The 113,724-nt window shown below is 54.4% G+C and carries 104 protein-coding genes, 5 tRNA genes, 1 rRNA gene, 1 other RNA gene, 1 pseudogene and 1 other annotated feature (1 of these 113 only partly in view); of the genes and pseudogenes, 61 read left to right on the top strand and 51 right to left on the bottom strand.

Annotated elements, in window-relative coordinates; all coding sequences use genetic code 11:
• The 15 genes from ACOTXC_RS02865 to luxS form a co-directional block, all read left to right on the top strand.
• A protein-coding gene (locus tag ACOTXC_RS02865) for a metal ABC transporter substrate-binding protein (protein ID WP_022649141.1) crosses the window boundary here: on the top strand, positions 1-185 show its 3' portion. It extends 694 nt beyond the left edge of the window; the window shows 185 of its 879 coding nt (coding positions 695-879); its start codon lies beyond the left edge, outside the window; it ends in the stop codon at positions 183-185.
• A 130-nt stretch (positions 186-315) separates the two neighbouring features.
• The gene (gene pncC, locus ACOTXC_RS02860; protein ID WP_003862172.1) at positions 316-813 is read left to right on the top strand and encodes a nicotinamide-nucleotide amidase; all 498 of its coding nucleotides are present in this window, start codon (positions 316-318) and stop codon (positions 811-813) included.
• A gap of 89 nt (positions 814-902) precedes the next feature.
• The gene (gene recA / locus ACOTXC_RS02855) at positions 903-1,961 is read left to right on the top strand and encodes a recombinase RecA (protein WP_022649140.1); all 1,059 of its coding nucleotides are present in this window, start codon (positions 903-905) and stop codon (positions 1,959-1,961) included.
• Between the two features lie 68 nt (positions 1,962-2,029).
• On the top strand, positions 2,030-2,530 hold the full coding sequence (gene recX / locus ACOTXC_RS02850; RefSeq protein ID WP_017382782.1) for a recombination regulator RecX: 501 nt from the start codon (positions 2,030-2,032) through the stop codon (positions 2,528-2,530).
• 131 nt (positions 2,531-2,661) lie between these two features.
• Complete coding sequence (gene alaS / locus ACOTXC_RS02845) at positions 2,662-5,289, top strand: alanine--tRNA ligase (RefSeq protein WP_022649139.1); 2,628 nt, start codon at positions 2,662-2,664, stop codon at positions 5,287-5,289.
• A gap of 241 nt (positions 5,290-5,530) precedes the next feature.
• On the top strand, positions 5,531-5,716 hold the full coding sequence (gene csrA / locus ACOTXC_RS02840; protein WP_000906486.1) for a carbon storage regulator CsrA: 186 nt from the start codon (positions 5,531-5,533) through the stop codon (positions 5,714-5,716).
• A 342-nt stretch (positions 5,717-6,058) separates the two neighbouring features.
• Positions 6,059-6,151: transfer RNA gene (locus ACOTXC_RS02835), tRNA-Ser, on the top strand.
• A 4-nt stretch (positions 6,152-6,155) separates the two neighbouring features.
• A tRNA-Arg gene (locus tag ACOTXC_RS02830) sits at positions 6,156-6,232 on the top strand.
• Positions 6,233-6,296: 64 nt separating this feature from the next.
• Positions 6,297-6,373, top strand: a tRNA-Arg gene (locus ACOTXC_RS02825).
• Positions 6,374-6,437: 64 nt separating this feature from the next.
• Positions 6,438-6,514 (top strand) — tRNA-Arg (locus ACOTXC_RS02820).
• A gap of 64 nt (positions 6,515-6,578) precedes the next feature.
• Positions 6,579-6,655 (top strand) — tRNA-Arg (locus tag ACOTXC_RS02815).
• Positions 6,656-6,781: 126 nt separating this feature from the next.
• Positions 6,782-7,348, top strand: a complete 567-nt coding sequence (yqaB, locus tag ACOTXC_RS02810) for a fructose-1-phosphate/6-phosphogluconate phosphatase (protein WP_023298451.1) — start codon at positions 6,782-6,784, stop codon at positions 7,346-7,348.
• A complete protein-coding gene (locus tag ACOTXC_RS02805) occupies positions 7,345-7,773 on the top strand; it encodes a YqaA family protein (RefSeq protein WP_017692791.1) in 429 nt (142 codons plus the stop codon). The genes yqaB and ACOTXC_RS02805 overlap by 4 nt, the downstream gene beginning before the upstream one ends.
• 83 nt (positions 7,774-7,856) lie before the next feature.
• On the top strand, positions 7,857-9,401 hold the full coding sequence (gshA, locus tag ACOTXC_RS02800) for a glutamate--cysteine ligase (RefSeq protein ID WP_022649137.1): 1,545 nt from the start codon (positions 7,857-7,859) through the stop codon (positions 9,399-9,401).
• Positions 9,402-9,553: 152 nt separating this feature from the next.
• Positions 9,554-10,069, top strand: coding sequence for an S-ribosylhomocysteine lyase (luxS, locus tag ACOTXC_RS02795; RefSeq protein ID WP_003862180.1), 516 nt, complete (start codon positions 9,554-9,556; stop codon positions 10,067-10,069).
• Positions 10,070-10,130: 61 nt separating this feature from the next.
• Here luxS and ACOTXC_RS02790 read toward each other — a convergent pair.
• The 13 genes and pseudogenes from ACOTXC_RS02790 to ACOTXC_RS02730 form a co-directional block, all read right to left on the bottom strand.
• Positions 10,131-10,274, bottom strand: a pseudogene (locus tag ACOTXC_RS02790) (hypothetical protein); the annotation flags it as partial.
• 229 nt (positions 10,275-10,503) lie between these two features.
• On the bottom strand, positions 10,504-12,051 hold the full coding sequence (emrB, locus tag ACOTXC_RS02785) for a multidrug efflux MFS transporter permease subunit EmrB (RefSeq protein WP_022649134.1): 1,548 nt from the start codon (positions 12,049-12,051) through the stop codon (positions 10,504-10,506).
• Positions 12,052-12,067: 16 nt separating this feature from the next.
• On the bottom strand, positions 12,068-13,240 hold the full coding sequence (emrA, locus tag ACOTXC_RS02780) for a multidrug efflux MFS transporter periplasmic adaptor subunit EmrA (RefSeq protein ID WP_022649133.1): 1,173 nt from the start codon (positions 13,238-13,240) through the stop codon (positions 12,068-12,070).
• Positions 13,241-13,368: 128 nt separating this feature from the next.
• On the bottom strand, positions 13,369-13,899 hold the full coding sequence (gene emrR / locus ACOTXC_RS02775) for a multidrug efflux transporter EmrAB transcriptional repressor EmrR (RefSeq protein WP_017694792.1): 531 nt from the start codon (positions 13,897-13,899) through the stop codon (positions 13,369-13,371).
• Positions 13,900-14,213: 314 nt separating this feature from the next.
• Positions 14,214-15,398, bottom strand: a complete 1,185-nt coding sequence (locus ACOTXC_RS02770; protein ID WP_017692795.1) for an MFS transporter — start codon at positions 15,396-15,398, stop codon at positions 14,214-14,216.
• Between the two features lie 174 nt (positions 15,399-15,572).
• On the bottom strand, positions 15,573-16,568 hold the full coding sequence (proX, locus tag ACOTXC_RS02765) for a glycine betaine/L-proline ABC transporter substrate-binding protein ProX (RefSeq protein ID WP_017382774.1): 996 nt from the start codon (positions 16,566-16,568) through the stop codon (positions 15,573-15,575).
• A 9-nt stretch (positions 16,569-16,577) separates the two neighbouring features.
• Positions 16,578-17,642 carry a glycine betaine/L-proline ABC transporter permease ProW gene (gene proW, locus ACOTXC_RS02760; protein ID WP_023298447.1) on the bottom strand — a complete coding sequence of 355 codons (1,065 nt, stop codon included), beginning with the start codon at positions 17,640-17,642 and terminating at the stop codon, positions 16,578-16,580.
• The gene (gene proV / locus ACOTXC_RS02755; protein ID WP_022649131.1) at positions 17,635-18,837 is read right to left on the bottom strand and encodes a glycine betaine/L-proline ABC transporter ATP-binding protein ProV; all 1,203 of its coding nucleotides are present in this window, start codon (positions 18,835-18,837) and stop codon (positions 17,635-17,637) included. Before proV ends, proW begins: the two co-directional genes overlap by 8 nt.
• Positions 18,838-19,170: 333 nt before the next feature.
• Positions 19,171-20,130: a class 1b ribonucleoside-diphosphate reductase subunit beta gene (gene nrdF / locus ACOTXC_RS02750; protein ID WP_063849434.1), complete on the bottom strand. Its 960-nt coding sequence runs from the start codon at positions 20,128-20,130 to the stop codon at positions 19,171-19,173.
• Between the two features lie 9 nt (positions 20,131-20,139).
• The gene (gene nrdE / locus ACOTXC_RS02745; protein ID WP_022649129.1) at positions 20,140-22,284 is read right to left on the bottom strand and encodes a class 1b ribonucleoside-diphosphate reductase subunit alpha; all 2,145 of its coding nucleotides are present in this window, start codon (positions 22,282-22,284) and stop codon (positions 20,140-20,142) included.
• On the bottom strand, positions 22,257-22,667 hold the full coding sequence (gene nrdI / locus ACOTXC_RS02740; RefSeq protein WP_022649128.1) for a class Ib ribonucleoside-diphosphate reductase assembly flavoprotein NrdI: 411 nt from the start codon (positions 22,665-22,667) through the stop codon (positions 22,257-22,259). The genes nrdE and nrdI overlap by 28 nt, the downstream gene beginning before the upstream one ends.
• Positions 22,664-22,903: a glutaredoxin-like protein NrdH gene (nrdH, locus tag ACOTXC_RS02735; protein ID WP_017382770.1), complete on the bottom strand. Its 240-nt coding sequence runs from the start codon at positions 22,901-22,903 to the stop codon at positions 22,664-22,666. The genes nrdI and nrdH overlap by 4 nt, the downstream gene beginning before the upstream one ends.
• A 243-nt stretch (positions 22,904-23,146) precedes the next feature.
• On the bottom strand, positions 23,147-23,473 hold the full coding sequence (locus ACOTXC_RS02730; protein ID WP_017382769.1) for a DUF883 domain-containing protein: 327 nt from the start codon (positions 23,471-23,473) through the stop codon (positions 23,147-23,149).
• A gap of 158 nt (positions 23,474-23,631) precedes the next feature.
• Between ACOTXC_RS02730 and ACOTXC_RS02725 the strand changes: the two genes are divergently transcribed.
• Positions 23,632-23,976 carry a DUF2002 family protein gene (locus ACOTXC_RS02725; RefSeq protein WP_006811693.1) on the top strand — a complete coding sequence of 115 codons (345 nt, stop codon included), beginning with the start codon at positions 23,632-23,634 and terminating at the stop codon, positions 23,974-23,976.
• A 32-nt stretch (positions 23,977-24,008) separates the two neighbouring features.
• Here ACOTXC_RS02725 and alaE read toward each other — a convergent pair whose 3' ends face one another.
• The gene (gene alaE, locus ACOTXC_RS02720) at positions 24,009-24,458 is read right to left on the bottom strand and encodes an L-alanine exporter AlaE (RefSeq protein ID WP_022649127.1); all 450 of its coding nucleotides are present in this window, start codon (positions 24,456-24,458) and stop codon (positions 24,009-24,011) included.
• Between the two features lie 497 nt (positions 24,459-24,955).
• On the opposite strand from alaE, the gene stpA reads away from it, so the two are divergent.
• Positions 24,956-25,360, top strand: a complete 405-nt coding sequence (gene stpA, locus ACOTXC_RS02715) for a DNA-binding protein StpA (RefSeq protein WP_022649126.1) — start codon at positions 24,956-24,958, stop codon at positions 25,358-25,360.
• Between the two features lie 37 nt (positions 25,361-25,397).
• On the opposite strand, the gene ACOTXC_RS02710 is transcribed toward stpA, so the two are convergent.
• On the bottom strand, positions 25,398-25,577 hold the full coding sequence (locus ACOTXC_RS02710; protein WP_006811690.1) for a hypothetical protein: 180 nt from the start codon (positions 25,575-25,577) through the stop codon (positions 25,398-25,400).
• An 82-nt stretch (positions 25,578-25,659) separates the two neighbouring features.
• Positions 25,660-26,178: a rhodanese family protein gene (locus ACOTXC_RS02705; RefSeq protein WP_126502715.1), complete on the bottom strand. Its 519-nt coding sequence runs from the start codon at positions 26,176-26,178 to the stop codon at positions 25,660-25,662.
• A gap of 179 nt (positions 26,179-26,357) precedes the next feature.
• Between ACOTXC_RS02705 and ACOTXC_RS02700 the strand changes: the two genes are divergently transcribed.
• Positions 26,358-26,516, top strand: a complete 159-nt coding sequence (locus ACOTXC_RS02700; RefSeq protein ID WP_003862203.1) for a YqaE/Pmp3 family membrane protein — start codon at positions 26,358-26,360, stop codon at positions 26,514-26,516.
• Here ACOTXC_RS02700 and ACOTXC_RS02695 read toward each other — a convergent pair.
• Positions 26,513-27,442 carry a LysR substrate-binding domain-containing protein gene (locus tag ACOTXC_RS02695; protein ID WP_032625925.1) on the bottom strand — a complete coding sequence of 310 codons (930 nt, stop codon included), beginning with the start codon at positions 27,440-27,442 and terminating at the stop codon, positions 26,513-26,515. The genes ACOTXC_RS02700 and ACOTXC_RS02695 overlap by 4 nt on opposite strands.
• Positions 27,443-27,762: 320 nt before the next feature.
• Here ACOTXC_RS02695 and ACOTXC_RS02690 point away from each other — a divergent pair, with 320 nt between their 5' ends.
• The 7 genes from ACOTXC_RS02690 (at position 27,763) to ACOTXC_RS02660 (ending at position 36,216) form a co-directional block, all read left to right on the top strand.
• Entirely contained in the window at positions 27,763-28,368 is a 606-nt protein-coding gene (locus ACOTXC_RS02690) for an ankyrin repeat domain-containing protein (RefSeq protein ID WP_421767392.1), read from the top strand.
• Positions 28,369-28,476: 108 nt separating this feature from the next.
• A complete protein-coding gene (gene fdrA / locus ACOTXC_RS02685) occupies positions 28,477-30,018 on the top strand; it encodes an acyl-CoA synthetase FdrA (RefSeq protein ID WP_421767391.1) in 1,542 nt (513 codons plus the stop codon).
• Entirely contained in the window at positions 30,018-31,433 is a 1,416-nt protein-coding gene (locus ACOTXC_RS02680; RefSeq protein ID WP_023298441.1) for a DUF1116 domain-containing protein, read from the top strand. The genes fdrA and ACOTXC_RS02680 overlap by 1 nt, the downstream gene beginning before the upstream one ends.
• A gap of 11 nt (positions 31,434-31,444) precedes the next feature.
• Positions 31,445-33,025 carry a xanthine permease gene (locus tag ACOTXC_RS02675; RefSeq protein WP_421767390.1) on the top strand — a complete coding sequence of 527 codons (1,581 nt, stop codon included), beginning with the start codon at positions 31,445-31,447 and terminating at the stop codon, positions 33,023-33,025.
• Positions 33,022-33,978: a carbamate kinase family protein gene (locus tag ACOTXC_RS02670; protein WP_421767389.1), complete on the top strand. Its 957-nt coding sequence runs from the start codon at positions 33,022-33,024 to the stop codon at positions 33,976-33,978. Before ACOTXC_RS02675 ends, ACOTXC_RS02670 begins: the two co-directional genes overlap by 4 nt.
• A gap of 1 nt (position 33,979) precedes the next feature.
• Positions 33,980-35,359 (top strand): amidohydrolase family protein, encoded by a 1,380-nt coding sequence (locus ACOTXC_RS02665; RefSeq protein ID WP_180246321.1) that lies wholly within the window; start codon positions 33,980-33,982, stop codon positions 35,357-35,359.
• Between the two features lie 125 nt (positions 35,360-35,484).
• Positions 35,485-36,216 carry a class I SAM-dependent methyltransferase gene (locus ACOTXC_RS02660; protein WP_023298437.1) on the top strand — a complete coding sequence of 244 codons (732 nt, stop codon included), beginning with the start codon at positions 35,485-35,487 and terminating at the stop codon, positions 36,214-36,216.
• On the opposite strand, the gene ACOTXC_RS02655 is transcribed toward ACOTXC_RS02660, so the two are convergent.
• The gene (locus ACOTXC_RS02655) at positions 36,213-36,815 is read right to left on the bottom strand and encodes a short chain dehydrogenase (RefSeq protein ID WP_023298436.1); all 603 of its coding nucleotides are present in this window, start codon (positions 36,813-36,815) and stop codon (positions 36,213-36,215) included. The genes ACOTXC_RS02660 and ACOTXC_RS02655 overlap by 4 nt on opposite strands.
• Positions 36,816-36,912: 97 nt before the next feature.
• On the opposite strand from ACOTXC_RS02655, the gene ACOTXC_RS02650 reads away from it, so the two are divergent.
• Positions 36,913-37,800: a LysR substrate-binding domain-containing protein gene (locus tag ACOTXC_RS02650; protein WP_022649115.1), complete on the top strand. Its 888-nt coding sequence runs from the start codon at positions 36,913-36,915 to the stop codon at positions 37,798-37,800.
• Positions 37,801-37,820: 20 nt separating this feature from the next.
• Positions 37,821-39,002: a PLP-dependent aminotransferase family protein gene (locus ACOTXC_RS02645; RefSeq protein ID WP_022649114.1), complete on the top strand. Its 1,182-nt coding sequence runs from the start codon at positions 37,821-37,823 to the stop codon at positions 39,000-39,002.
• Positions 39,003-39,056: 54 nt separating this feature from the next.
• Here the strand turns inward: ACOTXC_RS02645 and ACOTXC_RS02640 are convergent, their stop codons facing one another.
• Positions 39,057-39,476 (bottom strand): nuclear transport factor 2 family protein, encoded by a 420-nt coding sequence (locus tag ACOTXC_RS02640; protein ID WP_367075943.1) that lies wholly within the window; start codon positions 39,474-39,476, stop codon positions 39,057-39,059.
• A gap of 95 nt (positions 39,477-39,571) precedes the next feature.
• Between ACOTXC_RS02640 and ACOTXC_RS02635 the strand changes: the two genes are divergently transcribed.
• On the top strand, positions 39,572-40,303 hold the full coding sequence (locus ACOTXC_RS02635; RefSeq protein WP_367075942.1) for a helix-turn-helix domain-containing protein: 732 nt from the start codon (positions 39,572-39,574) through the stop codon (positions 40,301-40,303).
• Here ACOTXC_RS02635 and nudI read toward each other — a convergent pair.
• From nudI to ACOTXC_RS02605, 6 genes are all read right to left on the bottom strand, one after another.
• Entirely contained in the window at positions 40,275-40,700 is a 426-nt protein-coding gene (nudI, locus tag ACOTXC_RS02630) for a nucleoside triphosphatase NudI (protein WP_022649111.1), read from the bottom strand. The two genes, ACOTXC_RS02635 and nudI, sit on opposite strands and share 29 nt — an antisense overlap.
• A 133-nt stretch (positions 40,701-40,833) precedes the next feature.
• The gene (locus ACOTXC_RS02625) at positions 40,834-42,033 is read right to left on the bottom strand and encodes an HlyD family efflux transporter periplasmic adaptor subunit (RefSeq protein ID WP_022649110.1); all 1,200 of its coding nucleotides are present in this window, start codon (positions 42,031-42,033) and stop codon (positions 40,834-40,836) included.
• The gene (locus tag ACOTXC_RS02620) at positions 42,014-44,206 is read right to left on the bottom strand and encodes a type I secretion system permease/ATPase (protein ID WP_023306789.1); all 2,193 of its coding nucleotides are present in this window, start codon (positions 44,204-44,206) and stop codon (positions 42,014-42,016) included. Before ACOTXC_RS02620 ends, ACOTXC_RS02625 begins: the two co-directional genes overlap by 20 nt.
• A complete protein-coding gene (locus ACOTXC_RS02615; RefSeq protein WP_046621232.1) occupies positions 44,203-45,606 on the bottom strand; it encodes a TolC family outer membrane protein in 1,404 nt (467 codons plus the stop codon). The genes ACOTXC_RS02620 and ACOTXC_RS02615 overlap by 4 nt, the downstream gene beginning before the upstream one ends.
• 82 nt (positions 45,607-45,688) lie before the next feature.
• The gene (locus tag ACOTXC_RS02610; protein ID WP_421767388.1) at positions 45,689-57,112 is read right to left on the bottom strand and encodes a BapA/Bap/LapF family large adhesin; all 11,424 of its coding nucleotides are present in this window, start codon (positions 57,110-57,112) and stop codon (positions 45,689-45,691) included.
• Positions 57,113-58,005: 893 nt separating this feature from the next.
• The gene (locus ACOTXC_RS02605) at positions 58,006-58,923 is read right to left on the bottom strand and encodes a LysR family transcriptional regulator (RefSeq protein ID WP_048965951.1); all 918 of its coding nucleotides are present in this window, start codon (positions 58,921-58,923) and stop codon (positions 58,006-58,008) included.
• A 98-nt stretch (positions 58,924-59,021) separates the two neighbouring features.
• Here ACOTXC_RS02605 and ACOTXC_RS02600 point away from each other — a divergent pair, with 98 nt between their 5' ends.
• Positions 59,022-59,744, top strand: coding sequence for an SDR family oxidoreductase (locus tag ACOTXC_RS02600; protein ID WP_421767387.1), 723 nt, complete (start codon positions 59,022-59,024; stop codon positions 59,742-59,744).
• Positions 59,745-59,783: 39 nt separating this feature from the next.
• Here ACOTXC_RS02600 and ACOTXC_RS02595 read toward each other — a convergent pair whose 3' ends face one another.
• The 3 genes from ACOTXC_RS02595 to ACOTXC_RS02585 form a co-directional block, all read right to left on the bottom strand.
• A complete protein-coding gene (locus ACOTXC_RS02595) occupies positions 59,784-60,530 on the bottom strand; it encodes an SDR family oxidoreductase (protein WP_022649104.1) in 747 nt (248 codons plus the stop codon).
• Between the two features lie 101 nt (positions 60,531-60,631).
• Complete coding sequence (locus tag ACOTXC_RS02590) at positions 60,632-61,513, bottom strand: helix-turn-helix domain-containing protein (protein WP_250116243.1); 882 nt, start codon at positions 61,511-61,513, stop codon at positions 60,632-60,634.
• Positions 61,514-61,531: 18 nt separating this feature from the next.
• The gene (locus tag ACOTXC_RS02585) at positions 61,532-62,137 is read right to left on the bottom strand and encodes an NADPH-dependent F420 reductase (RefSeq protein ID WP_045308437.1); all 606 of its coding nucleotides are present in this window, start codon (positions 62,135-62,137) and stop codon (positions 61,532-61,534) included.
• A 108-nt stretch (positions 62,138-62,245) separates the two neighbouring features.
• Between ACOTXC_RS02585 and ACOTXC_RS02580 the strand changes: the two genes are divergently transcribed.
• Positions 62,246-63,175 carry a LysR family transcriptional regulator gene (locus tag ACOTXC_RS02580; protein ID WP_421767386.1) on the top strand — a complete coding sequence of 310 codons (930 nt, stop codon included), beginning with the start codon at positions 62,246-62,248 and terminating at the stop codon, positions 63,173-63,175.
• 14 nt (positions 63,176-63,189) lie between these two features.
• Here the strand turns inward: ACOTXC_RS02580 and ACOTXC_RS02575 are convergent, their stop codons facing one another.
• From ACOTXC_RS02575 to ACOTXC_RS02550, 6 genes are all read right to left on the bottom strand, one after another.
• The gene (locus ACOTXC_RS02575) at positions 63,190-64,368 is read right to left on the bottom strand and encodes a hypothetical protein (RefSeq protein WP_063152628.1); all 1,179 of its coding nucleotides are present in this window, start codon (positions 64,366-64,368) and stop codon (positions 63,190-63,192) included.
• Between the two features lie 11 nt (positions 64,369-64,379).
• On the bottom strand, positions 64,380-65,171 hold the full coding sequence (locus ACOTXC_RS02570) for an HpcH/HpaI aldolase family protein (RefSeq protein ID WP_022649099.1): 792 nt from the start codon (positions 65,169-65,171) through the stop codon (positions 64,380-64,382).
• Positions 65,153-65,896: an alpha/beta fold hydrolase gene (locus tag ACOTXC_RS02565; RefSeq protein WP_023298422.1), complete on the bottom strand. Its 744-nt coding sequence runs from the start codon at positions 65,894-65,896 to the stop codon at positions 65,153-65,155. The genes ACOTXC_RS02570 and ACOTXC_RS02565 overlap by 19 nt, the downstream gene beginning before the upstream one ends.
• An 8-nt stretch (positions 65,897-65,904) precedes the next feature.
• The gene (locus ACOTXC_RS02560) at positions 65,905-66,669 is read right to left on the bottom strand and encodes an SDR family NAD(P)-dependent oxidoreductase (protein WP_421767385.1); all 765 of its coding nucleotides are present in this window, start codon (positions 66,667-66,669) and stop codon (positions 65,905-65,907) included.
• A 3-nt stretch (positions 66,670-66,672) separates the two neighbouring features.
• Complete coding sequence (gene hisD / locus ACOTXC_RS02555; RefSeq protein WP_022649096.1) at positions 66,673-67,995, bottom strand: histidinol dehydrogenase; 1,323 nt, start codon at positions 67,993-67,995, stop codon at positions 66,673-66,675.
• Between the two features lie 75 nt (positions 67,996-68,070).
• Positions 68,071-69,309, bottom strand: a complete 1,239-nt coding sequence (locus tag ACOTXC_RS02550; protein WP_022649095.1) for an MFS transporter — start codon at positions 69,307-69,309, stop codon at positions 68,071-68,073.
• Positions 69,310-69,617: 308 nt separating this feature from the next.
• Here ACOTXC_RS02550 and ACOTXC_RS02545 point away from each other — a divergent pair, with 308 nt between their 5' ends.
• From ACOTXC_RS02545 to ACOTXC_RS02525, 5 genes are all read left to right on the top strand, one after another.
• Complete coding sequence (locus ACOTXC_RS02545; RefSeq protein WP_023298419.1) at positions 69,618-70,688, top strand: LacI family DNA-binding transcriptional regulator; 1,071 nt, start codon at positions 69,618-69,620, stop codon at positions 70,686-70,688.
• Positions 70,685-71,656, top strand: coding sequence for an ester cyclase (locus ACOTXC_RS02540; protein WP_421767384.1), 972 nt, complete (start codon positions 70,685-70,687; stop codon positions 71,654-71,656). Before ACOTXC_RS02545 ends, ACOTXC_RS02540 begins: the two co-directional genes overlap by 4 nt.
• A gap of 106 nt (positions 71,657-71,762) precedes the next feature.
• Complete coding sequence (locus ACOTXC_RS02535) at positions 71,763-72,905, top strand: ester cyclase (protein WP_421767383.1); 1,143 nt, start codon at positions 71,763-71,765, stop codon at positions 72,903-72,905.
• Positions 72,906-74,201, top strand: coding sequence for a histidinol dehydrogenase (gene hisD / locus ACOTXC_RS02530; RefSeq protein ID WP_126490468.1), 1,296 nt, complete (start codon positions 72,906-72,908; stop codon positions 74,199-74,201). It begins immediately after the preceding gene.
• 54 nt (positions 74,202-74,255) lie between these two features.
• Positions 74,256-75,572: an amidase gene (locus ACOTXC_RS02525; RefSeq protein WP_421767382.1), complete on the top strand. Its 1,317-nt coding sequence runs from the start codon at positions 74,256-74,258 to the stop codon at positions 75,570-75,572.
• A 343-nt stretch (positions 75,573-75,915) separates the two neighbouring features.
• On the opposite strand, the gene ACOTXC_RS02520 is transcribed toward ACOTXC_RS02525, so the two are convergent.
• Positions 75,916-76,209, bottom strand: coding sequence for a contact-dependent growth inhibition system immunity protein (locus ACOTXC_RS02520; protein WP_063152622.1), 294 nt, complete (start codon positions 76,207-76,209; stop codon positions 75,916-75,918).
• 806 nt (positions 76,210-77,015) lie between these two features.
• Between ACOTXC_RS02520 and ACOTXC_RS02515 the strand changes: the two genes are divergently transcribed.
• The 9 genes from ACOTXC_RS02515 (at position 77,016) to ACOTXC_RS02475 (ending at position 82,842) form a co-directional block, all read left to right on the top strand.
• Positions 77,016-77,219: a helix-turn-helix transcriptional regulator gene (locus ACOTXC_RS02515; protein WP_074166012.1), complete on the top strand. Its 204-nt coding sequence runs from the start codon at positions 77,016-77,018 to the stop codon at positions 77,217-77,219.
• A 137-nt stretch (positions 77,220-77,356) separates the two neighbouring features.
• Positions 77,357-77,632: a hypothetical protein gene (locus tag ACOTXC_RS02510; RefSeq protein WP_421767381.1), complete on the top strand. Its 276-nt coding sequence runs from the start codon at positions 77,357-77,359 to the stop codon at positions 77,630-77,632.
• A gap of 1,276 nt (positions 77,633-78,908) precedes the next feature.
• Entirely contained in the window at positions 78,909-79,439 is a 531-nt protein-coding gene (locus ACOTXC_RS02505) for a hypothetical protein (RefSeq protein ID WP_421767380.1), read from the top strand.
• Positions 79,440-79,448: 9 nt separating this feature from the next.
• Positions 79,449-79,724, top strand: a complete 276-nt coding sequence (locus ACOTXC_RS02500; RefSeq protein ID WP_089635458.1) for a hypothetical protein — start codon at positions 79,449-79,451, stop codon at positions 79,722-79,724.
• 489 nt (positions 79,725-80,213) lie between these two features.
• Entirely contained in the window at positions 80,214-80,585 is a 372-nt protein-coding gene (locus tag ACOTXC_RS02495; protein ID WP_086624905.1) for a hypothetical protein, read from the top strand.
• The gene (locus ACOTXC_RS02490; RefSeq protein WP_421767379.1) at positions 80,582-80,764 is read left to right on the top strand and encodes a hypothetical protein; all 183 of its coding nucleotides are present in this window, start codon (positions 80,582-80,584) and stop codon (positions 80,762-80,764) included. Before ACOTXC_RS02495 ends, ACOTXC_RS02490 begins: the two co-directional genes overlap by 4 nt.
• Positions 80,755-81,048: a hypothetical protein gene (locus ACOTXC_RS02485; RefSeq protein ID WP_421767378.1), complete on the top strand. Its 294-nt coding sequence runs from the start codon at positions 80,755-80,757 to the stop codon at positions 81,046-81,048. The genes ACOTXC_RS02490 and ACOTXC_RS02485 overlap by 10 nt, the downstream gene beginning before the upstream one ends.
• Positions 81,015-81,404: a plasmid mobilization protein gene (locus tag ACOTXC_RS02480; RefSeq protein ID WP_421767377.1), complete on the top strand. Its 390-nt coding sequence runs from the start codon at positions 81,015-81,017 to the stop codon at positions 81,402-81,404. The genes ACOTXC_RS02485 and ACOTXC_RS02480 overlap by 34 nt, the downstream gene beginning before the upstream one ends.
• On the top strand, positions 81,385-82,842 hold the full coding sequence (locus tag ACOTXC_RS02475) for a relaxase/mobilization nuclease domain-containing protein (protein WP_421767376.1): 1,458 nt from the start codon (positions 81,385-81,387) through the stop codon (positions 82,840-82,842). Before ACOTXC_RS02480 ends, ACOTXC_RS02475 begins: the two co-directional genes overlap by 20 nt.
• 110 nt (positions 82,843-82,952) lie before the next feature.
• Here ACOTXC_RS02475 and ACOTXC_RS02470 read toward each other — a convergent pair whose 3' ends face one another.
• From ACOTXC_RS02470 to smpB, 4 genes are all read right to left on the bottom strand, one after another.
• Entirely contained in the window at positions 82,953-84,725 is a 1,773-nt protein-coding gene (locus ACOTXC_RS02470; protein WP_279906379.1) for an ATP-dependent nuclease, read from the bottom strand.
• Positions 84,726-85,094: 369 nt separating this feature from the next.
• On the bottom strand, positions 85,095-86,324 hold the full coding sequence (locus ACOTXC_RS02465; protein WP_415343529.1) for an integrase domain-containing protein: 1,230 nt from the start codon (positions 86,322-86,324) through the stop codon (positions 85,095-85,097).
• 166 nt (positions 86,325-86,490) lie between these two features.
• Positions 86,491-86,854: a transfer-messenger RNA gene (gene ssrA / locus ACOTXC_RS02460) on the bottom strand.
• A gap of 89 nt (positions 86,855-86,943) precedes the next feature.
• Entirely contained in the window at positions 86,944-87,426 is a 483-nt protein-coding gene (smpB, locus tag ACOTXC_RS02455) for an SsrA-binding protein SmpB (protein ID WP_003863115.1), read from the bottom strand.
• 156 nt (positions 87,427-87,582) lie between these two features.
• On the opposite strand from smpB, the gene ACOTXC_RS02450 reads away from it, so the two are divergent.
• Together ACOTXC_RS02450 and ACOTXC_RS02445 are read left to right on the top strand one after the other, a co-directional pair.
• Positions 87,583-88,020, top strand: a complete 438-nt coding sequence (locus ACOTXC_RS02450; RefSeq protein WP_003863117.1) for a type II toxin-antitoxin system RatA family toxin — start codon at positions 87,583-87,585, stop codon at positions 88,018-88,020.
• Entirely contained in the window at positions 88,010-88,297 is a 288-nt protein-coding gene (locus ACOTXC_RS02445; protein WP_003863119.1) for an RnfH family protein, read from the top strand. The genes ACOTXC_RS02450 and ACOTXC_RS02445 overlap by 11 nt, the downstream gene beginning before the upstream one ends.
• 61 nt (positions 88,298-88,358) lie before the next feature.
• Here ACOTXC_RS02445 and bamE read toward each other — a convergent pair whose 3' ends face one another.
• From bamE to nadK, 3 genes are all read right to left on the bottom strand, one after another.
• Positions 88,359-88,697, bottom strand: a complete 339-nt coding sequence (bamE, locus tag ACOTXC_RS02440; RefSeq protein ID WP_003863121.1) for an outer membrane protein assembly factor BamE — start codon at positions 88,695-88,697, stop codon at positions 88,359-88,361.
• A gap of 138 nt (positions 88,698-88,835) precedes the next feature.
• The gene (recN, locus tag ACOTXC_RS02435) at positions 88,836-90,497 is read right to left on the bottom strand and encodes a DNA repair protein RecN (RefSeq protein WP_022649071.1); all 1,662 of its coding nucleotides are present in this window, start codon (positions 90,495-90,497) and stop codon (positions 88,836-88,838) included.
• An 85-nt stretch (positions 90,498-90,582) separates the two neighbouring features.
• The gene (nadK, locus tag ACOTXC_RS02430) at positions 90,583-91,461 is read right to left on the bottom strand and encodes an NAD(+) kinase (RefSeq protein ID WP_022649070.1); all 879 of its coding nucleotides are present in this window, start codon (positions 91,459-91,461) and stop codon (positions 90,583-90,585) included.
• A gap of 122 nt (positions 91,462-91,583) precedes the next feature.
• Between nadK and grpE the strand changes: the two genes are divergently transcribed.
• Positions 91,584-92,177, top strand: a complete 594-nt coding sequence (grpE, locus tag ACOTXC_RS02425; RefSeq protein ID WP_003863126.1) for a nucleotide exchange factor GrpE — start codon at positions 91,584-91,586, stop codon at positions 92,175-92,177.
• Between the two features lie 52 nt (positions 92,178-92,229).
• Here the strand turns inward: grpE and ACOTXC_RS02420 are convergent, their stop codons facing one another.
• Together ACOTXC_RS02420 and ACOTXC_RS02415 are read right to left on the bottom strand one after the other, a co-directional pair.
• Complete coding sequence (locus ACOTXC_RS02420) at positions 92,230-93,516, bottom strand: HlyC/CorC family transporter (protein ID WP_026094274.1); 1,287 nt, start codon at positions 93,514-93,516, stop codon at positions 92,230-92,232.
• 19 nt (positions 93,517-93,535) lie between these two features.
• Positions 93,536-94,327: a cytochrome C assembly family protein gene (locus ACOTXC_RS02415; protein ID WP_014832951.1), complete on the bottom strand. Its 792-nt coding sequence runs from the start codon at positions 94,325-94,327 to the stop codon at positions 93,536-93,538.
• A 166-nt stretch (positions 94,328-94,493) separates the two neighbouring features.
• Between ACOTXC_RS02415 and ffh the strand changes: the two genes are divergently transcribed.
• The 7 genes from ffh (at position 94,494) to ACOTXC_RS02380 (ending at position 99,911) form a co-directional block, all read left to right on the top strand.
• Complete coding sequence (ffh, locus tag ACOTXC_RS02410) at positions 94,494-95,855, top strand: signal recognition particle protein (protein ID WP_003863132.1); 1,362 nt, start codon at positions 94,494-94,496, stop codon at positions 95,853-95,855.
• A gap of 116 nt (positions 95,856-95,971) precedes the next feature.
• Positions 95,972-96,220 carry a 30S ribosomal protein S16 gene (gene rpsP / locus ACOTXC_RS02405; RefSeq protein ID WP_022649067.1) on the top strand — a complete coding sequence of 83 codons (249 nt, stop codon included), beginning with the start codon at positions 95,972-95,974 and terminating at the stop codon, positions 96,218-96,220.
• A gap of 15 nt (positions 96,221-96,235) precedes the next feature.
• Entirely contained in the window at positions 96,236-96,775 is a 540-nt protein-coding gene (gene rimM / locus ACOTXC_RS02400; protein WP_003863136.1) for a ribosome maturation factor RimM, read from the top strand.
• Positions 96,776-96,806: 31 nt separating this feature from the next.
• Positions 96,807-97,574, top strand: a complete 768-nt coding sequence (gene trmD / locus ACOTXC_RS02395; protein WP_003863138.1) for a tRNA (guanosine(37)-N1)-methyltransferase TrmD — start codon at positions 96,807-96,809, stop codon at positions 97,572-97,574.
• Between the two features lie 43 nt (positions 97,575-97,617).
• Positions 97,618-97,965, top strand: coding sequence for a 50S ribosomal protein L19 (gene rplS / locus ACOTXC_RS02390; protein ID WP_002914145.1), 348 nt, complete (start codon positions 97,618-97,620; stop codon positions 97,963-97,965).
• Positions 97,966-98,097: 132 nt separating this feature from the next.
• Positions 98,098-98,502: a DUF2946 domain-containing protein gene (locus ACOTXC_RS02385; protein WP_017382958.1), complete on the top strand. Its 405-nt coding sequence runs from the start codon at positions 98,098-98,100 to the stop codon at positions 98,500-98,502.
• A gap of 38 nt (positions 98,503-98,540) precedes the next feature.
• Positions 98,541-99,911, top strand: a complete 1,371-nt coding sequence (locus ACOTXC_RS02380) for a PepSY-associated TM helix domain-containing protein (protein ID WP_421767375.1) — start codon at positions 98,541-98,543, stop codon at positions 99,909-99,911.
• Between the two features lie 2 nt (positions 99,912-99,913).
• Here the strand turns inward: ACOTXC_RS02380 and ACOTXC_RS02375 are convergent, their stop codons facing one another.
• From ACOTXC_RS02375 to ACOTXC_RS02365, 3 genes are read right to left on the bottom strand one after another with little or no spacing between them, the layout of a single operon-like run.
• Entirely contained in the window at positions 99,914-100,396 is a 483-nt protein-coding gene (locus tag ACOTXC_RS02375; protein ID WP_045308388.1) for an OmpA family protein, read from the bottom strand.
• A 12-nt stretch (positions 100,397-100,408) separates the two neighbouring features.
• Positions 100,409-101,629 carry a diguanylate cyclase DgcN gene (gene dgcN / locus ACOTXC_RS02370; RefSeq protein WP_045308387.1) on the bottom strand — a complete coding sequence of 407 codons (1,221 nt, stop codon included), beginning with the start codon at positions 101,627-101,629 and terminating at the stop codon, positions 100,409-100,411.
• Positions 101,622-102,158, bottom strand: a complete 537-nt coding sequence (locus ACOTXC_RS02365) for a YfiR family protein (protein WP_410022481.1) — start codon at positions 102,156-102,158, stop codon at positions 101,622-101,624. The genes dgcN and ACOTXC_RS02365 overlap by 8 nt, the downstream gene beginning before the upstream one ends.
• Before the next feature lie 478 nt (positions 102,159-102,636).
• On the opposite strand from ACOTXC_RS02365, the gene aroF reads away from it, so the two are divergent.
• Genes aroF through ACOTXC_RS02350 form a run of 3 tightly spaced genes read left to right on the top strand, consistent with a single transcriptional unit; the run spans position 102,637 to position 105,772 of the window.
• On the top strand, positions 102,637-103,707 hold the full coding sequence (aroF, locus tag ACOTXC_RS02360; protein ID WP_421767374.1) for a 3-deoxy-7-phosphoheptulonate synthase AroF: 1,071 nt from the start codon (positions 102,637-102,639) through the stop codon (positions 103,705-103,707).
• Positions 103,708-103,717: 10 nt separating this feature from the next.
• The gene (gene tyrA, locus ACOTXC_RS02355; RefSeq protein WP_022649060.1) at positions 103,718-104,839 is read left to right on the top strand and encodes a bifunctional chorismate mutase/prephenate dehydrogenase; all 1,122 of its coding nucleotides are present in this window, start codon (positions 103,718-103,720) and stop codon (positions 104,837-104,839) included.
• Between the two features lie 60 nt (positions 104,840-104,899).
• Positions 104,900-105,772: an SMP-30/gluconolactonase/LRE family protein gene (locus ACOTXC_RS02350; protein ID WP_023298398.1), complete on the top strand. Its 873-nt coding sequence runs from the start codon at positions 104,900-104,902 to the stop codon at positions 105,770-105,772.
• On the opposite strand, the gene pheA is transcribed toward ACOTXC_RS02350, so the two are convergent.
• The 4 genes from pheA to bamD all read right to left on the bottom strand — a co-directional run bounded on the left by pheA (position 105,769) and on the right by bamD (position 108,535).
• The gene (gene pheA / locus ACOTXC_RS02345; protein ID WP_023306733.1) at positions 105,769-106,929 is read right to left on the bottom strand and encodes a bifunctional chorismate mutase/prephenate dehydratase; all 1,161 of its coding nucleotides are present in this window, start codon (positions 106,927-106,929) and stop codon (positions 105,769-105,771) included. The two genes, ACOTXC_RS02350 and pheA, sit on opposite strands and share 4 nt — an antisense overlap.
• A 30-nt stretch (positions 106,930-106,959) precedes the next feature.
• Positions 106,960-107,085 (bottom strand) — a sequence feature (Phe leader region).
• The gene (gene pheL, locus ACOTXC_RS02340; RefSeq protein ID WP_100229775.1) at positions 107,037-107,084 is read right to left on the bottom strand and encodes a pheA operon leader peptide PheL; all 48 of its coding nucleotides are present in this window, start codon (positions 107,082-107,084) and stop codon (positions 107,037-107,039) included. Its footprint overlaps the feature before it by 48 nt.
• Positions 107,086-107,188: 103 nt before the next feature.
• Positions 107,189-107,530, bottom strand: a complete 342-nt coding sequence (gene raiA, locus ACOTXC_RS02335) for a ribosome-associated translation inhibitor RaiA (RefSeq protein WP_006811628.1) — start codon at positions 107,528-107,530, stop codon at positions 107,189-107,191.
• 267 nt (positions 107,531-107,797) lie between these two features.
• Positions 107,798-108,535 (bottom strand): outer membrane protein assembly factor BamD, encoded by a 738-nt coding sequence (gene bamD / locus ACOTXC_RS02330; RefSeq protein WP_003863164.1) that lies wholly within the window; start codon positions 108,533-108,535, stop codon positions 107,798-107,800.
• 131 nt (positions 108,536-108,666) lie between these two features.
• Between bamD and rluD the strand changes: the two genes are divergently transcribed.
• The 4 genes from rluD to ACOTXC_RS02310 form a co-directional block, all read left to right on the top strand.
• Complete coding sequence (gene rluD, locus ACOTXC_RS02325) at positions 108,667-109,647, top strand: 23S rRNA pseudouridine(1911/1915/1917) synthase RluD (RefSeq protein WP_022649057.1); 981 nt, start codon at positions 108,667-108,669, stop codon at positions 109,645-109,647.
• Positions 109,644-110,375, top strand: coding sequence for a purine nucleoside phosphorylase YfiH (yfiH, locus tag ACOTXC_RS02320; RefSeq protein WP_023298396.1), 732 nt, complete (start codon positions 109,644-109,646; stop codon positions 110,373-110,375). Before rluD ends, yfiH begins: the two co-directional genes overlap by 4 nt.
• A gap of 129 nt (positions 110,376-110,504) precedes the next feature.
• Positions 110,505-113,078: an ATP-dependent chaperone ClpB gene (clpB, locus tag ACOTXC_RS02315; RefSeq protein WP_022649055.1), complete on the top strand. Its 2,574-nt coding sequence runs from the start codon at positions 110,505-110,507 to the stop codon at positions 113,076-113,078.
• Between the two features lie 426 nt (positions 113,079-113,504).
• A 16S ribosomal RNA gene (locus ACOTXC_RS02310) occupies positions 113,505-113,724 on the top strand; the annotation flags it as partial.

The raw sequence follows: 113,724 nt of genomic DNA, 5'->3' as shown, positions 1-113,724 counted from the left end.
TGAAAACCTGGTTTATGGAAAACCAGCTTGATCCGCGCCTGGTGAAGCAGATTGCGACCGCCACGGGCGCCCAGCCGGGCGGTGAACTTTACCCGGAAGCGCTGTCCGCGAAGGGCGGCGTGGCGGACACCTACGTCAAGGCGTTTCGCCACAATGTGGATACCCTCGCTAACAGCATGAAATAAGCGTCTCTCTGGCCGGTGCGCCCGCATCGGCTTTTTTCTGAAGCCCCCTCGTAAAACCCGACGCGCATCCCCATATTTGATGAGAAAGTGCTATCTTGTGCTGCATGTTTTTCTAAGGCCTGGAGCGAGAATGACTGACCATGAATTGATGCAGCTAAGCGAAGTGGTGGGGCTGGCGCTGAAACAGCGCGGCGCGACTCTTACGACCGCAGAATCCTGCACCGGCGGCTGGGTGGCGAAAGCAATTACCGATATTGCTGGCAGTTCCGCCTGGTTTGAACGCGGCTTTGTGACCTACAGTAACGAGGCTAAAGCGCAGATGATTGGCGTGCGTGAAGCCACGCTTGAGCAGCATGGCGCGGTCAGCGAGCCGGTGGTGATCGAAATGGCGATTGGCGCGCTGAAAGAGGCGCGCGCAGATTACGCTATCTCCATCAGCGGTATCGCGGGGCCGGACGGCGGCAGCGACGTGAAGCCTGTCGGCACCGTCTGGTTTGGCTTTGCCACCTCAAAAGGTGAAGGGATCACCCGCCGGGAATGCTTCAGCGGCGATCGCGAAAGCGTGCGTCGTCAGGCAACGGAATACGCGTTAAAAACGCTCTGGCAACAATTTCTACAAAATACTTGATACTGTATGACTATACAGTATAATTGCCTCAACAGAACAGAAGTCCATGGTGAAGCGCAGTTGCTTCTCCCGGCATGACAGGAGTAATAATGGCTATCGACGAAAACAAACAGAAAGCGTTGGCGGCAGCACTGGGCCAGATCGAAAAGCAATTCGGTAAAGGCTCCATCATGCGCCTGGGTGAAGACCGTTCCATGGATGTGGAAACTATCTCCACTGGTTCGCTTTCTCTTGATATCGCACTGGGCGCTGGCGGTTTGCCGATGGGCCGTATCGTAGAAATCTACGGTCCGGAATCCTCGGGTAAAACCACCCTGACGTTGCAGGTTGTTGCGGCGGCACAGCGCGAAGGTAAAACCTGTGCGTTTATCGATGCCGAGCACGCGCTGGACCCGGTCTATGCCCGTAAACTGGGCGTTGATATCGACAACCTGCTGTGCTCACAGCCGGACACCGGCGAGCAGGCCCTGGAAATTTGTGACGCGCTGGCGCGCTCAGGTGCGGTTGACGTGATCATCGTCGACTCCGTTGCGGCGCTGACGCCAAAAGCGGAAATTGAAGGTGAAATCGGTGACTCTCACATGGGCCTCGCGGCACGTATGATGAGCCAGGCGATGCGTAAGCTGGCGGGTAACCTGAAGCAGTCCAATACGCTGCTGATCTTCATCAACCAGATCCGTATGAAAATTGGTGTAATGTTCGGTAACCCGGAAACCACCACCGGCGGTAACGCTCTGAAATTCTACGCTTCTGTCCGTCTGGATATCCGCCGTATCGGCGCGGTGAAAGAGGGGGATAACGTCGTCGGTAGCGAAACCCGCGTGAAGGTTGTGAAGAACAAAATCGCAGCACCGTTCAAACAGGCTGAATTCCAGATCCTCTACGGCGAAGGTATCAACTTCCTCGGCGAGCTGGTTGACCTGGGCGTGAAAGAGAAGCTGATTGAAAAAGCGGGCGCATGGTACAGCTACAACGGTGACAAGATTGGTCAGGGTAAAGCGAATGCTATCTCCTGGCTGAAAGAGAACCCGGCGGCGGCGAAAGAGATTGAGAAGAAGGTGCGTGAACTCCTGCTGAGCAACCAGGACTCTAAACCTGATTTCGTGGTCGACGGCGCGGATGCTGAAGAAACCAACGAAGACTTTTAATCCTCTCGGATAAAAATGAAGGGCTGCTGATGCGGCCCTTTTTGCATTTCTGAATCGACAGGTTTTTTATGAGTGAACCGACATCACGCCGACCAGCCTACTCACGCTTGCTGGATCGGGCCGTGCGTATTCTTGCCGTGCGTGACCATAGCGAACAGGAGCTGCGGCGGAAACTGTCAGCGCCCGTCATGAGCAAAAACGGTCCGGAAGACATTGATGCCACCGCGGAAGATTATGACCGTGTGGTTGCCTGGTGCTACGAGCATCACTATCTGGATGACGGCCGTTTTGCCGCTCGCTTTCTTGCCAGCCGTGGTCGTAAAGGCTATGGGCCAGCGCGTATCCGCCAGGAGCTGAACCAGAAAGGTGTAGCCCGTGAATCGATTGAAAAAGCCATGCGCGAAAGTGAAATCGACTGGTGCGAACTGGCGCGTGAGCAGGCGGTACGAAAGTACGGTGAGCCGCTGCCGCGTGAATTTTCAGAAAAAGTTAAAATCCAGCGCTTTTTGCTCTACCGCGGCTTCCTGATGGAAGATATTCAGGATATCTGGCGTAATTTTACCGATTGAACGCATGCGGGATTTTACTTCCCACTAAAGAAAACTTATCTTATTCCCACTTTTTCCAGTAGCTGGTCCGTCCAACTGTTTACAGATACAGATCTGCTGCGACATTTCGTTAGCTTGATTTCAGGATAATTATGAGCAAGAGCACCGCTGAGATCCGTCAGGCGTTTCTCGATTTTTTCCATAGTAAGGGACACCAGGTTGTTGCCAGCAGCTCCCTGGTACCGAACAATGACCCGACTCTGCTGTTTACCAACGCCGGGATGAACCAGTTCAAGGATGTGTTCCTTGGTCTCGACAAGCGTAATTATTCCCGCGCCACAACCTCACAGCGTTGCGTGCGTGCGGGCGGTAAACACAACGATCTGGAAAACGTCGGTTACACCGCGCGCCACCACACTTTCTTCGAAATGCTGGGTAACTTCAGCTTCGGCGACTACTTCAAACACGACGCCATTCAATATGCGTGGGAACTGCTGACCGGTGAAAACTGGTTTAATCTGCCGAAAGAGCGTCTGTGGGTGACCGTGTATGAGACCGATGACGAAGCGTTCGACATCTGGGAAAAAGAAGTGGGTATCCCTCGCGAACGTATCATCCGTATCGGTGACAACAAAGGCGCGCCTTACGCGTCTGATAACTTCTGGCAGATGGGCGACACTGGCCCTTGCGGTCCGTGCACCGAGATCTTCTACGATCATGGTGACCACATCTGGGGCGGCCCTCCGGGAAGCGCGGAAGAAGATGGCGATCGCTACATTGAGATCTGGAACATTGTCTTCATGCAGTTCAACCGTCAGGCCGACGGCACCATGGAGCCGCTGCCAAAACCGTCCGTAGATACCGGTATGGGTCTTGAGCGTATCGCGGCCGTTCTGCAACACGTTAACTCCAACTATGAGATTGACCTGTTCAGCACCCTGATCAAAGCCGTTGCCGAAGTGACGGGCGCAACCGATCTGAACAACAAATCACTGCGCGTTATCGCAGACCATATTCGTTCCTGTGCGTTCCTGATTGCTGACGGCGTTATCCCGTCGAATGAAAACCGTGGCTATGTGCTGCGTCGTATCATTCGTCGTGCGATCCGTCATGGCAACATGCTGGGCGCGAAGGACACCTTCTTCTATAAACTCGTTGGTCCACTGATTGGCGTGATGGGCTCTGCCGGTGACGAGCTGAAACGCCAGCAGGCGCAGGTTGAACAGGTTCTGAAAACCGAAGAAGAGCAGTTTGCCCGTACGCTGGAGCGCGGACTGGCGCTGCTGGACGACGAGCTGGCGAAACTCAAGGGCGACACGCTGGATGGCGAAACCGCTTTCCGCCTGTACGACACCTACGGCTTCCCGGTTGACCTGACGGCGGACGTTTGCCGCGAGCGCAACATCAAAGTTGACGAAGCAGGCTTTGAAGCCGCAATGGAAGAGCAGCGTCGTCGTGCGCGTGAATCCAGCGGTTTTGGCGCGGACTACAACGCGATGATCCGCGTTGATAGCGCGTCTGAATTTAAAGGCTACGAAGAGCTGGCTCTGACCAGCAACGTGACCGCGCTGTTTGTTGACGGTAAAGCCGTAGACAGCATTAGCGCAGGTCAGGACGCGGTTGTTATCCTGGATAAAACACCGTTCTATGCGGAATCCGGCGGCCAGGTTGGCGATAAAGGCGAACTGAAAGGCAATGGCTTCAGCTTCAGCGTAAGCGATACCCAGAAATACGGTCAGGCAATTGGTCACCAGGGCAAACTGGTTTCCGGTTCTCTGAAAGTGGGCGAGGGCGTTCAGGCCAACGTTGACGAAGCTCGCCGCGCGCGCATTCGTCTGAACCACTCGGCAACCCACCTGATGCACGCAGCCCTGCGCGAAGTGCTGGGTACGCACGTTGCACAGAAAGGTTCTCTGGTTAACGACAAAGTGCTGCGTTTCGACTTCTCGCATTTTGAAGCGATGAAGCCGTCTGAAATTCGTGCGGTGGAAGACCTGGTGAATGCCCAGATCCGCCGTAACCTGCCAATCGAAACCCACATCATGGATCTTGAGGCAGCGAAGAAGAAAGGTGCGATGGCGCTGTTTGGCGAGAAATATGACGACCGCGTTCGCGTGCTGAGCATGGGCGACTTCTCTACCGAACTGTGTGGCGGTACTCACGCATCCCGCACCGGTGACATCGGCTTGTTCCGCATCGTTTCCGAGTCGGGTACGGCGGCAGGCGTGCGTCGTATTGAGGCGGTGACCGGGGAAGGTGCAATTGCCAGCCTGCATGCGCAGAGCGACCAGCTGCACGAGATCGCGCAGCTGCTGAAAGGCGATAGCCAGAACCTGGGCGAGAAAGTGCGTGTCGCGCTGGATCGTACCCGTCAGTTGGAAAAAGAACTCCAGCAGCTGAAAGAACAGGCTGCGGCGCAGGAGAGCGCAAACCTCTCCAGCAAAGCGGTAGACATTAAGGGCGTCAAACTGCTGGTCAGCGACCTGGCGGGCGTTGAGCCTAAGATGCTGCGTACCATGGTCGACGATCTGAAGAACCAGCTTGGTTCGACGGTTATCGTGCTGGCAACGGTCGCAGAGGGTAAGGTTTCTCTGATTGCGGGCGTCTCTAAGGATGTGACGGATCGTGTCAAAGCAGGGGAACTGATTGGCATGGTCGCCCAGCAGGTGGGTGGCAAAGGTGGCGGTCGTCCGGACATGGCGCAAGCCGGTGGTACGGATGCGGCGGCACTTCCCGCGGCATTAGCCAGCGTTGAAAGCTGGGTAAGCGCGAAACTGTAATAACTACAAAGCACAAGCAGACGCCATAGCGGTAACGTTATGGCGTCTTGCTCACTGCGCTATCGATAACGATAAAGTCAGGTTGAGTTTGTGTATATCGGCTAAACTTACGTTTAACAGAATGTGATGCCGTGACTGCTTACACTTTACGTGTTTGTCATCGCTTACTTTTTGGCGTTATATGATGGATAATGCCGGGATACAAGAGACCCGACTCTTTTAATCTTTCAAGGAGCAAAGAATGCTGATTCTGACTCGTCGAGTTGGTGAGACCCTCATGATTGGGGATGAGGTCACCGTGACAGTTTTAGGGGTAAAGGGTAACCAGGTACGTATTGGTGTTAACGCTCCTAAAGAAGTATCTGTCCACCGTGAAGAGATCTACCAGCGTATCCAGGCTGAAAAATCCCAGCAGTCCAGTTACTGATATTGTCGCGTCTCGCTGTCGGGCGAGACGCAACCCTCCCGCTATTTTTCCTGCATAAAGTTACCGTTCTATTTCAAACGCTTCGTTTTTGACCACTCTCATAATCTTATCTCATCCAAATGACGCGCTTCTCTCAACACAATTCTGTGAAGATGCCTGCAAAATCCGCTTATAAAACACTCTCTTTGCGGCTTTTACATGCGAATTGCGTGCGAATTGTGCAAACGAAAAAAGCATGTGGAAAATTGTTTGACTTATAAGTCCCAGAAAGTAATATATGCGCCACGCAGCGACGAGAAGCTCTTAACGAGTTGCTCGAAGCACTCGAAAGAGGCGTTGTGTGGTGAGGTGGCCGAGAGGCTGAAGGCGCTCCCCTGCTAAGGGAGTATGCGGTCAAAAGCTGCATCCGGGGTTCGAATCCCCGCCTCACCGCCATTTTGCATCCGTAGCTCAGCTGGATAGAGTACTCGGCTACGAACCGAGCGGTCGGAGGTTCGAATCCTCCCGGATGCACCATCTATTACTTCATATTGCTTTCGAAGTGATATGAATATCGAGCAGTACAGTAGTAAATCCCGATGCATCCGTAGCTCAGCTGGATAGAGTACTCGGCTACGAACCGAGCGGTCGGAGGTTCGAATCCTCCCGGATGCACCATTTTTTACTTCATATTGCTTTTGAAGTGATATGAGTATCGAGAAGTACAGCAGTAAATCCCGATGCATCCGTAGCTCAGCTGGATAGAGTACTCGGCTACGAACCGAGCGGTCGGAGGTTCGAATCCTCCCGGATGCACCATTTTTTAATTCATATTGCTTTTGAAGTGATATGAGTATCGAGAAGTACAGCAGCAAATCCCGATGCATCCGTAGCTCAGCTGGATAGAGTACTCGGCTACGAACCGAGCGGTCGGAGGTTCGAATCCTCCCGGATGCACCATCTCTTCTTGTGATCCCCTTCGATGTTTAGTTCTTAATCACTCTCATTGTTATCACTTCGCAATCAGCGACAAAAATCCCCTTTTACGATAAAGTAATGCTTTGTTAATCGTTTAGCGAGAGCACGATGTACGCACAGTATGACGGTTTGATCTTCGACATGGACGGCACCCTCCTGGATACCGAACCCACGCATCGTCAGGCCTGGGCCGAAGTCCTGGGCCGTTACGGTATGCGCTTCGATTTACAGGCGATGATTGCCCTCAACGGATCGCCCACCTGGCGTATCGCACAGGCCGTGATTGAGCTGAATCAGGCCGATCTCGACCCGCACCAGCTCGCGCGTGAAAAAACCGACGCGGTAAAAGCCATACTGTTAGACACCGTGCAGCCTTTACCACTCATTGACGTCGTCAAGGAGTGGCACGGCCGTCGTCCTATGTCTGTCGGTACGGGCAGCGAGAGCGCGATTGCTGAAGCGCTACTCAAACACCTTGGCCTGCGCCACTATTTTTCTGCCGTCGTTGCCGCCGATCATGTTAAACATCACAAACCCGCACCGGATACCTTCCTGCGCTGTGCAGAATTAATGGGTGTACCACCTGCAAAATGCGTGGTGTTTGAAGATGCTGATTTTGGCATTCAGGCCGCGCGTGATGCCGGAATGGCGGCGGTGGATGTTCGCTTACTGTGAGTGACGCGCTGTCACTCGCTTCATTATTCGCCAGCAGTTTTTTAAGCTCCACCCTCTTACCGGGGAATTCGGAAGTGGTGCTGGTGGCGATGCTGTTGTCCGGCGTGAGTCAGCCCTGGTTGCTGGTCTTAATAGCAACAATGGGTAATAGCCTTGGAGGGCTGACTAACGTTATTCTTGGACGTTTCTTTCCGCTACGCGAAAAATCTCGCTGGCAGGAAAAGGCAGTGGGCTGGCTAAAACGCTATGGCGCTGCCACGCTGTTATTAAGCTGGATGCCTGTAATAGGCGATTTACTGTGTCTGCTGGCGGGATGGATGCGCATCTCCTGGGGACCGGTGCTCTTTTTTTTGTGCCTTGGCAAGGCGTTACGCTATGTTTTACTGGCATGGGTAACACTACAGGGTATGACGTGGTGGCACTAATTGGTGGAATGAATTCGCGACCTTCAATCGTCAACCATTACAATTATGCTGAGTGACAATTTTTTGACAGGCGGGAGGTCAAATTGATCCCGGACGTATCACAGGCGCTGGCCTGGCTGGAAAATCACCCTCAGGCACTGAAGGGGATTCAGCGTGGGCTTGAGCGCGAAACGCTGCGCGTAAATGCGGATGGTAGCTTAGCGACTACGGGACACCCGAAGGCGTTAGGCTCGGCGCTGACACATAAATGGATCACAACCGATTTCGCCGAAGCGCTGCTGGAGTTCATTACGCCAGTAGACGGTGATATTGATCATATGCTGACGATCATGCGCGACGTGCATCGCTTCACCGCCCGCAACCTCGGCGACGAGCGTATGTGGCCGCTCAGCATGCCGTGCTATATCGAGCAGGGGCAGGATATCGAGCTGGCTCAGTACGGCACCTCGAATATTGGACGGCTGAAAACGCTGTATCGCGAAGGACTGAAAAATCGCTACGGCGCACTGATGCAGACGATCTCTGGCGTGCACTACAATTTCTCTCTGCCGATGGCGTTCTGGCAGGCGAAGTGCGGTGAAACGGATAAAGAAGCGATCTCCGCGGGCTACTTCCGCCTGATCCGCAACTACTACCGTTTTGGCTGGGTTATTCCTTATCTGTTCGGCGCGTCCCCGGCCATTTGTTCTTCGTTCCTGCAAGGGAAACCGACCACGCTGCCGTTCGAGAAGACCGAGTGTGGCATGTACTATCTGCCGTACGCGACCTCGCTGCGCCTGAGCGACCTTGGCTATACCAATAAGTCGCAAAGCAATCTCGGAATTACGTTTAACGATCTGCACGAATATGTGGCAGGCCTGAAGCGGGCGATAAAAACCCCGTCGGAAGAGTACGAAAAAATCGGCCTCGAAAAAGACGGCAAGCGCCTGCAAATTAACACCAACGTATTGCAGATTGAAAATGAACTGTATGCGCCGATTCGTCCGAAGCGCGTGACGCGCAGCGGTGAAACGCCGTCGGATGCGCTACAGCGCGGCGGGATCGAATACATTGAAGTGCGCTCGCTGGATATCAACCCGTTCTCACCGATTGGCGTTGACGAGCAGCAGGTTCGCTTCCTTGACCTGTTTATGGTCTGGTGCGTACTGGCGGATGCGCCGGAAATGAGTTCCGACGAACTGCTGTGTACTCGTGCCAACTGGAATCGCGTGATTCTGGAAGGGCGCAAGCCGGGTCTGACGTTAGGTATTGGCTGTGAAACGGCCCAGTTCCCACTGTCTAAGGTAGGGAAGGATCTGTTCCATGACCTGAAGCGCGTAGCCCAGACGCTGGATAGCGTGTACGGCGGCGAAGCTTACCAGAAGGTCTGCGACGAACTGGTTGAAAGCTTCGATAACCCGGAACTGACATTCTCAGCACGTATTCTGCGTTCTATGATTGAACAGGGAATTGGTGGCACAGGGCGTTCACTCTCAGCGGAGTACCGTGAGATGCTGATGCAGGAGCCGTTAGAGATCCTGAGCGAAGCGGATTTTGTGGCAGAGCGCGATGCGTCCGTTGTGCGTCAGAAAGAGGTCGAAGCGGCGGATACGGAGTCGTTTGAGGCGTTTCTGGCGAAGCAGGCCTGAACCAAAAGAAAAAGGCCACATCGCTGTGGCCAAAATATACATCTCTGAATTCAGGGATGATGATAACAAATGCGCGTCTTTCATATACTCAGACGCGCATTCTGTAGAAGAGTTCAGTTTATTTTAAAAAAAATCACTATCGGAGGTGACGTATGCCGTTATTAGATAGCTTTACTGTCGACCATACCCGTATGGAAGCACCAGCAGTCCGCGTGGCGAAGACCATGAACACGCCGCACGGCGACACGATCACCGTTTTCGACCTGCGCTTCTGCGTGCCGAATAAAGAAGTGATGCCAGAGAAAGGCATTCACACGCTGGAACACCTTTTCGCCGGATTCATGCGCGACCACCTGAACGGCAACGGCGTGGAGATCATCGATATCTCTCCGATGGGCTGCCGCACCGGTTTCTACATGAGCCTGATTGGTCAGCCTGAAGAGAAACGCGTCGCGGATGCGTGGAAAGCGGCCATGGAAGACGTGCTGAAGGTGAAAGAGCAGAACCAGATCCCAGAGCTGAACGTTTACCAGTGCGGCACTTACCAGATGCACTCTCTGGAAGAAGCTCAGGAGATTGCCCGCCATATCATCGAACGTGATGTTCGTGTAAACAGCAACGACGAGCTGGCCCTGCCAAAAGAAAAACTTCAGGAACTGCACATTTAGTATTTTGCCTGTGGATGCCCGGTGGCGCTTCGCTGACCGGGCCTACAATACTGATGACGACAACCACGGCCAGCTCCGCGCTGGCGACGCCGGTATCGCGATCGTTTTGCGGATGCACGCTGATACAGACGTCGCTGCGGCGGCTGAAGTGGTGGCAGAAATATTCGATCTGGTCGAGATAGACGTTCGGCGTGCTCACTTCGACGTAAGTCTGTCGAGAGCCAGCGCGTGGCGCGGGTGTGTTCAGCATGGTACGCTCCTGTTATCTTTTCACTCTCGTGAATCAATTTCAGGCGCGCTGCTTTATCGGAACTGACAATCGCTGTCGCGTTTTGGACATGGTGCGGTGTTTTGCCGGATGGCGGCTACGCCTTATCCGGCCTACGTTCGTAGGCCCGGTAAGCGTAGCGCCACCGGGCAACCCGTGCACAGGGCTAGTGCGCTCCACCGCCCCCGCTACCGGCACCAAACGGTGGTTTGGCAAACCACACCAGCCCCAGCAGGACGATGAAGATCCCCGCCGATATCCAGAAAATCTCGTTTGCCGAGATAATCAGCCCCTGGTTGGTGATCTGCTGGGCAAGCCAGCCGGACGCCTGCTGCTCCGTCATCCCCATCCCCTCAAGCTGGCTATACATCTGCTGAGCGTTAGGGTTGAACGGGTTCACCGCTTCGGTCAGCTGGGCATGGTGCATCGCTTCCCGGTTGGTCCACAGCGTGGTGGTGATCGATGTCCCGATGGAGCCCGCCAGCGTACGGGTGAAGTTCGACAGGCTCGATGCCGCCGCCATCCGCTCAGGCGGCAAGCCGGAAAGCGTAATGGTGGTCAGTGGCATAAAGAAGCACGCCACAGCAAAGCCCTGAATAAACTGCGGCCACGCGGAGGCGCCAAAGTCCATTCCCGGTTCAAACGTATACGCGCGCCAGTAGAAGCACACGGCGTACATGATGAAGCTGAACGTCACCAGCCTGCGCATGTCGAGCTTATGGGCGAAACGGCCAATAATCGGCGACAGCAGAACCGGAATTAACCCCACCGGCGCGGAGGCCAGCCCCGCCCAGGTTGCGGTATAGCCGTACACCTCCTGCAACAGCTGCGGCAGCAGAACAATCGCGCCGAAGTAGAGCATATAGGCGAGGCTGATACAGAGGCAGCCGATGGTGAAGTTTCGCGATTTAAACAGCGAGAGGTCGACTATCGGATTTTCGTCCGTCAGCTCCCAGACAATCAGGAAGCTAATGGCAACCACGGCGACCACCGTCAGCACGATGATTTCCGTAGAGGCGAACCAGTCCAGCTCTTTGCCGCGGTCGAGCATGATTTGCAGGCTGCCGATGCCGACAACCAGCAGTGCCAGCCCGATGCCGTCGATCCGCCGCTGTTCGGTCCGCGTTTCGCGACCACGCAGAGACTGTAGCGTCATCAGCACCACCAGCGCACCGATGGGTACGTTGATGAAGAAGATCCAGCCCCAGTGATAGTTATCGCTGATATAGCCGCCGAGGATTGGCCCGCAAATTGGGGCGACAATCACCGTCATCGACCACAGCGCGAGCGCGATGGAGCGCTTGGCGGGCGGATAGTTGTTCAGCAGTAAACTCTGCGACAGCGGAATCAACGGCCCGGCGACAATCCCCTGGATGACGCGGAAGAAAATCAGCATCGTCAGGCTGCTGGACATGCCGCAGGCCCAGGAGGCCAGCACGAACAGGATCGTCGACCAGAGGAACAGCTTCACTTCACCGACGCGCTTCGCCAGCCAGCCGGTGATGGGAATAGAGATGGCGTTCGCCACCCCGAATGAGGTAATGACCCAGGTCCCCTGGCTCAGCGATGAGCCAAGGTTCCCGGCGATCGTAGGGATCGCCACGTTTGCGATGGTGGAGTCCAGCACCTGCATGAATGTCGCCAGCGACAGCGCAATGGTCATAATGACCAGCTGCGCCCCCTCAAGCGGTTTTTGCGGCTTTTGCTGTTGCATAACGCTCACCTTCGGCTTAACCGGCGTTTGCCTTCACGATGTCATCGATCAGCTTATTGACCGGATCGAGGCTAATTTCACGGGCGTTACTTTCATAAGCTGGCGTGCTGCGCACCTGGCTTGCGAGGATCTGACCGTCGCGGTTGGCGGTATCGACCGTCACCAGCGTGGAAAGGCCAATTCGCAGCGGATGGTCTGCCAGCTGCTTAGGATCCAGCTCGATACGTACAGGCAAGCGCTGTACCACTTTGATCCAGTTGCCGGTGGCGTTCTGTGCAGGCAGCAGGCTGAAGGCGCTGCCGGTCCCCATGTCCAGACCGACTACTTTACCGGTGTACTTCACGTCATCGCCGTAGATATCGCTGACCACGGTTGCGGTCTGGCCGATACGCATATGCGCCAGCTGGGTCTCTTTGAAGTTCGCGTCCACCCACAGGTTGTTCGCCGGAACGACCGCCATCAGCGGCGTGGTGGTGCTAATTTGCGCACCCGGCTGCACGGAACGACGGGAAACGTAACCGGTCATCGGGCTGACGATTTTGGTACGTTGCAAGGCAAGCCATGCGTTACGCACTTCGGTCGCCGCCTGTTTCACCGCCGGCTGGTTTTCCAGAGAGGTGCCCAGCACCATCGCCTGGTTGGCGTTGTACTGTTGGATCGCCACGTCCAGCTGCGCCTGTGCGCTCGCCACCGCATCGCGGGCGTGCTGCAACTCTTCACGGCCAATCAGGTTGGCGGTGCCGAGAGGAACACGACGCTTGAGGTCGCTCTGCGCCTGGGCCAGGGCCGTTTTCTGCACGTCGATATTGGCCTGAAGCTGTTTGCTGTTGATCATCAACTGGCGGGTCTGGCGAACGCTGGAGGCCAGCGCCGTCTGTGCTTTTTCAAACGCCTGTTGGGCGTCGGTCGGGTCAAGCGTGACCAGCACATCCCCTTTTTTCACAAAGTCGGTGTTGTCAGCCCAGACTTTCGTCACGCTGCCTGACACCTGCGCCATGATTTGAACCTGATTCCCTGCCACGTATGCATCGTCTGTCTCTTCAACATGACGCAAGACTAAAAACCAATAGATCCCATATGCCACGGCAATAATAATAAAGAGCAAGGTCAGCAGAATAAGGGCGCTCTTACGTTTGCCCTTCTTGTTGACCGGTTGCTGCGGGGGGGTGTTCTCCGCATTTGCGCTCATTGTTGTTCTCCACGATCTTTTTATTTTCACATCGGCTGAGCCGACCTGTTGTCAGAAAGGCCAGCAGTTTCACGTGCTGGCCTGTCAGTTTTTCTTTTGCAATCTGGAATGTTGAGCGGATCGTCGCGTTAGCGCAGCGCCTCAAGAATGACGCCATCTTCATCCATCTGGTCCAGACGGGTGAGCAGCTTGCGAGTAATGTGCTCAAGCTGGTCGCGCTCGGCGGTGCTGAGGGCAGACCAAAGCTGGTGCAGGCAGTTATGCTGCGGTGGCAACACTTCGCGCAGGAATTCGTGACCTTTCTCGGTCAGTTGCAGATGCAGGCAGCGGCGATCGTTATCGCTCTCACGGCGCTCTATCCAGCCGCGCTTCTCCAGCTCATCAGCAATACGGGTTGCATTGGTACGGGATGAACCCAGCGCGCAGCTCAGTTCAGACGGCTGAATGCTGTGGTTTTCCTGAGACTCAAGCGTAATCAACGCCATAAACAACGTCTCGTTAATCCCTTGCGCTTTCAGCATCTTGTTACGATTTTCCAGCAGCTTACCCTGCATGTGCATGCACAGGCGGGTCAGCAGGATCTCCTGATACGGGAAGTCCTCATGACGACTGGCGCGGAACTTAAGCATTTGTTCAATGGGCGTAAACGAACTATCCATTTTGGGCATAACCTCATTAATTACAGCCGATATAGTAACGATAGTGACAAATAATGTAAATGAATTATTTGTGCGGTTATATCCGCCAAACGTATGTCACCATCAGAAAGCGCCGGGTAAATCCGTGACCCGGTGAGCACAGAAAGTGTGGGGTGTGTACCCGCGAAAGAGGGGATGTGAGGACAGGGGTCTGAACTATTCATGCCGGTAGTAAATATGTCACCCACAGTAAAATTTCTGGGATAAATGATTACCGTTACCTTAACAGATGCAGGCCCCCTTTACACCCCAGGGGGCCCAAAGCAATGTAAAACTTAGTGAATTGCTTCCTGGCGGTGATAGCCGCGCCACCATACCAGCAGATTTATCGCCGCCACGATGGCGCCGATTGCGCACACGCCCGTCCAGCCCGCATGCTGCCAGGCGGAGGCTGAGATTAGCGAGCCCGCCGCGCCGCCGATAAAGTAGCTGGTCATGTACCCGGCCGTCAGACGGTTACGGGCGTCTGGTTTCACGCGGTAAATCACGGTCTGGTTGGTGATATGAACGCCCTGCACGGTGAGGTCGAGTACCAGAATACCGACAATTAGCGCCAGCACTGAGACGTGTCCGTACCAGATAGCCGCCCATGAGAGCAGGAGTAAAACCAGCCCTGCGGAGGTGGTCATATGAGATTTACCTTTGTCGGCCAGGCCACCCGCCGGGCGCGCGCCCAGTGCGCCAGCCGCGCCTGCCAGCCCGAACAGGCCAATCACGCCTTCTGAGTAGTTAAACGGCGGCGCGGCGAGCAGAAACGCCATCGACGTCCATAAGATGCTGAAGTTGGCGAAGGTGAGACACCCCAGAACGGCGCGTGTGCGCAGGAGTTTATCCCGGGTGAAGAGGCTGAAAACGGAGGCGAGGAGCTGCGGATAGTTCAGGTGATTCTCCTGCTTCACCTTTGGCAGGCCGCGCCACAGGGCCAGCGCCATGATAACCATCAGTACGCTTGCCACCCAGTAAACGGTGCGCCAGCCGCCGAGGCTCGCCAGCAGCCCGGCAACGGTTCGCGCCAGCAGGATGCCCAGCAGCAGGCCGCTCATAATAGTGCCAACCACTTTGCCGCGTTTTTCCGGGGAAGCCAACGTCGCCGCGAGGGGAACCAGAATTTGTGCCACCACCGAGAACAGCCCCGTCAGCGCGGTACCGATAATCATCATCGTTAACGACTGGCTGCTGGCGGTGATCAACATCCCGCCTGCGGCCAGCAGCGTCATGGAGACGATAAGCATCCGGCGCTCAAACATATCGCCTAATGGCACCAGGAACAGCAGCCCGGCCGCATAGCCGAGCTGCGCAGCGGTGACGATAAAGCCGGCGGAGCTGGCTGAAAGATCGAAAGCACGCGCGATAGTATCAAGCAGAGGTTGCGCGTAATAGTTGCTGGCGACGGCCAGTCCCGTTGCCACGGACATTAAAAGGATGAGTGCGGGGCTAAGCCCTTGAGTTGTTTTTGTCATTTGTTTCAGGAATCGTAAGTTAAGTGATTATTTTTCCGGAAACATAATAACCAATGATTGTGAATGTTGGGGGATTGTTACGTGGTGGATTGTGCGGTTTAGGTTGGGTGCGGTTTGATCCCCTCACCCTGCCCTCTCCCCTTTGGGGAGAGGGCAGGGTGAGGGGTAGTATTTTTACTTCTGCGCCTCAAGCGCCTCTTTCACCCAGCCATCGAACTGCTGCTGGTGGGCTTTGATCCAGCCATCCACGTGGCCTTTGATATCAGCTTCGGATGATTTACCCGCATGCATCATCGCGTTCTGGGCGTTTATGTCTGCCAGCGGCAGTTTCATTACCGAGAACAGCTTCGCCGCCGCCGGGTTTTTCTCGGCCCAGGCTTTGTTCGCCACGATATGCATGGTATTCACCGGGAAGCCATAGTTCATGCCGTTTGGCAGTTTGGTGTCGATATCTTTCTGCTCGCCCGGCAGGGAGGAGAAGGGCACCTGCAACCACACCACGTCTTTGCCCGGCTTCAGCACGTCGCTCACCCAGTACGGCGTCCAGGTGTAGTAGATCACCGGCTTGCCTTCTTTAAAGCGGGCGATGGTATCGGCCATCATCGCAGAGTAATTGCCGTGGCTCACGTCGACGGTCTTCGCCAGATCGAAGGCTTTGTTCTGGTGGTTAATCACCGCTTCACAGCCCCAGCCCGGCGAGCAGCCCATCATGTCGGCTTTGCCGTCACCGTTGGTATCAAAGAGTTTGGCGATCTTCGGATCTTTCAACTGTTCAATATTGGTGATGTGATACTTATCGGCGGTTTTCTTGTCGATCAAATATCCCTGCGCAGCGCCGGTCACAAAGGTGCCTTCGCGGTAGAATTTCTTGTCACCGCCTGCGGCGGCATACATATCGTCGTGCAGCGGCTGCCAGTTCACGGCGGTAAAGGTGGCATCGCCGGAGGCAATAGAGGTATAGCCCACGTTGTAATCCACTTCACTGGCGGTATTCACCGTATAGCCCAGTTTCTCCAGCGCACGGCTGACAATCTGGGTCTGGAAGGACTCTTCCGAAATGGTGCTCTGCACCGGCTGCACGGTAATGCCTTTGCCCGGCAGGTCAGCGGCAACTGCGCTGGTGGAGACAAGGGTCGCAAACGCTGTGGCAAAAAGTACGTTATGTCGCATCGTTGTTCCTTATTTTGTGAATGGGCGGGTGAGTAACCCGACAGGGCCGGTGGTATACCAGCGACGGTTGCCGCGACTGCGTGAATCACGACCGACAGCCTGGGTCAGGCGGTCAAGAATGATGGCGAGGATCACAATCCCGACGCCACCGACGGTCGCCAGCCCCATATCGAGACGGCCAATGCCGCGCAGTACCATCTGACCTAACCCGCCAACGGCAATCATTGAGGCGATCACCACCATCGACAGCGCCAGCATCAGCGTCTGGTTAACACCTGCCATAATGGTCGGCATCGCCAGCGGAAGCTGAACCTTAAACAGCATCTGACGCGGGCTGGCGCCAAACGAGCGTGATGCCTCTATCAGATCCGCAGGCACCTGGTTAATGCCCAGAATGGTCAGGCGAATAATCGGCGGCAGGGCGAAGATAATGGTCACGACCACCCCCGGTACGTTACCGATGCCGAACAGCATCACGATAGGCACCAGGTAAACGAACGCTGGCGTGGTCTGCATTGCATCCAGCAGCGGGCGGATAATTTTTGCGGCCCGCGGGCTGCGCGCCAGCCAGATCCCCATCGGCAGGCCGATCGCCACGCAGAACAGCAGGGCGGTCAGCACCAGCGCCAGGGTGATCATCGCCTGAGACCACGCGCCAATCGCGCCGATGGCAACCAGGGAGATCAGCGTGGCGATCCCCATACCCGCGCTGCCGAACTGCCATGCGATCAGCGAGAACAGGATAATCGCCACCGGCGCGGGCATGCCCAGCATCAGCTGCTGGAAGCCGTTCAGGATGTAATCCACCGGGATACGGATCCCCTGGAACACCGGACGGAAGTGGGTAACGACCCAGTCGATCCCCTCCGTTACCCAGCTATCCAGCGGGATCAGCGTCTTGTGGAACGGATCCATAATATTGAAATGCTCTGGGGCAGGCGCCGGTGCGCTGTTGAGCCAGTCTGCCGCGCCGCCGCCATCGGCAGGCGCAGGCGTCGACCCCCACGCATCGGCAGATTGCGCCGCGCTGTCCGCTGCTTCAGTGGTGCCCCATGGGTTTGATTGATCAGCCATTGTTTGTCCCCTCGCGATCTAAAGCCTGTAGCAGCATCCGTTTTGAGATGATGCCAACGTACTGTTGTTCTTCACCGACAACCGGCACGGCGCACGGCGCCTGACCCACGTGAGAGAGCAACTCGCTGAGCGGCGTTTCGGCGTCCACGGCAAGCGGAGCGTCAATCAACGCCGCATCGATTCCCTGGTTTTCGCTCAGGGCGGTTTTCAGGGAGTCGATGGAGACAACGCCGACAAATTTATTGCCGCGTTCAACCAGATAACCGTATTCACGGTCTTCGTCCTGCAACAGCTTCAGCGCGGAGCGCGGACCAAAACCTGGCGTTTTTCGAATAATGCCGTTTGGTGTTCGACGGGCAATATCTTTCGCACTGAATACGTGGCTAATATCCACGCCGCGGAAGAAGGTGCGCACATAATCATTCGCCGGATTATTGAGAATTTCATCCGGTGTGCCGACCTGCACCACTTCACCATTTTGCATAATGGCGATACGGTCGCCAATACGCATGGCTTCATCCAGATCGTGAGAAATAAAAACAATGGTGCGCTGATGTTTGGCCTGTAATTTTACCAACTCATCCTGCATCTCGGTGCGAATTAAGGGATCGAGCGCCGAGAAGGCTTCGTCCATTAATAAAATATCCGGATTAATCGCTAATGCGCGCGCTAATCCTACGCGCTGACGCATACCGCCGGAGAGCTCATCCGGATACGCATGAGCATAATTTTCCAGCCCGACCTGACGCAATGCATCAAGGGCTTTTTCCTGACGTTCCTGAGCGGGCGTGCCGGCTAACTCCATGCCAAAGGCGGTATTATCGAGTACCGTCATGTGCGGCATCAGTGCAAATGACTGAAACACCATCGCAATTTTCTTTCTGCGCACCTCGCGGAGTTCCGCGTCTGATATTCTGGCGATATCAACGCCGTCAATCAGCACCTGTCCGCGGGTGGGTTCAATCAGGCGATTGAGAAGGCGAACCATAGTGGATTTACCCGAACCGGATAATCCCATGATGACAAAAATCTCGCCTTCTTCAATGGCCAGACTGGCGTCTTTAACGCCAAGCGATAGCCCGGTTTTTTCCAGAATTTGCTCTTTCGAAAGGCCTTTCTCAATATATTTGAAAGCACGCTGCGGGTGCTCGCCAAATACTTTATAAAGATTTTTCACTTCTAATTTAATTGCCATGCAATAGAGAGTGTCCTGTTATTTGTTTATGTCGATATGATTACCATGGTAAATAGTTAACTGGCATTACCCTAACATACTCAGAATCTGAGACAACCCTGGACCTGCCTGAGGTCGGAATTTTACCGCAAGCGAAACGGCTGAATTTCCCATGAATAAAGGGCTGAGGGCGCTTTGAATTTTTCTCAATTTTTTGCTACTGCATGGGAGAATTTCGCCTGAATCGGTGTGATTCAGGCGAATATGAAGGGGAAATTACAGTGTAGTACGTAGTGGAATATTCGGCTGGAAATAATGAAATGTAGAGTTAATTAATGAACGTTAATTCATTCATTAAAAATCCCAGTCCTCGTCTTGCGTCTCCACCGCTTTACCCATCACGTACGACGAGCCGGACCCGGAAAAGAAGTCGTGGTTTTCATCGGCGTTGGGCGACAGCGCCGCGAGGATCGCCGGGTTCACTTCCGCCATTTCCGGTGGGAATAACGCTTCGTAGCCCAGGTTCATCAGCGCCTTGTTGGCGTTGTAGCAGAGGAAGGCTTTTACGTCCTCTTCCCAGCCCGTTCCGGCGTACAGCTCCTCGGTATAGCTCAGCTCGTTGTCATACAGATCCATCAGTAAATCGAGGGCAAAACCTTTGAGTTCCTCGCGTTTTTCCGGGGTGACTTTCTCCAGTCCTTTCTGGTACTTATAGCCGATGTAATACCCGTGTACCGCTTCATCGCGGATGATGAGGCGAATCAAATCGGCGGTATTGGTGAGCTTGCCCCGGCTCGACCAGTACATGGGCAGCCAGAAGCCGGAATAGAAGAGAAAAGATTCCAGGAACACGCTGGCGATCTTCTTCTTCAGCGGCTCGTCGGCCCGGTAATATTCCAGCACCAGATCTGCCTTGCGCTGCAATGACGCGCTCTCTTCGCTCCAGGCGTAGGCCGCGTCCACGTCTCTGGTCTGGCACAGGGTGGAGAAAATCGAGCTGTAAGAGCGGGCATGGACCGCCTCCATAAAGCTGATATTCGACATTACCGCCTCTTCGTGCGGGGTCAGCGCATCACTCATCAGCGCGGGCGCACCCACGGTATTCTGAATGGTGTCCAGCAGCGTCAGGCCGGTAAAGACGCGGATTGTCAGCTGCTGCTCGGCATGGTTCAGGGTTTGCCAGGCCGGAATATCGTTGGAGAGCGGCACCTTTTCCGGCAGCCAGAAGTTGCTGGTCAGGCGGTTCCAGACCTCCAGGTCTTTATCATCCTGAATTTTGTTCCAGTTAACGGCACTTACGCGTGACAGTTTCATCCTTTCTCCTTACAGCGCGCAGGACACGCAGCCTTCAATTTCGGTACCTTCCAGCGCGAGCTGGCGCAGGCGAATGTAGTACAGCGTTTTGATGCCTCTCTTCCAGGCGTAGATCTGCGCTTTATTGATGTCCCGCGTGGTGGCGGTGTCCGGGAAGAAGAGCGTCAGCGACAGCCCCTGGTCCACATGTCTGGTCGCCTCGGCGTAGGTATCAATGATCTTTTCCGGGCCGATCTCATAGGCGTCCTGGTACAGAGCCAGATTCTCGTTAGTCATAAACGGGGCAGGGTAGTAGACGCGTCCGGTTTTGCCTTCCTTGCGGATTTCAATCTTCGACACGATCGGATGGATGCTCGACGTGGCATGATTTATATAGGAAATGGAGCCGGTTGGCGGAACCGCCTGAAGGTTCTGGTTATAGATGCCGTAGTGCATCACATCCTCACGCAGCTGTTGCCACATCTCACGCGTCGGCAGGGTGATGCCGGCGCGGTCGAAAAGCGCGCGTACTTTTTCGGTTTTCGGCTGCCAGTCGCCTTCCAGATACTGGCTGAAATACTCTCCGCTGGCGTAGCGGGACCGCTCAAAGCCTGCGAACCGCTGGTTGCGTTCGCGCGCCAGCATCATCGAGGTATGCAGCGCATGCCAGGTGATGGTATAGAAATAAAGGTTGGTGAAATCCAGCCCTTCCGGGCTGCCGTAGGCGATACCCTCCCGCGCCAGATAGCCGTGCAGGTTCATCTGCCCAAGGCCGATGGCATGCGACGCGGCGTTGCCCGCCTCAATGGACGGTACGCTGCGGATGTGGCTCATGTCCGATACCGCCGTCAGCCCGCGAATGGCGGTCTCTACCGTGCGGCCAAAATCGGGGGAATCCATGGTGTGGGCAATATTCAGCGAACCGAGATTGCAGGAGATATCTTTGCCGATATCCGCGTAGTCGAGGTTCTCGTCGTAACTGGACGCGCTGTTGACCTGCAAAATCTCCGAGCACAGATTGCTCATGTTGATGCGCCCGGCAATCGGGTTGGCGCGGTTCACCGTATCCTCGTACATGATGTACGGGTACCCGGACTCAAACTGAATTTCGGCAAGCGTCTGGAAAAAGTCGCGGGCGTTAATGTATTTCTTACGAATGCGCTCGTCCGCCACCAGTTCGTCATACAGTTCGCTGATGGCCACATCGCCAAAGGCTTTGCCGTAGATACGCTCGACGTCATACGGCGAGAAAAGCGCCATGTCGGCATTTTCTTTGGCCAGCTTAAACGTGATATCCGGGATCACCACGCCGAGCGACAGGGTTTTAATGCGGATCTTTTCGTCGGCGTTTTCACGTTTGGTATCCAGAAAACGCAGAATGTCCGGATGATGCGCGTGCAGATAAACCGCACCCGCGCCCTGACGTGCGCCAAGCTGGTTAGCGTATGAGAAAGCATCTTCCAGCATCTTCATCACCGGGATGACGCCGGAGGACTGGTTTTCGATGCGCTTGATCGGCGCGCCCGCTTCCCGCAGGTTCGAAAGCAGAAATGCCACGCCGCCGCCGCGTTTCGACAGCTGTAGCGCCGAATTTACCGCACGGCCAATCGACTCCATATTGTCTTCAATACGCAGCAGGAAGCAGGAGACCAGCTCGCCGCGCTGGGCTTTGCCGCAGTTAAGGAACGTTGGCGTGGCGGGCTGGAAGCGACCGGAGAGGATCTCCTCCGTCAGTCTTTCGGCCAGGGCTTCATCGCCCTGCGCCAGCGTCAGGGCTACCATCACCACCCGATCTTCAAAGCTTTCTAAATAGCGTTTGCCGTCGAAGGTTTTCAGGGTGTAGCTGGTGTAATACTTCCACGCGCCGAGAAACGTCTGGAAGCGAAAACCGCTGGCGTGCGCCCGTTCAAACAATGCCACCGCGAAGGCGCGGTCGTAGCGGGTCAGGACGCGCTCTTCGTAATAACCCTCTTTTACCAGCCAGTCGAGACGTTCCTGCTGGCTGCCAAAGACGACGCTGTTCGGGCGTACATGAGCGGCAAAAAAGGCGTCCACCGCCTCACGATCTTTGCCAAACTGAATGCGCCCCTCCCGGTCATAGAGGTTTAGCATGGCGTTTAATGCATGGTAATCCGGCGTCGCCTGAATCACGCGCTCTGCGGTTGTCGTTGCCAAAATTCGTTCACTCCTTTACGCACGTTCTCTACGTCCTGCTGTGTCCCCATCAGTTCAAAACGATAGAGATACGGCACGCCGCATTTTTGAGAGATGACATCCCCGGCGCGGGCAAAGGCCTCGCCGAAGTTGCGATTGCCTGCCGCGATCACGCCGCGAATCAGCTGCCGGTTATGGGGGTCGTTCAGAAAGCGGATCACCTGACGAGGCACAGCCCCCGCGGTGCCGCCACCGCCATAGCTGGGCACTACCAGAATGTAGGGTTCGTCTACCTGAATACGCTCCCGCTCGTTCAGCGGAATGCGAATCGCGGGCAGCCCGAGACGCTCCATAAACCGAAGCGTGTTTTCCGAGCTGCTGGAAAAGTAGACCAGCCTGCTCATGCACTGACGCCCTGAGCGGCAAGGCGGTTGATCATGTCCGGACGAAAGCCAGACCAGCTGGTGTCGCCGGCAACCACAACCGGAAGCTGACGAAAACCCTGCGCCCGCAGGGTGTCTGCCGCGTCAGGCACCTGATCTATATTGACCATCTCAAATGCCACGCCGCGACTCTCCATCGCCCGTTTCGTGGCGTGGCACTGAACACAATCGTTACGAGTGTAAATAATAATGCTCATGATTCGTATTTCCATTTAGAATGAGAGAACGGCGCGAGTAAACGCGTCATGTTGTGTCTGTCTTGCTAAAGGGAATACTAGATGTAGTTGAGATAACTTTCAACCACACAAGATATGGGAAATTCAGATTGATAAGGCCCCAATGATGAGCCTGGCGGGGCAGGGCGAACTGCGCGGGTTTTTCAGGCTTTCAGGCAAAGAAAAGCCCCGGCGCCTGAGGCTGCCGGGGCTGAGAACGCGTGCTTACTTACGCAGGCTAAGCAGGGCGCCGACAAAAATCCCGACGGCCGCGACCGTTCCCAACGTACACAGCGGTTTCTCTCGTACGAAGGTGGTGGCGCAGCTGGCCATATCGCAGGCCGCCTGAGTGGTACGTGAGCGGCCATTCATCCTTGCGCGCGTTTCACGCAGCAGAGACTGAGCCTTACGTTTCGCGGCATCTGCTTCATCCTTCGCGTCAGAGCCCCAGGATTTCAATACGGCTTCCAGCGTGTCCGCTAATTGGCTGACATCGTTACGAATATCCTGGGTGTCGTCGTTAATATCGTTTCGGTTCGGTCTGTTAAACATACGATCCTCCATAATTTGTGTTCCCGTTTAGTTTAGTCCAGAAATGTAATATCTGAAGCGAGTCACGGCTTATCGGGCAGTTTATGGAATATTCTGAAAGCCCTGCTAATGCTGAATACTGTAAGGTTGCCCGGCAGGTATGATAATGAGGAAAAGATATGTATTTACGACCCGATGAGGTGGCGCGCGTTCTTGAAAAAGAAGGGTTCACCATGGATGAGGTAACATCAAAAGCGTACGGATATCGCCGTGGTGAGAATTATGTTTACGTCAACCGTGAAGCAAGAATGGGGCGTACTGCTCTCATTATTCACCCGACACTCAAAGACAGAAGCCTGTCATTTGCTGAGCCCGCCTCGGATATTAAAACCTGCGATCATTATCAGCAATTTCCGCTCTATTTAGGCGGCGAGACGCATGAACATTATGGTATTCCGCACGGTTTCAGCTCGCGTATGGCGCTGGAGCGTTTTCTGAAAGGGCTGTTTGGCGACGTACAATAACTCAGCGACTGGCATGAGCCAGTCGCCTTATCTTACGCTTTTGCCTGGCTATAAGGGCTGACTTTAAACAGGCGGCGGCAGTAGTCAAGGAAGTAACCGTACACCGCACCCATCAGCATAGATACCACGATATTTGAACTTACCGCGGCGGCGATTTGATGCCAGTCTGCGCCCACCGTCAGCAAAATAACCACATACACCGGGGACTGGAACGTCACGTAAGCCAGCACGTCCGCCAGGTTTTTTACCCAACCTGCCGGGCTAATACGCCGGGCGAAACGCATCACCGCATCGCGATACATTCCGTACGGCCAGGCAATCATGATATTCACCGGAATGGCCACCAGGCGCGATGAGAGGGACTGCTCAAAGGTCATTCCGGACAGGAAAATTTCAATCAGCATGTTTACGACGGAACAGTAAACGACCATCGCGAACGTATCCGCTACCGCATGGCGCAGGCGAGACTGCGGTGAGAACATGTCTGAACTCCTCGAACAGGACAAAAAAGTGGCGTTTTTACCTGCGGCGTTTAGTGCTTTAGGTTGGTTTGTTTTGAGTGTATAGCGTATCCCTCTGGCTTTTAACTAACAAGTAGTGATTAATTTTTATTTATGGGCGCTTTGTCGATAAAATTCTCTAAAGTTGGCTGTTTTTTGTGCGAGTCGTTATTTTCTTTCCCATTCACCGTTTTATTAAACGAAATCAAACTATTAGCTTATCTGAGCAAGCGTATAACGTTTGTTATTCGGAGGATGCCGGGCGGTTTTTTGAACGGCATTAAACAGGGATTTTTGACCAGGTGCAGGACGGAATATTACGCATTAAAACTGACAGGTTATTCGGGGTTATATTAACGGGATATTCTAAAACATTTACAATAATGTCAAAACGACAGAGTGGGTAGATATCAGAACAAAAATCAATTATTCTGTTGCCTGATTTATGTTATACACACGAAGAAAGGTTTCTCATTATTATGGCTTTAACGTTACAGAATCTTAATAATATCCGTACGCTCCGGGCGCTGGCGCGTGAATTATCCATGGATGTTCTGGAAGAAGTGCTGGAAAAAGTTCGGATTGTCACAGAAGAAAAACGCAGCGAGCAGGCTGAATTAGAGCGCCAGCGCGCTGAACAGCAGGATAAAATTAATGCTCTGCTGGAACTGATGAAGGCAGACGGTATTTCCCCGAGCGATCTGTTAGGCGGAGAACTGGCTCATGCGGGCCAGCCGGCTAAAAAACGTAAAGCGCGTGCGGCGAAATATCGTTTCATCGACGCGAACGGTGAAGAGAAAACGTGGACCGGTCAGGGACGTACGCCAAAGCCAATTGCGAACGCACTGGCAAACGGTAAATCGCTGGACGATTTCCTGATCTGATGATTATTCGGGCGGTATATTCCGCCCGATTATTGACTTAGCAGACGCCAAAGTCACCTTCTTCGGAGTACAGAACTACGTCCGCCGCTTTCAGGTGATATTTCTCGCCCTGCTCATTGCTGGCCTGCACGGCCACAATGTTTTCACCATTTACTTCGAGCACTTTCAGTTTCGGACCGCCCTGACGCGGTTGGACATAATCACCGACAGAAAACATAGCACCTCCTCATCATTGTCACGATCTTCACCATAGCCCACGTCCGGGGCGGGGTACAGCCTAATCTTTCAGATACCCCTTATCAGGTACGTCGGTTCCACGGCATCACTTTCAGCAGTCGCGCCATACCGCAAAAACCTGTCACTCCGGCGAACAGCAGCCCGGCGCCCACAAAACCGCTTAGCAGGAAAAAGCCGCTGGAGACGCTGTAACCCAGCACCACGCCGCAGAGAATCAGCAGCCCGGCGGCGATCTGCACCTGACGCATCAGCGGAAGTGGCTGCGATTTATCTTCAACGGTCAGCAGCCCGGCTTGCTTCCAGCCCTGAATGCCTCCCTCAACCACAAAGGCGTTCGCAGGGGACGCTGCCTGGGCAAGACGAGCATCATTGTTTGCGGTTCTTGCGCCAGACTGACAGTGGAAAATCACCGTTTCTCCCGGCGCTGCGTTAAGCCCGCCGGGTAACGAATCCAGCGGAATGGAGTGCGCCGCTGGAATATGCTCGCGGGCATACTCGTCGGGGTCGCGAATATCGATAAGTTTGGCGCCTTCAGCAATAAGCGCGTTTGCCTGCTGCGGCGAAATAAGAGGAAGAGACATTGTGTTTCCTTACGGTCAATTTCAGAACAGTAGAGCATTTAAGGCAGGGTTTCAGCCAGTGTAAAGAGGGTAAAGGCAGGTAAAAGCGCGAGAGACGAATGGCAGTTACCCGTAAACTGGCTACGCTTAGAGAAGTGTCTTTTATAATTTTCAATTGGTTAGCTTGCACGGAGTTATTTATGGGTTTTTGGCGCGTTGTTTTTACGATTATTCTCCCGCCGCTGGGCGTGCTGCTTGGCAAGGGACTGGGCTGGGCGTTTATCCTGAACATCCTTCTGACCATCCTGGGTTACTTCCCGGGTCTTATCCACGCGTTTTGGGTTCAGACGAAAAGCTAGGTACGCCACAATAGATCACTGTAGATCCGGGTCAGCGCGCCCTCGGGACCAAACTGCTGTTTGATCCAGCGCGTGACCTGACCGGTCGCCGCATGCTGCGTGGCGAGCAGCATGCGCGAGTCCTGGCGCGGATTATTGATTCGCCGCTTTACCAGCAGCCCGTCCTCCACCGCCTCACGCGTCATATACTCCGGTAAAAATCCAATACCTTCCCCCAGGATCTGACACTGACATTTGGTGTTAAAGTCCGGTACCAGAATCGCCTCCTGACCGTGAAGCAGCCAGCCGACCTTCTTGTTGATGGTATGCGCGGTGTCCTCAACCATGATATTGGGATACAGACGCAGCTGACTTTCGGAAATGGGCTCCGGGGCGAACGCCAGCGGATGCGTGGGCGCGATGGCAAATACCCAGCGGATCGCGCCTATCTCGGTGTAATCGATGCCTCCGCCATCCAGCAGCGTATCCGGCGCGCCAATGGCGATGTTGGCCTGATTATTAATGATGGAATCCCAGACGCCGTTATACACCTCGGTCGTCACCGTGATTTGGCAGGTAGGAAACTGTTTTTTCAGCACCTGGAGCAAACGCGCGGTATGGCGTGGCGTATACAAAAGCTGATTAATGCAGATGCGCACCCGCGTCTCAATGCCCTGCGAAATGGTATCAATCCCGCGCTTGATGGCATGAAAGTCATTCAGCAGGTCGGTCGCTTTACGATAAAAATAAAAACCGGATTCGGTAAGCTCAATGCTGCGCGTGTTGCGTACAAACAGCACCACGTCCAGCCCGGTCTCCATACGTTTGATGGTGTAACTGATGGCGGAAGTGGTGACGCCCAGCTCGGCAGCCGCTTTGCTAAAACTGCCAAAGCGTGCCGCGGTGGTGAAGGCCAGCAAATTCTCTTCGGTAAAGATGGAATTCATATTATGGCTCCTGGTTACCATCAGTTTTGAACATATTTTAACACCGGCGTTACATCATAGTTGATGTCGGTCACAGTTCTGGATTTTTACGTAGAGCCGCGCTGTGTAAGGCTTTTTCATTCATAAGGATAATGCAGCCCGAGGCGCGTAAAACCGGTAAACCATAAGAAAAAGGTTGCACAGACGCACGTTTTTGCCGGACTGTTGAATTTAACTCAACAATGAATTGCGTGTCGATGAATCATTTTTAAGCGGATTCTTTTATGACCAGGCTGTTGCTATTCTCAGGTCATCAGAAGTGAAACATAGGGAGTCTGAATATGTCTGCAACTGTACTGGTTACAGAATTTTTGCTGGCGGCAGAAGAGGGTAATATCGACGCGCTAAAAGCCTGCCTGGAAAAAGGCGTGGATATTAACGCGACCAACCGCCAGAAAAGAACCGCCATTATTATTGCCAGCCTGAAAAAGCATTACGCCTGTGTGGAATTTTTAATTGCCGCCGGGGCGGATATTGATAAACAGGACCAGACCTGTTTTAACCCCTTCCTGATCGGCTGCCTGACCAATGATTTAACCCTGCTGCGCATTGTCCTTCCGGCGGATCCGGATCTCGACCGTCTGACGCGCTTTGGCGGCGTGGGCATTACCCCTGCCAGTGAAAAAGGGCACGTTGAAATCGTGCGCGAGCTGCTGGAAAAAACCGACATTAACGTCAACCACACCAATTTTGTCGGCTGGACGCCGCTGCTTGAGGCCATCGTGTTAAACGACGGCGGCGCAAAGCAGCAGGAAATTGTGAAGCTGCTGCTGGATCACGGCGCGAATCCGCACATGACTGATAAATACGGCAAAACCCCGCTCGAACTGGCGCGGGAAAAAGGCTTCAACGCGATCGCAGACCTTCTGCTGGCGGCAGGCGCATAGCGCATTCGGTCAGCCTTCCCCTGGCTGGCCGTGAATCAAAAAACGCATTGTTACCGACGTGCATTTAGCACGACGGCGGCCCCCTTTTATCTTAAACAGGTGAAAATAATGCCAACCAAAATCGTCATAAAAAAGAATACGTATTTCGATTCGGTTTCCTTAATGTCGGTTTCCACCAAAGCCAATAAATTGCCGGGCGTCGAGCAGGCGTTTGTGGCGATGGCGACGGAAATGAACAAAGGGGTATTAAAAAACCTCGGGCTATTAACGCCGGAATTAGCGGACGCGAAAAACGGCGACCTGATGATCGTTATTAAAGGCGACGCGGCGAATGAGGAAACCCTTGCCGCCATTGAAGCGTTATTTACGCGTAAAGAGAGCGCTGGCTCCCATGAAGCACGCTACGCGACGATTGCCAGCGCCAAAACCCATCGTCCGGACAGCAACCTTGCGGTGATATCCGTCAACGGCACCTTCGCCGCCCGCGAAGCGCGCCAGGCGCTGGAAAACGATCTCAACGTGATGCTGTTTTCCGATAATGTGTCGCTCGACGACGAGCTGGCGCTGAAGCAGCTGGCGCATGACAAAGGATTGCTAATGATGGGGCCGGACTGCGGCACCGCCATTATCAACGGCGCGGGGCTGTGCTTTGCCAACGCGGTACGTCGCGGGCCGATTGGCATCGTTGGCGCCTCCGGCACCGGTAGCCAGGAGCTGAGCGTGCGCATTCACGAGTTCGGCGGTGGCGTGTCGCAGCTGATCGGCACCGGCGGGCGCGATCTCAGCGAGAAGATTGGCGGCCTGATGATGCTCGACGCCATCGACATGCTGGAGGCGGACGACGCGACCCGGGTGATAGCGCTCATCTCCAAACCGCCTGCACCCGCGGTGGCAGAGAAGGTGCTGGCCCGGGCACGCGCCTGCCGCAAGCCTGTGGTTGTGTGCTTCCTGGGCCGCAACGAACCGCCTGCCGATGAAGACCGTTTACAGTTTGCTCGTGGCACCAAAGAGGCGGCCCTGAAAGCGGTGCTGCTTACCGGCATTAAAAAAGACACCCTGGATTTACATCCGCTCAACTGGCCGCTAATCGAAGAGGTACGCGCCCGCCTGACGCCGCAGCAGAAGTACATTCGCGGCCTGTTCTGCGGCGGCACCCTGTGCGACGAAGCGATGTTTGCCGCGCTGGAGAAGTTTGACGATGTTTACAGCAACATCCAGCCGGACCCGGCCAGGCGTCTGAAAGATATCAGCGTCAGCCAGGCCCACACCTTCCTTGATTTCGGTGACGATGACTTCACCAACGGCAAGCCACACCCGATGATCGACCCGACCAACCGCATCAGCCGCCTGCTACAGGAGGCGCGCGATCCGCAGGTGGGCGTCATCGTGATGGACTTCGTGCTGGGCTTTGGCGCACACGAGGATCCGGTGGGGGTGATGATCGAGGCGATCAAAGAGGCACAGGCAATCGCGAAAGCCGACAACCGTCCGCTGGAAATTCTCGGCTACGTGCTCGGCACCGATCAGGATCCGCAGTCGCTGGCCCAGCAGTGCCAGCTGCTGACCGACGCAGGCGTCATCTGGGCCAGCAGCAGCACCAATACCGGATTACTGGCACGCGAATTTGTCTGCAAAGGGGAGAGAGCATAATGACGACCTTATTCAACCAGCCGCTGAACGTGATTAACGTCGGGATTGCGATGTTCAGCGACGACCTCAAAAAACAGCACGTTCCCGTGACCCAGCTCGACTGGACGCCGCCGGGGCAGGGCAATATGCAGGTGGTGGACGCGCTGGACCGGCTGGCGGAAAAACCGCTGGCGGAGAAAATTGCCGCCGCGAACAACATTGCCCTTGAGCGCATTATTCAGTCCCATCCGGTGCTGGTGGGCTATGACCAGGCCATCAACGTGGTGCCGGGCATGACCCGCACCACCATTCTGCACGCCGGTCCGCCTGTTACCTGGGAAAACATGTGCGGGGCGATGAAGGGCGCGGTTACCGGCGCGCTGGTGTTTGAAGGGCTGGCGACGGATCTGGAGGACGCCGCAAGGCTGGCGGCTTCAGGGAAGATCACCTTCTCGCCGTGCCACGAGCACGACTGTGTGGGCTCTATGGCGGGCGTCACCTCCGCGTCGATGTTTATGCACATCGTTGAGAACAAAACCTACGGCAACCGCGCCTTCACCAACCTCAGCGAGCAGATGGCGAAGATCCTGCGCATGGGGGCCAACGATCAGAGCGTGATCGACCGCCTGAACTGGATGCGCGACGTGCTCGGCCCAATGCTGCGCGACGCGATGAAGATTATCGGCGAAATCGACCTGCGCCTGATGCTGGCCCAGGCGTTGCACATGGGCGACGAGTGCCACAACCGCAACAACGCGGGCACCACGCTGCTTATTCAGGCGCTGACGCCGGGGCTGATCCAGGCGGGCTATCCGGTGGCGCAGCAGCGTGAAGTGTTCGAGTTTGTCGCCAGCAGCGACTACTTCTCCGGTCCGACGTGGATGGCAATGTGTAAGGCCGCGCTGGATGCCGCCCACGGCATTGAGTACAGCACCGTCGTCACCACCATGGCGCGCAACGGCTACGAGTTCGGCCTGCGCGTCTCCGGCCTGCCGGGGCAGTGGTTCACCGGCCCGGCGCAGCAGGTGATCGGCCCGATGTTCGCGGGCTATAAGCCGGAAGACTCCGGGCTGGATATCGGCGATAGCGCGATTACCGAAACCTACGGCATCGGCGGCTTTGCGATGGCGACAGCCCCGGCAATCGTGGCGCTGGTGGGCGGCACGGTGGAGGAAGCCATCGATTTCTCCCGCCAGATGCGCGAAATCACTCTCGGCGAAAACCCGAACGTCACCATTCCGCTGCTGTCGTTTATGGGCATCCCGTCCGCCATCGACATCACGAAGGTCGCGGGCAGCGGCATTCTGCCGGTCATTAATACCGCCATTGCCCATAAGGACGCCGGTATCGGCATGATTGGGGCGGGCATCGTTCACCCGCCGTTTAGCTGTTTTGAAAAGGCGCTGTTAACCTTCCGCGATCGCTACGTTCTATAAGGTATGCATCCATGAAAAACATGAAACTGGAGTGGAAAAGAGGTGACTGGGCAGCTTATTTCGGGTTGATGACCAACAACCTGACCAATTTGCTGACCATGATGGGGTTGCTCATTTTTGTCGTCGGCATCCCGAAGGAGATTGTTTATGGACGCATCGCGCCAGCCTTCGGGCTGGCGGTGCTGGTAGCGAGTCTTTGCTATACGTGGTTTGGCCTGCAAATGGCGCGCGCCACCGGACGAACGGACGTCACCGCGCTGCCGTCCGGCCCGAGCGCGCCGTCGATTTTTACCGTGACCTTCCTGGTCTTAATGCCGGTTTACCAGCAAACCGGCGATGCGGATTTCGCGATTCAGATTGGCCTGGTGTGGTGCTTTGTGGAAGCGATGATCCTCGCGGGCGGTTCCTTCCTGGGGGAAACCATCCGCAAGATGATCCCGCGTACCGTGCTGCTGTCGTGCCTGTCCGGTCTTGGCCTGCTCCTGCTGGCGATGAACCCGATGTTGCAGGCGTTCGAAGCGCCGACCGTGTCGTTTATCGTCCTGCTGCTGATCTTCATTAACTGGTTCGGTAAAAAGCCGATTTTCGCCCGCATCCCGACCGGCCTGCTGCTGTTGATTGCCGGTACTCTGCTTGCGTGGATCTCCGGCCTGCAAAGCCCGGATGCCATTAAAGCGTCCATGTCATCCTTCGGCTTTAACCCGCCGGAAGTGCATGTGGACAGCTTTATGCAGGGGTTGCCGCACGCGCTGCCGTATCTGGCGTCCGCCGTACCGCTGGGGCTGGCGAACTACATCTTTGACCTGGAGAACATCGAAAGCGCCCATGCGGCGGGGGATGAATACCCGACCCGCAAGGTAATGCTGGCGAACGGTCTGGCCTCCATGCTCGGCTGCCTGATGGGCAATCCGTTCCCGGTCACGGTCTACGTCGGCCATCCTGGCTGGAAAGCGATGGGCGCCAGCATCGGCTACACCCTGGCGTCCGGCGTGACCATGTTCATCGTGCCGCTGTTCGGGCTGGGGGCCTTTATGCTCGCCATCATCCCGATGACCGCCATCGTGCCGATTCTGGTGTTTATCGGCGTTGTCACCGCCAACCAGGTGGTGAGGGAAACCCCGAAAGTGGAGGTGCCCGTCATCTTCATCTGCCTGTTCCCGTGGATTGCCAACTGGGCGCTGACCATGATGAACAGCGTGATGAGCGCGGCCGGGACCAGCGCGGCGAAAATTGGCACCGACGTGCTGCACAGCAAGGGGATCTACTACGAAGGCCTGATGCATCTCGGCAACGGCGCGCCGCTCGCCAGCATGCTCTGGGGCTGTATCGCCATCTTCGCCATCATCAACAAACCGCTACGGGGGGCCGTCGCCGCCGCAGGAGGCGCGCTGCTGGCGCTGTTTGGCGTGATCCACGCCCCGGTGGTGGGCTTTGCCGAGGGCAGTTCCCTGATGTTCGTCACGGCCTACCTGATGATGGGCGGGATGTTTGTGGTGAAGCATGTTCTCGATAACTCTGTTAATCCCCCTCTCCCAGTGGGAGAGGGCCAGGGTGAGGGCGCCAGAACGCACCTTCTAAAGGAAACAAAATGAAAGAGCTTATGGTCGTTGCCATCGGCGGCAACAGCATTATCAAAGACAACGCCAGCCAGTCGATTGAGCATCAGGCGCAGGCGGTCAAAGCGGTGGCTGAGTCGGTGCTCGAAATGCTGGCCTCGGACTATGACATCGTGCTCACCCACGGCAATGGCCCGCAGGTGGGGCTGGATCTGCGCCGCGCCGAGATCGCCCACGAGCGGGAAGGGCTGCCGCTGACCCCGCTGGCAAACTGCGTGGCGGATACCCAGGGCGGCATCGGCTACCTGATCCAGCAGGCGCTCAACAACCGCCTGGCGGCGCGCGGGGAACAAAAAGCGGTCACGGTCGTCACGCAGGTGGAGGTGGATAAAAATGATCCTGGCTTTATGCACCCGACGAAACCCATCGGCGCGTTCTTCAGCGAGGCGCAGCGCGACGAACTGCAACTTGCGCACCCGGACTGGCATTTTGTCGAGGATTCAGGCCGGGGCTATCGCCGCGTGGTAGCTTCACCGCAGCCGCGGCGCATTGTCGAGGCGGATGCCATCAAGGCGCTGACGCAGAAAGGATTTGTGGTGATCGGCGCGGGCGGCGGAGGCATTCCTGTGGTGCGCAGTGACCAGGGCGATTATCAGAGCGTGGACGCGGTGATAGATAAAGATCTCTCCACCGCGCTGCTGGCGTGCGAGATCGGCGCCGACGTGCTGGTGATCACCACCGGCGTGGAGAAAGTGTGCGTGAACTTCGGCAAGCCGAACCAGCAGGCGCTGGATACCGTCAACGTGGCGCAGATGACGCGCTACAGGGATGAAGGCCACTTCCCGGCGGGCAGCATGTTGCCGAAAATCGTCGCCTCGCTGGAATTTTTACGCCATGGCGGCAGGCGCGTGATCATCACCTCGCCGGACTGCCTGCCCGCAGCGCTGCGCGGTGAAACGGGTACCCACATTGTTAACGAAGGAAGATAAGATGAGTGAGAATAAAAGCCGCCGCGAGTTTATTAGCCAGAGCGGTAAAATGGTTACCGCCTGCGCGCTGTTTGGCGCCACGGGTTCCGTCGCGTATGCTGCCGATTCTGCTAAGGCAACCTGCGAGACGGGTAAACCGATGAACATCACCGCAAAACATTACTATCTCGACAACGTGCTGCTGGAAGCCGGGTTTAACTTCGACGGCAGCGTGGCGACAAGCACCCGCACCGAGCTGAAAACGCTTGAGATCAAAGACGGGAAAATCGTCGCCCTGCGCGATAACAACAGCCACGCCGACGCGGCCCTGCCGCACTTCGATGCGGGCAAAAAGCTGATGCTCCCGGCGATGTGCGACATGCATATCCATCTGGACAAAACCTTCTATGGCGGCCCGTGGCGCTCCCTGAACCGTCCGGCGGGTACCACTATTCAGGACATGATCCGCCTGGAGCAGAAGCTGCTGCCGGAATTACAGCCTTACACGCAAGAACGCGCCGAAAAGCTGATCGACCTGATCCAGTCCAAAGGGTCCACCATCGCCCGCAGCCACTGCAACATAGAGCCGGTTTCCGGCCTGAAAAACCTGGAAAATTTGCAGGCGGTACTGGCGCGCCGTAAGCCAGGTTTTGACTGTGAAATCGTTGCCTTCCCGCAGCACGGTCTGCTGCTCTCCAACTCTGAAAAGCTGATGCGCGAGGCGATGCAGGCCGGAGCGCACTACGTGGGCGGGCTGGACCCAACCAGCGTCGACGGCGCGATGGAGAAATCCCTCGACACCATGTTCCAGATTGCGCTGGATTATGACAAAGGGGTGGATATCCATCTGCACGAAACCAGCCCGGCGGGCGTGGCGGCGGTGAACTACATGGTAGAAACCGTGGAGAAAACGCCGGAGCTGAAGGGGAAGCTGACCATCAGCCACGCCTTCGCGCTGGCGACGCTTAACGAACAGCAGGTGGATGAGATCGCCACCCGCATGGCGGCACAGCAGGTGACCATCGCCTCGACCGTGCCGATTGGCACCCTGCACATGCCGCTGAAGCATTTACGTGATAAAGGCGTGTTTGTCATGACCGGTACCGACAGCGTGATTGACCACTGGTCCCCGTACGGTCTGGGGGACATGCTGGAGAAAGCCAACCTCTACGCCCAGCTCTATATTCGCCCGAACGAACAGACGCTTTCGCGGGCGCTGGGCATCGCCACCGGCGACGTGCTGCCGCTGAACGACAAAGGTGAGCGCGTGTGGCCTAAAGCGCAGGACGACGCCAGCTTCGTGCTGGTGGATGCCTCCTGTTCCGCCGAGGCCGTGGCGCGTATCTCTCCGCGTACCGCGACGTTCCACAAGGGGAATCTGGTCTGGGGCTCAGTGGGCTAATGTGATGCCGGGTGGCGCTGCGCTTACCCGGCCTACGGTTCGGAGATTTTGTAGGTCGGGTAAGGCGAAGCCGCCACCCGACAATGCAGTATACTGCTATGCACATTCTTAAAGAGGGATCTGCCATGGCACAAAACATCTACGACAATCCGGCGTTTTTCGAAGGCTACGCCCAGCTTCCGCGCTCGGTTCAGGGGCTGGACGGCGCGCCAGAGTGGCCTGCGCTTAAGGCGATGCTGCCGGATTTAACTGGCACATCGGTTATCGATCTTGGGTGCGGCTACGGCTGGTTCTGCCGCGTGGCGCGCGAGCTGGGCGCTTGTGACGTCACGGGCGTCGATATCTCTGAAAAGATGCTCGCCCGCGCGGCAGAACTGACGGATGACACGCAGATCCACTATCAGCGTAGCGATCTGGAATCTCTTCAGCTTCGCGAAAACAGTCTCGATCTGGTCTACAGCTCGCTGGCGCTGCACTATCTGCCGGAACTGGACGCGTTATTCGCCAGGGTGCAGCGTGCGCTTAAACCCGGCGGCAGCCTGGTTTTCTCGATGGAGCACCCGATTTATACCTGCGCCACCCGTCAGGGCTGGCTCACCGACGACAACGGTGAGCGGTTCTGGGGCGTGAACCATTATCAGGACGAAGGCAAGCGCGTCAGCAACTGGCTGGCAGAGGGGGTAATCAAATACCACCGCACTCTGGGTACCACGCTTAACGCGCTGATCAAGGCCGGATTGACGATAAGTGAAGTCAATGAGTGGGGACCAACGCAGGCGCAGGTTGACGCCTGGCCCGCGCTGGCCGAAGAGGCGGAACGCCCGATGCTGGTGCTGATCGCCGCCCGTAAGGCTTAATAGCCGACTTTATATACCCGCCCGCTCTGTACCCCTTCCACGCTGCGGCGGTAGGCCTGCGCAACGGTCGCAGCGGGAACGCTTTCAAAGCCCGGGAAGAAGCCATCATATGCTTCGACGGATTCCGTCAGCACCGTCGGGCTGATCAAGTTAATGCGGATCCCGCGCGGCAGTTCACAGGCCGCGGCGCGCACAAACCCTTCCAGCGCCGCGTTTACGGTGGTGGCATTGACGCCCTGAGCAATCGGCTCGTGCGCCACAATCCCGCTTATCAGCGTGATCGAGCCGCCTTCGTTCAGGAAGTGCTGGCCGGTCAGCGCCAGACGAACCTGCCCCAGTAGCTTATCCTGCAAGCCCCGGTTGAACTCGCCGTCGGTCATGGTTGCGAGCGGGCCGAAGTGTACCCCACCGCTGGCGGAGACAATCGCATCCACCGGGCCGATCTTTTCGAACAGCGCCTGTACGCTCGCCTGCGAGGTGATATCCACCTGATGCTCGCCCTGCGTGCGACCCACGCGGATCGTCTCGTGGCGTTGGCTTAACTCTTCTGTGACTGCACGACCGACCGTACCGCTGGCACCAATAATGACGATTTTCATAGCAGACTCCTTATGTTGTGAGCCTTCATTCTTTAATAACTAAAAACTCAGATAAACTGGGCTAACGTTAGAAGATTACTAACCAGAGGTTTGGAATATGGATAAGCTTCGCGGGATGGAGACGTTCATCGCGGTGGTGGAAAGCGGCAGCTTCACCGGCGCGGCGGCCCGGCTGGAGATGTCGGCGGTGATGGTCGGGAAGTATATTGCGCTGCTGGAATCGCAGCTCGGCACGCGGCTGCTGGAGCGCAACACCCGTCGCCAGAGCCTGACCGACGCCGGACGCGTTTATTTCGAAGAGGCCAGGCGCGTGCTGGAGCAGGTCTCGATTGCTGAAAACGCAGTTGAACGTCTGCGAGCCACGCCCGCCGGCACCCTGCGCGTGACGGCACCCACCTCGTTTGGCGGCTGCGTTATCGCGCCTCTGACGGCCACGTTTTTACAGCGCTACCCGCAAGTGCGCATCGAACTGGATCTCACCAACCGAATGGTGGATCTGGTGGAGGAAGGGGTCGATCTGGCCATTCGCATCGGGGAGATCCGAAATGAGGATCTGGTGGCGAAATACCTGTGTCCCTACAACATGACGATCTGCGCCGCGCCGGAATATCTGGCGCGTCACGGTACGCCGCAAACGCCAGCCGATCTGGTGGATCACCTGTGTCTGTCGCACACGGTATGGACGGCGCGTAACGAGTGGCGGCTGCCCGGTGTGGAAGGCGAGGTGCGCTGGAAGCGTGATGCCGTCTTACGATGCAATGACGGCTACGGCTTACGCATGGCGGCGCGAGCCGGGGCAGGACTATTGCTGCAACCGGAAGTGCTGGTGGCTGAAGAGCTGGCAAACGGCAGGCTGGTTCGGGTTCTGGAAGCGTTTACGCCCGCGCCGAGGCCGGTGCATTTATTGTGGCGCCAGGATTTGCGTCCGCTGCCTAAGCTAACGGAATTTATTGCCCATATTCTGCTAAGATTGGGCACAATATAAAAAAAGAAGGTAAGTAAAGAATGTCTGCAAACAAACTCGCCAGCAGCGCGCAGGGCCTGCAATCCTCTGCCATCCGTGAATTATTAAAACATAGCAAAATGGCAGGCGTGATTTCGCTGGGGGGCGGTATTCCAAACCCGGATCTGTTCGATCATGAAGGTTTAAAAATTGCCGCTGATGCCGTGCTGTCTCAGCATTTTGGCGAAGCGTTCCAGTACGGCCTGACGGAAGGCGTCCCGGGGCTGCGCGAAGAGATCCAACGCATCTGTGAAGGTCGCGGCATCGCCTGTAAAGCCGATGACGTGGTCATTACATCCGGCTCTCAACAGTCGCTTGACGTGCTGGCGCGTGCGTTAATTAACCCGGGCGATACGGTCGTCGTTGAGCGTCCGACCTACCTCGCCGCGTTGCAGGTCTTTGGCCTGGCACAGGCGAATTTTGAATCCGTCGGCACCGACGGCGACGGCATGAAAGTAGATGAACTTGAAGCGCTGGTGGCAACCAAAACCATCAAAGCGGTTTATATCGTGCCAACCTTTGGTAACCCGGGCGGCGTGACGCTCTCCGAGGCGCGTCGTAAACAGCTGGTGGAATTATCGAAGCGCTATGACTTCGTGATTATCGAAGACGATCCGTACAGCGAAATCAACTATACCGAGGAAGCGTTCCGCCCGCTGATTGCTCATGCCAAAGATATCGGCAATGAGGATAACGTAGTGTACACCTCCACCTTCTCTAAAATCCTCGCGCCGGGCACCCGCGTGGGCTGGGTGCTGGTGCCGGAGTGGCTGAAGCGTGCGGTGGTGAACCTCAAGCAAACCACCGATCTGCACACCAGCACGCTGTCGCAGCTGATGACGTACGAATATCTGAAAACCGGTCGTCTGGCGAATCAGATTAAAATGATCCGCGAAGCCTATCGCCAGAAATACCAGACCTTTGCCAGTGAACTGGAAGCGGAGCTGGGCGATGTGATGTCGTTCCACAAGCCAAAGGGCGGCATGTTCCTGTGGGCGAAAATGAATAACGGCATCAATACGACGAAATGGCTGGAAAAAACGTTGAGCAACGGCGTCGTGTTTGTGCCGGGTGAGTTCTTCTACTGCAACGAGCCGGACCACACCACGCTGCGCATGTCTTTCGTTACCCCAACGGATGAGCAGCTTAAAGAAGCGGTTCGACGTCTGAAAATTTCCCTGTAAGCGGATGCGCATAATGGCAGATGCCGTTATGCGCTGTTCCCGTGTAGGGTAAGGTTATTGCATGGCGTGGGCGAGGGTGCGGTCAAATGCATCGCCGTCTGGCACCTGTGTGACTTCATGGATCCGACAAATTTTCCCCTCGCGCAGCGTGGCAAACATATACACCTCTAATTCTGCCTGGCGACCATCCGGATATGTCACGGCCACTCTGTGCCGGTCTGCCACACATTCGTTATGGCAACATAACGCTTCCACGGTAAACGTAATCTCGCGGATCTGCGCACGCACATGGTTCAGGTGTTTCATAAATCCCTGATAATCAAGCATGTGACCGTCCGTAACCTGCTGGTAGTCGGGCGTAAACACCTCTGCCGGATCTACATTGCCATTGAATAAGCGGGTTAACAGACAGGCCATTTGCTCGCGCTGCGCGGTGTTGTCGGGCTGGTTTATCAGGGATGTAATGATGGTCATGTTAGCTCCTCGTGATGTTGAGCCGCTATTATCCTTGACAGCATAAGGCGTAGTTTCTGTAATAAGTCGAAGAATAACGATTTTCGGTCAAATTCATGCTGACAACTGAGAGGCTTGTTCATCCCGGCGGCTATCACACCCCGTGGCACAGCCATCATGCCGGCCAGCTCTGGCGCATTGCTGCGGGGCTGCTGTTGATTGAGACGCCGCTGGGGCGTTCGGTGGTACCCGCAAAACATATCGGCTGGATCCCGCCTGGTCAGCAGCACGCTGCCTTTTCGGAAAGTGCGATTGAAGGTTGCGCTGTCTATCTTGACCCTGCCCATTGTGAAGGGCTTCCGGAAGAGGCCACGCTTTTCGAGTCTGACGATTTTACCGATGCACTGTTTTCCCGTTTAAGCGTTGCCGGGAGTGAATACGATCCCCGAAAGCTCATCCTGCTGCTGGAGGAGTTGGCTCTGGCGTCTCAGGTCCGCTTTTATCTGCCCGTACCGACCGATCCCCGGCTGAAAAATGTGGTCAGGAAACTGCTGCAATCCGTCGATGATAATCAGACGGTGGAAAGCCATGCCAGCCGTGCCGGGATGAGCGTACGTACATTCAACCGGCGGTTTAGCGCGGAGACGGGGATGAACTTCGTCAACTGGCGCCAGCTGGCGCGCGTCATGCAGGCGATGGAGTGGCTGGCGGCGGGGAAGCCGGTGGGGTGGATTGCGCTCTCGTGCGGATACAGCAGCGTCAGCGCATTTATTGAAGTTTTCAGAACGTGGACCGGTAAAACGCCGGGGCAGTGGGCGATTAAAGAAGGCCCTTTTGCGCAAAGGTAATGCGCGTGGCCTCGTTGAGATCCAGCTCTCTTAACGATTCCGGATAAACCCAGGCGATCTCCTGAAACTCGTCGTTAAACGTAACATCCCGATTGGCGCTGATGCAGTCGAAGATCAGATAAATCATATAAATTTCCTCGGTGGTACCATCGGCGTAAGTTTTGACCCTGATGTCATCGCGAAAAGCCCAGGGCTTGACGTCGATAATGTCCAGCGCGTCGCCCAGCTCCTCACGGACTTCACGGCGCAGCGCCTGTTCCATGGTTTCGCCTGGTTCCATTCCACCACCGCAGAGTGCCCACTGACCGGGGAATACACCGCGATCGTCGGCCATTTTACATAGCAGGTAGGCTCCGTCATTCTGGATGATGGGGCAGACAATGGTTCGTTGGCGCATGATTTCTTCCTGAAAAATGAATTTGGGCTACTATAGCAGATTGGTGATGGAGATCATGTTAGGTGTGTTGGATCCTCATCACTCGGAACAGCGGTGTAGGCCGGGTAAGGCGAAGCCGCCACCCGGCGTTTGACTACCGCTCCCTCAGCGCCTCCTTCGCCCGGTTAAACGGCTTAATCAGATAATCCAGCACCGTTTTCTCCCCGGTCTTAATATCCACCGTCGCAATCATCCCCGGCACAATCGAAAAGTGCCTGCCCGCCTTGTTCACCAGATAATCCTGGCTGGTGCGAATGAATACACGGTAGTAGAACACCTCCGGCTTCGCTTCGTCCTGAATGGTGTCCGGGGAAATGGTCTCCACCACTCCGTGCAGCCCGCCGTAAATCGCGTAATCGTAGGCGGTGATTTTCACCAGCGCCTCCTGATTAGGATGGATAAAGGCGATATCCCGTGGCGAGAGGCGGGTTTCAATCAGCAGGTGATCGTCCACCGGCACAATTTCCATTAACTCGCCGTTGGGCGGTATGACGCCGCCGATGGTGGTCACCTTGATGTTTTTCACGATCCCGCGCACCGGCGACTTCACAGTCAGGCGGGTAACGGAATCCTCGCGGCCTTTCAGGATCGCTGACACCATATCCACCTCGGCGTTGGCCTTCGACAGCGCTTCACGGGCCTGCACGTAATACTGGGAACGCACGTCGGTGAGCTTCAGCTCCAGGTCGCTTTTCTGCCGTTGCAGGCGTAGCACTTCCACGTGGCTGGCGGCACCGGTTTTCACCAGCCGTTGAGTGATCGCCAGTTCTTTATTGGCGAGCGCTAACGCGGAGCGTAGTTCACGCTGCGTATCCTCCAGCTGGGCGCGGCGAGAGTTGTAAAGCCGCGTTTCTGCGGCGGTCAGGTCGGTCCATTTCGCCAGGGAAGGCGGGAATTTCAGCGGGAGATCGTTCACCTCGGCGTACAGGCGCACGCTGGAGGCCAGCGACGCGCGGTAACGCGCCGCGCTTTCGCCGACGTTAGATTCCGAGCGGGTAGGATCCAGCCGCGCCAGCACCTGTCCGGCCTGCACCTGATCCCCTTCGTGTACGTTCAGCTCGGTGAGGATCCCCCCATCCAGCGACTGCAATACCTGCTCGCGTGAACTGGGGATCACTTTTCCGGTGCCGGTTGAGACTTCATCCAGCACCCCGAACCACGCCCAGACGCCGAGCACCACAAACATCAGCAGGGAGAAGAAAACGATGCGCCGGGCACCGGTATAACCGCTTTCGGAGTCGAGCGCGTTATCCAGATCTTCTACTGCGGCAACGTCACGCTGATTGATTTTCATTGTTCCACTCCCGTCCGGTTGCCTGCTGCTGTTGCTGCATACGGCTGTTGTTCAGCGCCTGCGCTTTTGGCGCGTCCATCACCAGCATGCCATCTTTGAGTACCACCACGCGCTCCACCAGCTCCAGTACCGGCACGCGGTGGGTCGCGACAACCAGCGTGCGGTTGCCGAGCCACGCCCCGAGACGTTGAATAAATTCCCGCTCAGTATGTTCATCAAGGGAGGCGGTCGGTTCATCCATCAGCACGATATTCGGGTCGCGCAGCAGCATCCGCGCCAGCAGAATAGACTGCCGCTGCCCGCCGGACAGCCCGACGCCGTTCTCCATAATCGGGTAATCCAGCCCCTTTGGCAGCTTCTGCACAAAGCTGGCCGCGCCGCACATCTCCAGCACCTCGAAGATCTCTTCATCGGTGGCGCGCGGCATGCCGAGCGTGATGTTCTCGCGCAGGGTGCCGTAAAACAGCCGGGCGTTTTGGGTCATAAAGCCGACGTTTCTCCGCACGTCAGCCACGTCCAGATGCGGCAGGCTGAGGTTGTCGAGCCGCAGTTCACCGCCCGCCAGATCCATCCCGCCCGCCATCGCCTGCAACAGGGTTGATTTACCCGCGCCGTTGCGCCCGAGGATCGCCACTTTTTCGCCCGCTTTGATCTCCAGGCGGTTAATGCGCAGCGCCATGCGGGGATCTTCCGGGTGATAGCGGAACTGCGCCTGCTCGAAAAGATAGTGGCCGCGCAGCACGTCCTGGCGGATCGGCGTCTCTTCGCGCTGGTTCTCGGTCGGCAGCTGCATAATGCTGTCCAGCCCCTCTTTGGCCGCCTTCACCTGCTGCCAGCGGGCCAGCACGCCGCACAGCGTCGCCATCGGGGCGATCATCCGTGAGGCGAGCATCGAGGCGGCCACCACCGAACCGGTGGTTAAGGTGCCGTCGATCACCATCGGCGCGCCCACCACGATCACCCCGGCATAGACCAGGCTCTGAATGGTCATCCCCCAGCTGATCAGGTTCTGCGTCAGTTCGCGGGTGCGCAGGCCGGATTCGGCGGTGATCTGGATATAGCTGTTCCACTGCTGCAAAAAGCGGTTCTCCGCCTGCATCAGCTTGATGTCCTCCAGCCCCTGCACGCTCTCCACCAGTACCGCGTTGCGCAGGGTAGATTCATGCGCCGACTGCTTCGCCAGCTCTGCCAGTTTCTTTTGCAGCAGCAGGCCAGGCAGGACCATGATCACCGCCGCCACCGGGGCGATCCACGCCAGCTGCGGGGCGATGATCGCCAGCACAATCACAAACAGGATAAAGAACGGCAGATCGACGATGGTGGAAATGGTGGAGGAGGTGACCATCTCGCGGATCTGCTCCAGCTCGCGCAGCTGGGAGATAAAGCTGCCGGTGGAGCGCGGAATGGCGCTATGGCGTAGCCGCAGCGCGTGGCCGAAGACCCGATCCGAGACGCGCATATCCGAGCGTTTGCCCAGCAGATCCATAATGTGCCCGCGCGCCACGCGCAGCACAAAACCAAACAGCGTGGCGATCAGTACCCCAATAGTCAGTACGTAGAGCGTCGGGTAGGACTGGGCGGGGATCACCCGGTCATACACCTGCATGGAAAAGACAATGCCGGAGAGGGAGAGCACGTTGATAAACAGCGCCGCCAGCATCACCCAGCTGTAAGGGCGAAGGTCGCGCATCACCAGCCGGTAGAGCCAGTCCGGGCGGTATTTTGAGATATAGGCGTCCACGCGGCTGTCCTTCAGCGCCGCCAGCGGACGCAGGGCGATGACGTGGCGGATGGCAGGCAGCATCGCGCTCATCGACAGGCGGTTGGTGTGCGTGTTGTCGTCGAAAAAGCTGACCTCAAGCGTATCCTCGCCGTCGAAATTGTCGATCACGCCGATTTTACCGTCGTTTAGCTCTACCACCACCGGCAGACGCCAGCTGTTGATGGCGTGCTGATCGGCCGTCAGCAGCTGGAACGTCAGCCCGGCTTCACGGGCGAGCTGCGTCAGCGCGGGCACCATCGGTTTGCCTTTCAGCCACGGCGCGCCCGCGATCAGCGAGCCTGGCGAGCAGGCAACGCGATAGCGCGTCGCCACATAGCCAAACGCCTGCGCCCACTGCTCCAGCGCCTCATCCGTCATGTTTTCACCCTGCGGAATATCGCGTTGCTTCATGGCTGGATCTCCACGGTCTGGATGGTGCGGTTTTCAAGATCGAACGCCTGACGTATGCGCCCGGTTTGGTAGAGACAGTTCAGCTGAAGCTGGCGGAGCTGTCCGGCGGTTTGCTGCTGGGTAAAGCGCGCCTGATACACCTCCTGCTCGGCGTTGAGCACGTCGAGCAGTGGGCGGGAACCAAGATCGAGATACTGCTGCTGATACAGCTCGCGGGTACGGGCGCTGAGCGCTTCCTGGCGGCCCTGGATCTGAAGCGTGCTCATCAGGCTCATCACCTGGCTGCGCGCTTCCAGCAGTTTTTGCCGCACCTCAAGACGGGTGCGCTGAATGGTGGACTGGGCCGATTCCACCGCGTGTCCGGCGGCATTACGCCGGGCGGTGAGGCCGCCGCCCTGATAGAGCGGCATCTGCACTTTTACCCACGCGGAGTACTGGGTGCGGTCCCGCGTTTCGTTGCCTGAGTAACGGTCGTTAAGATAGTGGCGGACTTCCGGCTCCAGCGAGACGGTAGGGGTCATCTGCGCGTTGGCATAGTCGAGATTGGCCTGCGCGACGTTGGCCTGCGCCCAGGCCGCTAAAACCGAGGGTACCAGGCGATCGTCCGGCTCGGCAATATCGCAGCTGCGGGCCAGACTTTGCGGAAATTCATTGCTGACCGCGTTCAGGCCGTCCCAGCCCAGCATGCTCATCAGCGTGGCGCGTGAGCTGTCGAGGCTGGCCTGATACTGCATCAGCTGCGCTCGCGCGCCTTCGATACGGGCATCGGTCTGCACCACGTCAGAGAGCGACGTGGCGCCTTCGTCATTACGCAGCTTCGTCAGTGTGCCGATGGAGGTCAGGGCGTCCAGCTGTTCTTTAGCGGTCTCGACCATCTGCTGCCAGGTCTGCACCTGCACCATAGCGATGGCGGTATCGTGGGCGATAGTGTCGATGCTCACCAGCACGTTGGCCTGCTGCTGGGCGACGCCCGCGTTTTCGGCGCGCACCTGGCTTGCGACTTTGCCGAAGTCGTAAAGCATTTGCGAAAGCGAAAGCACCAGCGAGGGGGTAAAGCCATTATCGTCGCCGTCGTGGCTATAGCCGTTATCCATGCCAGCGTTAATTTGCGGATAATATTTTGATTTGGCGACGTCCACATTTTCGCTCTGCTGATAGAGTTTGCCGACGGCTTCACTGATGGCCGGATGCCAGGTCACGGCGCGGTTAACCGCTTCATTCAGCTGTAGCGTGCCGGGGGCGGCTTTGCTGGCTACGGGCGCCACGCGGCCATTTAAAGAGGGGAGTTCCTGCGTTTCGCTTAATTGTCCGGTATTAATCATCGCCGCAGGGTTTGCCGCGATAGCGGGCACAGATATCAGGCAGCACGAGAGCCACCAGTAAGGCATCTTCTTTCCCATGTCTTGTCCCTAATAAAAAAGTACTGCTTTATTGTTTATGCCCGGGCGCTGTGCGCGCCCGGGTCATTTCTTGCAGGTGCTATCAGGTAATGATGTGTTGCTGGTTTACAAGCTCGTCGTAGGTGGTCTGAACATTGTCCAGCGTAACGAGCGTAGATTTAGTGTAGGCGGCTCCCGTGCCGTCACGGTCGATGGAGATCACAGTATTGTTACCGCTTTGTGAAACAGAGACATAGTTCCCCAGCGTCGACGCGCTACCGTTCCAGCCCACCAGCAGATCGCCAATGTCGATCTTGTCTCCCTGCGACAGGGAGAAGTTCGTCCAGTGGTCACCCGTGCTGTTACCTGCGGTGGCGTTACCCGCCGTAGTGTTCAACACCTGATAAATCAGCGTGTCGCCGTAGGCCGTGCCGCTAATCACATCGTTATGTTCCGAACTGACAAATTTCGGTGCCATATTGATGGTCAGCGAGGCGGTATCCCGGGTGCCGTTGGCGTCGGTCAGGGTGTAGTTAAAGACCTCCTTGCTGGTGATGGTAGAGAACGATATCCCAGGGTTGAGTGTGTAGGTGTAACTGCCGTCTGCGGCAATTGCCAGCGTGCCGTAGTGGCCCGTGATGTTTACCTGCGTGCTGCCGGTGTAAGGATCCAGCGTGGTGGTTACGCCGTCGTAGCCGGTAATGCTGAGACGGGTATCCACCGAGTGCAGCTGGTCCATCGCGCCCGCGGAGCCGGTGCCGTCAAAGATATTGCCGTCAACGGTGTGGGTGCCCGTGGCGTCAAACTGCGACAGGGAGTAGCTGGTCCCGGTGACGCTTGGGGTAACGGTGATATTTCCCACCCCCAGCGGTCCCATTCTGCCGGTATAGTTCAGCGTATAGGTTCCCGCCTCCAGATCGAGACCCGTCAGGTTGATGGTCGCCGTGCCGCCCAGCAGCAGCCCGCCGTTAAATGAGCCGGATCTGAGGGTGGTGGTGCCGTTGGTCAGCGTCCAGTCGACCGTTAACCCGGTAAGGGTCAGCAGCGAGGCGACGTTAAACGACAGAACCACGTTATGCAGTGCAGTATTAGGATCCACCACGAAGGTCCCGCTTCCGCTGCCCTGGGTTGAGGCAAGCAGCGCGGCGTTCCAGCTCGCCGACCCGACGGTGGTATCCGAGTATGCGGCGGTGCGGTGCACCGAGTTCACGTCCATCGCCGTGCTGACATCGTTCACCGCGTCCATTGGCTGCGCGGTCGGGGTGATGTTCAGCGATGCCGTGTCTTTCGAGCCGTTCGGCGCGGTGATGGTGTAGACGAAGGTATCCGGGGTGCTGATGTTGTCAGCGCCGACTCCGCTGTCCAGGGTGTAAGTGTACTCCCCGGCTGCGTTGATCCGCAGCGTACCGTACTCGCCAGTGATCTCCGTCAGGCCGCTGCTGTTCACCGCCACGCCGTTAACGTCGGAGACCACGGTACCTGCTGGCGCAATATCATCCGCCAGCACATCCCCGGTCGTGCTCTCGCTCACGCTTGCCACGCTGTAGACATGATCCTGCAAGACGTTCAGCGTGTAGGCCGTCAGCGCGGTGATCCCCGCCGCCGTATTGAGCAGGAACAGGTACTCGCCAGCGGGCAGGTTCAACGTCAGCTGCGGGGAGGTGCCGCCCAGCAGCGGCGCGCGCAGCCAGCCGGGTTCAACGCGCATCTGCTCGAAGGTCTGCGTCGCATTGTTGAACTTATAGATGTAGAGGTCGAAAACCGAGGCCAGCGCGACGCCGCCCACGGACGCCTGAACGGTCATGGTGCGGGTGGTGCCTTCTTCCACGTTATAGATGATCGGGTTGGCCAGATCGTCCAGCAGGTTCAGCCCCAGGGTATTGCCAAGGTTGATCCCCACCAGGGTAAAGCCGCCCTGCGACGAGGTGCCGTTGTTGATCGCCTCCACAGTGGTGTCGAAGGTCAGCGAGGCGGTATCGTCCACGGCCACGATCCCGCTGCTGGTAGTGCCTTCGCCCAGCGACAGAACCAGATTTGCCGAGGCGCTGGTGCCGTTGTGGGTGATGGTGTAGGTAAAGTTCTCCGTGCGGCCAATGACGGCGGCGCTGGTGTTGGTCAGGTTATAGGTATAGCTGCCGTCCAGGTTGATGGTCAGCGTGCCGTATTGCCCCTGAATCACCGTGCCGTCAGCCGTAACGCTGGTGGTGGTGCCCTGGGCGTTGGTGACCGTAGTGACGGTGGTGCCCGCCGGGGCGTTGTCGCTGCCTGCGGTTGGATCCACGTCAGTGATGACGTTCCCGACAACGCTGGTCTCGCCGGACACGGTGCCTGCGCTGGTCTCTTTCACCGCCACATCGAGGCTGGTGTAAGAGCCGGTTGCCAGCAGGTTAGTGTTGTAGCTCAGGACGCGATACTGACCATTCGCCAGCCCGGTCAGGTTCAGCGACACCCCCGTCGCGCCGAGGGTCAACAGGTCAGCGAACTGCGGCTGCCCGGTATCGACCACGGTAGTCCAGGTATTATTGGCGGCGTCGAAGCGCTGTACCACCAGCTCAAGGGTATTGAGCAGGGAAAGAACGGCACCCGTGGCGTTGGCGTTCACGGCAATATCCGCACTGCCGCCGTTGCCGACGGTGAAACCTACCTGCGCGGTATCGTTGCCGAGCAGCGTCAGCACGTTACCTAAGGCGCCTACCAGCAGGAAACCATAGTCGCTGTACTGCGAATTGGTCACCGTGGCGGTGGTCGTGAGCGCCAGTTCTTCAGCGTTGGTGCTGGCAGAGAGCGGCACCACCGGCGCAAGGGCTGAGCCGGGCAGCGAAACGTTGCCTGCCGCATCGGTGGCGGTGATTTGCAGCGTCTGACCTTCCGTCTGTTTATTGAGGAAGGTGTAGCTCCAGGAACCGTTGCTGTCCGCCGTGGCGGTGACCGTTGAATTATCCGCCAGGCGGATGGTGACGGTGCTGCCCGCTTCAGCGCTACCGGTCAGTACGCTGCCGTCTGCGTTGAAGGTCCCGGTTGGAGCCGTTGGCGCAGTGAGATCGACAATGACGGTGGTTGACGTGGAAATCGGGCTGGTGCCCGAGCCGTTGCTCGCCGTGGCGGTGAAGGCATGCGGGCCTTCGCTCAGCACCGGCGTGGTGAAGCTCCAGTTGCCGCTGGCATTCGCGGTGACCGTGCCCATCAGCACCCCGTTGTTATAGAGGGTGATGGTCGTGTTCGGCTGCGCCGTGCCGCTCAGGGTTGGCGTGGTGTCATCGGTGGTATTCCCGTTGGTCAGGTTGCCCGTCACCGTGCCAACGTTATCGTCAATATTGGCGATAACAGGCGCGTTCGGGATTGTGGTGATCGGGGCAATCACGGAGGTAGTGATACCCGCGTTACCGGCCTTATCGGTAGCAAAGACGATCAGGGATTCACCGGCGGTCTGTGCAGGGGTGATGGTGGCGCTGAAGCTTCCGCTACCGTCCGCGACGGCCGTTCCAAGCACGGTTCCGGTGCTGCTGGTGATGGTGACGGTGCTTCCCGCTTCTGCTGTACCGGTGACCTGCGTCCCGTTGGTGATCACCGCCAGCCCGGTTGGGGCTGGTGGCGGCGTCAGGTCAACGTTAATCGTGATAATCGGTGAAGCCACGCTGATATTGCCCGCGGCATCGGTGGCGGTTGCGGTGAAGTTATGCGCGCCTTCCGTCAGCGTGGTGCTGGTTTGCGGCAGCGTCCAGTTGCCGTTGGCATCGGCAGTGACGGTCCCCACCAGCGTCGTGCCGTCGTAAATACGTACGGTGGCATTGGCTTCTGCCGTACCGTTTAAGGTCGGACGGGTGTCGTTGGTTGGGTTGGTGCCAGTAACAGGTCCGGTGACGGTCCCCACATCATCCTCAATCGAGGTGATTGCCGGTACGACAGGGGCGGTGGCATCCACATTAATGGTGTAACCGCCGGTCTGCGCGCTGGCGTTGCCCACCGCGTCGGTAGCGGAGAAGGTCAGATTATGCGGCCCGTCAGCCAGCGGGGTGGAAGGCGTAAAGCTCCACGCGCCACCGGTGGCGACTGCGGTGCCAATCTGTACCCCATTATCAAAGATGGTGACCGTCGCGCCGGCTTCTGCCGTACCGGTGAGCGTTGGCCGCGCGTCGTTGGTTAACCCGCCGTTGGCGACAGGCGCAGCGGCGTTACCGACATCGTCGGTGATGCTGGTCAGCACCGGCAGCGCTGGCGGTGTGGTATCAATGGTCAGGCTGAAGTCGGCGGACGACGTGCTGGTGTTACCCGCCTGATCCGTTGCTTCTGCGGTAAAGGTGTGTGACCCACTGTCCAGCGGCACGGTGATATCGACGGTCCAGTTGCCATCGGCATCGGCAGTACCGGTGCCCACCAGCGTGGTGCCCTCATAAATATTCACGGTGGCCAGCGGCTCGCTGGTCCCCACCAGACGCGGGAGAGGATCGTTGGTGGTCTGGCCGGAACCTATTGCCCCGGTGATGGTGCCAACGTCGTCAATCGCCTGGGTGATAACCGGCGCGACAGGCGCAGCCGTATCTACCACCAGCGTAAAGCCTGGTGAGGCAGGGCTGACGTTGCCCGCGGCATCGGTTACCGTGGCGGTCCAGGTGTGGCTGCCGTTTGCCAGCGTACCGGTGGTAAAGCTCCATACGCCGTTTGCGTCCGCCACGGCGGTACCCACTTCACGGCCACTTTCATAAATGGTGATGGTCGCGTTGGCCGCCGCGGTGCCGTTCAGCGTTGGCGTGGTGTCGTCTGTGCTTTGTCCCGAGGCGACCGGGCCCAGCACGGTACCAGCATCGTCAGTGGCCGGGGTAAAGACCGGTGCCTCAGGCACCGAGGTATCCACCGTCAGGTTGAACGGTGGTGAGGTGACCCCGGTATTGCCTGCGGCATCGGTGGCGTTGAAGGTAATAACGTGCGGCCCTTCGCCCAGTTCAGTGGTCGGCGTGAAGGTCCAGTTACCCTGGGCGTTGACGACCGCCGTGCCAATTTCCACATCATCGACAATAACGTGTACCGTTGCGCCCACTTCCCCCGTACCGTTGAAGGTTGGACGGGTGTCGTTCGTGGAGCCGTCGCTGGCGAGGGTTCCCGTTCCCGGGCTGACATCGTCTATTACCGTGGTAACCACCGGGGCCGCAGGCCCGGCGGTATCCACCGTAAAGGCGAACACTGGCGAGTTGGCGGAGACGTTTCCGACATCATCGCTGGCGTTAACGCGCAGGTTATACGTCCCGTCCGTCAGTACCGGATCCGGCGTAAAGGTCCAGTTGCCGCTGCCGTCGACCGTGGTGGTGCCAATCTCCACGCCGTTATTAAGCACGTGAATGATGGTACCCGCCTGGCCGGTGCCGCTGAGGGTTGGCGTGGTGTCATTGGTCACCTGCCCGGCGGTAAGCGGGCCGGTTGCGCCTCCCGGGGCGTTGTCGCTGACCGTAACGATCGTCGGCACCTGTGGCGCAGTCAGATCGATTTCGACGCTCCAGGCGTTTGACGGCTGGCTGACGTTGCCCTGCGGATCCGTCGCTCTGACGGTAAAGTCATGCGTCCCTTCGCCGAGGGCGGTTTCAGGAGTAAATGTCCAGGCACCGGTGCCGTCTGCTGCCACCGTACCAATTTGCGTAGCGCCATCAAAAATGGCGACGACGCTGTTCGGCTCGGCGCTACCGGTCAGGGTTGGCGTAGTGTCGTTGGTTGGATCGCCGCTTGGGACAGGCGTTGCCGCATTCCCTGCGTTATCCGTCACGCTGGTAATTACCGGCGTGGTGGAAACGGTGTCGACCACAATGGTGATCCCGGCCGACGGGGCGCTCTCATTGCCTGCCGGGTCGGTGGCGGTCACGGTCAGGGTGTGGCTGCCGTCGTCCAGCGCAGGCGGCGTGTAGCTCCAGGTGCCGGTCGGACCGACAACAACGGTGCCCAGCGGGTCGCCGTCATCGTACACCGTAATGGTGTCCCCGGCCGTGCCTGTTCCGGTCAGGGTAGGACGGTTGTCGTTGGTGCTCTGCCCGTCAGCGATTGGGCCGGTGACCGGGCCTACGTCATCGGTCACCGCACCGATGGCTGGTGCGGTCGGATCGGTGAGGTCGACGATGACGGTCGCGATCGGCGACTGCCCGCTGGTCGCGCCGGTGGTGGTGTTTGTGGCGGTGACGGCGAAGGTGTGTGGGCCTTCCGCGAGCGGCAGTAGAGGCGTATAGCTCCAGTTGCCGTCTGTATCCGCAACAATTTCGGTCAGCGGAACCAGCGCCCCATCCAGATAAATGGTGATGACGCTACCCGGATCGGCGGTGCCGGTAAGGGTAGGCGTGGTGTCATTGGTGGTTTTATCTTTCACATCGCCAGTGACGGGATCGGCGTCATCGTTGATTGCCGTAATCACCGGCACCGCTGGCAGAATAAGCGGGGAGTCCGGTACGTCAAAGGTGGTTGTCGGGCTTGCATTACCTGCGGCGTCCGTGGCGAACAGCGTCAGCGTCGCGGGATCCAGTTGGGCCGGGGAGAGGGCGATGGAGAAGGTGCCTCCCGTCGCGACCCCGGTCCCGATGATATTGCCGCCGGCGTCACGCACCGTCACCGTGGTTCCGTCATCTGCCGTACCGGTCAGCGGCGTGCCCTCTGCGGCAATGGTGATATTGGTTGGCGTTGCAGGAAGCAGCGTATCCACCGTCACGCTGAGATCGCCGGAGCTGGCGGAGGTATTCCCCGCCGCGTCACTTGCGGCAACCGAGAAGGTGTGCGGCCCTTCCGCAAGCGCGGGGTCGGCTGTCCAGGACCATGTCCCGTTCGGCTGAACCACCACGACCACCGGAGACGGCGTGCCATCAACAGAAACGGTTACGCTCGAACCCGGCTCGCCAATCCCGGTGAGGGTTGGGGTACCGTCGCGGGTGTAAAGCACGCTGTTGGTCAGTTGGCTGTCAGAGACGGCGTCAATTTGCGGCACGGTCGGTGCCTGCGTATCGACCGTCACGCTAAAGACCGGGCTGACCGGGCTCAGGTTACCCGCGTCGTCCACCGCGGCGACGGTGATATTCAGCGGACCATCGGTTTGTGTCGGCAGGGTGTATGACCACTCGCCATTGGCGATTTCAACGCGATCCACTTCCACGCCGTTGTTGTAGATAATCACCGTTTCGCCGGTCGTGCCGCCTCCGCCAATGACAGGTGTGTTATCGTTGGTTGAGCCTCCATTCTGAGCGCCGCCAATGGAACCGATGAGCGGGGTATCCGGGGCGAGGGTGTCGACCGTTATCGTGATACCGGTTGATGGCAGAGATTCATTGCCGGCTTCATCGGTGGCGGTCGCCGTGTATTGGTGCGTCCCTTCGCCAATGTTGCTCTCAGGACGCCAGCTCCAGTTACCGCTACCGTCCACCGTGACGCTGCCCACGGCCTGCGGCTCGCCTGTACCCACCTGGTCATAGATGGTAATGACGTCATTCGGCGTACCGGTGCCGCTCAGTACCGGGCGCGGATCGTTGGTGGTTCCGCCGTTGTCCACTGGCCCGGTGATCTGGCTTACGCTGTCTGTCACCGTCGGGATCCCCGGCTGGCCCGGCGCGTCGGTATCAATGGTAATGGTCACTGGCGTGGACGGTGCGCTTTCGTTCCCGGCGCTGTCCTGATTGGTCACCGTCAGGGAGAGATCGTAGGTGCCGTCAGGGAGCGGATCTTCCGGTATCCAGCTCCAGTTACCGTCGCCATCGATCTCGGCTTCACCTATTTTGGTTGCGCCATCGTAAATGCTTACGGTATCTCCCGGCGTGCCCGAGCCGCTCAGGGTTGGTGTGGTATCGCGGGTGGTCTCCCCAGGATTCAGAGCCGTCCCCGGTGTGGCGCCGTCCGGGTTCACGGTGATCTCAGGAATATCCGGCGTTGCAGGCGCGGTCGTGTCGATCGCCAGCTCAAACGGTGGCGAGATGGTGGTATTACCCGCCTCATCCGTCGCATGGACCGTCAGCGAATGCGGGCCGTCCGTCAGCGGCGTGGTTGGCGTAAAGCTCCAGCCGCCGCTGCCGTCAAGCACGGCCGTGCCGAGCAGGGTGGTCCCGTCATAGATAGTGATGGTGGTGCCTTCCGGTGCGGTTCCCTGCAGCTGCGGCAGCGTGTCATCGGTAGTATCCCCGCTGTTAAGCGGAACCTGCACAGTGCCGATGTTATCGGAGACGGTGTCAAGGGTGGCCGCCGGTGGCGGAGTGGTATCGACGGTAAAGGTAAAGCCGGGTGATGATGCGCTGGTGTTGCCGGCCGCATCGCTCGCGACGACGGTGAACGTATGCTGCCCGTTCCCTAATGCGGTAGTGGGCGTGAAGGTCCATGCGCCGCCGTTGTTCACAATGGCAGTACCAATATCCTGTCCGTCCAGGCGGATCGTCACGGTGGAGCCCGGCTCGCCGGTACCGTTCAGCGTCGGGAGCGTGTCGTTGGTGATTTGGTTGTTGTCGAGCGGCCCCGTGCGGCCCGGTACGTCATCAATGACCTGCGTAATGGCTGGAGCGCCCGGCGCGGCGGTATCCACCGTGATGCTCCAGGTGTTCGATGTCCCGCTGAGGTTATTGTTGGCGTCAACCGCCGTCGCCGTCAGCACGTGCCCGCCGTCGGGAAGATCCGTTTCCAGCGTGATGGACCACTGGCCGTCAGGCCCAACCACCGCGGTTCCGATTTCAGTGGTGCCGCTGTAGAGGGTGATCGTCGTGCCGGGCTCGCCCGTTCCGTTGATGGTCGGGGTTTTGTCGTTGGTGAGACCGTTCTGGCTGACAGGACCGGTGACGTCGAGCGCATCATCCTCCACGCCTGTGATGACCGGGGTTTGTGCCGCGGTGATGTCCGGCGCGTCAAACGGCGCGGTCGGGCCGGTGTTTCCGGCGGTATCGGTGGCATCTGCGGTCAGGGCTTCGCCGTTGGCTTTCGGCGGGATCAGATCAACGCTGAAATTACCCTGATCGTCGGCGACCGCTTCCCCGACCTTAACGCCATTTTCACGAATGGTGACGGTGCTGCCCGGCTCGGCTGTACCGGTTACCGTGGTGCCGTCGGCAGAGATCACCACGTTTTCCGGTGCCAGCGGTGGCGTGCTGTCTGGCGCGTCGGCAAAGCCGGACGGACTGGTGTTGCCGCTGCCGTCGGTGGCCGTCACTTCAAGGGCTTCGCCGTTGGTCTGGGCTGGCGAAATCGGGATGGTAAAGGTGCCGTCCGGACCGGCGGTGGCCTGGCCGATGATCGTACCGTCCGGCGCTTTAATAATAATCGTGCTGTTTGGCTCGGCGGTTCCGCTGACGCTTGCCCCGTCTTCCGCCACCACCAGGTTACCCGGTGCGGCAGGCGCGGTGATGTCCGCTGCGTTAACCAGCGCCGGGGAACTCTGGTTGCCTGCGGCATCGGAGGCGACCACGGAGATGATCTCGCCGTTCACTTGTGCAGGGTTCAGGTTGGCGATGTAGTTGCCGTTGCTGTCGGCAGTGGCGGTCCCGATTTGCACCCCGGCGTTGTTGGTGATGACAATTTTGCTGCCCGGCTCGGCAGTACCGGTGATTTGCGTGCCTGTCGAATTGAGCGTCGCCTCCGGCATGTCTGGCGGCGTAAGATCGACGGTAAAGTTGATCGGCTGAGACAGGCCGCTCTGGTTGCCTGCCGCATCGGTTTCGCGCAGGGTAATCGAATGTGCACCCTCTGCCAGCGGCGTTGTCGGCGTGATGCTCCAGGTACCGTTCGGCAGAACCGTTGTGCTGCCAATCGCAACGCCGTTATCGTAAACCGTAATCGTGCTGCCTGGTTCTCCTCGGCCCGTCAGGCGGGGCTGCGACTCGTCGGTAAACTGCCCGGCGGTAATCGTGCCTTTCAGCCCTCCGGTGTCATCGTTAACGATAAATCCTGTCGGCACCGGCGGGGTGGTGACATCCACCGTTACGGTAAAGGCCGGCGAGGCCGGACCGGTGTTACCGGCGATGTCGGTGGCGCGTACGGTAAGCTGGTGGCTGCCTTCGCTCAGGTTAACCGACGGCGTAAAGCTCCAGCTTCCGTTGCTGCCTACAACCGCTGTGCCAATGGCAATGCCGTTATCATAGATGGTGACCGTAGAGCCCGCTTCCGCCGTGCCGGTGAGCTGCGGGCGCGGATCGTTAGTGGTGCTTCCGCTTCCGAGCACGCCGGTATTGGGCGCAACGTCGTCGGTCATGCCGGTGATGGCCGGGGCACCTGGTGCGACCGTATCCACCACGAAGGTCACCGCCGTGGACGCCGGGCTGGTATTGCCTGCCGCATCGGTCGCGGTGGTGGTAATGGCGTGGTTTCCTTCAAACAGGTTGGTCGACGGGGTAAAGCTCCATTTCCCGGTAGCATCGGCCGTGGCGGTGCCGATCGGCTTGCCGTTGTCATAGAAGGTAATAACGGTGCCAGCTTCACTGATGCCGCTGAACGTCGGGCGTGCATCGTCCGTGCGTTGTCCGTTGCTCAGCGGGCCCGCTTCGGTGCCCACGTTATCATTGACGGTGACAATCTCGGGGGCAGCCGGCGCGGTTGAATCCGGTGCCGTGACCTGAACGCCCGGGCTGGTATTGCCGGACGGATCGGTGGCGGTGGCGGTGATCTGCTCCCCGTTGGTGAGCGGCGTGCCGAGATCGATAGTAAATTTCCCGTCGCTGCCAGCCTTGCCCGTTCCGATGGTGTTGCCATCGGCATCTTTCAGTGTCACGGTGCTGCCCGGCTCAGCCGTACCGGAGACGGTTTTGCCGTCAGGCGAAACCTCCAGATTGGCAGGTGCATCCGGCGCGGTGAGATCCGGTGCTGTGACCTGACCACCCTGGCTGGTATTGCCGGACGGGTCGGTGGCCGTGGCGGTGATCTGCTCCCCGTTGGTGAGCGGCGTACCGAGATCGATAGTAAATTTGCCGTCGCTGCCGACCTTGCCCGTTCCAATGGTGTTGCCATCGGCATCTTTAAGGGTAATCGTGCTGCCCGGTTCAGCCGTACCTGTTACGGTTTTGCCGTCAGGTGAGACCTGAAGATTAGTGGGAGCATTCGGAGGCGTAGTATCAGGTTCGGAAGGATTTCCCGGATTACCGGGATTCGGGTTGTTGTTATCGTCATCTCCGCCACCTCCACCGCCGGTTCCCGCTGCAATAGCAATCCCACCTGCGGCGGCCAGGCCACCCAGCACCCAGGGCCACGCAGCGGCGCCACCAGCATCACTCCCTGACGCCGCCAGTAATGCATCGGTGGAGGCGATGGATTCATAGGTCGCGGCACCGGTTGGATCTTCAATCCACCACAGCGCTCCGTCACTCTCTTCAAGCACCAGCTGGCTTACGCCCTGCGCATCAGTGACGTAGAAATTCTTGAGAGTAATCACTTCGCCCGAATTGAGGGTAATCACCAGATCGTTTCCGCTGCGGGAGTAATCTGCGATGTTGGCTCGATCCACGTTAAGCTTAACGATTGAGGAGTGATCGAGTGTTATCTGTGTCCCTTCCGTGGTCGTTTCCACGCCAGTTAATTTAGATATAACAGATATTTGGCTCATACAGTTATTACTCCAGCAGAGTGATTGGTTACGGCGTGTCAAACAAAGCCATCGTTTCTGAAGGGATGAACGCGCTCCCGGCGAAAATACTGTTTAATAAACAGGATTTACCGTTACTTTCTTTAGCGCGACCGATGCCCGCCAGGATTAAAAGTGGCAACCTCAGGGCAAAGCTAATTATTTACACAGGAAATAGTTGTTTATTTATATGTTTGCGATTTATAAGCCTTATTATTTGTGCAGGTATTAAATTATTTCGTTATAAAAATGATATAGCTATAAATGTCTGAATACGCAAATTAAGTGTTCGTAAACCCAACGCGGCTATTGCAGGGGAGATTAATTGATAGCGTGAATATATTTCGTTAGCTATGAGGGCGCGTGGATAAAGGGTTTTGGCGTAAAAGGTGCAACCCTTAAAACGGTGCTGGCGGGGCGATATTATTAATTATAATATGCGATAAATATCTAATTTTGGTTAGGTTTAACTGCTGCTTAATTGTAGTTTAAGTTAGGGTAAAATATCTGGTGTATGATATATTTAAAACTGTCTCATTTATAAAATATATTTTTACGGGTGGGTTAATTTCTGCTACTCAAAAAATAACGTGTTTTCTTCTCATGTTTAATAAATAAAAGGCCGCAAGCGTGGCCTTTCAGAGGCTATCGGTATTAGCCTAAAGAAATTATGCCGATTTCCACGAGGGCGGCTAATGTCAAAAGAATAAAGAGGATAACAACTATTGGTCTGTACATTTTTAAGGTTCCATCCTTGTGTGAAGTCCTGCCCATCGTGTCCGTTGTCATTTTCCATGGTAATGACGTGCTGTCGTTGATGCTCATCAAAGGGATGCAGTAGATTGAGGAAAATCTGCATTCAGGGTTGGAACCATTTAACGCAGTGTAGGCTGCGTGGCGGGGAGCTGTCGCCACTGGCGGATGTGCTCGATCAGGGCTCTGAGCTTGGGGGCCATATTGTGGCGCTGGGGAAAATAGAGATAAAAACCAGGAAAAGATGGAAGAAACGCATCCAGTAAGGAAACCAGCTGTCCTGATTCAATGTACGGTGTGAAGGTGTCCTCCGTGGCAAAGGTTATGCCACCGCCGGCCAGCGCGAGGCTGAGCATAAGACGCAGATCGTTAGTGGTGATTTGTGGTTCAATTGCCACATCGAAAGGGACGCCTGCTTCCTCAAACTCCCAGCGATAGGGGGCAACGTCCGGGGAAGGGCGCCAGCCGATACACCGATGAGCGACCAGCTCACGGGGGTGCGTCGGTGCGCTGTGTGTCGCCAGATAGGAAGGTGAAGCCACCACCCGTTCACGCTGCTGGCCCGTAAGGGGAATAGCGATCATGTCTTTTTCGATAACTTCGCCCAGCCTCACCCCGGCGTCATAGCCCGCTGCCACGATATCGAATTCCTCATCTGACACGAAAACATCAAGCGATACCGCAGGATGCGCGGCCGTAAACGAGGCGAGCAGTGGGCCCGAAAGAAACGCTTCCGCAATTGAGGTGACAGCGATCCTGAGCTGTCCGCGCGGTATGCTGTCCGAGATGACGTCGTCAAAGGCCGCCTCAATGTTGGCGATGGGCCCCAGCAACGATTTATGCAACCGTTCACCCGCTTCGGTGAGCCTTACTGAGCGCGTGGTGCGCATCACCAGCAGGGTCTGAAACCCATCTTCGAGACGTCTTATTCCCTGGCTGACAGCGGAACGGGTTATGCCCAGGCGCCCGGCGGCAGCGCTGAAGCTGCGTTCTTCGGCGACCGCCAGAAAAAGCGGTAACAAATTAAGATCGATTTTCATTGTTTAACATTGCTAACCAGTGAGTCCAGTAAAGGCAGGATACAAGAAACAATGGTCTGTATCTATGATTGCAGTGAACTCAACTGAAGGAGTAAAACATGAACAAAGTCATCTTAATTACCGGTGCCTCCAGCGGTATCGGAGAAGGTATCGCCAGAGAGCTCGGCAAGGCTGGCGCAAAAGTGTTCCTGGGGGCTCGCAGGCTGGAGCGCATCCACGCCCTGGCTGATGAAATCCGCAGCGCAGGAGGAGAGGCAGAGGCTCAGGTATTAGACGTTACCAGCCGCCAGTCGATGGCCGCCTTCGTTCAGGCAGCACGGGATAAGTGGGGCCGCATTGACGTACTTATTAACAACGCGGGCATTATGCCTCTCTCTCCGCTTTCGGCTGGCAAGCAGGATGAATGGGAGCGCACCATTGAGGTAAATATCAAGGGCGTACTGTGGGGTATTGGTGCTGTTTTGCCGATTATGGAAGCCCAGGGCTCGGGGCAGATCGTCAATATAGGCTCGATTGGTGCCTTGGCCGTCGTGCCCACGGCCGCCGTCTATTGCGCGACCAAATTTGCGGTACGGGCCATTTCCGATGGTTTACGTCAGGAAAGTTCGAACATCCGTGTGACCTGCGTCAACCCTGGGGTAGTGGAAAGCGAACTGGCCTCGACCATTACGCACGAAGAAACCATGGCGGTGATGGATGCGTACCGGGCTATTGCTCTCAAACCGGCTGATATCGCTCGCGCCGTGCGCCACATCATCGAGGCGCCTGAGAGTGTCGATACCACCGAAATCACCATCAGACCTACGGCCTCTGCAAACTAACGTAGCGGGTCAGGCACCAGCCTGACCCGCTTCACCCTCTTACCACGGCTGTTCGGTCGGCATAATAAACAGCTCTGCCACGTCCACATGTTCCGGTGCCTGCAATACGTAAAGAATCGAGTCGGCGATATCATCGGCTTTCAGGAACGTCATCTTCTCCTTCAGCTGTTCCATCTGTGCACGATAATTTTCGTCACTGATATGCTCGAATAATTCACTTTCAACGGCACCCGGCTGAAGCGAGGTGACGCGAATGTTGAACTGAGGGGCCAGCTCCATACGCAAAATATCCGAGAAGGCGGCAACCGCGTGCTTCGTCGCGCAGTATACGCCCAGTCCGGGAAACGTTTTACGCCCGGCGATCGACGAGGTATTGATGATATGACCCGAGCGCTGTGACTGCATAATCGGCAATACGGCCGCGACCGTGTTAAACAGGCCCTTTACGTTTACATCTACCATTCGATGCCACTCGTCAACCCGGAGGCTGGCGATATCCGAAATCGGCATCAGCCCGGCGTTATTAAAGGCGATATCAATATGGCCATAGCGTTTGTGCAGTGCCTCCACCCCTTTATTAACTGAGGCCGGGTCAGTGACATCCATGGCCAGCGCCATGGCTTCCCCGCCAGCAGCCTCAATTTCAGACACCAGCGCCTGAAGACGATCCAGACGGCGGGCAGCGAGACCCACCCTGACGCCCTGTTCCGCTAACTTTTTGGCCGTGGAGGCACCAATTCCGCTTGAAGCACCGGTGATGAGCGCGACTTTACCGTTGAGTTCCATAGTTGATCCTCTTGAGAGTTGATTTCAACGCTTCAGAAAGAATGTCTGAAGTACGGGTCAATAATGGATCTTTCTGGCAATCGCTTCGCGCGGGCTTTTGCTCAAACTGTCGGGCTTTTGCTGCGAACGGCATCGCTGCGATAGTGGGAGGGCGTCACGCCGTTATGCCTGAGGAATACGGCAGCAAAGTGGCTGGGGCTGGTGTATCCGACGTTCAGTGCAATATTGATAATGGAATCATTGCTTTCCGATAGCATGCGACGCGCCTCCTCCATGCGTAGCCGGATAAAGTAGTGAGAAGGGGAAAGTCCGGTTGACTGTTTAAAGGCGCGGCTAAAATGGTATTCGCTAAGATCGGTCAGTTCAGCCAGGCGTGCCAGGTCAAACGGCTGGGCTAACCCTTCACGCATTGCCGTGAAGACCCGGTGCAGCTTAAATGCCTGCAAGCCCCCGCGGTGTCGTTTCGCAGGTGTGCCATAGGTGCGAATCAGATGTACTGCCAGCGCCTGCGCAATGCCCTGGATAAACGGGCCGCTGGGTGGATTTTGCAGATACAGCTCCTGACGTATCTGCTCCAGCAGGGCGGATAGCGTGTCGTCGCGCGCGCCGGAGACTTCCCGCAGTTCATACTCCTGCATCATAGCCACTCCCATATAAACATGCATAACGACGAAAGGCTTATCTGGCCCGGCGTGCCAGCGCATTTCAGTAGGAGAAGCCGCCGTTGTGAGAAAGAAATCGCCTGCGGTAACGCGGTTTGCTAACCACGGCTCACCGGGGGAATGCTCCTCAACGACGGCATTACCTGAGAGGATCCAGACGATAAAAGGCTCCGGCACTGCCGGAATAATGACGTTTTCCTGCACGTGTCTGCGCGCCAGAATTTGCACGAATACATCCCGGGAAGATTGCGCCCGATGTTCCCTGATCAGCTTGCCGGGAAGGTATTCTTCAAAGGTCTCTGCGGAAGTACGCTGCGTCATATTTATCGTTGCCTTTAGCTATGCCAGTTGCACCAGGTTCACCGCCGGAAGAGGCCCTCCGGGGAATTGTTGTAGCGTACCGCCAACCTCCAGGCTGCCTAAATCAATACTTGCGAAGCCCAGTTGCCCGGCTAAGGCTGTTATTTCCGCCTTTGCGTCAGGATGGTCTCCGGAGATAAAGACGACACGACGGCCACCCGCCTGCGCCGGATCCTGAGCCAGCACCCCTGCAAGGAGAGTATTGAAGGCTTTAACGACGCGTGCACCCGGAGCCCACTGTGTCACCACCTGGCTTGAGTTTTTTCCGCCCAGTTCAGCCAGCGTGAAGCCTGGCAGTATGACCGGGTTGGTCGCGTCGATCAGGATACGCCCCTCCCAGTTGATGCCGCGTAACGCGGCCTCGGTTTTGTCCCAGTTTGTGCTGACAAAAACGATGTCGGCCTGGGCGGCCTGTTCTACGGTGCCAGCGCGAGCCCCGTGGCCCAGTTTCTCAACCACCGCAGTCAGGCTTTCCGGCCCGCGGCTGTTACTCAGAATAGCGTTCATGCCCGCTTTAACCAGTTGTTCTGCAAAGGCTTGCCCGATAGCGCCAGCGCCGATGATACCTACAGTAGTCGTTTTCATATTGTATTTCCTTCATTGAAGAGTAGTGAACATGCACTGAGAGTAGTAATCTTTGACCTATCTGAATAGCCTATATAATTAGATGGGATCCATCTGCTGGAGCGATACATGCTGGACGGTATGTCTGTTGATCAACTCCGCACCTTTATTGCTGCCGTTGATGAAGGGAGTTTTTCCGCCGCCGGTCGCAGGCTGCGGCGCGCGCAGTCGGTTGTCAGCGCGACGCTGGCAAACCTTGAGGCGCAGGTCGGGTTTCCATTATTCGATCGTACCGGGCGTTATCCGACGCTGACGGAGGCGGGCGTCGCCATGCTGGAAGCGGCGCGTCTTGCCACTGCCGGGATGGACGCCTTTAAGGCTAAGGCGCGCACCTTAGCCGAAGGTCTTGAGCCTGAACTGGCGGTGTCCGTCGACGTGATGTTTCCCGTAGCGCAGCTCACCGCTGCGGTGCAGGCGTTTCAGCAGGCATTTCCTGACACCCCGCTGCGTTTGTATGTGGAGGCGTTGGGGGCGGTGTTCCAGCCTTTACTGGACGGTCATTGCCGGGTGGCGATAACCGGATCGCTGCCGCATCTTCCGGCGGGATGCATCTCAGAATTCCTTCTCAGCGTGCCTGCGGTGGCCGTTGTCTCCCCTGAGCATCCGCTGGCGACCGCGTCCGGTCCGATCCTTCGTTCCCTTTTACAGGAACACGTCCAGCTGGTGCTGACCGATCGCTCCTCTCTCACCGTGGGCCGAAGCTTTGGCGTCATGTCGTCAAAGACATGGCATTTAGCGGATATGGGCGCGAAGCACGCCTTCCTGCGTGCCGGACTGGGGTGGGGTTATATGCCGCTGCCAATGGTCGAGGAAGATCTCGCAGCGGGAAAACTGGTTACGCTGAACGTGCCGATGCAGCCCGACGTCGGGCCCGGTTTTTCCATGCAGGCGGTGCACCTGGAGGAACATCAGCCCGGCCCGGCCGGACGCTGGTTCGTTAACAGGCTGAAAATGCAGGCTGGCATGCCTCTCAACGAACGCAGCGGATCCGGCAAGTGAGCTCAACGGATAATTCAGGTTTTGTTGCTGTTGCATGTCTCCAGTATCGCACCGGCCCGACGGGCCGTGGCAGGCAGGATGTCGGCATCGGCCACGTAGCCATCGGGATCGAGACAGCGATTGTGTTCTCTCGCCTGTTGCAGGATCGCTTCATCCCAGTAGAGGCGCTTACGCTGATCGCCGCGGGTCGTCAGAATAAACTCCGTTTTGCCGTCAACCGCGCGGTAGCGACGCCAGCTGTTTGCCGGAACAGAGATCACCGAACGTTCCGGAGCGATAACGCTCACTTCTTCGCCCGCCTCGTTCCAGGTGATCTCCAGCTGGCCTTTAAAGACCATAATGACCTGAATATCCGGGCAGAGATGGCGGCCCACAACGTGATCCTCGGCGAGACGCAGCCATTCGACGGAAAAACCGTGCGGGCTCACGATAGCGGGAGCGGAATCCCGATCCTGTGAAATGCCGAAACCGATAACCGGCGCAATTTCGCCGCCGTGTCCTGGCAGCACCGAATCCAGCAGTCCCTGGGCTGACCAGCAGCGGTCATCGCCGGTTACCGCACGCTGGCGCATCTCCTCAACGCTGTAGTCACGCAGCCCGGCAATATATTCCTCTGACAGCGGCGTCAGCAGCGCGGCGGGGTCAGGCCGCGGGTCGCCGGTTTCCTGTGTGATGAGCATGTTGTCTTTACTCAAATACATTCCGTATTCGCTGGCTGCCGCCAGCACGGAAGGATGCCAGATGATGCCGCCCGTGTTGTCCCCGCCGAGCACCGTAAACACCATACCGCTGGTCTCTTCTTTACTGACGTTGGTGAAACCGCGGAAGATCCAGGTCGGTATTGAAAGGATAGTGGGTGCGCTAAATTCAGCTTCATGCTCGCCGTTGGCGCCCCAGCGAAAACGCCATGTTCCTTCATGGATCAGGAACACCTCGGCGGTGAAATGCAGATGTAGGTTATTCGTCACCCCTTTCGGCATAGCCGCCGCGCCAATGTTAAAGCCGTGCGGCTCGGGAATATTGACGACCTGCTCGCTGGACTGGGTTACACCCGGGCCGATGAAGGAATAGTTTTGTTTGAGATGCGAGCCGGGTAGCTTGCAATCAATAAAAGCAAGATTACAGGAAATCATGTCCTCGGGGGCGATTAACCGTGTTCGAGCCTGACTCTGGGTAAGATGGATGGTTTTCATTATTTCTCCTTTTAATAACCGGATGCACCGGTGGTAGGGATAGCGTTGCCGCGGGCGAGGGCAATGGCTTCACGCGAGGCGCGACCCAGTTGCATGACGTCGTTTGCAGGGGTAACAAACTGAAAACCCTGATCAATGCGCGCTGCGGCGGCCGCGCCGGAAGTGCAGAAAATTCCGGCAATCTTCTGCTGCTGGCGGCAGCAGTGAATCACCCGCTCAATAGCAGCAAGCATTTCGGGATGTTGCGATTCGGCGCTGGCGCTGCCGGTCAGCGTCAGTGAGAGATCGTTGGGGCCAATAAACACACCGTCCAGCCCTTCGGTATCAAGGATGGCGTCAAGATCAGCCAGCCCTTCGCGGGTTTCAATCATCGCCAGCGTCAGGATCTCGTTGTTAGCGTGCTGTGGATAATCACTGCCGCCGTAGAGTAGACCTCTGGCCGGACCAAAGGAGCGAACACCCAGCGGTGGATAGCGACAGGCAGCGACAAAACGGCGAGCCTGTTCCGCGCTGGAGATCATCGGGCAGATTACGCCGTAGGCTCCTGCGTCTAATACGCGCATGATTTGCGCCGGATCGTTATCTGCCACCCGCACCAGCGGCACGGCAGGCGTGGCCGATAGCGCCTGTAGCATTGACAGCGCGCTGGCAAAATCAATCATGCCGTGCTGCAAATCGACGGTGACGGCGTCGTAACCCTGATGGCCCATAATTTCCGCGCTATAACCTGACGGGATCGCCAGCCAGCCGTTTATGATGGGAGTATTTTCCAGAAATGCGGTCTTTAAACTGTTTTTGCGCACTGTATGCACTCCGTTATCCACTGACGCAGCAGCGGCGCGATCTCATCCGGGGTTTCCAGCGGAATAAAATGCCCGCCAGCCTCCACCGTATGCCTGGTCACGTTCGCGTTGCCTGCGGCCAGTAGCTGATGATGATGGGGCGTGCAGATAACGTCCTGCGCGCCGTTTAGAAGTAATGTGGGGCAGGAGAGGGCGTTAAACGCAGTCCGGTTGTCCTGCCGGTGAATGGCCATTTCCGTTTGCCCGGCAAAGGTCTCAATGCCGCACTCTTGCGCCATTCGGCAAATAGTCTCTTGCAGGATCCGATCGGACAGACGTGACGGGGCGACATAGCTCTGCCACAGCGAGGAGACCAGCCAGTCGGCCAGGCCCCGCGCCTGTGCGGTGCGTACCGCTTCCCGGCGTGAAGCGAGGGTGTCTGGCGCAACGGGCAACGGATTAACGGAAATCAGCGTCAGCCCGTTCACTCTTTCTGGCGCGTCGGCGGCCATTTGCAGCGCGACTATGGCACCGAGAGAAAACCCTGCCAGCAGAAAGCGCGGCGGCAGAACCTCTAATAACCGCCGTGACGCCTGCGGCGCGGACTCCGCACCCGTCAGCGTAATACAGGACACCGCTGCGACATTCAGCCGTTCAATAACGGGCTGCCAGAGCCGGGCGTTACAGAGCGTGCCACCAAGCAGCACCAGTGGCAGATCGGTATTGTCCAGAAGCGGATATTCCATTGCATCCCTCACGTAGCGGTCCAGCCGCCGTCAACCATCAGGGCACTGCCGGTGATCAGCCCGGCGGCATCTGAGGCGAGAAACACTACCGGGCCCATAATGTCCTCCAGCTTGCCTAACCGGCGCAGCTTGATGTTGTCCAGCACGTAGTGGCGGAACGCCGGATCGGCAAGCGCCGGGCGCGTCAGGTCGGTTTCAATGAAGGTCGGGCACAGCGTATTAACGCGGATCCCCGCATCGCCCAGCTCCAGCGCCATCGTTCGGGTTAACCCTTCAAGCGCGAATTTGGAGGCACAGTACACGCTACGCTCGGGGCCACCAACGTGTCCCATTTGCGATGAGATGTGAATAATCGTCCCTCCCTTACCGCCCGCCCGCATTCTGCGCGCCACGCGCTGGCTGACAAAAAAGGTGGCGCGCAGGTTAAGCGCCATCACCGCATCGAAATTGTCCTCGTTCACCTCAAGAAACGGCTGGTGGCGGGCCAGCCCGGCACTGTTCACCAGAATGTCGGGAGCGGGCAATGTCGCCAGCACACGCTCCACCTCCTGAGCGTCGGTAATATCCAGCTCAAGCGGGTGAAATGCGAGCCTGTGTTCCGCTGCCAGACTTGCGGCATGCGCCAGCGCCTCGTGGCCCCGGGCGGCGATCCATACCTCTGCGCCCGCCTGTGCGAGGGCGACGGCGGCAGCGAAGCCAATCCCTCTTGACCCGCCGGTCACCAGCGCGCGTTTGCCGTGCAGGGTGAAAGAGGGCGTTTGCAAAAGCGTCATGGCTTACACCTTTTCCCTGACCGGGGCCGGTGTGGCGTAGGGAACCTCCGTCTGGCCATAACGGCGCACGCGAATATTGGCCTGCTCGGCATGTCCGGCGAAACCCTCCAGCAACGACAGACGCGAACAATAGCTGCCGATTTCGGCGGTGGCTTCGTCGCTGAGGACTTTCTGGAAGGTGCAGGTTTTCATGAACTTGCCCACCCACAGGCCGCCGGTATAGCGTGCGGCTTTTTGCGTCGGCAGGGTGTGGTTGGTTCCGATCACCTTATCGCCGTAGGCCACGTTAGTACGCGGCCCAAGGAACAGCGCGCCGTAATTGGTCAGGTTAGCCAGGAACCAGTCGTCCCGGTCGGTCATCACCTGAACATGTTCGGAAGCGATACGATCTGCCTCCAGCAGCATCTCTTCGTAGCTGTCGCAGACGATGATTTCCCCGTAGTCCTGCCAGGACTGGCGGGCAATGTCGGCGGTAGGGAGCTTTTCCAGCAGCCGTTCCACTTCGCTGAGCGTCTCTTTGGCAAGCTGGAGCGAGTTCGTCAGCAGGATGGCAGGGGTGGTGACGCCGTGTTCGGCCTGGCCCAGCAGATCCGTGGCGCACATTTCCGCGTCAACGGTGTCATCGGCAATCACCAGCGTTTCCGTCGGACCGGCAAACAGATCGATACCTACCCGGCCGAACAGCTGGCGTTTGGCCTCCGCGACGAAGGCGTTACCGGGGCCGACCAGCATGTCGACCGGTGCCAGCGAGTCCGTGCCCAGCGCCATGGCGCCTATCGCCTGAATGCCGCCAAGGGCATAGATTTCCGTTGCGCCAGCCATTTTTTGCGCCGCGACAATCGCCGGGGCGGGCTGACCGTTAAACGGCGGGGCACAGCTGATAATTCTTGAGCACCCCGCCACGCTGGCGGTGATAATCGACATGTGCGCGGAGGCGAGCAGGGGATATTTTCCGCCTGGCACGTAACATCCCACGGCGTTAATCGGAATATTTTTATGCCCGAGAATAACGCCGGGACGCGTTTCAATTTCCAGATCCCGCAGGCATTCTTTCTGCGCGCGGGCAAAATTCGCCACCTGCTGTTGGGCGAATTCAATATCCTGAATATCCTGGCGGCTTAACTGTTTTATGCAGCGGTCGATCTCCGCGGGGGTCAGACGATAATCCTGACGGTCATAACGATCGAATTTAATGGATAATTCGCGAATGGCTTTATTTCCACGCTTTTCAATATCCGCAAGTATTTGCTCAACCGTTTCTCTTATTTGCTGGTTGGCTTGCTGGCGCTCTTCGGTAGATTTACCGGTTTTTAATTTCCAGGACACACGCTTCTCCTTACCTTTTTTAGATGTCAGTTGTCCTCCCGGCAGACCGGGAAAGGGTGTTTACTTCAGAGTGGGTTATTGATCCGGCGCGGCGGCGTACGCACCGTTTTTTAATAATTGGGCTGAGGTTTGCGTTTTACGGGCATATACCCATCGAGCGGACAGCGGCGTGGCAATAGCGGCCACAACGGAAAGGGCGGCAATCAATATATAACCGGACGACAGGTTAATATGTTGCATCATTACGCCCATCATTACCGGCCCGACAAACATGCCGCAGGAATAAATGGTCTGGAATAGTCCCATTCGCGTGGATTGTTCATCAGACGAGGTATTCACTACGCTGAGCGACATGAATGCGGCAAAGGCCATACCGAACGAAAAACCTGCCAGCGCCTGCCACAGGTAAATGACGTACATATTGCTGGTAAAGGGAATGCCGAAGGTGGAGATCACCTGTAAAACGATGCCGAGCACGGCGGTTTTTACCAGCCCAAGGCGCTGATAAAACACCGAGCTGCACAGGGCGATGGCCAGCCCGTAAAACAGAAGGTGGATGTTTCCGAGCACCGCGAGGATCCCCGCCCGGGCGCCGAGCTGTTCGGCGTAGACCGGCGTCAGCGTGTCCCGGGTGGCGAAGGGCACCAGAATGACGACGGTCGCCAGGATGCCAATCAGCCAGACGGAACGGTCGGCCAGCTGCTGGCGCGCGCCGGTGATGCAGGCTTTAAGCGTGGGGGCCTGCACCGGGTCGTGCACGTCCTGAATGCGGGTCGTCAGGATCAACGCCACCAGGGCGGAGATGCAGGAGACAAAAAAGGCGATGTTATTGGCAAAATAGTGAATCAGCACCGCGCCAATACAGTTGCCGAGAAACACGCCGATGGGCCCTGCCAGCGCCAGCAGCGCGACGGCGGCAGGGGCTTCGTTGCGACCGAAGTAACGCATGAACAGGATGTTGTACAGCACCCATGTCGCCGCCGTGACGCCGTCTGCCGCTTTAGCCAGATACAGCGTAATGGCATTGGGTTCAAGCCAGGCAATTGGCCAGGCGATAATTGGCAGCAGCAGGCCAATCTGGATGAAGATCCTGCGGCTTTTAACCACGTCGGAAATAATGCCTAACGGGAAGCGTATCAGAAGGGTTGCCAGCCCGGATGCGCCCATGATGATGCCCATGATCTGTGGCTCAATGCCCTGGTTGATCATCATGGGGGCCAGGAATGCATCAATGCTATGGATGCAGATAAAGAACAGGATGCTGATGATGAAAAAGAGCCGGGCTTCCCGACGGCGTAACAGTGCTTGAAACATGGTTTTGAACCTCTTAAGAATTAATGGGTTATAACCAGTCAGGGACGACGTTTACCGGTTCAATCCTTTGGGCGACTCCTGTTCTCTCCGGTACCATTGACGGTATGAAAACTCTTTGCATACGTATTCAAGATTTGAAGTTACGAAAAGGTTTCATGTTTGTAAAGTGATCTCGATCTTGTTGTGAGAATTTTAATTTTTTGTGTTGCATACGCATGCAAAGGTGGTGTAAGTATAAAAAACACCCACTTGCTGAGGCGTTTGAAGCACGCGCAAATGGGCAGGACGTTGATAAGGAATCAGGGGTAATGAAACGTAAGACTTTTGCAGCAGTCACATCCCAACAGGTCGCTCAACTGGCGGGGGTATCGCAATCTGCGGTGTCGCGAACGTTCACGCCGGGGGCCAGCATTTCACCGGCAACGCGTGAAAAAGTGCTGAAGGCGGCGCGCGAGTTGGGCTATCGCCCGAATGCGATAGCCCGTTCGCTCAACACGGCGCGTTCGCGCATTATCGGTGTCGTCATTTCTTACTTTGATAACCCCTTTTACTCGCAGGTGCTGGAGGCGCTGGCACAAAAGCTGGATACGCTGAACTATCACCTGCTGCTGTTCGTTGGCGACCGGGACGGTAACGTTGACCGTATTTTTGACCAGATTATGCAGTACCGGGTGGATGGCATTGTGCTGGCCTCGGTGACGCTGTCGCTGGAGTTGTCCGAGGAGTGTCTTGCCGCCGGGATCCCGGTAGTGCTGTTTAACCGCAGCGAAGAGAGTGGCATGGCCTCCAGCGTCAACAGTAATAACGAAGCGGCCGCGCGGCAGATTGCCGAGTTTCTGCTGGCGGGGGAGCACAAGCGTTTTGCCTACGTGGGCGGCGTAGCTGATTCCCCGGTCAATATCGCCCGCCAGCGCGGGTTCATCTCCACGCTGGAAGAACATGGCATCACCGATGTGCGGGTGGTGCACGGGAATTACGACGCTCAGCAAACCACCCGGGCGGCTTATACCCTGTTTTCGGCGTCGCCAGCGCCGGATGCGGTCTTTGTCGCCAACGATCATATGGCCGTCACGGTAATGGATGTGGCGCGCTATGAGTTTGGTTTGCGCATTCCGGAGGAGGTCTCCATTGTCGGGTATGACGACATCGGCCCTTCCGGCTGGCCCTCTTATGCGTTGACTTCGGCGTCGCAGCCGGTCGGCGCGATGGTAGATGCCACGGTGGAACTGTTAATGAAGCAAATTGACAGCGGAACCATAGAGCCTGAACAGATTACGGTGCCCGGTACGCTGGTGATACGCCACTCGGCGCGTCGCCCACGCAGCGGCGTTATCGAAACCAATGGTTTAACGCTATTCCAGTCTAAGGAGCGCACATGACCAGATTGCGGGGCTTCAGCCCTCAATTCGACTCTATCCAGCAGTTCATTTTGACGCTGACGCATGTCGTCTGGGAGCAGAAAGATATCGGCCAGCTGGCGGATTTTTACGCCACGCCGGTGGTTTTCACTACCCCCGAAAAACAGCTGCATGAGCTTTCCCAGTTTATGCGCCTGACGCTTGAGGCGATGCACAGCTTCCCGCAGCGAGCGGTGCTGACGGAGGATATTCTGTGCAGCCAGAACCCGGGGGACGAGTACTATGCGGCTCAGCGTACCGTAGCCCGCATTCAGCATCAGGGGGAGGGATTTTTTGGCCCGCCGACCGGGAAAAATGTCTGGGTCCGCACCTGGGCCGATCGCATCTGTGTTGATGGGGCCGTACGCCAGGAGTGGCTGCTTCAGGATCGTGCTGCGATTGTGGCGCAACTGGGGCTGGATATCCGCGAATTTGCCTTTAACCTGGCGACCATGCGCCAGCAGCTTGGCGTGGAGGCGGTCTCTGCCGAGACGCTGGATGCCCGCTGGGCGGGCGGGCCCGAGGGCGACGACGTAGAAGGGGCGCTGGCAGGCGTCGTTGAGCGCTACTTAACCATGTGGGCGGGCGGTAACAGTGGCGTGGTGCCCGGTCTCTATCACCCGGCGGCGACGCTTTACGCGCCGGGTCATTGCCTCTGCACCGGTGAGCAGGAAATTGGCGCACAGCTTTCTGGCTACCGCGCTTCATTTGCCGACAGCGAAACGCAGCTCCAGCATCTGATTGTGCGTAAAGATCCTAACGAGCCGATTCGGCTTTCCCTGCGCTGGTCGTTATTAACCTGGCATGACGGTTACGGCAAATTTGGTGCGCCAACCCGTAAACCCATATCAATTACCGGTATCAGCCAGCTTGAATTACGTGATGGTTTAATTTTCCGTGAATATCTGGGGATCGATGAATTAGCGATCTGGTCGCAAATAGTGAATTAACAGGGGCGGCAGCCCCCTTATTCTGGCTGCCGAAAATAATCGAGTTTAATTCACCCTCACTTACGGGTGCGGGTTCTTATTGTCTGAAAACAGAGCAGGAGTTTATATGTCTTCCACCGAAGCAACAAATAAAGCACCAGCCGTACCCGAAAAAAGTAGCGTGAAATCGCTGAAAGAGGAACCTGTATTACAGGTGGAACGTCGTGATTTTGTCGATCTGGTACCGGAAAAAAGACCGCGCGTGCAATCATTACGCGGCTTTGATGACTGCTATACCGATATTGTCGATTATATAGTTCGCTGCACCCATAAAATATGGGACGAGCGCGATGTCGGCTTAATTTATTCTCACTATACCCATAACTGCGTGCTGTATAACGCGCTGGGGACACTCTATAACCGTGAGCAGGTGGTACAGGATACGCTGCAACGCTTAATTGCCTTCCCGGAGCGGCGCGGCATGGCAACCCAGATTATCTGGAACGGAAATGATGTTGACGGTTTTTATACCTCTCACCTGGTGACGGGAAGCGGGCGGCATACCCAGCACAGCCATTTAGGCAAGCCGACCAACCGCACCTTCGTTACCCGTACCGTGGCGGATTGTATGATCCACGAGAATAAAATTTACCGGGAGTGGGTAGTCAGCGACAACATGTCGTTAATGAAACAGCTTGGCCTGAATACCGATCAAATCGCATTTAATATGGCAAAGGAGCAGTTTGATAAAGGCTTCCGCGTGATGGACATCGGCGAAAATGGCCGCATGCTGGGACAATATCCGCCGGAGATGGAGTGCGATGTATCCATTGCACACACCGATACGGAAGAGCAGTGTCTGCGCTGGCTGCACGAGATCTACAATCGTCGGATGTTCGGCAAAATCAAAGAGGTTTACGCCCCTAACGTGCAGTGGCATGGCCCGCTGATGAAAGAGCTGTACGGCACCGCGGCGGTAACCCATCAGACGCTGGCGCTGGTGGGGATGATCCCTGACGGCGCGTGGCTGCCGCAGCATATCTGTTCCAACCCGTGCGATGAAGGCGGCGTCAAAGTGGCGGTTCGCTGGATCATCGAAGGGCATCACCTGGGTTACGGCGAACTGGGCAAGCCGACCGGAGAACGACTGTTCGTGATGGGTATGTCGCACTACCACATCGTCAACGGCAAAATTGTTGATGAATGGGTCGTGTATGACCACCTGGCGCTGCTGGCGCAAATCAAACTCGGCCAGATGGAGGACGCGTAAATGTTAAATCAGGTGAGCTGGATTAAGCGCCCGCAGGGGCAGGATGCGCAGGCCGATCGTTCCCTGACGGAGAAGGTCAGCGCCATTATCGAGCGCGTGAAAACCGAAGGCGATACGGCGCTAAGAGCCTTTTCGCAGCAGTTTGATAACGTCGTGCCGACGCAGTTTGAGGTGAGCGAGCAGGAGATCGCCGAAGCACTGGAGGGGATGGATGCCCAGACGCGCCGCGACAGCGAGTTTGCTATTAATCAGGTGCGTCGTTTTGCGCAGGCGCAGCTGGCGACCATGCAGCCGCTGGAAGTTGAGACGCTGCCTGGCGTGCATCTCGGTCACCGGATCATCCCGGTGCAGACGGTGGGCTGCTACGTGCCGGGTGGGCGTTACCCGATCCTCTCTGCGCCGGTGATGTCGATTGTCCCTGCGACGGTGGCGGGCTGCGAACAGATCATCGCCTGTCTGCCGCCGGGAGCGCATCCGGCGATGATCGCGGTTTGCCATCTGGCGGGCGCGCACCGCATTTTCAGGGTAGGTGGCGCGCAGGCCATTGCGGCCATGGCCTGGGGAACGGAGAGCATTCCATCGGTGGACAAAATCGTTGGGCCAGGCAACGCCTTCGTTAACGAAGCGAAACGCCAGGTGTTTGGTCGAGTCGGCATTGATGCCCTCGCCGGGCCGAGCGAGATTTTCACTATCGCTGACGACAGCGCCGATCCGCGCATTCTGGCCGCCGATATGCTGGCGCAGGCAGAACACGATATTCATACCCGCGTCGGGCTGGCGACAACCAGCCGGGATATCGCTGAGCGTACCCTGGCGGAGGTTGAGCGTCAGCTTGCCAGCCTGCCAACGGCCGCCACGGCGGGGGAGGCGTGGCGCCGGCAGGGTGAGATTGTGCTCTGCGAAGATGAAGCGCAGCTGATTGCGTTTGCTGACCATATGGCGACGGAGCATTTGCAGGTGCATACCCGCGATCCGCACGCGACGGCGGCGAAGATCCGCAACTATGGCTCGCTGTTTATTGGTCAGAACGCCAGCGTGGTGTTCTCTGATAAATGCTGCGGCACCAACCATACGTTACCGACGATGGCGGCGGCACGCTATACCGGCGGTCTGTGGGTTGGGGCGTACGTCAAAATCTGTACCCATCAGTGGATTGACGAGCAGGGTATCCCGGCAATCGCAGAACCGGCGATCCGCCAGAGCCGTACCGAGGGGATGCAGGGGCACCGACGGGCGGCGGAAATTCGTCTGCGTCCGCAGGACATTGATGCCATTACTACCGGCATGCGTGACTAAAACGTATCCCGGGCAGCCTTCTGCCCGGTTTTCATCTCGAGGGAGCCTGAGACTATGAAGCGCCTGATACCGCCAGACGACTGCCCGGAGGAAATTGCCCGCCGTCTCGACGTCATTCAGCAGCACCGGGCGCTCAACGCGATCCTCGGGGTTAACCCTGACGCCATGTCTCAGGCGGAACAGCATCAGCAGCAGCGTCGACGCGGGGAGCCGATCGGCCCCCTGCACGGCGTGCCGTTGATCGTCAAAGATAATATTGCCTGCGCACCGATGCCCATTACTCTTGGCTGCCGGGCGCTGGCCTCACTTAACGCGACGTCGGATGCGCTTGTTATACAGCGGTTGCGCAGGGCAGGAGCGATTATCCTCGCCAGAGCGAATATGTCCGAGTTTGCTTTTGACGTGCGCTCGCGAAGCTCGCTGGGGGGCGATGTGGCGAATCCACTTTGCCCGACACTCACCGCCGGAGGTTCCAGCGGAGGATGCGCCGCGGCGGTGGCGGCTGGAATGGCGGATGGCGCATTGGGTACCGATACCGGCGGCTCTATCCGCATTCCCTGTAGCTATACCGGGCTGGTGGGGCTACGACCTGCCTTTCGCCGTTCACAGCTGGACGGCGTGGCGCCGCTCTCGCCCAGCAAAGATACCGTTGGGCCAATGGTACATAGCGTTGAAGATGCCGCCTTGCTGCATGCGGTGATCCATGGTTTGCCACCGGTTGCGCTTCCTGTGCGTTCGCTGAAAGGCGTTCGCTTTGGTGTGGTAACCGCATTACAGGGAGAAGATGAGGTACAGCTGGAGGTCTGGCAGTCGGCGCTGCACTCGTTGCGTCGTGCCGGAGCAACGCTGGTGGAGGTATCATTACCTTTGCTGGACGACGTAAGTCAGGCGACATGCCTGAGCCTGTATGAATTTCGCGTGGCGATTGACGACTGGCTTAGCAAACAGCCTGGCGCTCCCTCCGGACTAACAAGCATTGTGGACTCCGGCGCTTTCCTGCCAGAGTTTGCGCCGTTTCTACGTCAGATGCTGGTGAGTAACACGCTGAAAACCCCGCACTGGCTGGCGGGGCGTCGCTTTCAGCGCCTGTTGCGGCAGAACCTTTGCCAGGTGGCGGAGGTGCAGCGCATCGACGGATTTGTGTATCCCACCGTACAACGATTACCAGAAAGTATGGCGAAGATGCCGCCAGGCTGCGCGCCGGAACTGGCCGCCATCAGCGGCCTGCCAGCTATAACGTTGCCGTGCGGCGTAAGCCGTATCGGTCTGCCGGTGGGGATGGAGATGTTATCGGTGCAGGAGGATGAGACGGCGTTGATGGTGCTGGCGCTGGCGTGTGAGGGGGCGCTGGACGGGAAGGGACAGATATAAAAAGCCCGCAGAGCTTGCGCCGTGCGGGCTTTCAGCACTTCATCGGGTGATTCTGGTAATCACCGATGGAGGATTTTTGGACTGGTGGAGTCTGAATAAATTCATTAATAGGCTGTTTTTTTGTTGATAATTTATAAATTCAACTTTCACGGGTATGCCAATGGCGATTTGTTGCAGTGTTTCCTGTGGTTAAGCAAACCTGTTTTTTGAATGGATCACATCAAGAAAAAGCTTTTTTGGATTTAACTGTTCACCCTTAACTTATATTTAGAAAGAAAAAGACCGGCTGTTGCCGGTCTGAGGTCGGTTAAGCCGTTACGGGTTTGTCTTCCTGTAGCTACTTCTAAGAAAGGGCAAGTCTGCGCACAGTCATCAGGAAATCGAATGGGGTTGAATCCCACAACTCAGGTGAGAAATCAAATCCATACCGGCTTTTGAATTCCTCATCCAGCCTGTCTCCGTAAAGCGCAAGGAAAGAATCGACCTCTTCGGCTAACTCTTTTAACATCCAATCTGGGGCTGTTTTTTTATAGAGTTCAATAGTGCCCTCAATAGTATCCTCTCCCTCATTTATGAGGTCATGATCCTGATTGAAATAACCCTGAATCAGCTGATCAAGATGATAGAAACTTTGCATAATCCACCTGTCCTATGGGGTCGGGAATGCTGTAAGGATATAGCGACAGAGCTGGTCATCCTTGTACTCGGAGTTTGGTTCAAAAGGCATTGAGTAGTTGCCTATTGCAGAACATCTTCTGCCGATGAACAAGAGGCGTGGCAAGCGGCATATGGGCACTGGATGCAAAAATGTAAAACTGGGGTTACTGAAGTTAGCGCTGGCCAAAGTTTTGCCGAGTGGACGTAATGTGGACATGGGCAAAAAAAGGGGTTACGTTTTCACGTAACCCCTTGTTTTATTTGGTGGGCTGGCGTCCCTGTGCTTTATTTTTCAACGATATGATTTTTATTGTTATTTTTGTATCTTGATTCATTAAGGGTTCAATAAAGGGTCCTAAAAAAAGGCGTCATTACAGATTTTACTTATTCCAAAGCTAAAATCTTGGATACTACTGACGTTGAGGAGTTGAACTCACGAAACATAGCCTTTCTTATCCAGAGGCTATTTCCCGTATGCAAGTTCTTACTTCTAAGTAAGTCTTCTCAAAGTGCTAAACAAGAATTATAAAGGGGGATAGTACGGAATTAAATCACAAATAACTTAACTCATTGATAAGTAATTATTTATTAAAAAAATTTACATAGACCCAAAAAATAGCACTTTTTGTAAAAGTCCTCCAAAGCCTATGCTGGCTTGCTTTCAAAACACCCTTCATAAATCTGACTAAAAAAACACCATCTCTTGATCAATTCGTGCTTTTTGATAGTTGATCGCCATAAGCGATCTGAAGATACTGCATCCATCAAACGACAATGGAGAAATGTATGACAGAAAGAAAAAGATTTATCCGTCTGCCTGAAGTGCTGGAAAGAACCGGATTTTGTAAAGCTTGGATTTACCGATTGATCAGTCGTGGACAATTCCCTGCACCAATAAAACTTGGTGATCGAGCAATAAGGTTCGTAGAAAGTGAAGTTGATGAGTGGATCGACCAAATGATATACGCGTCTCGTAATAAAGCAGCATGATAATATTTTTATAAATGAAGTTAGGAGGTTATAAATAATAAAAATATAGACCTGTGTTTAAAAATAACGGTCCCTTTAATAATAATACATGAAAGTGTAGGGGGATATTTACTTAAAAGATAAATAAGGAAAATAAGATGAAAAAAGAAAATAAACATGCAAGTCAAACTTCAGCAGATTTAACTGCATTACTGGAATATTCTCGTTTTACGAAGAGAACTCTAAAAAAGCCTTCCAGCGAAGTTTTTGATTTATTTACTGATAAATATTATATGGAAACAGTTTATGATGACATTATTAAAAAAACAAAGAAGAGTATTGATAAAAGCCAGCATAAATACATTAATTTTGAAAAGGTTAGAATAGATATAATGTGCATGCATACGCAGGTTATTATTATTTCCTACATGTAAAATAAAGTAGCTTGATTTTTTTGTAGAGCGTTTAGGGCCACTTATGGATAATAAGTTCATATCAAACTAAAGGTCAGATGTATATCTGACCTTCATTTATTTAAGAACCAAGAATGATCATGTTAAATATTTTCATATTTCTATTGACTATTGAAATGGAAGATCTATAAAAAATAAAGATACAAAAAAGCCAGATCATAAATCTGACTTTTTAAGGACTAAAAAAGTTTTCGCTGACTTTTTAAGTCTTGTAATCAGTTAGAGGAATAACATGATTACAAATATATTAAAGTATTAAATAATCTTTTCATATTTGTCAAATCTAAATCTTAGCTTTTTACAAGTCTTTTAAATACCACTTTCAGAATCTTTAATGTCCTCGAAAGCAATCAAATTATAAACCTCTGTATCAGGTCTGCATATGTGGAGCAATTGAGCGCGAGTCGCTAATAAGAGATGTCCGTATGTTTTGTTGGTTGTAGGTATAGAAGGGGAAGCGACGTAATACCAACCCGAAGCGAAGTTCTAAACAGATAAATGAAGTTGTATATGGTATAGCTATGAGAAAGCCCTACCTTTGTTGATAGCATAAATAGGGGATAACAATACATCGATCTGCATGAACGAATCTGGGGGTGTCGTAGGGTGTCCTGCATTGGAAACGATGTAGAGCTTTAAGCCAGATCAACTTGGGTGAAGTCATATTTTTCATCTTGGTTTTCGCCAATCTTGATACATTTTCAACAAAATAAGTTGGAAATTTCAGGAGGCGAAGCCTTGGATGAAGTCCCCTTTTCGGGGGCGAACGCAAGGCAGTATATAGCTCCCAGTAAGGCTAAGTTAATATATATTAAAGGTGCCTTGTTTAATATGGCACTAATAAAATAAAAGTAAAACTAGAACTAAAAATTATAGGGCGAAGCCTGATTTAGAAAAGGTAAAACCATAACTAAAATATTAAAACTACCTCCCGCTCCAAACAACCCATCATAAAACTTTGTCGTTGTTATGCAGCATCAAGAGCTAAATCTTAAACAAAAAACGTTATCGGTAATAAAGATCGATAATGTTATATTGATAGGTTTTGACAATCAAAAGTTGCGTCATCGATCGGTATTTAATTGATTATAGCGATCGATAAATACTATTTAATAGTTATTATCTATCACGATGTGTTTTTCGATCGGTACAAACGATATGACGCTAAAGCGATTTAATTGAATTCTAAGGCGTTTACAGATCAAGCGTAGATTTGTGTCATTCATGAGGAAAAGGTATGCGTAAACTTATGTTAGTAGCGGGTGCGGCTATCCTGCTGTCGGGTTGTGGTGAAAAAGGTGACTTTGAGAAAGCGATAAATGCAAAGATAGGGCAGGCCAGATATTGCTTCTCACTGGGGGATAACAATACCAGTTTCCCCGTCCGTCTTGCCAAACCTCGACTTGACCCGACTGGTTCAGGGACGAATTCGGTAATCCTTGATGGCTTTATTGAACAAGGAATGATGGTTTTTGATAAAGGCTACGAATTCAATGTATTAGGAATAACAGACGAAGGGAAAAAGGCTAAAGTTTGGAGTATAAAGGATGGTGCCTGTGTAGGTCGTCGGGCTGTTGACGAGATTAAGGAATGGACAGAGCCGGTTAACGGCGGCCAGAAGGTTGTTCGCGTATCCTATACGTGGAAGCTTGTTGACGTTCCGAGCTGGATTGACAAAAAAGCGTTCGCCAGCGTCAAGGGAATGAATGAACCTGCTGATGCTGCCATGAATCTCGTTAAAACCAGCAATGGCTGGAAAGCTAATTGAGGTGGCATTATGGAAAACAATACGATTAAGTGCCCATTTTGCCTGAAAGAGAGTCAGCGTGGCGTTCGTGTCTGCACCGGATGTCAGGCGTCCGTGCTATATGGAACATTTCCCGGCTGGTATGCCGCAGTGATCATTCTGTTGGCTTTTGGTCTATCATTTCTAATCGGAATGTCCACAGGCATGGCAGGAGCTACTATTAGCTTACCGCTAATATTTGCTGTTGGGTATGTTGTAGGCAAGGCTATATTTTCTAACAATATTATATTTAGAAGAAGAATGTAAAACTGTCCTGCCTTTCAAGGTGATGGCTCGCAATGCGAACCATCACCTATCTAAAGTTTATTCCTATTGTGTGTCATCAAATAATATATCGGAACCCACTGACATAAAAACTATCAGCGGGACCCCGCGATATATTACTTGACGATTTGGCTCCGCTGCAAATTTTACGTACAGCTACCAGAAAGACAATATATTATCACTCTATCTTTTATTTGCATTTTATTTGTCGTACAGTGTATTTATTTTATGTAGCCGCTATTGACTAGATCTTATTATCGGTTATTTATTTAAATATAGGTGTGGTTCAGCTTTGTTTTTTCGTTTTTCGGAAACTGAGGCAAGGTGTAATAGCGTATCCGCTATTTACCCAATCCTTCGGATTGCCCTATCTCGCTTTGCTCGTAGGGTTGAAAAAGATCTACCCTTCCGCCTGACCCTATCAAGGGTTGGCGGCAAACCATACAGTTTAATATTATAGGAGTATTTAAAATGAATGATGATTTAAATTTTATAAATAACATAGATGGGAAAATTTTATTTGAGCATTATCAATATTTAACTAATGCCATACTGGGTGATGATGACACAAAAAAAGAGTTTGTGAAATATGAACATTATGACTTGGATTATTTAAGGTATTATCTTGAAGCGAGTATCTATTTTTTAGGTGAGGCAAGAGATGAAGCAAATAGAGATGTTGAAATAAAAGATTTAAACGAAGTAGTGGAGATAATAAATAAATTATCAAATAGGGCTAAGGTTGCTTTAGCTGAAAATATTATATTGTGGTTTGAAGATATTTCATTAGTAGGTTCTTATAATACACTATTTAGATTTTTAGTCAGGGAGAAAATAATATGATGATTATGTCTGTAGCAATGGTAATACTTTGTATTATGTTGGGAGGGTTTATGATCCGTAGCTGCATTGGAAAAACAAACTCTTCAAGCGAAGCAAAGCAAGCAATATCAGAAGTTAGAAAAATGATAGATAAAAAAGCACTGATTAAATACAAAAGGAATAATAGAACATGGATGTAGAAAACTTAATGAATAGTATGACTATAGAATATAAGCTCGAAATACTGGCAAGATTTTTTTATTACATAGAACAAAACAAAGATATACCATTTAATGAAATCAATAGTGATGAGCGAGATTTATGTTATTTTGTGGCTCATAGATATATACAAGAGAATAAAGCTGATGAGCTTATTGAAGCATTAATTATTGAAAATGATAACGACTACATAAGAGCAACAGATGATTACATTATTATGAGGAATAAAAAATGCCAACAACAGACAGAAAACGAGGGCGTATAAATTTAAATGCTGACGAACGCCGAGACATATCGATACAGTTCAGAGTAAACAAAGAAGAGTTCGAATATTTAAAATCATTGGTTGAAGCATCCGGCCTTGAACGAGGTCATTATATAAGAAGAGAAATATTAAAAGCTGAACCGATGGTAAAAAGAAAAATGCCGGAAGTAAATCAGAAGACTTATATACAACTGTCAGCCATAGGCAATAATATAAACCAAGCAACAAAGAAACTATATGGTAATGAGTATTTTGATAAAAATGAAGTTGATAAAGTTATGTTTAATATAAAGCAAGTTAGCAGAAGGATATTAGAAATAAACAAGGATCTAAATTATGAAGGGATACGTAGCTAAATCAGGTAAATCATTTAAAAACAGAGTTAAGTATATATTAAAAGATGATCATGATTTCATTTGTAGCAATATGGCAAGTGATTATAATAATGTTAGTGATTTAACTGATGAGTTTAAAACTGTAAGCAATTTTAGGAAAGATATAAAAAACCCAGTGTTTCATGCGTTTTTATCTCTTCCAAAAGATGAAAAATTAACAGATGAAAAATGGCAGGAGATAGCAAAAGACTATTTGAAAGAAATGAATATCCATATTGAAAAACATCAATATATTTGTGTGCGTCATAAAGATACAGATAAAGACCATATCCATATTGTAGCAAACAGGATCGGCCTTGATGGTTCTGTATGGCATGGTCAGCACTCAGCATTTAACACAATAGCAGCTTGTGAACGTTTAGAAGTAAAGCACAGCTTAACCATTACTAAAGGCTTGCAGGGGCAAAAATCAGACGTATCAGCACCAACCAAGAACGAGATCGAGCTGGCATTGAGGACAGGTGAGAAACCAGCCCGTTTAGTGCTACAGAACGCACTACAGGCGGCTTTAGTAGGTAAGCCTGATTTGTCCACGTTCATAGACAGACTGCAGGTTGTAGGCATAGAGCTGGCTTTTAACGTTGCTTCTACTGGCAACGTCGCCGGAGTGTCATTTGGTATCAAAAATAATGAAAAAAATATTTTCTTCAAGGGATCATCTCTTGGTAAAAAATTCAGTTGGAACACAATAAAAGCAAAGGTGAAATATGACAAAAATAGAGATGATGAAATCGTTAGAAGATTCTCAGCAAGAAAAACAAATGACGAAAATAGTTCTGGACGATCATTTGTTGAACCAGATTTCAACAGTGATAGAGCCTCTGACAGAATCAATGATGATACTATCAGAATCAGTCAGTACAGCATTAAATCAGACACAACAAGTATTAGAGAATACAGAGAAAACGGCTTCAACAACATCATCAATACTAAATCTTTCAAGGAATACGATAGACAAACAAATAGACGATTTAGAAATACAAAACAGAAAAATACACAAATACTCAACGGAGTTAAAAAACAACACTATAAAAAATCAAACAAAATTAATAATCAAAGTCGCTTCAATCGTTGGCATGATAAATCTGATAGCAGTTCTATCAGTAGGATACTTGATCATGCAGAAACAGCTACCACAGCCACAGATAAATTTAGACTCAAAAGTCGTGGCAACATCAATAGTAGAGCAACTAAGATCGAAGAAATGAGAAAACGCTTAGGAATCAGAAAGCCTATCATAGCCCTTAAAAATAAAGATAAAATTATTCAAGAAGAAATAAAGAAAAATCCACCCCATTTAACTGAGTATGAAAATAGATTTAAATCGAAGTTAAAAAACATTCTAAAAAAAGAACAACAAAAACCTCATATTAAAGATAATCAGAGTTTAAAAAAATAGATTTCAATCCCATTAAAAGAAAGCATTGAATAACAAAAATGGACCAATAATGTTTTTAACAGTAGCAGGTTAAATGCCCGAATTTGAAACCACTCGGGCTTAATTTTTATTTACAATAATACATTTAATCTCTTGGCATTCTCGACCAAACCATTTTCAATACTATTTAAAACTGGTATGAATTTATCAAGCCACTTTTCATCAGATTTTTCATGTTTAGTCATATAATTAAAGAACTGCCGTTTCTTATCTTTGTCTACAGTAAATGGTTGTAATGTGTTTGATGCATCGACACCATAATCAGGTATCCATGATGGATATTGATTATAGGCCTCTGCTATCCATGTATCAGGGAATAATCCTTCAATGGCATTGCCGCCCGGTATAGAAACCCAGTTAATATTCGAAGAAAAACTTAACCCAGATATGCTACTAAGCCTATTACTTACATCTCTTCTAGATTTCATTCCAGCGGCATCGCCATCAAACAATGAAACAAAAATGACTTCATTATAAATGAATTGGTAGTTTGAGTTTAAAAAACCGCCCAAGAAACTACATCCTCCAAAGTCGATGATTTTAGAACTTCTTAAGTAAGGCCACTGACTCGAAAATTTCTCACTGTTTTTTGTTTCTTCTAGGACCCATTTTAAATATTCCCTATCATATGGTCCCTCAACAAGTAAATTATATAAACCAAATCCAAAATAATCACTAAACTTCACCCCTAAAGAATTTCTTATTTCTTTAGTTGCATCTTGGTGATGTTTAAATTTATTATTTATAATCGACTTTGCAATATGTTCAATTCCATTCGCTTTACCCCTTTTACGAGTTTGGATCTCTTCTATCTCTTTGCTAACCCCAATAATCTTTGCAGGATCTTTATTTACAAAGGATAGGGCATGCGTTGTAATAAAGACATTATTAGAAGCTGACAAATCCTCAAGGATTTTATTACAGTTGTCATATAATGCGGGATGAAGAAATGATTCAGGTTCTTCGATTAACCAAATACAGTTTAATCCTGAACGATATTTTTCGTTAGATATCCATTCGAATGATGAAAAGACAGAAAGGCATTGAATCCCCATTCCCTTCTCACTAATTGATGTTTTATAAGTATCATTTATTTTAAAGTCAAATCGTGTTAGTAATTTTTCAGGATTTTCATCAGGAATAGCAAAATCTATTGTAATATTTCCCATTCCATTTTTTGCTAGTTTTTCATTGATATCTTTCGATGCGCTTGATAATTCAGTCGTGATTTTATCAATTAGTGGGGATATAACTTCAGACGTCTTTTTCTTTAAAAAAGGTATCACAAGATATTCAATGAGTTCGTCCACACTTTTTGAAGATGGAACATATATACACTCAAATTTTGAAAGAAGTAAATCTACAAATTTTCTTTCAATCGATGTGAACGAATTGCTATCAACTGTTCTTTTCAATCCTTTATATACGTTATAAGATGGGTTTCCATTATCTTTTGAAAAGGTAAGGTAAAGTGTTATTTCTTTTGGTGTTAAATATTTCCCATCAACTGAAGTAAATGATACAGTTTGGTTTCCTCGAGATGCAGAATGATCCAGCATTTCGAAGAGATCTTTATGAAGTACGTATATGTCTCCATCATCCTCACTAATAGAGAATGTTGCAGACATACTTGTCTGACTTATAGTAGATAAATAAGGAATATCTCGCGCAATACTATAGTTATCATCATTGTATTTTGCTGTAAAAAAGGTTTTGATGGCTTTTAGTATATTTGTTTTACCGCTATTATTAGGGCCGACTATTGTAATTAAACCGTTGCAATCAATCCTATAGTCGCCATAAATGGAGCGATAATTAGAGATTTTAAAACCTATCAATTTCATATTTTGAACACTCCCTAATGCCATTTTCCAGCTAGAAATCATACACTGTGTGGCAAGATTCTAACATGCTTACTATTGATCTTTGGTTAACTTACGGTTTTTTTGCAAAGTCGATGGGACATCTTGGGCAAAACTTAAATTAGAAGCGAAGACAAATCCAGAACTGGATTACATTAACATAAGGTTCAGATCTCGCTAAAAAACAGTTTTTTTAGTGGGAAAGATAGCAAAATGAAGAAGTTCAGATGCAAAAAAGCCCGTTTACACGAGCTTTTTTTGCACCATCTAATGCACCATAAAATCAAAACCATGATTCAACTTATTGATTTTATTGCAAATTTGTCAGGAGCGTAGGAAGGTGTCGCTCTTTCACGCAGCAATTGCCTTATATTTCTGCGCCTGAACGTAATCTCCCCACCACTGCATCAGCTCTGTTCTTTCAGCAAGATACTCAGCACGATTGTAAGCGGCTATGATTTCGTTGTTCTTAGTATGAGCTAAGGCGGATTCAAGCACCTCTGTTCTAAATTTACCGCTTTCTTCAGCAGCCGTTCTTGCTATAGAACGCATTCCGTGGGCTACCAGTTCACCACCGAATCCCATACGGATGATTGCAGCATTAGCTGTTTGCTCATGCATGTGGTTAAGCGGGGCCTTAATGCTTGGGAAAACCCACTCTCTATGACCACTGATTGGTCTGATTAACTCAAGTATACGCATAGCCTCTTTACTCAGCGGAATCTTGTGAGGGCGTTTCATCTTCATAAACTCACCGGGGATGTTCCAGAATCGATTATCTTCGTCTATATCACTCCACCGAGCACGGACAGCTTCTCCCGGACGAACCCACGTAAGGAGTTGCCACTCAATTAGAAGACGTGTTTCGAGTCGTATAGAAGCGTTAGATAGAGCAATTAAGAATCGGGGTAAATCATCTGGTGGTAAAGCAGGCATGTTTTGCTTCTTGGGCTTACTGAAACGCTGACCGAGGTTATCAGCAGGATTAAACTCAATAAGTTCTTCTGTCGCAGCCCAACGGAAAATTTCATTTAGACGTGAAATGATACGGCGTAGGGTTTCCAATACGCCTCGTTGTTCTATCGGGTCAAGGTGTTGTTTTAAGAGCTTGGGACGGATCTCTTTGATAGGAACGTTGCCTAAACCGGGGAAAATATTTCGTTCAAGGCTTCGCCAGATGTCTTCTGCGTGGTCTGGAGAGATACCAGAGGTCTTAACCTTTTCATCTAACCATTTCCTAGCAACCGCTTGTAGCGTGTGCTCAGTGGCATCCTTAAGGGCATTGGCTTTATCGTTGTTGTGAATCTGCGGATCGATACCATTTACAAGCAACGATAAGTATTCATCACGTAAAGCCCGAGCTTTGGCAAGTGTGAGATGAGGGTAGGTTCCTAAGCTCATCTTTGTTCGCTTCTTACTTACTGGCACTGCATACCTGAAATACCAATTTTTCTTACCACCCTTTGATAGGGGAGCGATTCGTAGCATCAGGCCGTCACCATCAAAAAGGTTGATCTCCTTTTCTGCTGGCTTGGTATTTTTGATTTCAGTGTCAGTGAGTTTCTTAGCGATTTTTGCCATTTTTAGGACCCTCGATTTTGGGACCCTTTGCGTTGGGTCCCAAAAAGGGTGCCATAAGGAGTAGCTTCTAGCAAATTTCAGTAGACTTCTGTAGACGTAAAAAAGCCCGCAAGGCTGGTTCCATGCGGGCTTAGTAGACTTCAGTATACTTCAAACAACTAAAAAGTGGTGGAGCTGGCGGGAGTTGAACCCGCGTCCGAAATTTCTACATCCTCGGTACTACATGCTTAGTTTATCTTTACATTCGCACGCCAGCTGCGGACAAACACGCCACTAACGTACTAGCCTGATTAGTTTTAACGCTTCAACCCCAGGCAGGGTTTCCACGCGATCTCTTTTGGGTTTGACCTCTCTTTGATCCCCGTCTTAAGAGCGGAAGCTAGGGAGAGAGGGCTCTTAGCAGGTTATTAAGCTGCTAAAGCGTAGTTTTCGTCGTTTGCGACTATTTTTTTGCGGCTTTTAACGAGGCAAACCGCCCCTCGGCATGCACCTTGGGTTTCGCAAATCCCGTCGAATCCAGAATCAGCCCCAATAGTGTTGAACTCAGTATACCAGATTTCACTTCCTCGATACCAGCCCGAAACGCTAACTTATTGAATAGTACAATAAGCGCGCAGAATCAACGTCCTGCGTTTTTCATGATACGTGCTTTGTCGAGCTGCCACTCGCGTGCTTTCAGGTCAGTACGCTTGTCGTGCTGTTTCTTACCTTTCGCCACGCCGATTTTCACTTTGCACCAGGCGTTTTTCCAGTACAAAGAGAGCGCAACTACGGTGAAGCCTTCGCGGTTGATGCGTCCGTAGAGGGATTCCAGCTCGCGCTTGTTCAGCAGCAGCTTACGGGTGCGGGTTGGATCGCAGACGTAATGTGAAGAGGCGACGGTCAGCGGCGTAAAGTTCGCGCCGAAAAGGAAGGCCTCACCGTCTTTCAGGATCACGTAGCTGTCGCCGATATTGGCTTTCCCGGCACGCAGCGATTTTACTTCCCAGCCCTGCAACGCAAGGCCGGCCTCGAATTCTTCTTCGATGAAATACTCGTGGCGAGCACGCTTGTTGAGCGCAATGGTCGCCGAACCAGGTTTATGTGCTTTTTTCTTCGTCATAAGTGTCGTAAAGCCGTCGGTAATCTGATTTTAAAAAGTCACCTCATTACGTCCTGTGAGGTCTAACGCGCTATCTTAGCACGAGATAAGGCTTAGCGTTTTTTTAACAGGTGATAAATGTTATTATTTGTCTGTTGTGTGACCATGGAAAATGCTATGCCTCAGATTAGCCGTACTGCGCTTGTTCCCTACAGCGCGGAACAAATGTATCAGTTAGTGAACGACGTTCAGTCCTATCCGGAATTTATTCCAGGATGCACCGGTAGCCGGGTGCTGGAATCCGGCCCGACTCAGATGACTGCGGCCGTGGATGTCTCCAAAGCGGGGATCAGCAAAACGTTCACCACGCGCAATACCCTGACGAGCAATCAGAGTATTTTGATGCATCTGGTGGATGGTCCGTTTAAAAAACTGATGGGAGGGTGGAAGTTTACGCCACTGAGCGCTGACGCCTGCCGCATTGAGTTTCATCTGGATTTTGAATTTACCAATAAGCTGATCGAACTGGCGTTTGGCCGAATCTTTAAAGAGCTGGCCTCGAATATGGTTCAGGCGTTCACCACGCGCGCCAAAGAGGTTTACAGTGTCGCATAAGATTGCTGTTGAGGTGGTGTATGCGCTGCCGGAGAAGCAGTATTTGCAGCGCGTGACGCTTGAAGAGGGCGCCACCGTTGAGGCGGCTATCCGGGCCTCCGGCATCCTTGAACTTCGCCGTGATATTGACCTGGCGAAGAATAAAGTCGGCATTTATAGCCGTCCGGTTAAGCTCGGTGATGTGCTGAAAGAGGGCGACAGGGTTGAAATCTATCGTCCGCTGATTGCCGACCCGAAAGAGTTGCGCCGTCAGCGAGCAGAGAAATCCGGTAAGTAGCCAAATAAACATACACAAAAAAGGTGCTCATTGAGCACCTTTTTGCGTTGCTGACGCCTGATTATTTGGTCAGGGCAGGCTTGTTGTCGATGTTGGTCAGCACACCGGCACTGCTGAAGGTCAGCGTCAGGGTTTGCTGGGTCACATCTTCATGACCAGGCTGCTGGCGGAATACATAGAACCAGGTGTTTGTGCCGAACGGATCGGACATCATCGGGGTTCCCAGGGCATAAGCGACCTGCTGTTGTGTCATACCTACGCGGATTTTGGACACATCGTTAGGAGTAAGGTAGTTCCCCTGGTTGATATCAGGACGGTAAACCACTTTCTCCAGAGTGGAACAGCCTGCGGTCAACATCAGAAGAACCGCTGCGGCAGCGGTCAGCGTTTTACAGCGCATAGTGATTTGATTCCTTTTCGGGCCCGAGCAGTACGCGGCTCATATGTAATATGCCGATGATAATAGACCTTGCCCCACTTTGAAACTGGTCTGGCGGCGTTTTTATTGTTCTGTATGACCCTGAGATCCCGAAAAAGTTTATGCCGCCAGCAGTTCTTTCGCATTCGCGAGCGTATTACGGGTGACTTCACTGCCCCCCAGCAGGCGTGCCAGCTCCTGCAAGCGTGAGCGTTTATCCAGCGGCTTCATGTGCGTTTCCGTCATTTCGCCATCGGTTTCCTTGCTAACGATAAAGTGGTGATGACCACAGCCGGCGACCTGCGGCAGGTGAGTCACACACATAACCTGCGTCGATTCACCCAACTGACGCAGCAGTTTGCCGACAACGGCCGCGGTCGGGCCGCTGATACCCACATCCACTTCATCGAAAATCAACGCCGGGGTTTCCATTTTACGGGCGGTAATCACCTGAATGGCCAGGGCGATACGCGACAGTTCACCGCCAGAAGCCACTTTCGAAATCGCCTGTAAAGGCTGGCCTGGGTTGGTGGTGACGCGGAATTCAACGCGGTCTGCGCCTTCCGCCGTCAGGTGATGCTCTTCAAAGCGAACATCAATAGTGAACACCCCATGCGGCATCGCCAGCGTATGCATGCTGTCGGTAATATGCTGGCTAAGCTCCAGAGCATAGTGCTGTCGCACGTCGTGCAGCCGTTTCGCCGTTTCCAGCGCCTGCTGATGATGCAGATTAACCGCCAGAGACAAGGTTTCGAGGGAATCGGCCTGATCGTCCAGCTGCTGCTGTTCCTCCAGCAGAGACTGATAGTAATTCGGCAGCTCTTCCGGGGTAACGTGATGCTTACGCGCCAGTGAAATCTGACGGGAGATGCGTTGCTCAAGCTCGAACAGACGGTTCGGGTCGAGATCCAGACGTTCACAGTAGTGGCGTAGCTCATCCCCGGCTTCTGAAATCTGAATTGCGGCCTCTTCCAGCATTTCCAGTACGCCAGAAAGCTTATTGTCCATGCCGGTCAGTTCGGTCACAAGCTGACGCACGGTATACAGTTGGCTCTGCAAATTCACGTCTTCGCCATCCGCCAGCATGTTCAGGGCATTCTGACTGATGGAAAGCAGCTGACCGCTGTTGGCCAGACGCTTGTACTCCTCGTCGATTTGCTCAAATTCACCCGCCTGAGGGTTAAATTCGTTCAGCTCTTTCAACTGATATTCCAGCAGCTCGGCGCGCGCGGTACGCTCCTGGCTTTGCTGTTGATGCTGCGCAAGTTCGCGGCAGCTTTGATGCCACTGACGATAGTGCTCCGCCATGAGTTGAGTAAGCGCGTACTCACCCGCGTAGCCATCGAGCAGGGCTTTCTGCTGTTCGGGTTTGATTAGCTGCTGGTGCGCGTGCTGACCATGGATCTGGATGAGCAGCTGGCCCAGCTCGCGAAGCTGGGAAAGGGGAACCGCTGTACCATTGATAAAACCGCGGGAGCGGCCGTCACTGCTGATAACGCGACGAAGTAAACACTCACGTCCATCTTCCAGCTGGTTCGCTTCCAGCCAGCGCAGGGCGGCAGGCGTGTCTTTTAACGAGAAGCGGGCGCAGAGATCGGCACGGGCCGCACCTGTGCGCACCATATCACCCTCTGCACGACCCCCGAGGCACAAGCCGAGGGCATCAATGGCAATGGATTTACCTGCACCGGTTTCACCGGTAATCGCCGTCATTCCGCTATGGAAGTCGATCTCAAGCTCACGAACAATGGCAAAGTTGCTGATGGTCAGTTGTGCCAGCATAATTGTTTTCCTGTATGAAAAACCATAACTGTGTTTGTATACAGTATAAACTGGTTTTATATACAGTAAAGCGCTGGATGTAAAATCAGAACAATTTTTTTGACCAGCCGAGTTTTGAGCTTAATGTATTGAAATAACTGTAATCTTTTGGATGGATAAGGTTCAGGTGATAATCGCAGCGGCGAATAAGGACATCTTCTCCTTCCTGAATGGGAAGCGCAATCTGGCTGTCGCAGCTGATCTCCAGGTCGCTGCGGCGATGTGAAAAACGCAGGCGGATGGTGCTGTCGCCGTTGATCACCAGCGGACGCGCCGAGAGCGTATGCGGGAACATCGGCACCAGGGTGATCGCATCCAGCGAGGGCGTCAGGATTGGGCCTCCGGCTGAAAGCGAGTAGGCAGTTGACCCCGTCGGGGTTGAAATAATCAGCCCGTCAGAGCGCTGCGAGAAAGCGAAGATTTCGTCGATATAGACTTCGAACTCGATCATGTGCGCCACTTTACCAGGGTGGAGAACCACCTCGTTAATAGCGGTGCTGATGCGCTTCTGGCAATCCTGCTGGCAGACCTGGGCTTCAAGTAAAAACCGTTTTTCACTGATATAGTGACCTTCCAGCACGTCCGCCAGCTGCTGTTGCGCATTGTCCGGGTCGAGGTCGGTCAGGAAACCAAGATTGCCACGGTTAATACCAATAACCTTAATATCATAGCGAGCCAGCGTTCGCGCCGCGCCCAGCATATTGCCGTCGCCGCCGACCACCACGGCGAGATCCGCCTGCTGGCCAATTTCCGCCAGCGTGCCGGTTCTGACGCTTTTAAGCTGCAACTCCTGGGCGATCTGCTGCTCGACCATCACTTCATAGCCTTTACCACACAGCCAGCGATACAACATTTCATGTGTCGTCAATGCGGTAGGGTGACGCGGATGGCCGACGATCCCAATACACCTGAAATGATTATTCATTTTCTGGAGGTCCTTGTGCCTGATGAATGATGACAATCTGCCTTGTTCCCTTGAATCCAGGAAACTGATCCCCATAATAAGCGAAGTTAGCGAGATGAATGCAGAAAAACGCGGAGAAATTCATGAGTAGTAAAGAACAGAAAACGCCTGAGGGGCAAGCCCCTGAAGAAATTATCACGGAACAGCACGATGAAGTTGAGGCAGTAGAGCCAGACACGTCTGCTGAGCAGGTGGACCCGCGCGATGAAAAAATTGCCAATCTGGAAGCTCAGTTGGTAGAAGCGCAGAATCGCGAACGCGATGGCGTACTGCGTATCAAAGCGGAAATGGAAAACCTGCGCCGTCGTACCGAGCTGGACGTTGAAAAGGCGCACAAATTTGCGCTGGAGAAATTCGTCAACGAACTGCTTCCGGTGATCGACAGCCTGGATCGCGCGCTGGAAGTGGCGGATAAAGCTAATCCGGATAACGCGGCGATGATTGAAGGCATCGAGCTGACGCTGAAATCCATGCTGGATGTGGTGCGTAAGTTCGGTGTTGAAGTGATTGCCGATACGGATGTACCGCTGGATCCAAACGTTCACCAGGCCATTGCGATGGTGGAATCCGAAGACGTTGCCGCGGGTAACGTACTGGGCGTGATGCAGAAAGGGTATACCCTGAACGGTCGTACTATTCGCGCTGCGATGGTGACCGTGGCGAAAGCGAAAGCGTAATTTGCCGACCCGTAGTGCCGGGTGGCGGCTTCGCCTTACCCGGCCTACAACATTACTCGGCGATACTTTCGCGTAAAGGTTTAACGGGCAGGACCTTCACCTGCTTAATCATATTGTCCTGAACGTCCAGAATATCAATATCATACTGCTCAATGCGCACGCGCGTGCCTGCCGCCGGGATCTCTTCCAGCGCTTCCAGGATCATTCCGTTCATCGTCCGCGCTTCGTCTTCCGGCAAATGCCAGTTAAACGCTTTATTGATTTCACGAATGTTGGCGCTGCCGTCGATAAGCACTGACCCGTCGTTTTGCGGGGTGACTTCTTCTGCAAGGGAAGGCGACATTGACGTGGTAAAGTCCCCGACAATCTCTTCCAGAATATCTTCGACCGTCACCAGCCCCTGTATGTCGCCGTATTCATCCACCACCAGACCGACTTTCTTCTTGTTTCGCTGGAACTTCACCAGCTGCGTGCTGAGTGGGGTGCCTTCCGGCACGTAGTAAATTTCGTCGGCGGCGCGCAGCATCACCTCTTTGGTGAACTCGTTTTTCTCAGTCATCAGACGATAGGCCTCACGCACACGCAGCATGCTGATGGCATCGTCGAGAGAATCGCGATAGAGGACGATACGCCCGTGCGGGGAGTGCGTCAGCTGGCGGACAATGGCCTTCCAGTCGTCGTTAATATCAATCCCGACGATTTCATTGCGCGGCACCATGATGTCGTCAACGCTGACCTTTTCCAGATCCAGCACCGACAGGAGCATGTCCTGATTGCGACGGGAGATCTGCGAGCGGGATTCGTTCACGATTGTACGCAGTTCGTCTTTGCTGAGCGCGCTACTGATGGTGACGTCTGCCTTTATACCAACCATGCGCATCAGCACCCGTGTCACCATATTCAGCAGCCAGACCAGCGGCATCATCAGAATAAGCAGCGGTGCTAACAGGAAACTGCTCGGGTAGGCGACTTTTTCCGGGTAAAGCGCCGCGATGGTTTTGGGCAGCACTTCCGCAAACACCAGCACCACAAACGTGAGCACACCTGTGGCAATCGCCACGCCTGCGTTGCCGTACAGACGCATCCCGACGATGGTGCCCAGTGCAGAGGCGAGAATATTGACCAGGTTGTTACCGATAAGCACCAGGCTAATCAGACGGTCCGGCTTACGCAGAAGCTTTTCGACACGACGCGCGGCACGGTTACCCTGCTTGGCGCGATGACGTAACCGGTAGCGGTTCAGCGTCATCATGCCGGTTTCAGAGCCAGAGAAATAAGCGGAGATGACCACCATGATGACCAGAATGACGATCAGCGTGGTGGTAGAGATGTGTTCCAGGGGGAACTCCTTTTGTTACTTAGCCAGCAAATTGCTGTATGAAGCGGCTACCAAAATAGGCAAGCGTGAGAATGCCCGCACCCGCAACGTTGAACCAGACCACGCGACGACCGCGCCAGCCTTCATGATAATGGCCCCATAACAGGACAATATAGACAAACCACGCGATGATGGAGAGGACCGCTTTATCGATATTCTCCACGCTGAACAGGTTCTTCATATAAAACAAGCCCGTGCACAGCGTCAGCGTCAGCAAAACCACGCCGACCTGGGTGATATGGAACATCTTACGCTCAATCACCATCAGCGGCGGCATTTCATGGTTAAACGCCAGCTTTTTATTTTTCAGCTGGTAGTCGATCCAGGCGAGCTGCATGGCGTAAAGGGCGGCGATGATCAGCGTCGCGTAGGAGAATAGAGACAGGCCGATATGCACCAGCATCCCCGGCGTGGCTTCCAGATGGGTAATAAACTCATTGGGCATGAACGTGGCTAACGCCAGGTTGATCAGCGCAAAGGCGTAGACTATCGGCAGCAGCAGCCAGCCACGATTTTTAGACGCGACAATGGTCATGACCGTACAGATCATCAGGCTGACCAGCGAGCCGACGTTCAACACGCTCAGATTTTGCACGCTGCCGTCGCCGGGAATGATGCGTGATTCCAGCGCAAACGCATGGCTAATCAGTGCGATCACTGCCGAAAGAATAGCCATGCGCCGCCAGCCGCTGTTTTTTTGCAGCAGGCCAGGAATGATCAGCGCGAGGCTGACAGAATAGGCAACAAGGGCGATCAGTGCGAAAACAGGCATATAGGCGTCGACAGTTGTCTTAATAAGAAAGAGAAGCAGTATAACGTTACGTGACGCCTGCTCCAACCGTTGCATAACAACAAAGGCGCCTTCATGTTATACTCCGGCAAAATTCTGTGTATGTGTCGCCCAGGCGACCTAACGTTTCTACCCCAGGCGAGAGACAATGTTTGATAATTTAACCGATCGTTTGTCGCGCACGCTGCGCAACATCAGCGGCCGTGGACGCCTCACCGAAGAGAACATCAAGGAAACGCTGCGCGAAGTGCGCATGGCGCTGCTGGAAGCAGACGTCGCGTTGCCGGTCGTGCGTGATTTTATCAACCGCGTGAAAGAGAAAGCGGTTGGCCATGAAGTGAACAAGAGCCTGACTCCGGGTCAGGAGTTCGTCAAAATCGTCCGTAACGAGCTGGTTTCGGCGATGGGCGAAGAGAACCAGGTGCTTAACCTGGCGGCTCAGCCGCCAGCCGTCGTGCTGATGGCGGGTCTGCAAGGTGCGGGTAAAACCACCAGCGTCGGTAAGCTGGGGAAATTCCTGCGCGAAAAGCACAAGAAAAAGGTGCTGGTGGTGTCGGCGGACGTGTATCGCCCGGCGGCGATCAAACAGCTGGAAACGCTGGCCGAGCAGGTTGGCGTAGACTTCTTCCCGTCCGACGTGGCGCAGAAGCCTGTTGACATCGTTAACGCGGCGCTGAAAGAGGCGAAGCTGAAATTCTACGACGTGCTGCTGGTGGATACCGCCGGTCGACTGCACGTTGACGAAGCGATGATGGACGAAATCAAGCAGGTTCATGCTTCTATCAATCCGGTAGAGACCCTGTTTGTTGTCGACGCCATGACCGGTCAGGATGCGGCAAACACCGCGAAAGCGTTTAACGAAGCCCTGCCGTTAACCGGCGTGGTGCTGACCAAAGTCGACGGTGACGCTCGCGGCGGTGCGGCGCTGTCTATTCGTCATATTACTGGTAAGCCAATTAAGTTCCTCGGCGTGGGCGAGAAAACCGAAGCGCTGGAGCCGTTCCACCCGGATCGTATTGCCTCCCGTATCCTCGGCATGGGCGACGTGCTGTCGCTGATCGAAGATATCGAAAGCAAGGTTGACCGCGCGCAGGCTGAAAAACTCGCCAGCAAGCTGAAAAAAGGTGACGGTTTCGATCTGACCGACTTCCTTGAGCAACTGCGTCAGATGAAAAACATGGGCGGTATGGCAAGCCTGATGGGTAAACTGCCGGGTATGGGGCAGATCCCGGACAACGTCAAATCCCAGATGGATGACAAAGTGCTGGTGCGTATGGAGGCAATCATCAACTCGATGACGCTGAAAGAGCGCGCGAAGCCAGAAATCATCAAAGGTTCCCGCAAGCGCCGTATCGCAGCCGGTTGCGGTATGCAGGTCCAGGACGTTAACCGCCTTCTGAAACAGTTCGACGACATGCAGCGCATGATGAAGAAAATGAAGAAAGGCGGCATGGCGAAGATGATGCGCGGCATGAAAGGCATGATGCCGCCCGGTTTTCCTGGGCGATAATCGCTTTTGAGATTGCTTTTTGCCCGAAAATGAGTAAAATTTTCGGGCTTTTAATATGACACCCGGGCTCCGTTCCTCGATGGGGCCCGGTTGTTTTATTCACACAAGAGGATGTTATGGTAACTATTCGTTTAGCACGTCACGGCGCTAAAAAGCGTCCGTTCTACCAGGTTGTTGTGACTGACAGCCGTAATGCACGCAACGGTCGCTTCATTGAGCGCGTTGGTTTCTTCAACCCACTGGCCTCTGGCGCAGAAGAAGAAACTCGTCTGGATCTGGATCGTATCGCTCACTGGGTTGGCCAGGGCGCTACTGTTTCCGATCGCGTTGCTACGCTGATCAAAGCAGCAAACAAAGCAGCTTAATCTGTCACGGTGGTCATGATGAGCAATAAAGCACCTGTTGAACCGATCGTATTGGGAAAAATGGGTTCTTGCTACGGTATCCGTGGTTGGCTCAGAGTGTTTTCCTCCACTGAAGACGCTGATAGCATTTTTGATTACCAGCCCTGGTTTATCCAGAAAGCCGGTAAGTGGGAAGAGGTCGAGCTGGAAAGCTGGCGTCACCACAATCAGGACATCATCATCAAGCTGAAAGGCATTGACGATCGAGATGCCGCGAATGCGCTGACTAATTGTGAAATTGTCGTGGATTCGTCGCAGTTGCCGCAACTGGAAGAGGGTGACTACTACTGGAAAGACCTTATGGGTTGCCAGGTAGTGACCACTGAAGGCTACAGCCTGGGGAAAGTCATCGACATGATGGAAACCGGGTCAAATGACGTTCTCGTCATTAAGGCAAACCTGAAAGATGCATTTGGCATCAAGGAGCGGTTGGTCCCGTTCCTCGATGGACAGGTTATCAAGAAAGTCGATCTCACTACTCAAACCATTGAAGTAGATTGGGATCCTGGTTTTTAAATTCTCCGGATAAACGGTAAAAGACGGCGCTATGTGGATTGGCATAATTAGCCTGTTTCCTGAAATGTTCCGCGCGATTACCGATTACGGGGTAACTGGCCGGGCAGTAAAGAATGGCCTGCTGAGCATCCAGAGCTGGAGTCCTCGTGACTTCACGCATGACCGGCACCGTACCGTGGACGATCGTCCTTACGGCGGCGGACCGGGGATGTTGATGATGGTGCAACCCTTACGGGACGCCATTCACACAGCAAAAGCCGCGGCAGGTGAAGGCGCGAAGGTGATTTATCTGTCACCTCAGGGACGCAAGCTTGATCAAGCGGGCGTGAGCGAACTGGCGACGAATCAAAAGCTGATTCTGGTCTGTGGTCGCTACGAAGGGATAGATGAGCGCGTAATTCAAACCGAGATTGACGAAGAATGGTCTATCGGCGATTACGTTCTCAGCGGTGGTGAGTTACCAGCAATGACGCTGATTGACTCCGTCGCCCGGTTTATTCCGGGGGTTCTGGGCCATGAAGCTTCGGCAACGGAAGATTCCTTTGCCGATGGATTGCTGGACTGTCCACACTATACTCGTCCTGAAGTGTTAGAAGGGATGGAAGTCCCGGCAGTGTTACTGTCTGGAAACCATGCCGAGATACGTCGCTGGCGTTTGAAGCAGTCGCTGGGCCGGACCTGGCTTAGAAGACCTGAACTTCTGGAAAACCTGGCTCTGACTGAAGAGCAAGCAAAGTTGCTGGCCGAGTTCAAAACTGAACACGCGCACCAGCAGCATGAACATGATGGGAAAGCGTAATACGCTCCCGAATATCAGTTTACCCAGGATAAGAGATTAAATTATGAGCAACATTATTAAGCAACTTGAACAAGAGCAGATGAAGCAGGACGTACCTTCCTTCCGTCCAGGTGACACCGTGGAAGTGAAAGTATGGGTTGTTGAAGGTTCCAAAAAACGTCTGCAGGCATTCGAGGGCGTGGTTATCGCTATTCGTAACCGCGGTCTGCACTCTGCATTCACTGTTCGTAAAATTTCCAACGGCGAAGGCGTTGAGCGTGTCTTCCAGACTCACTCTCCGGTAGTTGACAGCATTGCTGTTAAACGTCGTGGTGCTGTACGTAAAGCTAAACTGTACTACCTGCGTGAGCGTACTGGTAAGTCTGCTCGTATTAAAGAGCGTCTGAACTAAGATTCGCTTAAGCGACATCCTGTCAGAAAGGGCTGGCCGAAAGGCTGGCCCTTTTTTTATCCCATCGCACCTCTCGCGTTAACCCTTCCGTCATAAATCATTTACAATGTTCGCCTCTTGGGGGGAGGGTAAGTGGATAACGTACTGCATCAGCATAGCTGGAAACGCGCAGCGGCATTGACCGCGCTGTTTGCGATCCTGCTGATCGTCGTGGCGCCGCTGATCTCCGTCTCGCTGCAAAAAGATCCCATGAGCGCCATGCCGGGCATGCACCATGACATGAGCATGATGTCGATGGACGAGCATCATGGGGATATGCCGCATTCCATGCCAGTTGACCATGCGGAAGCCTGCGGCTACTGCGTGCTGTTAGCGCATGTACCGGGCGTGATGCTGGCGCTTATCGTTCTGCTCAGCGTGGTGTTGCAGCGGCTGCGCGTGAAGCCGCCTCGTCAGGCGGTCAGCCACTGGCACTTTTTCCCCTGGCTTTACCCCGATACCCGCGCGCCGCCGCGTCGGTCTGCTTTCTCCCTTTAAAACAAAATCACTCACTTTTTGCCTTAAAAAGGAAAAGTATGACTACCTGCACTCCGCGCGCGGCATGGGGAAACCTGCTGCGTCGCCTCCATTTCTATATCGGGCTGTTTGTCGGTCCGTTTATCTTCTTCGCAGCGCTGACCGGTACGCTGTATGTCGCCACGCCGCAGCTTGAAAATGCGCTGTACCATTATGCACTCCACACGGATGCCGTGGGTGAGGCGCAGCCTCTTGCTGCACAAATTGCCGCGGCCGAAAAGGCCGTAGAATCAGATCTGCGTCTGCATGCCGTTCGTCCGGGGCTGGAAGAGGGCGAAACGACCCGTGTGATGTTTGCCGACCCGGCGCTGGGTCCCTCCGAGCATCGGGCTATTTTTATTGATCCCGCCAGCCTTGAGGTTCGAGGGGATATGACCGTCTACGGCACCAGCGGGATTTTACCGCTGCGTCAGACTATCGATTACCTGCATACCTCGCTGATGCTGGGCAACCTCGGACGCCTCTATAGCGAGTTAGCCGCCTCGTGGATGTGGGTTGCTGCCCTGGGCGGGATCGCGCTGTGGTTCTATACCCGACCGAAGCGCCGTATTAACAATCGTTTCCAGAATCGTCGTCGCCTGCATGTGATCTTAGGCTGGACCTTACTGGCGGGAATGCTGCTGTTCTCAGTCACCGGGTTAACCTGGTCACAATGGGCCGGTGGCAACGTCGATAAGCTGCGTGCAGAGATGAACTGGCTGACGCCGCAGGTAAACACCACCCTTTCCGGTGCGCCGGAAATGATGGATGAACACGCCGAACATCGTGGTCATCACGGCGGAATGTCGATGCCTGAAATGCCTGTTGAACTGTCGCTTTTTGACAGCGTATTGCAGGCCGCCCGCCAGTCAGGAATTGATGCGAACAACGTTGAGATCCGTCCGGCAAGCAGGGTCGACCAGGCCTGGACGGTGACGGAAATCGATCGCCGCTGGCCGACGCAGGTTGATGCCGTTGCCGTGGACCCCCACTCTCTGAAGGTGCTGGACAGGACTCGCTTTGGGGATTTCCCGCTGATGGCTAAACTCACCCGCTGGGGCGTGGATTTCCATATGGGGATCCTGTTTGGTCTGGCAAATCAGCTGCTGCTCATCGCGTTTGGCGTTGCGCTGTGCGTGCTGATTATCTGGGGATACCGGATGTGGTGGATGCGTCGTCCTGCGATGTCAGCCGCGAACCCGGTACAGACGCTCTGTCAAAGCTGGCTGGCATTGCCGCTGAGGGGAAGGGGAGTGACGTTCATGATAAGCCTCCTGCTGGGGCTGGCGTTGCCGGTAATGGGCGTCAGTCTGGCGGTATTTATCGTGATTGACTGGCTGCGCTGGCGAGCGGCTTCAGGCGTGTCGCTCGCCGGCACATCCGCTAAATAGCCTTAAGGCGTGCTGATAACTACCGCAACACGGCGGTTTTCAGCGCGCCCTTGCGCAGTACGGTTGCTGCTGAGAGGGTATTTTTTGCCTAAACCCCGCGTAGTGAGGTTGCTGCGCGGGATGTTCGCGCCCTTCGCCCAGGCATCCGCTACAACATTGGCACGTTTTAACGAAAGCGCTTCGTTGTAGCTCTCTTCGCCATAGTTATCCGTATGGCCGTCCATCCGGGCGTGATTCAGACCGGTTGCCGCCAGACGTGAGGCCATAGTCTGGATCTGCGTTTCACTTTCCGGACGCAGTCTGGCGTCATTTTTATCAAACAGGATCTTATCCGACAGGCCCAGGGACCAGTCGCCATTCAGTTCGTTAAAGCCGTAGGACTTCATGGCCGCGATTTGCTCTGGTGTGAATTTACCCTCCGGCGTCTGGCACCCGGACATAACCAGAGATGCCAGTAACAACGGCGCGATGTATCGCTTCAACATATCGTCTTCCTTTCAGGGTATTGTTTTCGAACGCTGGTTTTTGACCAGGTACATATTGCGATCGGCTTGCTCAAGTAATGCCTCGACGGAGGCATTTTCCCACGCCAGAGCAAAGCCAATGCTGAGTGACATTGATGCTGTGTGTCCGTTATGCAGATCAAACGGACGGATAAATTGCTGCGACAGCGCAGCGCAAATATATTCGACCTCACGCGCGGTGTGGACGCCATAAAGGATCATGGCAAACTCGTCGCCGCCAAGACGGTAAGACTGATGACGTTTTTCGCCAAATTCGACCATCCTTTTTGCGGCTTCGATCAGTACGCAGTCGCCCGCGGCATGGCCCCAGGTGTCGTTAATAAACTTGAAGTTATCACCGTCCAGGAAGAGCAGGGCAGAATTGGTCTTTGCCGAAGCGTCATTCATTAAGGCCGCAATGTTGTTGCGAAACGCGGCGCGGTTTGCAAGCCCCGTGAGCGGATCGTGCATGGCGGTACGCAACAGTTGAGCGTTTTTCGCCTGTAGCTTGAGCTGCCACTCTTCCATTTCATCCAGCAGGCTGTTGAAGTCTTCACCAAACTGGTGGAACTCTTCAATGCGGCCTTCCGTTACCCGGCGAGAGAAGTTGCGGTTGGTACGGACGTCATGCACAACGTCAGTGATGTTTTGCATTTCAACAACCATGCCATGATGTAGCGAGCGGGTGATGGTCAATGCGACGGCAGAGGCAAAAAGAATGCAGCCGGTGAGGACCGCAAATGAGAGCCAGATAAAGTGGCTAATCAGGCTGTCTCGTGCGGTCAGACGAATTTCGCCAATCACATTACCGTTATGTATGATGGGCTGTGCGACAGGAACAGGGAACAACCACCGGTTGACCAGCGCGCCCAGCGTGTCGGTATTATCCGCCGGGTTCCACGACCACCAGGCAAACCGTTTATGATGTGCATTAAGCACTTCCGCCACGGCAAATTGCCCCTGCTTGCCGAGGGTCGCCAGCGTTTCATTTGCCGCCACGGCATCGTTGAACACCAGAGAGGCCTCAAGGCTGTGGCTCATGGTGGCGCCGGTGAGTTCGAGGTTTTTTTGCGCGTATTGCTTTAATGTCACCACGGAAGCGAAACACAGCAGCAACCATATAAACGTCATCGTTATAATGACGCTTATCATGCTAATTCGCCGCAACGTTCTTTTAAACGTCGGACGCGGTGTTGGTGTGACTTCCTTATTCATGCTTCTTATTCCGTGCGAGCATTAATACATCCGGATTGACTCTTACGCCACTGCGCGTCAGCGCATCCAGATTTACGGAAAACCTGACCTTGTTGTGCTCTATTATCAGACAAAATGCGCTGCCAATAACGCATTCAGGATTTTGCTCTGACATTAATAGCAACGCCTGGCCCTGATATTGATTTATTATTTCCTGTTGTTTTGTCGGTGATTCGCTCCCGAAATAGAGGGCATCGCACCTTGCTGTGAGTGCTTCCCGATCGCTATGCACAATGACAGGACTATAGGGCAACGGGTTATTTACATCTTCACTGCTGAGCGCCTGTCTGTAACGGGAAGAGGCATAAATACAGAGCTTAGGCTGGCCGGAAAGTGCTGGCCATCGGGTGTAGCTTACAATACCAGAAACAATCGAACGTACCGATTTATCCGTTTCCGTGAGCGAGCCTGCCCTTGCAGGGTTCACCAAAATGAACAGCATTAGCGCCAGGGGGAGGTGAAGCAAAGCGATCAAGAATGTATTTCTCATCAGAATCCGCCAAACCGCCCCGGAAATAGATGCCCTTATGAATTTCCGGCAGAATACCATTCTTTCTCAAAGCCGTCATTATGTCAGAAATATCCCTGTCTTGACCTAAGCTAAATCTTACAGAGCACGATATTCAAAGTAATTTAGGCAGGCTCAATTAAGTCTGCTGGAATTCATACTTTTATTCATTTTTAGTTGCCAGGATTTATGTAGCCACGCAACTTTCCCTCAATTCACCCGAGGATAATTAAGCTAACGGCCAGCGCCGGGATAGCGTGCCTGGTGTGAGCGTAGACTGGCGTTAAAAGCGTATGTGTAATTTTATGTTTACGATTTTAACCTGTGATTTGGCATTTAAATGGCTGCTGTAAAATAATCTGTACGTATTTTGGATTGAAATCTTTACTTGATGTGTTATCGTTGTGTCACCTCTTCGAGGAAAACCACTATCGCAAACGAGTTTTACAGGATCGCAATCATGCAAAAAGACGCGCTGAACAACGTACATATCACTGACGAACAGGTGTTAATCACCCCGGATCAACTGAAGGCGGAATTCCCGCTGAGCGTCGCACAGGAAGCTCAGATTGAGCACTCTCGCCAGACCATTTCTGACATTATCGCAGGCCGCGATCCGCGCCTGCTGGTGGTATGTGGTCCTTGCTCCATTCACGATCTTGAAACCGCCATTGAGTACGCTCGTCGATTTAAAGCATTAGCGGAGGAGGTCAGCGATAGCCTCTATCTGGTGATGCGCGTCTATTTTGAAAAGCCACGTACTACGGTTGGCTGGAAAGGATTGATCAACGATCCGCACATGGATGGCTCGTTTGATGTGGAAGCGGGCCTGAAGATTGCGCGTCGCCTGCTGGTGGAGCTCGTCAGCATGGGGCTGCCGCTGGCAACCGAAGCGCTGGATCCGAACAGCCCGCAGTACCTCGGCGATCTGTTTAGCTGGTCTGCGATTGGGGCGCGCACCACCGAGTCACAAACCCACCGCGAGATGGCGTCTGGCCTGTCTATGCCGGTTGGTTTTAAAAACGGTACCGACGGCAGCCTGGCCACGGCGATTAACGCCATGCGCGCCGCCGCCATGCCCCATCGTTTTGTCGGGATCAACCAGGCGGGCCAGGTATGCCTGCTGCAAACGCAGGGCAATCCGGACGGGCATGTGATCCTGCGCGGTGGTAAAGCGCCAAACTACAGCCCGGCGGATGTCGCGCAGTGTGAAAAAGAGATGGAACAGGCGGGACTGCGTCCGGCGCTGATGGTAGATTGCAGTCATGGTAATTCGAATAAAGATTACCGTCGCCAGCCTGCGGTTGCAGAATCTGTGATTGCACAGATTAAAGATGGTAACCGTTCAATTATCGGCCTGATGATTGAAAGTAATATTCATGAAGGCAATCAGTCATCGGAACAGCCGCGTAGCGCGATGAAGCCCGGCGTCTCGGTCACGGATGCTTGCATCAGCTGGGAAACCACTGATGCGCTACTGCGTGAGATCCACAAAGATTTGAACGGCCAGCTGGCGACGCGTCTGGCATAAGAGGATAGTTATGGTTGCTGAATTGACCGCATTACGCGATCAAATTGATGAAGTGGATAAGGCGTTGCTGGACCTGCTGGCGCGCCGCATGGCACTGGTTGCTGAGGTCGGCGAAGTTAAAAGCAAATACGGCCTGCCAATTTACGTTCCGGAGCGTGAGGCCTCTATGCTCGCCTCCCGCCGTAAAGAGGCACAGGCGCTGGGCGTTTCACCGGACTTAATTGAAGATGTCCTGCGTCGTGTGATGCGGGAATCCTATTCCAGCGAAAACGACAAGGGCTTCAAAACTCTCTGTCCGTCGCTGCGTCCGGTGGTGATTGTCGGTGGCGGCGGCCAGATGGGGCGTCTGTTTGAAAAAATGCTGACGCTTTCTGGCTATCAGGTGCGCATCCTGGAAAAAGAGGACTGGCCGCATGCGCCGGAACTCATGAAGGATGCCGGAATGGTTATCGTCAGCGTACCGATTCATGTGACGGAGCAGATTATCGCGAAACTTCCTCCGCTGCCGGAAGATTGCATTCTGGTGGATCTGGCGTCCGTTAAAAATGGCCCTCTACAGGCAATGCTGGCAGCGCACACCGGGCCCGTGCTTGGGTTACACCCGATGTTTGGCCCGGACAGCGGCAGCCTGGCGAAGCAGGTAGTGGTTTACTGCGACGGTCGTCAGCCGGAAGCGTATCAGTGGTTCCTGGAACAGATTCAGGTCTGGGGGGCACGTTTGCACCGTATCAGTGCGGTTGAGCACGATCAGAACATGGCGTTTATTCAGGCGCTGCGCCACTTTGCAACCTTCGCCTATGGTCTGCACCTGGCGGAAGAGAACGTTCAGCTTGAACAATTGCTGGCGCTTTCCTCGCCAATCTATCGTCTGGAGCTGGCGATGGTCGGGCGACTGTTTGCCCAGGATCCACAGCTTTACGCCGACATCATCATGTCGTCTGAAAATAACCTGGCGCTGATCAAGCGCTACTATCAGCGTTTTGGCGAAGCGATCACCTTGCTGGAACACGGCGATAAACAAGCGTTTATCGACAGTTTCCGTAAAGTGGAGCACTGGTTCGGTGATTACGCCACGCGATTCCAGAGTGAAAGCCGCACGCTGTTGCGCCAGGCAAATGACAGTCGCCAGTAATCTGATGATGTATATACTAAAAGCCAGCAATGCTGGCTTTTTTCATTTTGGGGAACTGTCATGGCTGAACCACAGCTGCTGTTGAACTATACCGGGCATCTGCCCGAATGCCCGACGTGGAGTGCTGAAGAGAAGGCGCTCTACTGGGCGGATATTCTGGAAGGGGAGATTCATCGGTACCATCTGCCCACCGCGGAACACTCGGTGCTCTCATTCCATGAAGAAGTTGGGTGTTTTGCCCTGCGTGAACGCGGCGGATTTATCGTCGCGATGCGAAACGCCATCTGGCTGACCGATAAACACGGCCTGCTCCAGCGTAAGGTTTGCGATAACCCGTCCAACCCGCAGCTTGCACGCTTTAACGATGGAGGCACCGACCATCAGGGACGGTTTTATGCGGGCACGTTCTGGGGGCCGGGAGATTATAACGGCGCCATGTTGATGCGTATCGACAACGACCTGACACCGAAAGTGATCCAGTGCGATATTCAGGGGCATAACGGTTTAGCGTTTAGTCCTGACAAACGGTGGATGTTTACTTCTGATACGCCGAACGGTGTGATCTACCGTACGCCGCTTGATAAGCAGGGGGAACCCGGTAAGCGCGAAGAGTTTCGCCGTTTTAGCGAGGGAGACGGTATACCCGACGGAGCGGCAATGGATGAGGAAGGCTGCTACTGGAGCGCACTGTTTGACGGCTGGCGTATCGCACGGTTTTCACCGCAAGGCGAACAGCTGGAAGAATACCGGCTGCCGGTACGCTGCCCGACAATGGTCTGCTTTGGCGGCGACGATATGAAAACGCTGTTTATCACCACCACGCGGGAAAATATGGAGGCGGAGGAGCTGGCGAAATACCCGCTTTCCGGTGCCATCTTCACCCTGCCTGTAAATGTGGCAGGGATGAAGAAAAGCCGCTTTATCGAACATTAAGCCGGATCGACCGGGACCACGTTTTCGCTCGGATAGCAGCCCAGTACTTTCATGGAGCGTGTGATCTCGCCCAGTTCGCGCAGGGCTTTCTGCATGGATGCAGACTCCAGGTTGGCCTGAACGTCGAGATAGAACATCTCTTCCCACGGGTTGCCATGTATTGGGCGGGATTCCAGCTTCGTCATGATCAGGTTGTGATTACGCAGCACCAGCAGCGCTTCAACCAGCGCACCCGCCTGCTGGCCGGTCGCCATCAGCAGGGTGGTTTTCGCCGGGACCTGGTCCGACACGTTGATGGCCTTGCGGGCAAGAACCACGAAACGGGTGATATTTTGCGTCTGGTTGGCCAGATTGCGTTCCAGCACCTGTAAGCCATACAGCGCGCCGCCCGCTTCGCTACCGAGTGCCGCGACGGCAGGAGAGTTTGCCTGCGCCACTTTTTCCATCGCCGCCGAGGTGCTTTCGGTGTACTCAATTTTCCAGTGCGGATAACGGTTCAGGAACTGGCTGCACTGCTGGAACGGCTGCGGGTGGCTGTACACCGTTTCAATCTGACTCAGATCGGTTGAGCCAGAGACCAGCACGCAGTGATCGATAGGAATAGTCAGCTCACCGACCAGCGACAGGCTGGTGTGCTGGAGCAGATCGTAAACATCGTTGATGGCGCCGGAACTGGTGTTCTCAATAGGCACCACGGCGTAATCTGCCTGGCCGGTTTCGACCTGGTTGAAGATGTCTGCAAATTTTGCACAACCGCTCTCAATGAACTCTTCGAAATGACGGGCTGCGTACTGGCGAGCCGCCAGGTGAGAATAAGAACCTTTCGGGCCGAGGAAAGCGATCCGAGCAGAGTGCGGGTTGGTTTTGTTCAGATGCTGCTGGAGCAGGGCCTGTTGCGTCAGAACGGAATCTTCAATGATGAGCTGGAACAGGCGGGTGATGTAGTGGGCATCAAGATGATGCGCTTTGCCGAGCTGTATCAACCGTTCCAGTAAATCACGCTCGCGATCGATATCGCGCACCGGCCGATGAGAATCCAGCTTGGCTTTGCCCACTTCAATGGCGAGCGCGCGGCGTTCTGCCAGCAGGGCCAGTAACTTTTCGTCGAGTGCACTGATTTTTACGCGTAAATCCAGGAGCGGGTTTTCCGGTGTCATAGTGTTGTCTGTCTCATTTTATCGTTATCAATAAAAAAGGCCTCCCGGTGTGGGAGGCCTTGTTGTTCGTCTTCGCATTCTTTATCACACGACGAAACGCCTCCCGGTCAGGGGAAGGTAAAAAAGAATGCGAAGAAAAACGGCGTCTGTTTCATTAGGTCATCCTGAAATTGATAGGGTTAAAGTACCTGTACTGTTTTGATCCTGTCAATAAAAAACGCGCCCGAAGGCGCGTTGTCGGTACACTCAATTTAAAGGATTACTCTTCTTCAACTTCTTCCGCGAAGCTGGCGTCTTTCACCGATGTTGTGGCGCGACGGGCTTCACCTTTGTGTTGCACTTTATTGAGCTGCCGTTCCAGCTTGTTGATCAAATCGTTAATTGCAGTGTACATATCCTCGTGTTTAGCGCTGGCGACCAGATGGCCGTTTGGAGTATTGATAGTTGCATCAGCGACGAAACCCTGCGGCTCCTTGGACAGGATGATATGTGGATTAATCAAATGTGTTTGCCATTTATCCAGTTTGGCGAGACGGTCTGCGACGTGCTGGCGGATTGCCGGAGTAATTTCCATTTGTTTACTGGTAATGTTCATTGTCATAAATTTTACCTCTTGTCTTTCCGTCTTGGTGATTCCAGCATACCCGACCTAATGTCAAAATGTGTGATTTAGATCACGTTATTTTGTCGGTTTTTGTCAGGGAATCTTTTTTGTGAGGCAGGGCAGGAAGAGGTGAGATTTACCTTGTCGAAGCCAGCAATTGCGGTCATAGTTGACTGGATGTGTTGAAGCTAAACCGCTTCAGCGTAAGTCTGAAAGAATAAAAAAACGGCAGCCTGCGGGCTGCCGTTATGCGTTGTAGCGGTATCAGGTATTGCTGCTGTTCGCGGCAATGATTTTCGCCACTTTGTCAGCCTGAGCCGTCATCTGCATCTGGCGATACGCATTCTCCATCAGCTTCAGGCCATCACGCGTGGCCTGCGTATCCGGATAATCACGCAGCATGCCTTCTACACGGTTAACCACGGCAACCCATGCGCCACGGCGAGTGTAGTATTCCGCAACGGAGTACTCGTATTTCGCCAGACGATCTTTCAGGAACACCAGACGCTTAGTGGCATCGGTAATGTACTGGCTGTTCGGGTAGCTACGCACCAGTTTGGAGAAGTCATTGAAAGCATCACGCGCATGTTGCGGGTCACGGTCAGAACGATCCACCCCGAAGAAGCCCTGCAATGCACTGTCATCCAGCGCCATGTTAGTCAGGCCGCGCATGTACATCACGTAATCGATGTTAGGATGGGTAGGGTTCAGACGCATGAAACGATCGATCGTTGCCTGAGCCAGCGGCAGATCGGCATTTTTATAGTAGGCGTAGATAAGATCTAACTGTACCTGCTGTGAATACGGACCAAACGGATAGCGATTATCCAACGCTTCCAGTTGCGTTATCGCCTGTTTCCAGTTACCGTCCTGCAACTTTTGTTGTGCAGTCGCATAGATTTCATTCGGCGGATTGTCAGGGACCTGTTCATTCGAACCGGAGCAGCCCACCAAAGCCAGGCTCAACGTGGCCGCTGCCACCAGATATTTCATGCGCGTCATGACGTTTTGACTTTCCTCAAATGTTTGTCCGGGAGAAACTCAGTTCCTGCTCCCGATTAAGACCAGCTACAATAGCACACTATATTAAACGGCAAAGCCGTAAAACCCAACGTTAAACGAAGAAGCAGTTTATGGCACAACGAGTAGAACTCACCGCAACAGTCTCCGAAAATCAGCTCGGTCAACGCTTAGATCAGGCTTTGGCCGAATTGTTCCCTGATTATTCGCGTTCACGTATAAAAGAATGGATCCTTGACCAGCGCGTGCTGGTAAACGGCAAGATCTGGGACAAACCAAAAGAGAAAGTGTTTGGTGGGGAAGCTGTCGCCATCAATGCTGAAATCGAAGAGGAAGTCCGCTTCGAGCCGCAGGATATCCCGCTGGATATCGTCTACGAAGATGACGATATTCTGGTCATCAACAAACCGCGTGACTTTGTCGTCCATCCGGGCGCGGGTAATCCTGACGGTACGGTACTTAACGCACTCCTTCATTATTACCCGCCGATAGCTGACGTACCGCGTGCCGGTATCGTTCACCGTCTGGATAAAGACACCACGGGTCTGATGGTGGTGGCGAAGACGATCCCCGCCCAGACTCGACTGGTGGAATCTTTGCAGCTGCGCGAAATCACCCGTGAGTATGAAGCGGTGGCCATTGGTCATATGACCTCTGGCGGCACGGTGGAAGAGCCGATTAGTCGTCATCCAACCAAGCGTACGCATATGTCCGTGCACCCGATGGGTAAACCGGCGGTGACCCACTACCGCATCATGGAACATTTCCGTATTCATACACGCCTGCGTCTGCGTCTGGAAACCGGGCGTACTCACCAGATCCGCGTGCACATGGCGCATATTACCCATCCACTGGTGGGTGACCCTGTTTACGGCGGTCGTCCGCGTCCACCAAAGGGCGCATCGGATGAATTCATCTCCGTGCTGCGTAAATTCGATCGCCAGGCGCTGCATGCGACGATGCTACGTCTTTACCACCCAATCACCGGAATTCAGATGGAATGGCATGCGCCTATCCCACAGGATATGGTGGAACTTATCGACGCGATGCGCGCAGATTTCGAAGAACATAAGGATCACGTGGACTGGTTATGACCAAACTGATTGTCCCGGAGTGGCCGCTGCCTGAAGGCGTGGCCGCCTGTAGCTCGACCCGTATCGGTGGCGTGAGCCAGGGTGCGTGGGCGTCTTTGAACCTCGGTGCGCACTGTGGCGATAACCTGGAGCACGTCGAAGAGAACCGTAAACGTCTGTTTGCTGCGGGAAACCTTCCTTCAAAACCGGTCTGGCTTGAGCAGGTGCACGGTAAAGCGGTGCTGAAGCTTACGGGTGAGCCCTATGCGTCTAAACGCGCCGATGCTTCGTACAGCAATACGCCGGGAACGGTTTGCGCGGTGATGACCGCTGATTGCCTGCCGGTGTTGTTTTGTAACCGTGCCGGTACGGAGATTGCAGCAGCGCATGCGGGCTGGCGTGGCCTGTGTGAAGGCGTGCTGGAAGAGACCGTTGCCTGCTTCCAGGACGATTCTGCAAATCTCATCGCCTGGCTTGGCCCGGCGATTGGCCCGCAGGCATTTGAAGTGGGGCCTGAGGTTCGGCAAGCTTTTATGGAAAAAGATCCTCAGGCGGTTAATGCGTTTGTGGCATCCGGCGATAAATATCTGGCCGATATTTATCAGCTTGCCCGCCAGCGCCTTAATAATGTCGGCGTGACCCAGATCTTCGGCGGCGATCGCTGTACATTCACCGAAAAGGGTGATTTTTTCTCCTGGCGCCGTGACAAGACGACAGGCCGTATGGCAAGTTTCATTTGGCTGATATAACCTAAAGAATCAAGACGATCCGGTACGCGCCGTTTTCTTTTCACATAATTCAGGTTATTAACCTTGAATAATTGAGGGATGACCTCATTTAATCTCCAGTAGCAAATTTGACCTGTTATGGGAGGAGTTATGCGTCTGGATCGTCTTACTAATAAATTCCAGCTTGCTCTCGCCGATGCCCAGTCCCTCGCACTGGGGCACGACAACCAATTTATCGAACCTCTTCATTTAATGAGCGCCTTGCTGAATCAGGAAGGGGGATCGATACGTCCTTTGTTAACGTCCGCTGGCATTAATGCCGGCCAGTTACGCACCGCCATCGATCAGGCGCTGAGTCGTTTACCGCAGGTAGAAGGTACCGGTGGCGACGTACAGCCGTCACAGGATCTGGTGCGTGTACTGAACCTTTGCGACAAGCTGGCGCAAAAACGTGGGGACAACTTTATTTCGTCAGAGCTGTTTGTTCTGGCGGCGCTTGAATCACGCGGTACCTTAACCGACCTGCTGAAATCCGCCGGTGCAACCACCGCTAATGTGACCCAGGCGATTGAGAAAATGCGCGGAGGTGAAAGCGTGAACGATCAGGGAGCCGAAGACCAACGTCAGGCTTTGAAAAAATTTACGGTCGATCTGACCGAACGTGCCGAGCAGGGCAAACTTGACCCGGTAATCGGTCGCGACGAAGAAATTCGCCGGACTATTCAGGTACTGCAACGCCGTACCAAAAACAACCCGGTGCTGATTGGTGAGCCTGGCGTCGGTAAAACCGCCATCGTTGAAGGGCTGGCGCAGCGTATCGTTAATGGCGAAGTGCCCGAAGGGCTGAAAGGCCGTCGCGTACTGGCGCTGGATATGGGCGCGCTGGTGGCCGGGGCGAAATACCGCGGTGAATTTGAAGAGCGTCTGAAAGGCGTGCTGAACGATCTGGCGAAACAGGAAGGCAACGTCATCCTGTTTATTGACGAACTGCACACTATGGTGGGGGCAGGTAAAGCTGACGGCGCAATGGATGCAGGGAACATGCTGAAACCTGCGCTGGCACGTGGTGAACTTCACTGCGTCGGTGCCACTACGCTGGACGAGTATCGTCAGTACATTGAAAAAGATGCCGCGCTGGAGCGACGCTTCCAGAAGGTGTTTGTCGCAGAACCAAGCGTTGAAGATACCATCGCGATTTTGCGTGGTCTGAAAGAGCGTTATGAGCTGCACCATCATGTGCAGATCACTGACCCGGCCATCGTTGCGGCGGCGACGCTTTCGCATCGTTACATTGCCGACCGGCAGTTGCCGGATAAAGCCATCGACCTTATCGATGAAGCGGCGTCCAGCATCCGTATGCAGATTGACTCGAAACCGGAAGAGCTGGACCGACTCGATCGCCGCATTATTCAGCTCAAGCTGGAACAGCAGGCATTGAACAAAGAGTCTGATGAAGCGAGTAAGAAACGCCTCGATATGCTCAACGAAGAGCTGGATGAGAAAGAGCGTCAGTATTCTGAGCTGGAAGAAGAGTGGAAAGCTGAGAAAGCCTCCCTCTCTGGCACCCAGACAATCAAGGCGGAGCTGGAGCAGGCGAAAATTGCCATTGAGCAGGCGCGTCGCGTAGGGGACCTGGCGCGGATGTCCGAGCTACAGTACGGCAAGATCCCTGAGCTGGAAAAACAGCTTGAGATCGCCACGCAGTCGGAAGGCAAAACCATGCGTCTGTTGCGTAATAAAGTGACGGACGCCGAGATAGCCGAAGTGCTGGCGCGCTGGACGGGGATTCCTGTAGCTCGCATGATGGAAAGTGAACGCGAAAAACTGCTGCGTATGGAGCAGGATCTGCATCAGCGCGTCATTGGCCAGAACGAAGCGGTCGAAGCGGTATCTAACGCCATTCGTCGTAGCCGTGCGGGGCTGTCCGATCCGAATCGTCCCATCGGCTCGTTCCTGTTCCTGGGGCCAACCGGTGTCGGTAAAACCGAGCTGTGTAAAGCGCTGGCTAACTTTATGTTCGACAGCGATGACGCGATGGTGCGTATCGATATGTCCGAGTTTATGGAGAAACACTCTGTCTCGCGTCTGGTCGGTGCGCCTCCGGGATATGTCGGTTATGAAGAGGGCGGTTACCTGACGGAAGCGGTTCGTCGTCGTCCTTATTCCGTCATCCTGCTAGATGAAGTGGAAAAGGCACACCCTGATGTGTTTAACATCCTGTTGCAGGTGCTGGATGATGGACGCCTGACGGACGGGCAGGGAAGAACGGTCGATTTCCGTAACACGGTGGTGATCATGACCTCGAACCTGGGTTCCGATTTGATTCAGGAACGCTTCGGTGAGCTGGATTACAGCCATATGAAAGATCTGGTGCTGGGTGTGGTCAGCCAAAACTTCCGTCCGGAGTTCATCAACCGTATTGATGAAGTAGTCGTGTTCCATCCGCTGGGTGAGAAACACATTGCGTCGATTGCGCAGATCCAGTTGCAGCGTCTGTACAAGCGTCTGGAAGAGCGTGGGTATGAAATCCACATCTCGGATGATGCGCTGAAACTGCTGAGCGAGAATGGTTACGATCCTGTTTATGGCGCGCGTCCGTTAAAACGTGCAATCCAGCAGCAGATCGAAAACCCGCTGGCGCAGCAAATCCTCTCCGGGGAGCTGGTTCCGGGCAAAGTTATCCGTCTGGAAGCCAACGAAGACCGAATTGTGGCAGTGCAGTAAGTCACAAAACGCAAAAACGGGCCGCTTGCGGCTCGTTTTTGTTTAAAAACCAGGCAAGAATTAATGTCTGAGATGTGTTTTGCCTGGAAAGTGAGCAGTCAGTAAATAATTTTCACTTTGCACTTGCAGCCTCAGAAGAACTCCCTATAATGCGCCTCCACTGACACGGAACAACGGCACACACGCCGCCGGGTCAGCAGAGAAAAGCAAAATAAACGCTTGACTCTGAAGCGGGAAAGCGTAATATGCACACCCCGCGCCGCAGCGAAAACGTAGCGGCACTGCTCTTTAACAATTTATCAGACAATCTGTGTGGGCACTCAAAGTGACATGGATTCTTAACGTCCTCGGACGAAAAATGAATACCAAGTCTCTGAGTGAACATACGTAATTCATTACGAAGTTTAATTCACGAGCATCAAACTTAAATTGAAGAGTTTGATCATGGCTCAGATTGAACGCTGGCGGCAGGCCTAACACATGCAAGTCGAACGGTAACAGGAAGCAGCTTGCTGCTTCGCTGACGAGTGGCGGACGGGTGAGTAATGTCTGGGAAACTGCCTGATGGAGGGGGATAACTACTGGAAACGGTAGCTAATACCGCATAACGTCGCAAGACCAAAGAGGGGGACCTTCGGGCCTCTTG

This window comes from Enterobacter cloacae complex sp. IR5428, from assembly GCF_049238585.1.
GTDB lineage: Bacteria > Pseudomonadota > Gammaproteobacteria > Enterobacterales > Enterobacteriaceae > Enterobacter > Enterobacter intestinihominis.
This window is presented reverse-complemented; position numbering and strand designations above follow the sequence as displayed.

Excerpts from the sequence above, each read along its gene's own strand:
- ACOTXC_RS02610 (WP_421767388.1), bottom strand. The coding sequence starts at position 57,112 with ATGAGCCAAATATCTGTTATATCTAAATTAACTGGCGTGGAAACGACC.
- ACOTXC_RS02480 (WP_421767377.1), top strand. The coding sequence starts at position 81,015 with ATGCCAACAACAGACAGAAAACGAGGGCGTATAAATTTAAATGCTGAC.
- proX (WP_017382774.1), bottom strand. The coding sequence starts at position 16,568 with ATGCGACATAACGTACTTTTTGCCACAGCGTTTGCGACCCTTGTCTCC.
- ACOTXC_RS02675 (WP_421767390.1), top strand. The coding sequence starts at position 31,445 with ATGAAAAACATGAAACTGGAGTGGAAAAGAGGTGACTGGGCAGCTTAT.
- ACOTXC_RS02515 (WP_074166012.1), top strand. The coding sequence starts at position 77,016 with ATGACAGAAAGAAAAAGATTTATCCGTCTGCCTGAAGTGCTGGAAAGA.
- raiA (WP_006811628.1), bottom strand. The coding sequence starts at position 107,530 with ATGACAATGAACATTACCAGTAAACAAATGGAAATTACTCCGGCAATC.
- ACOTXC_RS02475 (WP_421767376.1), top strand. The coding sequence starts at position 81,385 with ATGAAGGGATACGTAGCTAAATCAGGTAAATCATTTAAAAACAGAGTT.
- ACOTXC_RS02660 (WP_023298437.1), top strand. The coding sequence starts at position 35,485 with ATGGCACAAAACATCTACGACAATCCGGCGTTTTTCGAAGGCTACGCC.
- rpsP (WP_022649067.1), top strand. The coding sequence starts at position 95,972 with ATGGTAACTATTCGTTTAGCACGTCACGGCGCTAAAAAGCGTCCGTTC.
- ACOTXC_RS02640 (WP_367075943.1), bottom strand. The coding sequence starts at position 39,476 with ATGACCATCATTACATCCCTGATAAACCAGCCCGACAACACCGCGCAG.
- ACOTXC_RS02365 (WP_410022481.1), bottom strand. The coding sequence starts at position 102,158 with ATGAGAAATACATTCTTGATCGCTTTGCTTCACCTCCCCCTGGCGCTA.
- ACOTXC_RS02645 (WP_022649114.1), top strand. The coding sequence starts at position 37,821 with ATGTCTGCAAACAAACTCGCCAGCAGCGCGCAGGGCCTGCAATCCTCT.
- ACOTXC_RS02520 (WP_063152622.1), bottom strand. The coding sequence starts at position 76,209 with ATGCAAAGTTTCTATCATCTTGATCAGCTGATTCAGGGTTATTTCAAT.
- alaE (WP_022649127.1), bottom strand. The coding sequence starts at position 24,458 with ATGTTCTCACCGCAGTCTCGCCTGCGCCATGCGGTAGCGGATACGTTC.
- ACOTXC_RS02560 (WP_421767385.1), bottom strand. The coding sequence starts at position 66,669 with ATGACGCTTTTGCAAACGCCCTCTTTCACCCTGCACGGCAAACGCGCG.
- ACOTXC_RS02605 (WP_048965951.1), bottom strand. The coding sequence starts at position 58,923 with ATGAAAATCGATCTTAATTTGTTACCGCTTTTTCTGGCGGTCGCCGAA.
- ACOTXC_RS02450 (WP_003863117.1), top strand. The coding sequence starts at position 87,583 with ATGCCTCAGATTAGCCGTACTGCGCTTGTTCCCTACAGCGCGGAACAA.
- ACOTXC_RS02600 (WP_421767387.1), top strand. The coding sequence starts at position 59,022 with ATGAACAAAGTCATCTTAATTACCGGTGCCTCCAGCGGTATCGGAGAA.
- ACOTXC_RS02695 (WP_032625925.1), bottom strand. The coding sequence starts at position 27,442 with ATGAATTCCATCTTTACCGAAGAGAATTTGCTGGCCTTCACCACCGCG.
- ACOTXC_RS02650 (WP_022649115.1), top strand. The coding sequence starts at position 36,913 with ATGGATAAGCTTCGCGGGATGGAGACGTTCATCGCGGTGGTGGAAAGC.
- ACOTXC_RS02550 (WP_022649095.1), bottom strand. The coding sequence starts at position 69,309 with ATGTTTCAAGCACTGTTACGCCGTCGGGAAGCCCGGCTCTTTTTCATC.
- ACOTXC_RS02485 (WP_421767378.1), top strand. The coding sequence starts at position 80,755 with ATGGATGTAGAAAACTTAATGAATAGTATGACTATAGAATATAAGCTC.
- csrA (WP_000906486.1), top strand. The coding sequence starts at position 5,531 with ATGCTGATTCTGACTCGTCGAGTTGGTGAGACCCTCATGATTGGGGAT.
- nrdF (WP_063849434.1), bottom strand. The coding sequence starts at position 20,130 with ATGAAACTGTCACGCGTAAGTGCCGTTAACTGGAACAAAATTCAGGAT.
- ACOTXC_RS02415 (WP_014832951.1), bottom strand. The coding sequence starts at position 94,327 with ATGCCTGTTTTCGCACTGATCGCCCTTGTTGCCTATTCTGTCAGCCTC.
- proW (WP_023298447.1), bottom strand. The coding sequence starts at position 17,642 with ATGGCTGATCAATCAAACCCATGGGGCACCACTGAAGCAGCGGACAGC.
- smpB (WP_003863115.1), bottom strand. The coding sequence starts at position 87,426 with ATGACGAAGAAAAAAGCACATAAACCTGGTTCGGCGACCATTGCGCTC.
- bamD (WP_003863164.1), bottom strand. The coding sequence starts at position 108,535 with ATGACGCGCATGAAATATCTGGTGGCAGCGGCCACGTTGAGCCTGGCT.
- proV (WP_022649131.1), bottom strand. The coding sequence starts at position 18,837 with ATGGCAATTAAATTAGAAGTGAAAAATCTTTATAAAGTATTTGGCGAG.
- recA (WP_022649140.1), top strand. The coding sequence starts at position 903 with ATGGCTATCGACGAAAACAAACAGAAAGCGTTGGCGGCAGCACTGGGC.
- ACOTXC_RS02545 (WP_023298419.1), top strand. The coding sequence starts at position 69,618 with ATGAAACGTAAGACTTTTGCAGCAGTCACATCCCAACAGGTCGCTCAA.
- nudI (WP_022649111.1), bottom strand. The coding sequence starts at position 40,700 with ATGCGCCAACGAACCATTGTCTGCCCCATCATCCAGAATGACGGAGCC.
- ACOTXC_RS02580 (WP_421767386.1), top strand. The coding sequence starts at position 62,246 with ATGCTGGACGGTATGTCTGTTGATCAACTCCGCACCTTTATTGCTGCC.
- trmD (WP_003863138.1), top strand. The coding sequence starts at position 96,807 with ATGTGGATTGGCATAATTAGCCTGTTTCCTGAAATGTTCCGCGCGATT.
- ACOTXC_RS02490 (WP_421767379.1), top strand. The coding sequence starts at position 80,582 with ATGATGATTATGTCTGTAGCAATGGTAATACTTTGTATTATGTTGGGA.
- pheA (WP_023306733.1), bottom strand. The coding sequence starts at position 106,929 with ATGACACCGGAAAACCCGCTCCTGGATTTACGCGTAAAAATCAGTGCA.
- ACOTXC_RS02730 (WP_017382769.1), bottom strand. The coding sequence starts at position 23,473 with ATGTTTAACAGACCGAACCGAAACGATATTAACGACGACACCCAGGAT.
- ACOTXC_RS02505 (WP_421767380.1), top strand. The coding sequence starts at position 78,909 with ATGCGTAAACTTATGTTAGTAGCGGGTGCGGCTATCCTGCTGTCGGGT.
- recN (WP_022649071.1), bottom strand. The coding sequence starts at position 90,497 with ATGCTGGCACAACTGACCATCAGCAACTTTGCCATTGTTCGTGAGCTT.
- emrR (WP_017694792.1), bottom strand. The coding sequence starts at position 13,899 with ATGGATAGTTCGTTTACGCCCATTGAACAAATGCTTAAGTTCCGCGCC.
- ACOTXC_RS02725 (WP_006811693.1), top strand. The coding sequence starts at position 23,632 with ATGTATTTACGACCCGATGAGGTGGCGCGCGTTCTTGAAAAAGAAGGG.
- ACOTXC_RS02380 (WP_421767375.1), top strand. The coding sequence starts at position 98,541 with ATGACTACCTGCACTCCGCGCGCGGCATGGGGAAACCTGCTGCGTCGC.
- ACOTXC_RS02690 (WP_421767392.1), top strand. The coding sequence starts at position 27,763 with ATGTCTGCAACTGTACTGGTTACAGAATTTTTGCTGGCGGCAGAAGAG.
- luxS (WP_003862180.1), top strand. The coding sequence starts at position 9,554 with ATGCCGTTATTAGATAGCTTTACTGTCGACCATACCCGTATGGAAGCA.
- ACOTXC_RS02595 (WP_022649104.1), bottom strand. The coding sequence starts at position 60,530 with ATGGAACTCAACGGTAAAGTCGCGCTCATCACCGGTGCTTCAAGCGGA.
- tyrA (WP_022649060.1), top strand. The coding sequence starts at position 103,718 with ATGGTTGCTGAATTGACCGCATTACGCGATCAAATTGATGAAGTGGAT.
- nadK (WP_022649070.1), bottom strand. The coding sequence starts at position 91,461 with ATGAATAATCATTTCAGGTGTATTGGGATCGTCGGCCATCCGCGTCAC.
- hisD (WP_126490468.1), top strand. The coding sequence starts at position 72,906 with ATGTTAAATCAGGTGAGCTGGATTAAGCGCCCGCAGGGGCAGGATGCG.
- aroF (WP_421767374.1), top strand. The coding sequence starts at position 102,637 with ATGCAAAAAGACGCGCTGAACAACGTACATATCACTGACGAACAGGTG.
- ACOTXC_RS02375 (WP_045308388.1), bottom strand. The coding sequence starts at position 100,396 with ATGTTGAAGCGATACATCGCGCCGTTGTTACTGGCATCTCTGGTTATG.
- pncC (WP_003862172.1), top strand. The coding sequence starts at position 316 with ATGACTGACCATGAATTGATGCAGCTAAGCGAAGTGGTGGGGCTGGCG.
- ACOTXC_RS02350 (WP_023298398.1), top strand. The coding sequence starts at position 104,900 with ATGGCTGAACCACAGCTGCTGTTGAACTATACCGGGCATCTGCCCGAA.
- nrdI (WP_022649128.1), bottom strand. The coding sequence starts at position 22,667 with ATGAGCAGGCTGGTCTACTTTTCCAGCAGCTCGGAAAACACGCTTCGG.
- ACOTXC_RS02705 (WP_126502715.1), bottom strand. The coding sequence starts at position 26,178 with ATGTCTCTTCCTCTTATTTCGCCGCAGCAGGCAAACGCGCTTATTGCT.
- ACOTXC_RS02710 (WP_006811690.1), bottom strand. The coding sequence starts at position 25,577 with ATGTTTTCTGTCGGTGATTATGTCCAACCGCGTCAGGGCGGTCCGAAA.
- ACOTXC_RS02615 (WP_046621232.1), bottom strand. The coding sequence starts at position 45,606 with ATGGGAAAGAAGATGCCTTACTGGTGGCTCTCGTGCTGCCTGATATCT.
- yfiH (WP_023298396.1), top strand. The coding sequence starts at position 109,644 with ATGACCAAACTGATTGTCCCGGAGTGGCCGCTGCCTGAAGGCGTGGCC.
- alaS (WP_022649139.1), top strand. The coding sequence starts at position 2,662 with ATGAGCAAGAGCACCGCTGAGATCCGTCAGGCGTTTCTCGATTTTTTC.
- rplS (WP_002914145.1), top strand. The coding sequence starts at position 97,618 with ATGAGCAACATTATTAAGCAACTTGAACAAGAGCAGATGAAGCAGGAC.
- ACOTXC_RS02770 (WP_017692795.1), bottom strand. The coding sequence starts at position 15,398 with ATGACAAAAACAACTCAAGGGCTTAGCCCCGCACTCATCCTTTTAATG.
- ACOTXC_RS02665 (WP_180246321.1), top strand. The coding sequence starts at position 33,980 with ATGAGTGAGAATAAAAGCCGCCGCGAGTTTATTAGCCAGAGCGGTAAA.
- dgcN (WP_045308387.1), bottom strand. The coding sequence starts at position 101,629 with ATGAATAAGGAAGTCACACCAACACCGCGTCCGACGTTTAAAAGAACG.
- ACOTXC_RS02535 (WP_421767383.1), top strand. The coding sequence starts at position 71,763 with ATGTCTTCCACCGAAGCAACAAATAAAGCACCAGCCGTACCCGAAAAA.
- ACOTXC_RS02500 (WP_089635458.1), top strand. The coding sequence starts at position 79,449 with ATGGAAAACAATACGATTAAGTGCCCATTTTGCCTGAAAGAGAGTCAG.
- rluD (WP_022649057.1), top strand. The coding sequence starts at position 108,667 with ATGGCACAACGAGTAGAACTCACCGCAACAGTCTCCGAAAATCAGCTC.
- ACOTXC_RS02585 (WP_045308437.1), bottom strand. The coding sequence starts at position 62,137 with ATGAAAACGACTACTGTAGGTATCATCGGCGCTGGCGCTATCGGGCAA.
- ACOTXC_RS02590 (WP_250116243.1), bottom strand. The coding sequence starts at position 61,513 with ATGACGCAGCGTACTTCCGCAGAGACCTTTGAAGAATACCTTCCCGGC.
- ACOTXC_RS02635 (WP_367075942.1), top strand. The coding sequence starts at position 39,572 with ATGCTGACAACTGAGAGGCTTGTTCATCCCGGCGGCTATCACACCCCG.
- fdrA (WP_421767391.1), top strand. The coding sequence starts at position 28,477 with ATGCCAACCAAAATCGTCATAAAAAAGAATACGTATTTCGATTCGGTT.
- ACOTXC_RS02470 (WP_279906379.1), bottom strand. The coding sequence starts at position 84,725 with ATGAAATTGATAGGTTTTAAAATCTCTAATTATCGCTCCATTTATGGC.
- nrdH (WP_017382770.1), bottom strand. The coding sequence starts at position 22,903 with ATGAGCATTATTATTTACACTCGTAACGATTGTGTTCAGTGCCACGCC.
- grpE (WP_003863126.1), top strand. The coding sequence starts at position 91,584 with ATGAGTAGTAAAGAACAGAAAACGCCTGAGGGGCAAGCCCCTGAAGAA.
- yqaB (WP_023298451.1), top strand. The coding sequence starts at position 6,782 with ATGTACGCACAGTATGACGGTTTGATCTTCGACATGGACGGCACCCTC.
- ACOTXC_RS02540 (WP_421767384.1), top strand. The coding sequence starts at position 70,685 with ATGACCAGATTGCGGGGCTTCAGCCCTCAATTCGACTCTATCCAGCAG.
- ffh (WP_003863132.1), top strand. The coding sequence starts at position 94,494 with ATGTTTGATAATTTAACCGATCGTTTGTCGCGCACGCTGCGCAACATC.
- ACOTXC_RS02510 (WP_421767381.1), top strand. The coding sequence starts at position 77,357 with ATGAAAAAAGAAAATAAACATGCAAGTCAAACTTCAGCAGATTTAACT.
- ACOTXC_RS02670 (WP_421767389.1), top strand. The coding sequence starts at position 33,022 with ATGAAAGAGCTTATGGTCGTTGCCATCGGCGGCAACAGCATTATCAAA.
- rimM (WP_003863136.1), top strand. The coding sequence starts at position 96,236 with ATGATGAGCAATAAAGCACCTGTTGAACCGATCGTATTGGGAAAAATG.
- stpA (WP_022649126.1), top strand. The coding sequence starts at position 24,956 with ATGGCTTTAACGTTACAGAATCTTAATAATATCCGTACGCTCCGGGCG.
- ACOTXC_RS02495 (WP_086624905.1), top strand. The coding sequence starts at position 80,214 with ATGAATGATGATTTAAATTTTATAAATAACATAGATGGGAAAATTTTA.
- ACOTXC_RS02700 (WP_003862203.1), top strand. The coding sequence starts at position 26,358 with ATGGGTTTTTGGCGCGTTGTTTTTACGATTATTCTCCCGCCGCTGGGC.
- ACOTXC_RS02575 (WP_063152628.1), bottom strand. The coding sequence starts at position 64,368 with ATGAAAACCATCCATCTTACCCAGAGTCAGGCTCGAACACGGTTAATC.
- ACOTXC_RS02565 (WP_023298422.1), bottom strand. The coding sequence starts at position 65,896 with ATGGAATATCCGCTTCTGGACAATACCGATCTGCCACTGGTGCTGCTT.
- emrA (WP_022649133.1), bottom strand. The coding sequence starts at position 13,240 with ATGAGCGCAAATGCGGAGAACACCCCCCCGCAGCAACCGGTCAACAAG.
- clpB (WP_022649055.1), top strand. The coding sequence starts at position 110,505 with ATGCGTCTGGATCGTCTTACTAATAAATTCCAGCTTGCTCTCGCCGAT.
- ACOTXC_RS02625 (WP_022649110.1), bottom strand. The coding sequence starts at position 42,033 with ATGAAAATCAATCAGCGTGACGTTGCCGCAGTAGAAGATCTGGATAAC.
- ACOTXC_RS02525 (WP_421767382.1), top strand. The coding sequence starts at position 74,256 with ATGAAGCGCCTGATACCGCCAGACGACTGCCCGGAGGAAATTGCCCGC.
- ACOTXC_RS02465 (WP_415343529.1), bottom strand. The coding sequence starts at position 86,324 with ATGGCAAAAATCGCTAAGAAACTCACTGACACTGAAATCAAAAATACC.
- recX (WP_017382782.1), top strand. The coding sequence starts at position 2,030 with ATGAGTGAACCGACATCACGCCGACCAGCCTACTCACGCTTGCTGGAT.
- bamE (WP_003863121.1), bottom strand. The coding sequence starts at position 88,697 with ATGCGCTGTAAAACGCTGACCGCTGCCGCAGCGGTTCTTCTGATGTTG.
- ACOTXC_RS02655 (WP_023298436.1), bottom strand. The coding sequence starts at position 36,815 with ATGAAAATCGTCATTATTGGTGCCAGCGGTACGGTCGGTCGTGCAGTC.
- emrB (WP_022649134.1), bottom strand. The coding sequence starts at position 12,051 with ATGCAACAGCAAAAGCCGCAAAAACCGCTTGAGGGGGCGCAGCTGGTC.
- ACOTXC_RS02680 (WP_023298441.1), top strand. The coding sequence starts at position 30,018 with ATGACGACCTTATTCAACCAGCCGCTGAACGTGATTAACGTCGGGATT.
- ACOTXC_RS02620 (WP_023306789.1), bottom strand. The coding sequence starts at position 44,206 with ATGAAGCAACGCGATATTCCGCAGGGTGAAAACATGACGGATGAGGCG.